General features: G+C 59.3%; 96 protein-coding genes, 2 tRNA genes, 5 pseudogenes and 1 riboswitch. Of the genes and pseudogenes, 38 read left to right on the forward strand and 65 right to left on the reverse strand.

The genetic code is table 11. The annotated features are described in order from the left end of the window. The first annotated feature begins 76 nt into the window (after positions 1 to 76). Genes ACM6IV_RS02220 through ACM6IV_RS02230 form a run of 3 tightly spaced genes read left to right on the forward strand, consistent with a single transcriptional unit; the run spans position 77 to position 3,642 of the window. Complete coding sequence (locus tag ACM6IV_RS02220; RefSeq protein ID WP_414868545.1) at positions 77 to 736, forward strand: paraquat-inducible protein A; 660 nt, start codon at positions 77 to 79, stop codon at positions 734 to 736. Continuing rightward, a complete protein-coding gene (locus tag ACM6IV_RS02225) occupies positions 723 to 1,346 on the forward strand; it encodes a paraquat-inducible protein A (protein ID WP_414868546.1) in 624 nt (207 codons plus the stop codon). The genes ACM6IV_RS02220 and ACM6IV_RS02225 overlap by 14 nt, the downstream gene beginning before the upstream one ends. Beyond that, a complete protein-coding gene (locus ACM6IV_RS02230) occupies positions 1,339 to 3,642 on the forward strand; it encodes an MlaD family protein (RefSeq protein ID WP_414868547.1) in 2,304 nt (767 codons plus the stop codon). The genes ACM6IV_RS02225 and ACM6IV_RS02230 overlap by 8 nt, the downstream gene beginning before the upstream one ends. A 181-nt stretch (positions 3,643 to 3,823) precedes the next feature. Here ACM6IV_RS02230 and mksF read toward each other — a convergent pair whose 3' ends face one another. The 3 genes from mksF to mksB are packed head-to-tail and all read right to left on the reverse strand — an operon-like array spanning position 3,824 to position 8,632. Then, positions 3,824 to 6,664 (reverse strand): Mks condensin complex protein MksF, encoded by a 2,841-nt coding sequence (gene mksF / locus ACM6IV_RS02235; protein ID WP_414868548.1) that lies wholly within the window; start codon positions 6,662 to 6,664, stop codon positions 3,824 to 3,826. Next, positions 6,661 to 7,362: an Mks condensin complex protein MksE gene (mksE, locus tag ACM6IV_RS02240; RefSeq protein ID WP_007912968.1), complete on the reverse strand. Its 702-nt coding sequence runs from the start codon at positions 7,360 to 7,362 to the stop codon at positions 6,661 to 6,663. Before mksE ends, mksF begins: the two co-directional genes overlap by 4 nt. Then, positions 7,352 to 8,632 carry an Mks condensin complex protein MksB gene (gene mksB / locus ACM6IV_RS02245; protein WP_414868549.1) on the reverse strand — a complete coding sequence of 427 codons (1,281 nt, stop codon included), beginning with the start codon at positions 8,630 to 8,632 and terminating at the stop codon, positions 7,352 to 7,354. Before mksB ends, mksE begins: the two co-directional genes overlap by 11 nt. A 231-nt stretch (positions 8,633 to 8,863) precedes the next feature. Between mksB and ACM6IV_RS02250 the strand changes: the two genes are divergently transcribed. Then, a complete protein-coding gene (locus tag ACM6IV_RS02250; protein WP_414868626.1) occupies positions 8,864 to 9,613 on the forward strand; it encodes an energy transducer TonB in 750 nt (249 codons plus the stop codon). Continuing rightward, positions 9,606 to 10,058, forward strand: coding sequence for a ribosomal protein S18-alanine N-acetyltransferase (gene rimI, locus ACM6IV_RS02255; RefSeq protein ID WP_414868550.1), 453 nt, complete (start codon positions 9,606 to 9,608; stop codon positions 10,056 to 10,058). Before ACM6IV_RS02250 ends, rimI begins: the two co-directional genes overlap by 8 nt. 112 nt (positions 10,059 to 10,170) lie before the next feature. On the opposite strand, the gene ACM6IV_RS02260 is transcribed toward rimI, so the two are convergent. Next, a complete protein-coding gene (locus tag ACM6IV_RS02260; protein WP_414868551.1) occupies positions 10,171 to 10,575 on the reverse strand; it encodes a serine kinase/phosphatase in 405 nt (134 codons plus the stop codon). 140 nt (positions 10,576 to 10,715) lie between these two features. On the opposite strand from ACM6IV_RS02260, the gene can reads away from it, so the two are divergent. Further along, positions 10,716 to 11,360 (forward strand): carbonate dehydratase, encoded by a 645-nt coding sequence (can, locus tag ACM6IV_RS02265; RefSeq protein WP_003228196.1) that lies wholly within the window; start codon positions 10,716 to 10,718, stop codon positions 11,358 to 11,360. Between the two features lie 8 nt (positions 11,361 to 11,368). Here the strand turns inward: can and ACM6IV_RS02270 are convergent, their stop codons facing one another. The 6 genes from ACM6IV_RS02270 to ACM6IV_RS02295 all read right to left on the reverse strand — a co-directional run bounded on the left by ACM6IV_RS02270 (position 11,369) and on the right by ACM6IV_RS02295 (position 20,211). After that, on the reverse strand, positions 11,369 to 11,893 hold the full coding sequence (locus ACM6IV_RS02270; protein WP_414868552.1) for an SET domain-containing protein-lysine N-methyltransferase: 525 nt from the start codon (positions 11,891 to 11,893) through the stop codon (positions 11,369 to 11,371). Between the two features lie 176 nt (positions 11,894 to 12,069). Continuing rightward, the gene (locus tag ACM6IV_RS02275; protein ID WP_414868553.1) at positions 12,070 to 13,242 is read right to left on the reverse strand and encodes a hypothetical protein; all 1,173 of its coding nucleotides are present in this window, start codon (positions 13,240 to 13,242) and stop codon (positions 12,070 to 12,072) included. 119 nt (positions 13,243 to 13,361) lie between these two features. Continuing rightward, positions 13,362 to 15,056 carry an acid phosphatase gene (gene acpA / locus ACM6IV_RS02280; protein WP_414868554.1) on the reverse strand — a complete coding sequence of 565 codons (1,695 nt, stop codon included), beginning with the start codon at positions 15,054 to 15,056 and terminating at the stop codon, positions 13,362 to 13,364. A gap of 97 nt (positions 15,057 to 15,153) precedes the next feature. Next, on the reverse strand, positions 15,154 to 16,887 hold the full coding sequence (locus ACM6IV_RS02285; RefSeq protein ID WP_414868555.1) for a J domain-containing protein: 1,734 nt from the start codon (positions 16,885 to 16,887) through the stop codon (positions 15,154 to 15,156). Between the two features lie 11 nt (positions 16,888 to 16,898). Beyond that, on the reverse strand, positions 16,899 to 18,596 hold the full coding sequence (locus ACM6IV_RS02290; RefSeq protein ID WP_414868556.1) for a molecular chaperone HscC: 1,698 nt from the start codon (positions 18,594 to 18,596) through the stop codon (positions 16,899 to 16,901). A gap of 196 nt (positions 18,597 to 18,792) precedes the next feature. After that, entirely contained in the window at positions 18,793 to 20,211 is a 1,419-nt protein-coding gene (locus tag ACM6IV_RS02295; RefSeq protein WP_414868557.1) for a short-chain fatty acid transporter, read from the reverse strand. 352 nt (positions 20,212 to 20,563) lie between these two features. Here ACM6IV_RS02295 and ACM6IV_RS02300 point away from each other — a divergent pair, with 352 nt between their 5' ends. From ACM6IV_RS02300 to ACM6IV_RS02320, 5 genes and pseudogenes are all read left to right on the forward strand, one after another. Next, the gene (locus ACM6IV_RS02300; RefSeq protein WP_414868558.1) at positions 20,564 to 21,877 is read left to right on the forward strand and encodes an MFS transporter; all 1,314 of its coding nucleotides are present in this window, start codon (positions 20,564 to 20,566) and stop codon (positions 21,875 to 21,877) included. Between the two features lie 206 nt (positions 21,878 to 22,083). Then, positions 22,084 to 22,770 (forward strand): annotated as a pseudogene (locus ACM6IV_RS02305) (PAS domain-containing protein); the annotation flags it as partial. A 102-nt stretch (positions 22,771 to 22,872) separates the two neighbouring features. Next, positions 22,873 to 23,310: pseudogene (locus tag ACM6IV_RS02310) on the forward strand (methyl-accepting chemotaxis protein); the annotation flags it as partial. 153 nt (positions 23,311 to 23,463) lie between these two features. After that, a complete protein-coding gene (locus ACM6IV_RS02315) occupies positions 23,464 to 24,063 on the forward strand; it encodes a flavin reductase family protein (protein WP_414868559.1) in 600 nt (199 codons plus the stop codon). Positions 24,064 to 24,137: 74 nt separating this feature from the next. Next, positions 24,138 to 24,770: a LysE family translocator gene (locus ACM6IV_RS02320; protein ID WP_414868560.1), complete on the forward strand. Its 633-nt coding sequence runs from the start codon at positions 24,138 to 24,140 to the stop codon at positions 24,768 to 24,770. 23 nt (positions 24,771 to 24,793) lie between these two features. On the opposite strand, the pseudogene ACM6IV_RS02325 reads toward ACM6IV_RS02320, so the two are convergent. The 3 genes and pseudogenes from ACM6IV_RS02325 to ggt all read right to left on the reverse strand — a co-directional run. Continuing rightward, a pseudogene (locus ACM6IV_RS02325) lies at positions 24,794 to 24,946 on the reverse strand (transcriptional regulator); the annotation flags it as partial. Between the two features lie 126 nt (positions 24,947 to 25,072). Then, complete coding sequence (locus ACM6IV_RS02330) at positions 25,073 to 25,441, reverse strand: DUF6124 family protein (protein ID WP_414868561.1); 369 nt, start codon at positions 25,439 to 25,441, stop codon at positions 25,073 to 25,075. Positions 25,442 to 25,864: 423 nt separating this feature from the next. Beyond that, positions 25,865 to 27,697: a gamma-glutamyltransferase gene (gene ggt / locus ACM6IV_RS02335; RefSeq protein WP_414868562.1), complete on the reverse strand. Its 1,833-nt coding sequence runs from the start codon at positions 27,695 to 27,697 to the stop codon at positions 25,865 to 25,867. A 267-nt stretch (positions 27,698 to 27,964) separates the two neighbouring features. Between ggt and ACM6IV_RS02340 the strand changes: the two genes are divergently transcribed. From ACM6IV_RS02340 to ACM6IV_RS02350, 3 genes are all read left to right on the forward strand, one after another. Then, complete coding sequence (locus ACM6IV_RS02340; RefSeq protein ID WP_414868563.1) at positions 27,965 to 29,074, forward strand: DUF2817 domain-containing protein; 1,110 nt, start codon at positions 27,965 to 27,967, stop codon at positions 29,072 to 29,074. Positions 29,075 to 29,436: 362 nt separating this feature from the next. Further along, the gene (locus ACM6IV_RS02345) at positions 29,437 to 29,829 is read left to right on the forward strand and encodes a helix-turn-helix domain-containing protein (RefSeq protein ID WP_414868564.1); all 393 of its coding nucleotides are present in this window, start codon (positions 29,437 to 29,439) and stop codon (positions 29,827 to 29,829) included. Positions 29,830 to 29,910: 81 nt separating this feature from the next. Then, on the forward strand, positions 29,911 to 30,135 hold the full coding sequence (locus ACM6IV_RS02350; protein ID WP_414868565.1) for a SymE family type I addiction module toxin: 225 nt from the start codon (positions 29,911 to 29,913) through the stop codon (positions 30,133 to 30,135). Between the two features lie 190 nt (positions 30,136 to 30,325). Here the strand turns inward: ACM6IV_RS02350 and ACM6IV_RS02355 are convergent, their stop codons facing one another. From ACM6IV_RS02355 to ACM6IV_RS02440, 18 genes are all read right to left on the reverse strand, one after another. Then, positions 30,326 to 31,480 carry a Fic family protein gene (locus ACM6IV_RS02355; protein WP_414868566.1) on the reverse strand — a complete coding sequence of 385 codons (1,155 nt, stop codon included), beginning with the start codon at positions 31,478 to 31,480 and terminating at the stop codon, positions 30,326 to 30,328. Positions 31,481 to 31,968: 488 nt separating this feature from the next. After that, positions 31,969 to 32,241, reverse strand: coding sequence for an excisionase (locus ACM6IV_RS02360; protein ID WP_414868567.1), 273 nt, complete (start codon positions 32,239 to 32,241; stop codon positions 31,969 to 31,971). Positions 32,242 to 32,637: 396 nt separating this feature from the next. After that, entirely contained in the window at positions 32,638 to 32,856 is a 219-nt protein-coding gene (locus ACM6IV_RS02365) for a hypothetical protein (RefSeq protein ID WP_414868568.1), read from the reverse strand. A 592-nt stretch (positions 32,857 to 33,448) separates the two neighbouring features. Further along, entirely contained in the window at positions 33,449 to 34,435 is a 987-nt protein-coding gene (locus ACM6IV_RS02370; protein ID WP_414868569.1) for a hypothetical protein, read from the reverse strand. Positions 34,436 to 35,749: 1,314 nt separating this feature from the next. Further along, positions 35,750 to 36,514: a hypothetical protein gene (locus ACM6IV_RS02375; protein WP_414868570.1), complete on the reverse strand. Its 765-nt coding sequence runs from the start codon at positions 36,512 to 36,514 to the stop codon at positions 35,750 to 35,752. A gap of 145 nt (positions 36,515 to 36,659) precedes the next feature. Next, entirely contained in the window at positions 36,660 to 37,004 is a 345-nt protein-coding gene (locus ACM6IV_RS02380; protein WP_414868571.1) for a hypothetical protein, read from the reverse strand. 336 nt (positions 37,005 to 37,340) lie between these two features. Further along, a complete protein-coding gene (locus tag ACM6IV_RS02385; RefSeq protein ID WP_414868572.1) occupies positions 37,341 to 39,143 on the reverse strand; it encodes a DUF927 domain-containing protein in 1,803 nt (600 codons plus the stop codon). Continuing rightward, positions 39,130 to 40,011: a toprim domain-containing protein gene (locus ACM6IV_RS02390; protein WP_414868573.1), complete on the reverse strand. Its 882-nt coding sequence runs from the start codon at positions 40,009 to 40,011 to the stop codon at positions 39,130 to 39,132. The genes ACM6IV_RS02385 and ACM6IV_RS02390 overlap by 14 nt, the downstream gene beginning before the upstream one ends. Then, positions 40,004 to 40,279, reverse strand: coding sequence for a hypothetical protein (locus tag ACM6IV_RS02395; RefSeq protein ID WP_414868574.1), 276 nt, complete (start codon positions 40,277 to 40,279; stop codon positions 40,004 to 40,006). The genes ACM6IV_RS02390 and ACM6IV_RS02395 overlap by 8 nt, the downstream gene beginning before the upstream one ends. A 20-nt stretch (positions 40,280 to 40,299) precedes the next feature. Further along, positions 40,300 to 40,824 carry a hypothetical protein gene (locus ACM6IV_RS02400; protein ID WP_414868575.1) on the reverse strand — a complete coding sequence of 175 codons (525 nt, stop codon included), beginning with the start codon at positions 40,822 to 40,824 and terminating at the stop codon, positions 40,300 to 40,302. Beyond that, a complete protein-coding gene (locus ACM6IV_RS02405; protein ID WP_414868576.1) occupies positions 40,821 to 41,036 on the reverse strand; it encodes a hypothetical protein in 216 nt (71 codons plus the stop codon). Before ACM6IV_RS02405 ends, ACM6IV_RS02400 begins: the two co-directional genes overlap by 4 nt. Then, complete coding sequence (locus ACM6IV_RS02410; RefSeq protein ID WP_414868577.1) at positions 41,033 to 41,329, reverse strand: DUF3077 domain-containing protein; 297 nt, start codon at positions 41,327 to 41,329, stop codon at positions 41,033 to 41,035. The genes ACM6IV_RS02405 and ACM6IV_RS02410 overlap by 4 nt, the downstream gene beginning before the upstream one ends. A 475-nt stretch (positions 41,330 to 41,804) precedes the next feature. Continuing rightward, the gene (locus tag ACM6IV_RS02415; protein ID WP_414868578.1) at positions 41,805 to 42,107 is read right to left on the reverse strand and encodes a helix-turn-helix domain-containing protein; all 303 of its coding nucleotides are present in this window, start codon (positions 42,105 to 42,107) and stop codon (positions 41,805 to 41,807) included. Further along, positions 42,108 to 42,368 carry a helix-turn-helix transcriptional regulator gene (locus tag ACM6IV_RS02420; protein ID WP_414868579.1) on the reverse strand — a complete coding sequence of 87 codons (261 nt, stop codon included), beginning with the start codon at positions 42,366 to 42,368 and terminating at the stop codon, positions 42,108 to 42,110. Positions 42,369 to 42,460: 92 nt separating this feature from the next. Then, complete coding sequence (locus ACM6IV_RS02425; protein ID WP_414868580.1) at positions 42,461 to 43,345, reverse strand: hypothetical protein; 885 nt, start codon at positions 43,343 to 43,345, stop codon at positions 42,461 to 42,463. A gap of 85 nt (positions 43,346 to 43,430) precedes the next feature. Next, entirely contained in the window at positions 43,431 to 44,672 is a 1,242-nt protein-coding gene (locus tag ACM6IV_RS02430; protein ID WP_414868581.1) for a tyrosine-type recombinase/integrase, read from the reverse strand. Positions 44,673 to 44,841: 169 nt separating this feature from the next. Next, positions 44,842 to 44,918, reverse strand: a tRNA-Met gene (locus tag ACM6IV_RS02435). A gap of 115 nt (positions 44,919 to 45,033) precedes the next feature. Further along, positions 45,034 to 47,091, reverse strand: coding sequence for a methyl-accepting chemotaxis protein (locus ACM6IV_RS02440; protein WP_414868582.1), 2,058 nt, complete (start codon positions 47,089 to 47,091; stop codon positions 45,034 to 45,036). A 328-nt stretch (positions 47,092 to 47,419) separates the two neighbouring features. Between ACM6IV_RS02440 and ACM6IV_RS02445 the strand changes: the two genes are divergently transcribed. Next, entirely contained in the window at positions 47,420 to 48,637 is a 1,218-nt protein-coding gene (locus ACM6IV_RS02445; protein ID WP_414868583.1) for an MFS transporter, read from the forward strand. Positions 48,638 to 48,822: 185 nt separating this feature from the next. Here ACM6IV_RS02445 and ychF read toward each other — a convergent pair whose 3' ends face one another. The 8 genes from ychF to ACM6IV_RS02485 all read right to left on the reverse strand — a co-directional run bounded on the left by ychF (position 48,823) and on the right by ACM6IV_RS02485 (position 55,745). Then, entirely contained in the window at positions 48,823 to 49,923 is a 1,101-nt protein-coding gene (ychF, locus tag ACM6IV_RS02450; RefSeq protein ID WP_414868584.1) for a redox-regulated ATPase YchF, read from the reverse strand. Positions 49,924 to 49,945: 22 nt separating this feature from the next. Further along, on the reverse strand, positions 49,946 to 50,530 hold the full coding sequence (pth, locus tag ACM6IV_RS02455; RefSeq protein ID WP_007912902.1) for an aminoacyl-tRNA hydrolase: 585 nt from the start codon (positions 50,528 to 50,530) through the stop codon (positions 49,946 to 49,948). A gap of 171 nt (positions 50,531 to 50,701) precedes the next feature. Further along, the gene (locus tag ACM6IV_RS02460; protein ID WP_123449289.1) at positions 50,702 to 51,304 is read right to left on the reverse strand and encodes a 50S ribosomal protein L25/general stress protein Ctc; all 603 of its coding nucleotides are present in this window, start codon (positions 51,302 to 51,304) and stop codon (positions 50,702 to 50,704) included. Positions 51,305 to 51,445: 141 nt separating this feature from the next. Then, complete coding sequence (locus ACM6IV_RS02465; protein WP_003171603.1) at positions 51,446 to 52,387, reverse strand: ribose-phosphate pyrophosphokinase; 942 nt, start codon at positions 52,385 to 52,387, stop codon at positions 51,446 to 51,448. Between the two features lie 45 nt (positions 52,388 to 52,432). Next, a tRNA-Gln gene (locus ACM6IV_RS02470) sits at positions 52,433 to 52,507 on the reverse strand. 37 nt (positions 52,508 to 52,544) lie between these two features. Beyond that, a complete protein-coding gene (gene ispE, locus ACM6IV_RS02475) occupies positions 52,545 to 53,396 on the reverse strand; it encodes a 4-(cytidine 5'-diphospho)-2-C-methyl-D-erythritol kinase (RefSeq protein ID WP_414868585.1) in 852 nt (283 codons plus the stop codon). Between the two features lie 3 nt (positions 53,397 to 53,399). After that, a complete protein-coding gene (lolB, locus tag ACM6IV_RS02480; RefSeq protein ID WP_414868586.1) occupies positions 53,400 to 54,017 on the reverse strand; it encodes a lipoprotein insertase outer membrane protein LolB in 618 nt (205 codons plus the stop codon). 3 nt (positions 54,018 to 54,020) lie between these two features. After that, positions 54,021 to 55,745, reverse strand: a complete 1,725-nt coding sequence (locus tag ACM6IV_RS02485; protein ID WP_414868587.1) for a tetratricopeptide repeat protein — start codon at positions 55,743 to 55,745, stop codon at positions 54,021 to 54,023. Positions 55,746 to 55,927: 182 nt separating this feature from the next. Here ACM6IV_RS02485 and hemA point away from each other — a divergent pair, with 182 nt between their 5' ends. From hemA to ACM6IV_RS02515, 6 genes are all read left to right on the forward strand, one after another. Next, positions 55,928 to 57,211, forward strand: a complete 1,284-nt coding sequence (gene hemA, locus ACM6IV_RS02490; protein ID WP_414868588.1) for a glutamyl-tRNA reductase — start codon at positions 55,928 to 55,930, stop codon at positions 57,209 to 57,211. Then, positions 57,211 to 58,293 (forward strand): peptide chain release factor 1, encoded by a 1,083-nt coding sequence (prfA, locus tag ACM6IV_RS02495; RefSeq protein WP_414868589.1) that lies wholly within the window; start codon positions 57,211 to 57,213, stop codon positions 58,291 to 58,293. The genes hemA and prfA overlap by 1 nt, the downstream gene beginning before the upstream one ends. Then, positions 58,294 to 59,124 (forward strand): peptide chain release factor N(5)-glutamine methyltransferase, encoded by an 831-nt coding sequence (gene prmC / locus ACM6IV_RS02500; protein WP_414868590.1) that lies wholly within the window; start codon positions 58,294 to 58,296, stop codon positions 59,122 to 59,124. Continuing rightward, complete coding sequence (locus ACM6IV_RS02505; protein ID WP_414868591.1) at positions 59,118 to 59,873, forward strand: molybdopterin-synthase adenylyltransferase MoeB; 756 nt, start codon at positions 59,118 to 59,120, stop codon at positions 59,871 to 59,873. Before prmC ends, ACM6IV_RS02505 begins: the two co-directional genes overlap by 7 nt. Continuing rightward, a complete protein-coding gene (murI, locus tag ACM6IV_RS02510) occupies positions 59,866 to 60,657 on the forward strand; it encodes a glutamate racemase (protein ID WP_414868592.1) in 792 nt (263 codons plus the stop codon). The genes ACM6IV_RS02505 and murI overlap by 8 nt, the downstream gene beginning before the upstream one ends. Positions 60,658 to 60,769: 112 nt before the next feature. After that, positions 60,770 to 61,288, forward strand: coding sequence for an acyloxyacyl hydrolase (locus ACM6IV_RS02515; RefSeq protein WP_150652016.1), 519 nt, complete (start codon positions 60,770 to 60,772; stop codon positions 61,286 to 61,288). Positions 61,289 to 61,417: 129 nt separating this feature from the next. On the opposite strand, the gene ACM6IV_RS02520 is transcribed toward ACM6IV_RS02515, so the two are convergent. From ACM6IV_RS02520 to ACM6IV_RS02575, 12 genes are all read right to left on the reverse strand, one after another. Continuing rightward, entirely contained in the window at positions 61,418 to 61,723 is a 306-nt protein-coding gene (locus ACM6IV_RS02520; RefSeq protein ID WP_077574517.1) for a YkgJ family cysteine cluster protein, read from the reverse strand. Positions 61,724 to 61,776: 53 nt separating this feature from the next. Beyond that, positions 61,777 to 62,268, reverse strand: coding sequence for a DUF2878 domain-containing protein (locus ACM6IV_RS02525; protein ID WP_414868593.1), 492 nt, complete (start codon positions 62,266 to 62,268; stop codon positions 61,777 to 61,779). Further along, entirely contained in the window at positions 62,261 to 63,526 is a 1,266-nt protein-coding gene (locus ACM6IV_RS02530) for a class I SAM-dependent methyltransferase (protein ID WP_414868594.1), read from the reverse strand. Before ACM6IV_RS02530 ends, ACM6IV_RS02525 begins: the two co-directional genes overlap by 8 nt. Next, positions 63,513 to 64,328 (reverse strand): DUF1365 domain-containing protein, encoded by an 816-nt coding sequence (locus ACM6IV_RS02535; RefSeq protein WP_414868595.1) that lies wholly within the window; start codon positions 64,326 to 64,328, stop codon positions 63,513 to 63,515. Before ACM6IV_RS02535 ends, ACM6IV_RS02530 begins: the two co-directional genes overlap by 14 nt. Further along, the gene (locus ACM6IV_RS02540; RefSeq protein ID WP_414868596.1) at positions 64,325 to 65,572 is read right to left on the reverse strand and encodes an NAD(P)/FAD-dependent oxidoreductase; all 1,248 of its coding nucleotides are present in this window, start codon (positions 65,570 to 65,572) and stop codon (positions 64,325 to 64,327) included. The genes ACM6IV_RS02535 and ACM6IV_RS02540 overlap by 4 nt, the downstream gene beginning before the upstream one ends. Beyond that, positions 65,569 to 66,351 (reverse strand): SDR family NAD(P)-dependent oxidoreductase, encoded by a 783-nt coding sequence (locus tag ACM6IV_RS02545; protein ID WP_414868597.1) that lies wholly within the window; start codon positions 66,349 to 66,351, stop codon positions 65,569 to 65,571. Before ACM6IV_RS02545 ends, ACM6IV_RS02540 begins: the two co-directional genes overlap by 4 nt. Continuing rightward, positions 66,348 to 66,770, reverse strand: a complete 423-nt coding sequence (locus ACM6IV_RS02550) for a nuclear transport factor 2 family protein (protein ID WP_414868598.1) — start codon at positions 66,768 to 66,770, stop codon at positions 66,348 to 66,350. Before ACM6IV_RS02550 ends, ACM6IV_RS02545 begins: the two co-directional genes overlap by 4 nt. Beyond that, positions 66,763 to 68,208, reverse strand: a complete 1,446-nt coding sequence (gene phrB / locus ACM6IV_RS02555) for a deoxyribodipyrimidine photo-lyase (protein WP_414868599.1) — start codon at positions 68,206 to 68,208, stop codon at positions 66,763 to 66,765. Before phrB ends, ACM6IV_RS02550 begins: the two co-directional genes overlap by 8 nt. Before the next feature lie 20 nt (positions 68,209 to 68,228). After that, positions 68,229 to 69,170: a MerR family transcriptional regulator gene (locus tag ACM6IV_RS02560; protein ID WP_414868600.1), complete on the reverse strand. Its 942-nt coding sequence runs from the start codon at positions 69,168 to 69,170 to the stop codon at positions 68,229 to 68,231. Next, positions 69,170 to 70,132, reverse strand: a complete 963-nt coding sequence (locus tag ACM6IV_RS02565; RefSeq protein WP_414868601.1) for a YbgA family protein — start codon at positions 70,130 to 70,132, stop codon at positions 69,170 to 69,172. The genes ACM6IV_RS02560 and ACM6IV_RS02565 overlap by 1 nt, the downstream gene beginning before the upstream one ends. Positions 70,133 to 70,352: 220 nt before the next feature. Beyond that, the gene (locus tag ACM6IV_RS02570) at positions 70,353 to 70,568 is read right to left on the reverse strand and encodes a TIGR02450 family Trp-rich protein (RefSeq protein ID WP_414868602.1); all 216 of its coding nucleotides are present in this window, start codon (positions 70,566 to 70,568) and stop codon (positions 70,353 to 70,355) included. Next, a complete protein-coding gene (locus tag ACM6IV_RS02575) occupies positions 70,565 to 71,551 on the reverse strand; it encodes an NAD(P)/FAD-dependent oxidoreductase (RefSeq protein WP_414868603.1) in 987 nt (328 codons plus the stop codon). The genes ACM6IV_RS02570 and ACM6IV_RS02575 overlap by 4 nt, the downstream gene beginning before the upstream one ends. A gap of 197 nt (positions 71,552 to 71,748) precedes the next feature. Between ACM6IV_RS02575 and ACM6IV_RS02580 the strand changes: the two genes are divergently transcribed. After that, on the forward strand, positions 71,749 to 72,651 hold the full coding sequence (locus tag ACM6IV_RS02580) for a TIGR01777 family oxidoreductase (protein ID WP_414868604.1): 903 nt from the start codon (positions 71,749 to 71,751) through the stop codon (positions 72,649 to 72,651). A 13-nt stretch (positions 72,652 to 72,664) separates the two neighbouring features. Then, complete coding sequence (gene hemH / locus ACM6IV_RS02585) at positions 72,665 to 73,690, forward strand: ferrochelatase (RefSeq protein WP_414868605.1); 1,026 nt, start codon at positions 72,665 to 72,667, stop codon at positions 73,688 to 73,690. 106 nt (positions 73,691 to 73,796) lie between these two features. Here hemH and ACM6IV_RS02590 read toward each other — a convergent pair whose 3' ends face one another. Both ACM6IV_RS02590 and upp read right to left on the reverse strand, forming a co-directional pair. After that, a complete protein-coding gene (locus ACM6IV_RS02590; protein ID WP_414868606.1) occupies positions 73,797 to 75,071 on the reverse strand; it encodes a uracil-xanthine permease family protein in 1,275 nt (424 codons plus the stop codon). Between the two features lie 2 nt (positions 75,072 to 75,073). Further along, positions 75,074 to 75,712, reverse strand: a complete 639-nt coding sequence (gene upp, locus ACM6IV_RS02595; RefSeq protein ID WP_007912842.1) for a uracil phosphoribosyltransferase — start codon at positions 75,710 to 75,712, stop codon at positions 75,074 to 75,076. 162 nt (positions 75,713 to 75,874) lie between these two features. On the opposite strand from upp, the gene ACM6IV_RS02600 reads away from it, so the two are divergent. The 3 genes from ACM6IV_RS02600 to ACM6IV_RS02610 all read left to right on the forward strand — a co-directional run bounded on the left by ACM6IV_RS02600 (position 75,875) and on the right by ACM6IV_RS02610 (position 77,445). Continuing rightward, positions 75,875 to 76,432, forward strand: a complete 558-nt coding sequence (locus ACM6IV_RS02600; RefSeq protein WP_016987197.1) for a hypoxanthine-guanine phosphoribosyltransferase — start codon at positions 75,875 to 75,877, stop codon at positions 76,430 to 76,432. A 182-nt stretch (positions 76,433 to 76,614) separates the two neighbouring features. Then, positions 76,615 to 77,094, forward strand: coding sequence for a hypothetical protein (locus ACM6IV_RS02605; RefSeq protein ID WP_414868607.1), 480 nt, complete (start codon positions 76,615 to 76,617; stop codon positions 77,092 to 77,094). Between the two features lie 63 nt (positions 77,095 to 77,157). Continuing rightward, entirely contained in the window at positions 77,158 to 77,445 is a 288-nt protein-coding gene (locus tag ACM6IV_RS02610) for a PA4642 family protein (RefSeq protein ID WP_414868608.1), read from the forward strand. Between the two features lie 243 nt (positions 77,446 to 77,688). Here the strand turns inward: ACM6IV_RS02610 and mqo are convergent, their stop codons facing one another. Then, positions 77,689 to 79,197 carry a malate dehydrogenase (quinone) gene (gene mqo / locus ACM6IV_RS02615; protein WP_414868609.1) on the reverse strand — a complete coding sequence of 503 codons (1,509 nt, stop codon included), beginning with the start codon at positions 79,195 to 79,197 and terminating at the stop codon, positions 77,689 to 77,691. Between the two features lie 710 nt (positions 79,198 to 79,907). Next, positions 79,908 to 80,141: a hypothetical protein gene (locus ACM6IV_RS02620; protein WP_007912834.1), complete on the reverse strand. Its 234-nt coding sequence runs from the start codon at positions 80,139 to 80,141 to the stop codon at positions 79,908 to 79,910. Positions 80,142 to 80,345: 204 nt separating this feature from the next. Here ACM6IV_RS02620 and ACM6IV_RS02625 point away from each other — a divergent pair, with 204 nt between their 5' ends. Further along, entirely contained in the window at positions 80,346 to 80,930 is a 585-nt protein-coding gene (locus tag ACM6IV_RS02625) for a YajG family lipoprotein (protein WP_008086137.1), read from the forward strand. Between the two features lie 242 nt (positions 80,931 to 81,172). On the opposite strand, the gene ACM6IV_RS02630 is transcribed toward ACM6IV_RS02625, so the two are convergent. Next, positions 81,173 to 81,379 carry a hypothetical protein gene (locus ACM6IV_RS02630; protein ID WP_008083982.1) on the reverse strand — a complete coding sequence of 69 codons (207 nt, stop codon included), beginning with the start codon at positions 81,377 to 81,379 and terminating at the stop codon, positions 81,173 to 81,175. 193 nt (positions 81,380 to 81,572) lie between these two features. Between ACM6IV_RS02630 and ACM6IV_RS02635 the strand changes: the two genes are divergently transcribed. Further along, entirely contained in the window at positions 81,573 to 81,851 is a 279-nt protein-coding gene (locus tag ACM6IV_RS02635) for a hypothetical protein (RefSeq protein WP_007967709.1), read from the forward strand. Between the two features lie 62 nt (positions 81,852 to 81,913). Here the strand turns inward: ACM6IV_RS02635 and ACM6IV_RS02640 are convergent, their stop codons facing one another. Then, on the reverse strand, positions 81,914 to 83,077 hold the full coding sequence (locus ACM6IV_RS02640) for a 1-acyl-sn-glycerol-3-phosphate acyltransferase (protein WP_414868610.1): 1,164 nt from the start codon (positions 83,075 to 83,077) through the stop codon (positions 81,914 to 81,916). Positions 83,078 to 83,218: 141 nt separating this feature from the next. On the opposite strand from ACM6IV_RS02640, the gene ACM6IV_RS02645 reads away from it, so the two are divergent. From ACM6IV_RS02645 to ACM6IV_RS02655, 3 genes are read left to right on the forward strand one after another with little or no spacing between them, the layout of a single operon-like run. Beyond that, entirely contained in the window at positions 83,219 to 83,401 is a 183-nt protein-coding gene (locus ACM6IV_RS02645) for a CPXCG motif-containing cysteine-rich protein (protein ID WP_414868611.1), read from the forward strand. 9 nt (positions 83,402 to 83,410) lie between these two features. Continuing rightward, positions 83,411 to 83,671, forward strand: a complete 261-nt coding sequence (locus ACM6IV_RS02650; RefSeq protein ID WP_414868612.1) for a putative signal transducing protein — start codon at positions 83,411 to 83,413, stop codon at positions 83,669 to 83,671. A gap of 35 nt (positions 83,672 to 83,706) precedes the next feature. Further along, complete coding sequence (locus ACM6IV_RS02655; protein ID WP_414868613.1) at positions 83,707 to 84,330, forward strand: SOS response-associated peptidase; 624 nt, start codon at positions 83,707 to 83,709, stop codon at positions 84,328 to 84,330. A gap of 207 nt (positions 84,331 to 84,537) precedes the next feature. Here ACM6IV_RS02655 and ACM6IV_RS02660 read toward each other — a convergent pair whose 3' ends face one another. Then, the gene (locus ACM6IV_RS02660; protein WP_414868627.1) at positions 84,538 to 85,380 is read right to left on the reverse strand and encodes a methyl-accepting chemotaxis protein; all 843 of its coding nucleotides are present in this window, start codon (positions 85,378 to 85,380) and stop codon (positions 84,538 to 84,540) included. A gap of 12 nt (positions 85,381 to 85,392) precedes the next feature. Then, positions 85,393 to 86,739, reverse strand: a pseudogene (locus ACM6IV_RS02665) (HAMP domain-containing protein); the annotation flags it as partial. A 200-nt stretch (positions 86,740 to 86,939) separates the two neighbouring features. On the opposite strand from ACM6IV_RS02665, the gene ACM6IV_RS02670 reads away from it, so the two are divergent. Then, on the forward strand, positions 86,940 to 87,758 hold the full coding sequence (locus tag ACM6IV_RS02670) for a M48 family metallopeptidase (RefSeq protein WP_414868614.1): 819 nt from the start codon (positions 86,940 to 86,942) through the stop codon (positions 87,756 to 87,758). Positions 87,759 to 87,799: 41 nt separating this feature from the next. Here ACM6IV_RS02670 and ACM6IV_RS02675 read toward each other — a convergent pair whose 3' ends face one another. The 4 genes from ACM6IV_RS02675 to ACM6IV_RS02690 form a co-directional block, all read right to left on the reverse strand. Next, a complete protein-coding gene (locus tag ACM6IV_RS02675; RefSeq protein WP_414868615.1) occupies positions 87,800 to 88,309 on the reverse strand; it encodes a hypothetical protein in 510 nt (169 codons plus the stop codon). 133 nt (positions 88,310 to 88,442) lie between these two features. After that, positions 88,443 to 89,030, reverse strand: coding sequence for a TMEM165/GDT1 family protein (locus ACM6IV_RS02680; RefSeq protein ID WP_414868616.1), 588 nt, complete (start codon positions 89,028 to 89,030; stop codon positions 88,443 to 88,445). Positions 89,031 to 89,118: 88 nt separating this feature from the next. After that, positions 89,119 to 89,241: riboswitch (yybP-ykoY riboswitch) on the reverse strand. A gap of 40 nt (positions 89,242 to 89,281) precedes the next feature. Further along, complete coding sequence (locus ACM6IV_RS02685) at positions 89,282 to 90,280, reverse strand: methyltransferase (RefSeq protein WP_414868617.1); 999 nt, start codon at positions 90,278 to 90,280, stop codon at positions 89,282 to 89,284. Positions 90,281 to 90,312: 32 nt separating this feature from the next. Further along, a complete protein-coding gene (locus ACM6IV_RS02690; RefSeq protein ID WP_414868618.1) occupies positions 90,313 to 91,278 on the reverse strand; it encodes a 2-hydroxyacid dehydrogenase in 966 nt (321 codons plus the stop codon). A gap of 91 nt (positions 91,279 to 91,369) precedes the next feature. Between ACM6IV_RS02690 and ACM6IV_RS02695 the strand changes: the two genes are divergently transcribed. Then, positions 91,370 to 91,999, forward strand: a complete 630-nt coding sequence (locus ACM6IV_RS02695; RefSeq protein WP_414868619.1) for a LysE family translocator — start codon at positions 91,370 to 91,372, stop codon at positions 91,997 to 91,999. A 127-nt stretch (positions 92,000 to 92,126) separates the two neighbouring features. Here the strand turns inward: ACM6IV_RS02695 and ACM6IV_RS02700 are convergent, their stop codons facing one another. Further along, positions 92,127 to 92,891, reverse strand: coding sequence for an AraC family transcriptional regulator (locus ACM6IV_RS02700; RefSeq protein ID WP_414868620.1), 765 nt, complete (start codon positions 92,889 to 92,891; stop codon positions 92,127 to 92,129). An 86-nt stretch (positions 92,892 to 92,977) separates the two neighbouring features. Between ACM6IV_RS02700 and ACM6IV_RS02705 the strand changes: the two genes are divergently transcribed. The 5 genes from ACM6IV_RS02705 (at position 92,978) to ACM6IV_RS02725 (ending at position 102,520) form a co-directional block, all read left to right on the forward strand. Next, a complete protein-coding gene (locus ACM6IV_RS02705) occupies positions 92,978 to 94,162 on the forward strand; it encodes an MFS transporter (protein WP_414868621.1) in 1,185 nt (394 codons plus the stop codon). A 146-nt stretch (positions 94,163 to 94,308) separates the two neighbouring features. Then, positions 94,309 to 95,991: a fatty acid--CoA ligase gene (locus ACM6IV_RS02710; RefSeq protein WP_414868622.1), complete on the forward strand. Its 1,683-nt coding sequence runs from the start codon at positions 94,309 to 94,311 to the stop codon at positions 95,989 to 95,991. Positions 95,992 to 96,327: 336 nt separating this feature from the next. Further along, positions 96,328 to 98,217, forward strand: a complete 1,890-nt coding sequence (locus tag ACM6IV_RS02715; RefSeq protein ID WP_414868623.1) for a DUF1302 domain-containing protein — start codon at positions 96,328 to 96,330, stop codon at positions 98,215 to 98,217. A gap of 27 nt (positions 98,218 to 98,244) precedes the next feature. Then, positions 98,245 to 99,609, forward strand: a complete 1,365-nt coding sequence (locus ACM6IV_RS02720; RefSeq protein ID WP_414868624.1) for a DUF1329 domain-containing protein — start codon at positions 98,245 to 98,247, stop codon at positions 99,607 to 99,609. Positions 99,610 to 99,784: 175 nt separating this feature from the next. Continuing rightward, positions 99,785 to 102,520, forward strand: a complete 2,736-nt coding sequence (locus tag ACM6IV_RS02725) for a LuxR C-terminal-related transcriptional regulator (RefSeq protein WP_414868625.1) — start codon at positions 99,785 to 99,787, stop codon at positions 102,518 to 102,520. Between the two features lie 86 nt (positions 102,521 to 102,606). On the opposite strand, the pseudogene ACM6IV_RS02730 reads toward ACM6IV_RS02725, so the two are convergent. Next, positions 102,607 to 104,362: pseudogene (locus ACM6IV_RS02730) on the reverse strand (calcium-binding protein); the annotation flags it as partial.

Raw genomic sequence — 104,362 nt, forward strand, 5'->3', positions numbered from 1 at the left:
CAGCGAACAAATTTGCACAGTTATTTTCGAATCAGAACACTAGAATAGCCCCACCTTATTCGGAGCCAGAGCCTTTATGTCAGAGTCGGTTGACGCCCCCGGGCTGTCAGATTTACCGCTGGAAGACTTGGTGGCCTGTCATGAGTGCGACCTGCTGATGCGCAAGCCAAAACTTGCCCATGGCGAGAAAGCGCTTTGTCCACGCTGCGGTTACGAGTTGTACGCCCATCGCCATAACGTGGTGCAGCGCAGCCTCGCCTTGGTGATCGCCGCATTATTGCTGTACATCCCGGCAAACTTTTTACCGATCATGCAACTCAATATCCTCGGGCAATCTTCGCAGGACACGGTGTGGAGCGGCGTACTCGGCCTGTTCAACACCGACATGCAGGGTGTTTCGATCGTCGTATTCCTGTGCAGCATGGCTATTCCGCTGCTCAAGTTGCTGTGCCAGTTGTTCGTGTTGCTGACGATCCGTTTCAATATCGGCCGCAGTTACGGCTTGCTGCTCTATCGCATCTACCACCACCTCAGAGACTGGGGAATGCTCGAGGTTTACCTCATGGGCGTATTGGTGGCGATCGTCAAACTGGCGGACATGGCAGCCATCACCGTTGGCCTTGGCCTGGCGTGTTTCATCGGCTTGTTGTTGGTCCAGGTCTGGCTGGAGGTGGTGATGTCACCGCATCAGATCTGGCAGGCGTTATCAGGGGAAGATGCTCATGCGGGCGATTGATGCGGGCATTCTGGTCTGTACCGAATGTCATGAGTTGAACAGGCAGGAAGCGGACACCGACGAGCAGACCTGCACCCGCTGCGGTGCATGGGTCCACGCTCGCCGGCCGAACAGCCTCACCCGCACCTGGGCGCTGCTGATCACGGCGGCAATCATCTATATTCCGGCCAATGTCCTGCCGATCATGACTGTCAGTTCTCTGGGGCAGGGTGATCCGAGCACCATCATGTCCGGCGTGATCCAGCTAGTGCAGCACGGCATGATTCCGATTGCCGCCGTGGTGTTCATCGCCAGTATTCTGGTGCCCACCTTCAAACTGGTGGGCATCGCGCTGCTGCTGTTTTCGGTGCAACGACGTCAGCCGCTGTCCGCCCGTCAGCGCATCTGGATGTACCGTTTTATCGAGTTCATTGGCCGCTGGTCGATGCTCGATATTTTTGTGATCGCCATTCTCGTGGCGGTCGTCAACTTCGGCCGGCTTGCCAGTGTCGAAGCCAATCTTGGCGCCATCGCCTTCGCCAGTGTGGTGATTCTGACGATGCTTGCCGCAGTAACTTTCGATCCCCGACTGATTTGGGATAACACGGAGTCGGACGACGACCATGACTGATTTGCCCGTAGCGAAAACCCGACCGGCCTCGAACTGGTCTGCCATTTGGGTACTGCCTCTGATTGCGCTGATCATCGGCGGCTGGCTCGGCTGGCGTGCCTATTCCGAAACCGGTATCGAAATCCAGATCCGCTTCGAGAGTGGTGAAGGCATCCAGGCCAACAAGACCGAGGTCATGTACAAAGGCATGTCGGTCGGTAAGGTCAAATCCCTCAAGCTTGACGACGAAGGCAACTCCAAAGGTGTGATCGCCACCGTCGAGATGAATAAAGACGTCGAGCAATACCTCAAGACCAGCACGCGCTTCTGGCTGGTCAAGCCGAGCGTGACCCTGGCCGGTATCACCGGTCTGGAAACCCTGGTGTCGGGTAACTACGTGGCTATCAGCCCCGGCGAAGGCGAGCCGACGCGCAAGTTCAAGGCGTTGGCCGAGGAGCCGCCGCTGTCGGACGCCAAGCCCGGTCTGCACCTGACCATCAAGGCGGATCGTCTCGGTTCGCTGAACCGTGGCAGCCCGGTGTTCTACAAGCAGATCAAGGTGGGCCAGATCAAAAGCTATGTGCTTTCGGAAGATCAAAGCACCGTTGAGCTCAAAGTCTTCATCGAGCCGACCTACGCCAAACTGGTGCGCAAACACACGCGTTTCTGGAACGCCAGCGGCATCAGCATCGACGCCAACCTGTCCGGGGTGAAAGTACGCAGCGAATCGCTGGCCAGCATCGTCGCCGGCGGTATTGCCTTCGCCACGCCGGAGAACCGCAAGGACAGCCCGCCGACCGATCCAAGCCTGCCGTTCCGTCTCTACGAAGACTTCGATGCGGCCGCGGCCGGGATTCGCGTGAAGGTCAAGCTCAGCGACTTCGAAGGCCTGCAGGCTGGTCGCACGCCAGTTATGTACAAGGGCATTCAGGTCGGCAATCTGAAAGCGCTGAAGGTCGATCCGGATCTGAACAGTGCCACTGCCGAGCTGACCCTTGATCCGTTGGCTGAAGACTATCTGGTTGATGGCACGCAGTTCTGGGTGGTCAAACCGTCGATTTCCCTGGCCGGCATCACCGGACTGGAAGCCTTGGTGAAAGGTAACTACATCGCTGTGCGCCCCGGTGACAAGGGCGCTGCGCCGAAACGCGAGTTCGAGGCACGGCCAAAAGCGCCGCCGCTGGATCTGCGCTCACCGGGTCTGCACCTGGTGTTGTTCACCGACACTCTCGGCTCGATCGATGTCGGCAGTCCGATTCTGTACAAGCAGGTCAAGGTGGGTTCGGTGCAGAGCTATCAGTTTTCCAAGACCCGCAAGCAATTGGTGATCGGTGTTCACATCGAGAAGGAATACGAGAACCTGGTCAACGCCTCGACGCGCTTCTGGAACGTCAGCGGTGTGACGCTGACCGGCGGTTTGACCGGCGGGATTCAGGTGAAGAGCGAGTCCCTGCAAACCCTGATGGCCGGCGGTATCGCCTTTGAAACACCGCAAGCCAAGGCGCCGTTGCAGAAACGCATTCCGCGGTTCCGTCTGTTCGCCAGTCATGATGAGGCCAATCAGAAGGGCGCTGTGGTTACGATCAAAGTTGATCGCGCCGATGGTCTGCGCAGCGGCACACCGGTTCGCTTCAAGGGGCTGGATGTCGGCAAGATCGAAAGTGTCGATCTGACCGATGACTTGCAATCGGTGATCCTCACGGCGCGGATTACCGAAGTGCCGGAGAAGATCGCCCGGGTTGGCAGTCAGTTCTGGGTGGTCAAACCGGAGTTGGGCCTGATCAAGACCGAGAATCTGGAAACCCTGGTGACCGGGAAGTACATCGAAGTGCAGCCGGCGGCGAAGAACCTCGGCCCGCAGAAGAACTTTGTGGCCTTGGCCAATGCGCCGGAAGTGACCAAGCAAGAGGCCGGTCTGAGTCTGGTCTTGAGCGCGGCCCGTCGCGGTTCACTGAAACCGGGGGTACCGGTGACTTACCGTGAAATTACTGTGGGCAAAGTCACCGGTTATGAACTGGGCCAGACCGCTGATCGCGTGTTGGTGCACATTCTGATCGAGCCGAAATACGCGCCGTTGGTGCGCAGCGGTAGCCGGTTCTGGAACACCAGCGGTGTCGGGTTTGATATCGGCTTGTTCAACGGGCTGACGGTGCGAACCGAGTCGCTGGAGACGGCGATCCAGGGCGGGATTGCTTTCGCTACGCCGGATGGTGAGCGTATGGGCAACCCGGCACGGGCGGAGCAGACGTTCCCGTTGTTCGACAAGTTTGAGGATGAGTGGCTGACGTGGGCGCCGAAGATTTCCCTCGGTAAGTGATTCTATGGTGTCTGAAGTGGCGCCATCGCGAGCAGGCTCACTCCTACAGGGGAACGCATTCCAATTGTAGGAGTGAGCCTGCTCGCGATAGGACCCGCAAAATCAGCACAAACCCCAAGCCATAAAAAAGGGCCGCGATCCAAACAGATCGCGGCCCTTTTTTGTCTTCAGTTAACGCCGATCAAACCGCATCCAGCTCCGGTTCATCGGCTTCAACATTCAGCGTTGCCTTCACCACATCATGCCGACGGATGTATTTCCAGTCCGCCTCATCAATGTAGATCCCTGCGGGACCGCTGCCGCCTTCCAGGTCGATCGCAACACTGGCGCAGACCTGCGGTTTCACACTCGCCAGAATCGGCACGAAGCCCAGTTGCAGGCTGGTTTCCAGCAGCGCGGCCTGGTTCTTCTCGTCGATGTCCGCTGCCTCGTCGAGGTAGTACGGCAGGCGTACGCGACCGGCCAGATCGCGATCCATCAAGTGCAGCAACAAGTACATGTTGGTCAGCGCCTTGATGGTCATGGTCGTGCCGTTGGACGCCGCGCCATCGATGTCGGTGTGGATCACCGGCTGGCCGTTGACCTTGGTGATCTCGAAGGCCAGTTCGAACAAGTCCTTGAGGCCGAGCTGGTTGTGGTTGGCCGCCACCAGTCGCGCCAGGTATTCCTTGGCCTCTTCGTTCTTGTTGTCCTGCTCGGCGCTCTGGCTCAGATCGAATACCGACAGGGTTTCGCCTTCTTCGTACTGACCGGCGCTGTGGATGATCTGGTCGATGTGCTTGAGCGCTTCCTTGTTCGGCGCAAGGACGATGCGGAAGCTCTGCAGGTTGGAGACCTGACGCTTGTTGATCTCGCGGTTGAACAGCGCCAGTTGATGCTCAAGGCTGTCGTAGTCGCTGCGAATGTTGCGCAGGGTCCGGGCGATGTCGGTAACCGCCGCACGACGGGCCTTGCCCAGGGTCAACGCTTCATCGGTACGGTGCGCGTAAGCGTTGATCAGCAACGACAGACGACGCTCCATATCGTCTTCACTGTCGAACTTGGCCACGCCTTTCAGACGCACTTGCGCGTACAGCGCTTCGATCTGGCCATCGGCGCGCAGCAGACCCTGCCAGCTGTCCTGATAGTCGTTGAGCAGCGGCAGCAGGTTGTCCATCGAGTCGTCGACCGGATCCATGAACGGCGTGCCGAACGGCAGATCGGCCGGCAGCAACTGACGACGGCGCAGCGCATCGTCGAGGGTGCGTTGCTTGGCTTCCATATCTGCGATCTGGCGGCCGACCAGTTGCAGCTTGGCCGACAGTTGCTGGACGCGCTCGGTGAACGCATCGCTGGAACGCTTGAGTTCGTCCTGCGCGGCTTCCATCTGCGCCAGTTGCTCGAGCTTGTCGCCTTCTTCCGCGCTCAGCGTCTGGGTGCGGCGGAAGTCTTCCAGCGCTTTCTGCGCGTCCAGAACCTGCTGATACAGCGCTTCGGTCTGGGTCTTGCTTGCGGCACGGTCGGCGGCCACGGCTTGCTGGGTTTTCAGTTGCTTGAGTTCTTTTTCCAGGCGCTCTTTCTGATCACGCAACGCGGCACGGTCGGCCAGTGCCTGCAATGCCGGCGGCTCGATGTGCGAGATGTCGATCGACAGGCCCGGCACTTCGAAGCGCTCACCCTTGAAGCCATCGAGAATCAGCTCAACCGATTTGACCCACTCGCCGTCCTCGTCGAGGGTGATGCCGTGTTCGCCCAGCGGCAGGCTGAACAGTGCGCTGTTGAACAGGCGCATCAGGCGCTCGACGTCCTGTTGCGAGAACTCCTCGCGCAGGCGGGCGTAGCTGTTGTTGTCGGCGTGATCGAGTTGTTGCTTCACCGACTTCAGGCGTTTTTCCAGATCGCGCAGACGCTCTTCGAGATCTTCAGCACTGAACTGGCGGGATTGCGCCAAGGCACCGGCCAGTTCGTCGTGAGCGTCTTTGGCGGCGAGCAATTGTTGCTCCAGCACTTTGACGTCATCGACCAGCGCGAAGCGGTTTTTCAGTACCGACAATTCGCCGAGCCAGCGCTGAATGCCGGAAATTTCCCGCTCCAGACGCATCAGCTCCTGAGTGCCGCCGCGCTGATCGTTTTGCAGGTCGTCCTGCTCGCGACGGTAGTGCTCGGCCTGAATGGTCAGCTCTTCCTTGCGCGCTGTGGCGTAGTCCGACCAAGTGCCGAGCAACGAATCAAGCAGCGGCGACAGGCGATGAAGTTTGCCGCGCAATACATCCCGTTGTTTCACACCGTTGGCCAAGGCTTCAACCAACGGGCCGGCAGCGACCAGCGAGTTGTAGTCCTGTTCCATCCGGCGCACGTCGCGGAAGGCTTCTTCGCAGGCGGCGATGTAATCGACGCTGCCGGAACGCAGGCTGTGTTCGAAGGCATCGAGGAACAACTGCTTGAGCTTGGCCGCGGTGATTTCGCGCATGTGCAGCAGGTTGATAAACAGTGCGCGGAAGGTCTTCAGGCTCTGCTCGCTGGTAGAGCGCAGCGGGATCAAAGTCAGGTCGAGCGGAATCGACGTATGACCGCCCACCAGCAAGCGACGCAGTTCATCCGGCTTGAGTTCGTAGGCTTTCAGGCCTTCTTTTTCAAGGTTGCTGAACAGCTCTTTCTGACGCAGGCAGGTGTCGTTCTTCTGGTAATGAGCCAGATCGAGTTTGCCGGCGTAGGCGAAAAACTGGTGGCCGAAACCACCGCCCGGGCCGCGACCGACCACGCCAATCACGTGCGGGCCGTGGGGCAGGTTCACTTCGACGAGGATGTAGCTGGTGTCGGAGGCGAAGTAGAAGCGCCGCGATTGTTCCAGGCTGTACTTGCCGAAACTCATGTCCGACATGCGCGCCAGAATCGGGAACTGCAAGGCGTTGATCGACGCCGATTTACCAAGGTTGTTCGCGCCGTAAACCGACAACGGTTCTTCCAGCGGGAACAGGCCGAGGCTGTAACCGGCGGTGTTCAAAAGGGCAAAGCGGCGGATGCCGTAGCGTTCCTGGCTCATGCGTCGGACTCCTGTTCTTCGGCAATGGCGCGGGCCAGTGCGTCTTCTTCGCTCTCTTCTTCAAATTCCGAGAGATCGAGCGGGTCGTCGGTTTCGAGGAATTTGGCCTCGGCGGCTTCGTCGATCAGCACTGGCGCCGGCAGCGGCAGAACGCTGTGCACGCTGGCCGCCAGATCGCGGTCCTGCTGCACCGACAGGCACACGTCGAGGAAACGGTGCATCGGCGGCAGGAAGCGGTACACGCCGTTTTCTTCGCTGGCAAAACCGAGTTGAGTCATGCGGCGCATGATCTTTTCTTCGAGTTCTTCGACGGTCTGCACTTCGGCCTGAATGAACAGGTCGCGGTACTTCTCCAGCAGCGATGGCAGTTCTTCGCGACCGAGGCTGCCGCCATCAAGCACGGCGATCGGGTCGCGGCCCTGATCGGCCAGATGCTCGACGAGAATGAAAGTGAACAGCGCCAGACGCTGGGCAGTCTTGTTCACCGCCGCAGCGGCCATGTCCGGCACGAAGTAATAGAAACCACGGGTGTCGCAGACCAGTTCAAAACCCAGCGCCTTGAACAGCGTGCGGTATTGGTCCTGGAAATTCGACAGTTGCGCGTACAGCTCCGGGTCGCGACGGCTGACGTGGTAACCCTTGAACAGCTCGCGGAAGATCGGCGCGAGTTGCGACAGTTCGGAAAGATCAAGATGCATTGGGGATGCTCGCAGAATCCTCGGCGGCATTGTCGCTGGCCGAGAGCAGGGCGAAGGAGCGCAGGCTGACCTGGTGCTCGTGAGTGTGGTATTCGCGGCGTTCCAGACGCTCGCGCTTGAAGCGTTTTTCCCGCGACAGGCGCGAGAACCAGTAGAGCAATTCGTCGGTTGCGCCGTCGGGCTCCTGCTCCAGCAGCCAGGTCATCAGATCCGGCATCGGCAGGGCTTCTTCGCAGCGGTCGACCATCTCGCGCACGGTGCGTGGTGCACGTGGAGCATCGCCAGCCTTCTGGGTTTTGTGCGCCTTGGGGAAGCGCGCCGGTTTCGGCTCGAAACGCGCCAGCGCGTAGACGTAGGCTTCGACCTGACTGGCGCTGCCGAGGAAGGTGCTTTGCGGTCGGGTGAACAGCGGCATCGCCGCTTGCGGCACGGCATCGATGCCTTTACGCCGAATCGCCGCCAGAGCCAGCGCGGCGCCACGGGTCACGGCGTTGTGCCGGCGCGCTTCTTCACGCAGCGGCAGCAGCAGTTCGCGGGCGTGACGCAAGGTCAGCTGGGCGCTGGTCTGCATTTCGAGGATGCGCGCGTGGGTGCGCAGCAGCATGTCGTCATCAACCAGATGGCCGAGGCGCTGCTGTTCGCTGAGCATCTTCAGCAACACGGTTTCGACCTTGCGCACGCCTTGTTCGAACGCGCCGTCGGCGTTCACCAGATCGATCATCGGCTCGACGTATTCGTCCCACGTCGCCAGCACTTCGGCGTAACGCTGACGCAATGGAATCTGCCGGTCGCTGGTCTTCGCACGTTCGGCGACGGCGACCAGAGCCTGTTCGTCGTTGTCGAGCTTCTTCAGCACGTCGCGCACGCGCATGTCGAGCAGGCGCAATTGGCGGGCGAGGTCATGGCCGTCGCGGACTTCGAAGGCGTCCTGGATGTAACCGGCCAGGCGTTCGAGGTGACGCAGATAGGCTTCGATTTCCAGGCACAGGCCCAGACGGTGCTCACGCCGCAGGTAAGCGAGGAAGTCGTGGATCTGTGCGTTCAGCTCGAATCGGTTCGGGCTTTTCGCCACTGGAATCAGGATATCGAGGCGAATCCACACGTCGAGCAGGCTGGTGATGTCCTGCGGCGTGCTGTCCAGTTGTTGGGCGGCCAGTTGCGCGCGCAGTTCGTTGAGGCTCAATGTGCCTTGGTCGAAGTGCTCACACAGTGGCTCAAGCAGTGCCCAGTGTTCAGCGAGGGCGCGCAAGACGCGCTTGGGTTCGATCATCGGAATGCCCGGCTGGTTGGCAATGAAAAGCGGCGATTGTACTGCATCACGAAGGGTGCGATTCACTCTCGGGACGGACTGTCGCTATCTATTAGGAAAGAGCGTCGTTAAAGAGTATCGATCTACCACGGGCGATCTTGAACGAAGGGCGGTAGAATCAGCGCAATTCAGTTATCCACAAGTGGCCGACCCTTGCTTATCGAGTCCCGCCGCCGCGCCTATTTGAACGCCATGCAGGTGGTCAACTGGCTGCCGCGCACCGAATTGCCCTTTGCCGCACCGTCGCGGCCCGAGCTGCTGGACATGCTCGAGCCCGAGGTAGAAGCGCCGGTCGTGCTTGCGCCGCAGGCCGAAGCACCTGTGCAAACGGCTGCCGCTCGTCCGGTCGAACGGCCGAAAATCGAAGTGCCGCGGCCGTCGCTGGCGAGTACCCGTACCGGTGCCAAACCGGTGGAGGTGGTCGATGACACGCCGGTTGTCGCCAAACCGGCACCGATACCGCCGCCGCGTTTTGCCCTGCAACTGCTGCGCGCCGGGCGTTGCCTGCTGCTGGTCGAGTTACCCACAGGCGAAGCCTTCCAGAGCCGCGATCCGGCCTATCTGTTGCTCAAAGACATGTTGCGTGCCGCCGGTCTGCCGGATGCACCGCAGATCGTTGGTGAGCCGGTGCGCTGGCCGTGGCTCAATCGCGGCACAATGGATCAGGGCCCGGAGGCAGCGCGTGATTTCGTCCAGGGTTTCCTTTCCGTGCAGATGGAAGCCGCGCCGTGCGCCTGCCTGTGGCTGATCGGTCTGCCGGCGGTGCGTTTTGCCGGTGAAGCGGATGCCGAAGCATTCAATCGTGAATTGCAGATCGAAGGTCTGGGCTCGGCCTGGGCCATTCCCGGTCTGGAATTATTAATGGAAGAGCCACAGCGCAAGGCCGCTGTGTGGCAAGCCATGCGTCGGCTGATGGCGCGCTGGAAAGAATCGAATGAGTGACGCTGTATCGTTCCGCCCGATGACCGAGGCGGACCTGGAAACCGTGCTGAAAATCGAGTACGCCGCGTACAGCCATCCGTGGACCCGAGGAATTTTTCTCGACGGCCTGGGCAAATACCAGATCTGGCTGATGTTCGAAGGGGAGCAGCAAGTCGGCCATGGCGTGGTGCAGATCATTCTCGATGAGGCGCACCTGCTCAATATCACCGTCAAACCGGAAAATCAGGGGCGTGGACTGGGACTGACGTTGCTCGAACACTTGATGTCGCGGGCGTATGCGGCTTCGGCGCGGGAATGTTTTCTGGAAGTGCGTGACAGCAATACGGCGGCGTTCAAGTTGTACGAGCGCTATGGCTTCAACGAGATTGGCCGGCGTCGGGATTATTATCCGGCGGTGGGTGGGCGTGAAGATGCCGTGGTCATGGCCTGCACTCTGGTTGATTAGAGCTTAAAAGCATCGTCGGAACGCCGCCCGGAGCAGGCTCACTCCTACAATTTGGAATGTGTTCCTTTAGGAGTGAGCCTGCTCGCGACAGCTGTTCTAAAAGCGCGACAAGTCAGCGGTTGCCATCCAGCGGATCGCGCCGCGCCAGTTCCGCCTCATCCAGCCCGTTGCCACCGCCAATGTCGTCCTCATCGACCAGGCTCAAATCCCAGTCGGCCTGATTACCTTCACCCGGCTCATCGGCATCCCGTGCGCCATCCTCGTGAATCAGCGTTTCCGGGCTCAGGTCATCGTCGGTAGGTTCATGATCACTGACCGAAGCTCCGGTCATGCCCGCCTCATGCACCCGCTCACGCGGCATCAACTGCTCGCGTTCACGCTCCGGGATCTCATCACCGATCTTCGCGCTTGGCTCGTCTTCATCGAAATCCAGCTCATGCACCGAACCCATGCGGTCTTCGTTATCATCGATGGGCTCCGGTTGCACCGCATCAAAAGGGCGTCGTGAATCAGTCATGGCAAATCCTCATACTGTGGGCCTTACTAGGTGGACTCACCGGGCACACGAGAATTCCAATGAAATCACTTGCAGTGGCGGCGTGACCCCGACGGGCGGTCGTCTGTCATACCAGCGCATCTTTCTTGAGGCCTTACAGCATGCATGACTTACAAGACCTGATTGATAACAACGAGCGTTGGGCTGACGCGATCACCAAGGAAGACCCGGATTTCTTCGCCAAACTGGCGCGCCAGCAAACGCCGGAATATCTGTGGATCGGCTGCTCCGATGCCCGTGTGCCGGCCAACGAAATCGTCGGCATGCTGCCGGGCGATCTGTTCGTACACCGCAACGTCGCCAATGTAGTGCTGCACACCGACCTCAACTGCCTGTCGGTGATCCAGTACGCGGTCGATGTGCTCAAGGTTAAACACATCCTCGTCACCGGCCACTACGGCTGCGGCGGTGTACGCGCCTCGATGCAGGATCGCCAGTTCGGTCTGATCGATGGCTGGCTGCGTTCGATCCGCGACCTGTACTACGAAAAGCGTGAAGAGCTGGCCAAGCTACCGACCGAAGAAGAGCAGGTCGATCGGCTCTGCGAACTCAACGTGGTCCAGCAAGTTGCCAATGTCGCCCACACCAGCATCATCCAGAACGCCTGGCATCGCGGGCAGAGCCTGTCGATCCACGGTTGCATCTATGGCATCAAGGATGGCCGCTGGAAAAGTCTGAACACCACCATCAGCGGATTCGAGCAACTGCCGCCGCAGTATCGTCTGCGTCCGGTTGGCGCTTTGTAACCGGTCTGTCAGCACAAACCCGAGAGCCGCCAGCGCTGTAGAAAGTGTTGGCCCTCGATACTGGGTGGTTCGTCGTAACCGGTGATCCACCCTCGGCAGCCTTTGGCGCCGCAGCCGCAGGCGAACTGATGCAGCAGTTTGTCTTCGGTGGCGGCGTAGTCCATGGTCAGCCGTTCCCCCCTGTGGATATCTTTCAACGCCCACAACCACAGTTCGCTCATGTCGAGAAACACGTTGGGGTCGCAAGCGTGTTCGATCAAACCGCAAAAGCGCGGATCGTAAATGTGGATGCCCGTCAGCATTTGTCGGGTCTGTCGGCAGCGATAGGGCAGTAGTTGCCCGGACACCCGGCACATCCGATGGCTCTGCAGAAACTCACGCCGCGCCGCGACCGCCATTGGCGTGCCGCACTGATCCTGGATGATTTCGAAATCGGCGCTGGCAGGGAAGCCAAGACGCACGGGCAGACCGGCAAAGGGGTAAATGCCTTCAGTATCGCGAGGCGTTGATTGCGCCCTGGCTTGGATATTCATAACCGTCCTTGTCGCAAGTCTTTGCGACTTCCTTGGGGTGACGTCCTGTCAGTCCTGCACTGCTGCTTGGATCCAATCCTGTCCTATTAGGTATAGCGGGTCTACTGTCAGATCTGACAGGCGATATAGACGCTTTCCCGCGTCAGCCTTGGCTGACACGGGAACGCATAAGCGGATTACAGGTGCGGGGCGGGCAGGGCGGTGGCGGGCAGCGGCGCTTGCAGGTGTTTCAATTGGGCCTTGATCGGGGTGGTCGCGCACTTGGCGACGGCCTGTTCCGGGGTCAGGTCGCGGATCGAGGTGTAGAACAACTCGCAGGTTTTGGCCTTCTGGGTCACCTGCCATGTCTGCGTGCAACTGTTGAGGGTGGCCTGCGCGTCGCTGCCCGGTTTGCTGCCCATGCCCGCCTGCCAGCAGGCCGCGCTCAAATCCTGGCCCATGACTTTCAGGCCCGCAGCGTCGGCTTTGGCCTGGGCATCGTCGCCGCTGTAGCTTTTCGGGTCAGCGGCGTACCAGATATAACTCGGGTGGTTGGAGCCCAGCACCGGCACGTTCACGCCTGCGCTCGGGCTGATGGTCGCCAGGCCCAAGACATTCACGGTCGGCCCGTATTGCTGTTTGATCCAGTTACGCACCGGCGCGCCGAACGCGACCATCGGCAGCGTCGTGCCGCCGGCGGTCTGACTGAACTGTTTGACCAGGGTGGTCTGGTAGTCCTTGAAGTAGTCGTACACGCCTTCCAGATCACTGCCGGCGTTGGATGGCGCAGCGATTGGCGCGATGTCGATGATGGTCTGGAACGCTGGCGTCTGGTTGGCAGGGATGCCGTTGTCGGTCAGCAGGGTCGCCCAGCGATCGGTGGTGTTAGAGCGCAGATAATCCTGCGCCTGAGTCAGCGAGTAATCCGGCGGGAAGTGCAGCAACTCGACACTTTTACGGTTTTCCAAAGCCATGCCCAGCGGCAGGAACAGGTACCAGCTGTAGGCCCATTTACCATCGGCATTGAGCTTGCTCGCGCCGGTGTAAGCCAGATCTCCCGCGTCCAGCAGCGCCGACAGCGGTTTGTCGTAATCCTTCGGCACGCCAGTGATTTCGGCGTAGAGCTGGCCGTTGTCGGTCTTGACCAGGACTTTGGCATCGGCATAGCCATCGCGTTGCACGCTCTGGCTCAAGTAATGGGCGACGGTCTGTTCCAGCGTCCAGTTGCGGAAGCAGATCACGCTGCAATTGTTGGGGTAAGCGAAGAGGCGGGTGACGCGTTCGGTGCTGCCCAGTTTCAGATCCACATCGGCGTGGGCGGCTGCGCTCAGTGTGAGCGCAGCGAGGGTGAGTCCTGCGAGTTTGAACATGCTCAGATCCTTTTCAGCGTGGGTTCCCCGGGGTGTCGGGGGCGCCTCATAGTGGATCAGCCGCGTTTGACAGAGAAGCGGTCATTGGCAGATTTTTGCGCAAACTCGCAGGGCGGGTTTCAGGCCGGAAAATGCAGGGCGTTGGTCAAATCGCCCATGGGTTTCTGGCCCCGGGCAATCATTGCCTCGTCACGTTGTTTGAGGCCGTCGAGGGCCTCCAGCTGGAAGACACGGGTGATCAACCGCAGGATCGATGCCGTGTCGTAGACCGTGTGATCCACCGTGCCCTTGCGTGCAAACGGCGACACCACCAGTGCTGGCACCCGTGAGCCAGGTCCCCACCGGTCGCCCTTGGGCGGTGCGACGTGATCCCACCAGCCGCCGTTCTCGTCGACCGTGACGATCACCACCATGTTTTGCCACTGCGGGCTTTCACGCAGCACCTTCAGTGCGCGCACGATGTGCCGGTCACCGGAAGCCACATCGGCATAACCGGCGTGCATGTTCAGGTTGCCTTGCGGTTTGTAGAAGCTCACCGCCGGCAATTTGCCCGCTTCGGCATCGGCAAAGAACTTGTTGCTGCTCGACTCATCCCCCAGGCCGGCATCGCGCAGGCGTTTATTGCGCTCGTCGGGGTTCTCCGGGCCTTGCTGCTTGAAGTAGTTGAACGGCTGATGGTGATACTGGAAGTTGGGGATTTTCGGAATGCCGCCGGAATCCTTGTACTGCTCCAGCGTCGCCTGCCACGCACCGGCATACCACGCCCAATCGATGTGCTTTTTCGACAGCTTGTCGCCGATGTGTTCATGGGTCTGAGGCACCAGAACGTTGGGCAGATCCGCTTTGGAGTAGGCCGGGCGCTCGGGGTCGCGAATCCATGTCGGCCAATAGGGCGGGGCGAGGGTGTTGACGCCGAAGCCGTCCGGGGTCAGCGCACTCGGGCCGAACTGCGGTGGGCCGCTCATGGCGCTGGCCGGCGATTGCTCCAGCGGCTTGAGGCGGGGGTCGCTCGGATCATCGCTTTGCAGCGCGGCGATCTGCGATTTGGCCACCGAATTGGCCGCGTCTGGATAGAACGGCGCGGTGGCGCTGATCAGGTACTGATGGTTGAGAAACGAGCCACCGAAGGCGCCCTGAAAGAAGTTGTCGCACAGCACGAATTCCTGAGCGACGTCCCACAGGCGCAGGGAATAGCGGCTCTGCGCGTAGTGGCCCATGGTCAAGCCGCCGGAGTCTGCCCAAGCGACGAAGCCGTCATTTTTGCCGCCATTGATCTGCATCTGGTTCTGATAGAACACGTGCCACAAGTCGCGGGTGACCAGCCCGAACGGCAAGTCCTCGCCATTCGGGCCTTTGAGGGCGAACGGTGCGTTGGGCAGGTTTTCCTGAAACTGCGTGGCGCTGGGGTAGGTCACGCCATCGAGCGTTTGCGGGCCGATCTGCAGGACACCGCCCCAGACCGGCGGCAGGGTTTGCAGCAGCGAGCCGTCGCGGTCACGTTGTTGATAGTCGGCGGGCTTGAGCGCCGACAGCGGCTTTTCGACACCGGGGAAATCACCGAACAGATTGTTGAAACTGCGGTTCTCGGCGTAGATCACCACCACGGTTTTCACCTGATCACGCAGGGCCTTGTCCAGCTCGGCGGGCGCCAGCGGGCGCTCGACCGGTTTGCCCGGTTGATCACCGGTGCTGCCGCACCCGGCCAGTGTGGCTCCGACCCCGAGTACCGCGACGCCACCGAGGAAGCGGCGGCGACTGGTGTCAGTGGGTTGGTTGGATTCAACTGCGTCAGTGCCGTCTGTGTCGTCTTTCATCGTTCAGCCCGTTTGCTTAATTGTTTCAGTATGTTTCGGGCGGACGCTAGCAAGGGAATATGACGGTTGGGTGACAGAACGCTCTGTCGCGCCGGTCCTAGCCCGGCATGAGTGAGTGGAGCGAGTAGCCGAGCCGGCTGGCCGCTGTTATGGCAGTCATGACCACCAGAAACAGCAATTGCAGTGGACTGAAGTGCGCCCAGTGCAATGCGGTCAGCCAAGGACGGCGGTGGCTCAGTTCCGGGTCGAGCGAACCGAGACGGCGTTTATGCACAAGCCCGATCAGAAGCGTGCCGACATAAGTGAGTGCCCCCAGCGGGCCGAGCAACAGCGAAAACATCAACACCATCACCCCTTGCGGTACTCCGTGGCGTATCACCAGCCAGCGCGTGTCAGGGTTCCATTTGCGTGGAATCAAACCTTCGGTGAGCCACAGGTCGGGGACTATCACATGGGCCGTGAGCACCACCCACCAACTCAGGGCAAAGCGGAAAAACCAGACCGGCACACAGGCAAATAACATCGGCATGAAGACGAGGTGCATGACCGTTTTTTCTTGGGAGGACAGATGTTGCAGGAACAGCGCCAAGGCAATCGCCGCCCAGACCCACACCCAGGTTTGGGCGGCAATCGGTCGTGGAAAGAAGCGCCGCCAGTAAAAAACATCGGCGTAGGGCAAACGTGCGAGCAACTCGGGAAAGCGCCACGTGAGTTTTTCCGACAAGTCATGGCAGGCCTGCCATTCATTCTGGCCAAAGCCGTCAATGATCTTCTTCTGCTGCCAGGGTTTGAGCGGATTGATCAACAGATGCGCCGCTTGAACATCGGCCGCCCACGTCCGGTCGCTTTGCGCCTTGGCGCGCAGATTGTCGTAGAAACTTTCCTGATCGCAGCGTTCGATCAAGGCGTCCCAGAGCCAGTCCGGCTGCGGGTGCAGGCCTTTGTTGTGATCCCAGCCGAACAATTGGCCGATGCGGTCGAACAGCGGCACGCTCCACTCGCTGTCATTGAGCAACTGCAGCAGGGTTTGTTGCCATTGTTCCCGGCGATCGAACACCTGCAGCCATGGCTGTGCGCTGTAGCGCTTGAGCAAATTGAGGAATTCGCGCTCGCTCTGGCTTTCGAGCAGTGCCTGCAAGGCGTTTCGATAGTCGGACATCAGGCTCTCGGCGAGCCCGTCACGCTGACGATCATTGATCAGCACGTCTTGCCACGGCCCCAGCCATCCGAGGTGCTCTACGGCCCAGTGCAGCACCGGGCTGCGCAGATGCGGCTGGTCAAAACAGCGTTGCAGCAACAGCTTTTCGAACGCCTTGGCACAGCCTTGCTGTTGTGCCTGTTCCCAACGCTCGCCGAGGTTGTCTGGCGCCAAGCCTTCGAGCAGTGCTTGTGCGGCCTGCGTTTCAACAGCGTGTGCATCTACATAGGTGTCCGCCGCCATTGGCTCGACACGTCGAACCTCGTCATCCACAGGCGGCGCGAACGGCTCCGGGGCGGCCGGACTGACGGGAGGGAACTGCGGGGCGGAAAAATCCCAAGGCTGGTTTTGCGCTGAGGGGTGCGTATTTGCCAGCGCGGCATCGAGTGCCAATGCGGCGAAGACACCGGACTCTGTCGCCACTGCGACATCGGTGTCTTGTTCGTGTTCCGCTTCGGCGATTTCAAGGCGCCATCGGGCAATCGCCAGCGCTTGCTCATAGGCTTCACGCAAGCGCTGGAAACCTTCGGCGTCCTCATCGGGGCGGAAGGTTTTCAGCAAGCGCGCGTAGCTGCGTTTGATGGCGCGGGCGTCGGCGTCATCGTGCAGGTGCAACACGGACCAGCAATCCATGGCCAGGCTCCTTATTGCCACGGGGTGCGATCAAGTTCGCTCAGGCGGCGGCTCAAGTCGGTGCGCACTTCACGGATCTGGCGCTCGTCCTGACTGTCGAGCGCAATCTGGAATTGCCTGGCCCAATCGCCCATCAGGTCACGCATATCGCCCAGGCTTTCCTGATAAAGGCGCTCCAGACGGGCACTCAAGAGCGTGTTGACCTGTTGCTCGCGTGGATGAATCTTCAATTGCGCGAGGTGCGCCAGACGCTGCTGGATCTCCTCTGGTGAGAGCACGCCCGGGTTGTTTTCGATGACCAGCGAATGCTGTTGACCGGTCAGGGGGATTTTCACCTGGGCTTCGAGCAGACCATTGTTGTCATAGGTGAAACGCACATCGAGGGCAACTTCGCCGGCCTTGTGCTTCGGCACCTTGATGTCCAGTTCGCCGAGCGCCACGTTGTCTTTGACCAGACGGCTCTCGCCCTGGAAGATGCGCACGACCACGTGTTCCTGATTGTCGTGCAGGGTGTACACGGTCTTGACCCGACTGACCGGCACGATGCTGTTGCGCTCGATGATCGGCAGGTAATGGCCGCTCTCATAGTTGCGGCCGACCTGAGTGGAGGTCTCGATGCCCAGCGTGTAGGAGCAGACATCGGTCAGCACCACTTCTTCCAGCGCTGCGGCACGGGCCTTGAGTGCTGCCTGAATAGCCGCGCCCTGTGCCACGACCTGATCGGGGTCCAGAGTGATCGACGGAAAGCGGCCGAACAGCCCGGCAGCGAGTTTGCGCACCAGCGGCATACGGGTGGTGCCGCCGACCAGCAGAATCTCGTCCAGATCGCTGACGCGGATGCGCGCATCGCGCAGCGCCCGTTCAATCGGCGCGCGCAGGCGTTCGAGCAGCGGCATGTACAGCGTCGCCAACTGTTGCTGAGTGATAGTTTGCGTCCACTGCCGCTCGCCGAGTTGCAAGCGGAATTCGGCACTGTCGTCCTGCCCCAATGCCTTGCGCACACGTTCGGCCTCGCGACGCAGCGGCTGGATGACGCTGCTGCGCTCAGGGAAGTCTGCCGCCGAACTGTGCTGGCTGATGAAGTGCTCCAGCAACACCGTGTCGAAGTCTTCGCCACCGAGGAAGTTGTCACCGGCGCTGGCGCGCACTTCCATGACCCCTTCGAACAACTCCAGAATCGACACGTCGAACGTGCCGCCACCGAGGTCAAAGACCAGAAACGAGGTTTCCTTGTCCCGCTGGTGCAATCCATAGGCGAGGGCGGCGGCGGTCGGTTCGTTGATCAGTTTTTCGACCTTCAGCCCGGCCAGTTCGCCGGCGATCCGCGTGGCTTTGCGTTGCGCGTCGCTGAAGTAGGCCGGGACGCTGATCACGGCTTCGGTGACGGTTTCGCCATAGGCGCGTTCGACGTCTTCTTTCAGACTCTTGAGCACCAGCGCGGACAGTTCTTCCGGGCGAAACGCCTTGTCGGCCAGGTACGTTTGCGTGGCGCTGCCCATGTGGCGCTTGAACAACGACGCGGTCAGGCGTGGATGGGTGTGCAGACGCTCGCGCGCCGCCTGCCCCACCAGAATCCGGCCTTGATCATCCAGGCCGACAACGCTCGGCGTCAGAAACTGACCCAGGGCGTTGGGCACCAACTCCGTGGCATCGCCACGCCAGACGGCGACCAGGCTATTGGTGGTTCCCAGGTCAATCCCTACGATCATTGCAACGAACTCCCTTTGCGCTTGGTAAAAAATGGAAACATTTATGGGCGCGCAGAATATTACCGAGGGTGCGATGCGGTAAAGCAGGATGATGGCTCTGAGCCATTATTTGCGACAGGTAGCCATACTGCAGACGACAGGGCTGTTTCAAAAGGAAAGTTCGGGGCGCTGCCATGATGGCGCGCCCCGCTTGGGATTACGGCATCACCGGCGGCGTGTACGCCAGCGTCGTCCCCAATGCCCACAGCAACAGCAGCACCAGCGGCGTGTGCACCAGCAGTTGCACAAAGGAGAAACCGATCAGATCCCGCGCCTTCAACCCGAGCACGCCCAGCAGCGGCAGCATGTAGAACGGGTTGATCAGGTTCGGCAACGCTTCCGCCGCGTTGTAGATCTGCACCGCCCAGCCGAGGTGGTATTGCAGATCATTGGCGACCTGCATCACGTAAGGCGCCTCGATGATCCACTTGCCTCCACCGGATGGAATGAAGAAGCCGAGAATCGCCGAGTACACGCCCATCAACAGCGCATAGGTGTCATGGGAGGCGATGCTGACGAAGAACGTCGAGATGTGGTGCGCCAGGGTTTGCGCGTCCGTGCCTTTGACCGTGGTCATCAGCGCGGCAATCGAGCCGTACAACGGGAACTGGATCAACACGCCGGTGGTGGTCGGCACCGCACGGGCCACGGCATCGAGGAAGCTGCGTGGGCGCCAGTGCAGCAATGCGCCGAGCATGATGAACAGAAAGTTGTAGGTGTTCAGTCCGGAAATCGCCGTGATCGCCGGTTTGGTCGAGAACTCATGGAACAGCCAGCCCGCCGCCAACAGCACCAGCACGATGATCAGCAGCGGACTGTGCTCCAGCCATTCCCCTGGCCGCGTGCGCGGTTGCAACGGTGGCAGGTTGAAGGCCGGGTCGATGCCGCAGGCCTTGGCGTCGCGCGCGGAGTTCGGTCCGGGAGCGGTGGCGTAGGCGATGATGATCGAGATCACGATCAGCGCTAGCAGCATGACCCCGGACTGCCAGAGGAAAATCGTTTCGGTGAACGGAATCACCCCGGTGATCGACAGGATCGACGGCGGCAGGCTGGCCGGGTTGGCCTGCAACTGCGCAGCCGACGACGACAAGCCCAACGCCCACACCGCGCCAAGGCCCAGATAAGCCGCAGCACCGGCGGCACGGTAATCCATTTTCAGATCGGTGCGGCGGGCGAGGGCGCGCACCAGCAAACCGCCGAACACCAGCGACAGGCCCCAGTTGAGCAAGGACGCGACCATCGAGATCAGCGCCACCCACGCCACCGCAGAGCGGCCGTTTTTCGGAAGGCGTGCCAACCGGTCAATCAGTTTTACCGCGGGCGGCGAACTGGCGACCACGTAACCACCGATCACCACGAAGGCCATCTGCATGGTGAACGGAATCAGGCTCCAGAACCCGTCACCGAAGGCCATCGCCGCATCGGTGGGTTTGGCGCCCATGGCCAGCGTGGCCAGGGCAACGATGATCACGGCCAACGCGGCGAATACCCATGAGTCGGGAAACCAGCGTTCGGCGAAACTTGAACAGCGCAGGGCAAAGCGTGCGGAGCGGCTATCTTCGATATCAACGGCCACAGGGAGTACCTCGGATTTTTATGGTTATTGTGGTCTTGCGGGAACGCTCGCCGATCTCGACAACACAGAGATCCCTGTGGGAGCGAGCTTGCTCGCGAAGAGGTCGGCACATTCAACATTGAAGTTGGCTGGGCTGGCGCTTTCGCGAGCAGGCTCGCTCCCACATGGGGTTTACGGCGGTTGGCCGGGGTTGGCGTGGTCCCGCTGGACAGGCATTAACAGTAATTCAACTGCCAATGCTTTGTGAGCAGGTTTTTGCAAAACCCTGACTATGGTCTAACGGGTTGTCCATCCGCCGATTTGCGTAGACCATGGGCGCCTTGGTTTTCTGCCTGATCCAGAGTTCTTTGCCATGACTGCCCAATCCACGGCCAAACCCGTGCCGTTCAGCCGCTCCGACTACAAAACCCTCGGCCTTGCGGCCCTTGGCGGGGCGCTGGAGATCTACGATTTCATCATCTTCGTGTTCTTCGCCCTGACCCTCAGCCAGTTGTTCTTCCCGCCGGAAATGCCCGAGTGGCTGCGTCTGCTGCAAAGCTTCGGGATCTTTGTCACCGGATATCTGGCGCGGCCGCTGGGCGGGATCCTGATGGCGCATTTCGCCGACAGACTCGGGCGCAAGAAAGTCTTCAGCCTGAGCATCCTGATGATGGCGCTGCCGTGCCTGCTGATCGGCATCATGCCGACTTATGCACAGATCGGTTATTTCGCCCCGTTGTTGCTGCTGGCGCTGCGCATCCTCCAGGGCGCGGCGGTCGGTGGTGAAGTGCCGAGCGCCTGGGTGTTCGTCGCCGAGCACGCGCCAGCCGGCCATCGTGGTTACGCGTTGGGCTTTTTGCAGGCCGGGTTGACCTTCGGTTACCTGATCGGCGCGCTGACTGCGACTTTCCTCGCGCAAGTATTCACCCCGGCAGAAATCCTCGATTACGCCTGGCGTTATCCGTTCCTGCTCGGTGGCGTTTTCGGCGTGATCGGCGTTTACCTGCGCCGCTGGCTGAGCGAAACCCCGGTATTCATGGCCATGGAGGCGCAGCGTGAGGCGCGGGTCGAGCTGCCGTTGCGCACGGTGCTGCGTGAGCATCGATTGGCCATGTTGCCGGCGATGTTGCTGACCTGCGTGCTGACTTCGGCGGTGGTGGTATTCGTCGTCATCACCCCGACCATGATGCAGAAGACTTTCGGCATGACCGCCAGCCATACCTTCGCGCTCAGTGCATTGGGTATCGTGTTTCTCAATATCGGCTGCGTGATTGCCGGGCTGCTGGTCGATCGTCTCGGCGCGTGGCGCACCGTCATGCTGTATAGCCTGCTGCTGCCGCTGGGCATCGGCGTGCTCTACGGCTGCCTGATCAGCGGCGGCGAGTGGATTGGTATCGCGTATGCCATTGCCGGCCTTGCCTGCGGTGTGGTCGGCGCAGTGCCGTCGGTGATGGTCGGCTTGTTCCCGGCGCGGATCCGCGTCTCAGGCATTTCCTTCACCTACAACATTGCCTACGCCGCATGGGCAAGTATCACACCGTTGTTGCTGATCGGTCTGATGCCGTGGAGTCCGTGGATCTGTGTGATGTTCTGCGCCGTGATGGGCGTGGTGGGATTGTTGAGTGCCGCCTATTTTGGCTCGCGGATGCCACGCACCGGACACTGTCAGGTGGCCGGAACCGCCTGACAGCGTGTGTTCGAACTATTTTCGACCGACGGGTCGCAAGCGCTCTTCAGAAAAGTTTTTCAAGGCCGATGGCTAGGCTGTATCCCGCTTTCTATCCTGCCCATCGGTACTTTCCCATGTTCAACAAACGCCTGAAGCAAGAGCTGGCCGCTCTTCGTGAAGAACTCTCCAGCCTCGTGCAGGTGAAGGAAAGCCTGGAAAGCGAGATGCTAGTGCTGAATCTTGAGCCCGACGGGCGCATTCAATCGGTCAACCAGAACTTCCTCAACGAGATGCACTACAAGAGCCAGGACCTGATCGGTCGGGCGATTGAAGACATCGTTCCGGCGCATGTGAAGACCGACGAATTTCACCAGCGCTTCAAAAACGCCATGACCCGTGGCGAGCATTTCGCTGGCGCCGTGCGCTTGTTGCGCGGCAATGGTGCGGAAGCGTGGCTGCGTTCGATCGTACAACCGGTGCGTTCTTCGGATGGGCGGATCAAGCACATTTCGCTGTTTGCCAGCGACCTGACCCGCACCATCGAAGCCTCCAGAGAGCACGAAAACCTGATCGGTGCGCTGGTGCGGTCCACTGCCGTGATCGAATTCGACCTCAACGGCAACGTGCTCAACGCCAACGATCGCTTCCTCAGCGGCATGGGTTACAGCCTGGCGCAGATCAAAGGCAAACATCACCGCACGTTCTGCACCCCGGAGGAGTACAACAGCGCCGAGTACCAGAATTTCTGGCGGCGTCTGAACAACGGCGAGTTCGTGGCGGACCGCTTCAAGCGTGTCGACAGCCATGGTCGTACAGTCTGGCTGGAGGCGTCCTACAATCCGGTGGTCGATGCCAACGACAGATTGTACAAAGTGGTGAAGTTCGCCACCGTGATCACCGATCAGGTCAACCGCGAGCAGGCCGTCGCCGACGCGGCCAGCATCGCCTACAGCACTTCGCAGCAAACCGACAGCACGGCCCAGCGCGGTACCACGGTGGTGACTGAAGCGGTGAATGTGATGCGTGATTTGTCGCGACACATGCAGGCCGCTGGTGAGGGTATCGAAGCACTGAACGAGCAATCGCAGGTGATCGGCACCATCGTCAAGACCATCAGCGGCATTGCCGAACAGACCAACCTGCTGGCGCTCAACGCTGCCATCGAAGCGGCCCGCGCAGGCGAACAGGGCCGAGGCTTTGCGGTGGTGGCGGACGAAGTGCGGCAACTGGCCTCGCGCACCAGTCAGGCGACTGAAGAGATCGTCACCGTGGTGCGGCAGAACCAGGAAATGGCGCGCAACGCCGTGGCTCTGATGACCGATGGCAAGCTCCAGGCTGAACAAGGGCTGGCACTGGCAGCAGAGGCGGGGACGGTGATCGTCGAGATTCAGGACGGCGCGCAAAAAGTGGTGGATGCGGTCGGCCAGTTTGCCAACCAACTCTCCCACTGACCCGCACTAGACCCTGTAGGAGTGTGCCTGCTCGCGATAGCGGTGTATCAGTCAGCACAAATGTTGAATGTCAGACCCTGATCGCGAGCAGGCTCACTCCTACAAATGTGCGTTGGCGCTACAATCTGCTCCTTTTTCCCCGGAGCAGACCCCATGAGCGATTCCCACCGCCGCCTGGTGCCCCTGAACAAAGCCTACCGTTTGCTCAACCACGGGCCGACCGTGCTGGTCAGCGCCGCCCATGACGGCCAGCGCAACATCATGGCCGCCGCCTGGGCAATGCCATTGGATTTCGAACCGCCGAAAGTCGCGGTCGTCCTTGATAAGTCCACCTGGACGCGCCAGTTACTCGAAGCGTCCGGCACCTTCGTGCTCAACGTCCCTTGTGTCGATCAAGCCGACATCGTGCAAACCGTCGGCAATACGTCGGGTCTGGAGATTACCCAAACCCAGGGACAGGACAAATTTCAGGCGTACGGCCTGCAGACCTTCACCGGCGAACAAGTCGAAGCCCCGCTGCTCGACGGCTGCGTCGCCTGGCTCGAATGCCGCTTGCTGCCAGAGCCGCGCAACCACGAGCAATATGACCTGTTCCTCGCCGAAGTCATCGCCGCCCACGCCGATGATCGCGTGTTCAGCGACGGGCGCTGGCATTTCGAAGGGCATGACGGTTTGCGCACCTTGCACCACGTGGCGGGCGGGCATTTCCTGAAGATTGGTGATGCGGTAGTGGGTAAGACGTTAGCGGTCTGAATGGCTGCTGATGGCAAAACATTTCCGGATGTTGCAAGGTAGAGGGCATCGACGAACCTATCAGGCGCATGCCCATGGATCTTTCCCTATCGAGTTATCTGGCGCCGTTGCTGTCGTTGGCCCTGTTGTGGACCGTCGCGGTGATCACGCCCGGCCCGAACTTCTTCAACATCGCGCAACTTGCGGTCAGCCGTTCCCGCCGTCATGGCGTCGTTGCGGCGCTCGGCGTCGCCAGCGGAACGGTGGTGTGGGGGCTGGCGGGGGGCTTGGGCATTCAGTCGCTGTTCAGCGCCGCACCCACGCTGTACTTGAGCTTCAAGATTGCCGGTGGCTGCTACCTGATCTATCTCGGGCTCAAGCAGTTCAAGCGCAAGGCGCCGATTGTCGCGGGCACGCTCGATACCTCGGAGCAAACGTTGCTCGGCGCCTACGGGCGGGGCTTTCTGGGCAACATGACCAATCCCAAGTCGGCATTATTCGTCGCCACCATTTTCGCCACCGCCATGCCGGCTCACATTCCACCACTGTTGCTGGCGCTGGCGGTAATGACCATGGCGATGCTGTCGTTCAGCTGGTATTGCTGCGTGGCGCTGTTCTTCGCCAGTCGGCGGATTGCTAGTGTGTATGAGCGTTCGCGGCAATGGCTGGATCGCTTCGCGGGCGGTTGCTATCTGTTGTTTGGTGCGCATCTGGTGGCTAATCGCTGAGCCATAGATCTTGGATGTGAAAGCTGTTTGGCCTCGTAGGCTTCGATAAGGCTGATCATGATGTCGAAGTGATCCCCTTCAGCAGTGCCCGGTACTGGCTCGTTGTCGAAAAGTGCAGACACGTTCTCAAGCGCCGCACGATAGTCGTCTTCGTTATGAATTGGGCGTACGTTCATGGATTACTCCACTTCAAAGGAGTCTGCCTGATAGGGCAATAAGGGACGCCAGGTTTATGCCGGGCAACGCCAGGAGATAAGAATCCGATGCCTTCACGGCATCGGATTTTTTATGCATTGCGAAAACTACGTAACCGGCTGAACGTTATCCAGCGCCTGATTTACCGCCAGTTCACTCAGCATGACGATTTGCGCGATACCCAGCGCGGTCTTGCGGTGCGCGGTATCCAGCACGGCGGCGAAATTGTTGAGCATCTCGGTGACCGAACCCAGGGTTTCGCTGGCATTTGCCAGCAGGGATTCGGTGTCGTACACCGGGTTGGCGAGGTACATGGGTTCAGCCACGCGGGCGGACGCCATGATGTGAGCGGCCGGCTTGAGGTAATGATCAAGGGCGCGGTCGGCGGCTTCGTGGAGCTTTTTGCTGTCGATGGAGGCGTAAGGAGAGGTTGGGTCGGTGTCTGTTTCGGGAGGATTGGGTGTTGGCTTTTTCATGATGATTACCCTGTGTGACGGTTGTAGCTGGTCCATTCGATTTCCAGGCGAATGGGTGGCAGCTGTACGCAGGCTGGAAATCCGGGACAGAGTAACCCGGCAGACCCGAAGGTCTCCCGCGCACAGCCGCCATAACAGAGTGCACACCACAAGGGCGCGCAAGGATACGTTATGAATGGCGCTGGTGCGCACAACTGTCGTCGGATTTCCAGGCCCGGTCACTGAATTGGCAGCGACGTGCACAGCCTAGAGAGTGGACGTCCGACGGACAACCTGAAAACCTTGTGGGACAGTTCTGTATTTTCACGGCATTTTTAAACATTGAAACCTTGGTCGCCGAACAAACTACGCCCCTTACTTACTCGTTGTTCGCCCAATAAAAAGGCCTACCTCCCGGTAGGCCTTTTTATTCACTTCGTAGCCTCAATCCCCTAACGCTTCCCCTTCACGCCGTGGATCCGCTCCACCCTCCAACGACACTTTCCCCTGCGCATCCTTGACCCGCACGATGGCCTGGGTGCCGCTGGTCATATCGATTTCATTCACCGCATGCCCTTTGTCTTTCAGCGCCTGAATCAGTGCCGGGCTGAACTGGCCTTGTTCCAGCTCGGTCGGGCCATTGCGGCTGCCGAAGTTGGGCAGGCTGATGGCGCTTTGCGGGTCGAGGTGCCAGTCGAGCAGGCCGACGGTGGTTTTCGCCACGTATTCGATGATTTGCGAACCACCGGGTGAGCCGACCGTGGCGACGAATTCGCCGCTGTGGCGATCGAAGACCAGCGTTGGCGCCATCGACGAACGTGGACGTTTGCCGGGTTCGACGCGGTTGGCGACTTTCTGGCCGTTCTCTTCGGGGATGAACGAGAAGTCGGTCATCTGGTTGTTGAGCAGGAAACCCTGAACCATCAGGTGCGAGCCGAACGCGGCTTCGATGGTGGTGGTCATCGACACGGCGCCACCGAGGTCATCCACCGCGACCACTTGCGAGGTGGAGATACGCAGCGGCGAACGGTCCGGAGCATAGGCCACCTGCACGCCCGGCGGCGTGCCCGGTTTGGCGCTGCCCATGCTGCGCTCGCCGATCAGGCTGGCGCGGCTGGCGAGATAGCCCGGGTCGACCAGGCCTTTGACCGGCACTGGCACGAAGTCGGTGTCGGCGACGTATTGCGCGCGGTCGGCGTAAGCCAGACGCTCGGCTTCGGCGATCAGATGCACGGCCTGCGGATCCGGCTCTATGCCCGCCGGTTTATCGGTCTTCAGCGGTTTCAGCGGCGTCAGCGAAAGACGCGGATCGCGGGTTTCCAGCGCCTGCAAGGTGCCGAGAATCTGCGCCACGGCGATCCCGCCCGACGACGGCGGCGGCATGCCGCAGACCTGCCAGCGCTTGTAATCGGTGCACAGCGGCGCGCGTTCCTTGGCCTGATAGCGCTGCAGATCGTTCAGCGTCAGGCTGCCGGGGTTAGTGTGCCCCTGCACCTTGGCGACGATTTCCTCGGCGATCGGGCCTTTGTACAACGCGTCCGCACCTTCATTGGCAATGCGTTTGAGCACGGCGGCCAATGCCGGGTTTTGCAGACGCGTGCCGACGGCTTTGACACTACCATCGGCGTTGAGGAAATATTTGGCCATGTCCGGCGACTGGCGGATGACTGGATCTGATTCCAGCAGCGAGTGCAAACGCGCAGAGATCGCGAAGCCTTGCTCAGACAGTTTGATTGCCGGTTCAAACAGCTTGGCCCAGGGCAGGCGACCGTGTTGTTGATGCGCCAGCTCCAGCGCACGCAGCACGCCCGGCGTACCGACCGAACGACCGCCGATCTGCGCCTGCGGGAACGACATCGGCTGGCCATCGGCACGCAAGAACAGCTTCTCGGTGGCGCCGGCCGGTGCGGTTTCGCGGCCGTCATACGTGCGCACTTGTTTGCCGTCCCACAACAATATCATTGCACCGCCGCCGATCCCGGAAGACTGCGGCTCAACCAGCGTCAGCACCGCTTGCATCGCAATCGCCGCATCAATCGCCGAACCGCCCTGACGCAGCATCTCGCGCCCGGCCTCGGCGGCCAGTGGGTTGGCAGCCGCTGCCATGTGTTTGCTGGCGTGGCGGGTTTGCAGATCGGTGCGGAAACCGGAAGCGGCTTCCGGCGCCAGCGGCAAGGTCGAGGAGGGCGGGGCGTTGCACGCGGTGAGGGTCAGGGCGCTGATGATCAGCGTCAGCGCTGGCAGGCGAAAGCGGCTCAAGGGCAAGGCTGAAAACACGCGGGCTCTCCGTCCGTGGGATAAAAGTCTCAGGGACTTTATCGACCGCCCGGTCGCGACGCAAACCGATGGGCATTTTTGTCTTTCTTTTCGGGGCGGATGTTCGCTAGGGTCAAGCTCAAATTTATGGAGCACCAACATCCCCTGTAGGAGTGAGCCTGCTCGCGATAGCGTCATCACATTCAACATCATTGCTGACTGATCCACCGCGATCGCGAGCAGGCTCACTCCTACAGGTAAAGGCATAAAAATCACAAGAGGCCAGGCATGCACAGCGAGTTCCCCACCGAGTCCAGCTACCGCAATCAACGCGAACAGTTTCTCGCCGCCGCCAATGCCGCCGGCGCCACGCTCACCTCCTACGCACATCCACGTTGCGGGCCATTCGGCGGACCGCTGAGCACCGACGTCGCCGTGCTCGGCAATCCACAGGCCAAACGTCGACTGGTAGCACTCAGCGGTACCCACGGTGTCGAGGGCTATTACGGCTCGGACTGTCAGATCGATTGGCTGAAAACCTTCGAACCCGGCTCGCTGCCCAAGGATGTCGCGGTGGTCATGGTTCACCTGATCAACCCATGGGGCACGGCGTGGTTACGCCGGGTCAACGAAGACAACATCGACCTCAACCGCAATCACCTCGATTTCACCGGGCCGTTGCCGGACAACCGCGCTTACGCCGATCTGCATCAGATCTACGCGTGCACCGATTTGCACGGCCCCGAACGCCAACGCGCCGATGCCTTGCTCGATGCGCTAATCATCGAACACGGCTGGCCAGCGGTGATGTCGATTGTCGAAGGCGGTCAGCACAGCCATCCCGACGGCCTGTTTTACGGTGGCCGCACGCCGAGCTGGTCGAATCGCACGTTGCACCAAATCATCGAAACGCATCTGGCTGGCGCTGAAACCGTGATGTGTTTCGACCTGCACACCGGCGCCGGTGAGTACGGTCATCCGATGTTGCTGACCATCACCCAGGCGCCGTACCCGGCACTCGCGCAGGCCCAGGCAATTTATGGCCCATGGCTTTACACCCTGCACACCGGCGCCGACACCTTGAGCGAAACCGGAGTGGCAGCGACGGCTACCGGGTACACCTCGCAGGCGTTGCTTAATGCGTTGCCGGATGTGCAGTTGATGCCGTTCGTGATCGAGTGCGGGACGTATCCGGGGCCGGAGGTACATCGGCATTTGCGTGATGATCACTGGCTGCATTTGCATGGCGATCCTCTGGATGCGACGGGGAGGGGGATCAAAGTGAATTTGCTGGAGCAGTTTTATCCGGCGGATCCGGACTGGCGGGCGATGGTCGGTTTGCGCACGCGGCAGATCTGGGCGAAAGGGTTGTCGGCGCTGGGTAACTGGTCGCAGTAAATCATCAGTACCTTGGCTGTCGGCACTTTCCTCCAGGCACAAAAAACGGCTCACTTTGCGGTAAGCCGTTTTTTTGTATTTGTGGTGCGCGATCTAATTCATACCAGGATCGAATCCGTTTCCTACAGCGTTTTTTCAACCTGATCTGTCGGTACCGATTCAGTCGAATGAAAAGGCATTTCGCGCCTGTAGTACCTCGCCCCCGAACTAGCGGTTGCTCCACATTTCTCCTACAAACTTTTCAGGTCGACAACTTACGCACCGCTGCCTGAGGATATTTTCTGTCGTTTTTTCCAGGATGGATTTCAGATGAAAAGGATGAGTCCGTTGCCATTCAACTCTATTTTCAATCGGCCATTGTCATGAGTATTTCCAATGAGGATCGCGATTTTCTGGTGGCGCTGGGCAGTCGCATTGCGCACTTACGCACAGTGCACGAGATCACACAGACTCGGTTTGCACGGGCGTTAGGTCTTTCCCGGCAGACCTTTCAGGGTTACGAGGAGGGCACGCGCAGCATGCCGGTCACGACACTGGTGAAGATGGCATTTGCGCTTCGCGTGCCTGTTGAAGACCTGCTCGGGGTTCCCTCGTACACGGAGAGGCCCAGACGCAGCTTGACCTCGACGTGGTATCGACGGCTGCAGTCCATCAATGAACTTTCGAAGGTCCAACAGAAGGTTATTGCGCAGATGCTTGACGCCCTGATCGCACAGGCAGCGACCAAAGCGAGCGACGAAGAAAAAGAAATTTGAAGTAACCCAAAGAACGCGGAACCAAGGTGCGACAACACCCTGGCCCCGCTAACCACAAAGCAGCTTAAAAGGAGCTGAACCATGGCTAAAACCAATCATACGACATCAACCCCCATCACTGAACGCCGGCTGAAAATCGCCGCTGATTTTTACCTCGTCCACACAAAGGAAAAATCCTACAGCCCCGCCAAACCGGTGCCCTGGATCAGGCTTCGCGGACTGTGGTTACGACAGGCAGGATTCGAGGTAAACGAAAACGTCAAAGTACGCGTGATGAAAGGATGTCTGGTGATTACAGCGGAATAGATGAATCGTCCGAGTAAAGCCGCACGCTATTTGCGTAGGAAAAAAACGCCGCTAACACTCAGGGATAGCGGCGTTTTTTGAGAGCCTTTCTGCCGGCTGCTCATTCGGGTGAGTATCCGATAATCCGCAGTTCAAATCGGTACGTGGGTCATTCAGCAGGACTCGAATATTACCGGTTGTAGATCTGCGCTCAGGGGTTTTCCAAAGGGGCAGGGATGAAGCCTTGCTCTCTGAGTGACTTAATGACCCCGCGAATCAGGTAGTTATTGGAAAATCCAATCGTGTACTGCCTCGCTCCGGGGGTAAGCGGTAAAAGCATTCCCTGATCCACCAGTTTTTTTATCAAGTAGGTCCGTTGATTACTCGAATGTTTGGGGAGTACAGCTGCTACATCCGCAGATTTGACTACCTTCAGTTTAATCGCGGCAGAGAGCACCAGTTCCTCTGTCTCGGTGATCCATTCGCGTTCCCGTGCAAAGGCGATAGCAGGGACGAGAATGCACTTGGTGAGATAGGAATAATTGGTAAGGCGGTCGACCTTTTCAAGCTCGTCGCGGATGCCTTGCAAGACATACGTACACCATTGCTCCAACCCTTCCGTTGTTCCCTTGTCAGCTGTTGCGAGCATTGAGTAATAGCGTTCACGGTCGTTGCAGAACACGGCTGTAGGATTCAAGACGCGACCGCCCGTATTGACGTTGAAGCCATATTTCATCAGTAACGCATAGGTGAGCAGTCTGACCACGCGGCCATTGCCATTACCGAACGGGTGTATCCATCCAAATCTATGGTGCGCCAGCGCGACCTTCATCAGGTCATATTTGGGGGAGTCCTTACGGTTAACGAACTCGACGAGTTCCTCCATGTATGCCTGAATCTGGATGAAGTCGGGCGGCAGGTGATCGGATTGTGAAATCCGCACACCACCGCTGCGGTATGCGCCTGGCGTTCTATCGCCTTCGCGTTGGAGATTGTCGACGGTCATCGCGTGTAGCTCGCGGATCGTACGCTCGGTCAGTTCTGCGCCCGGCGCCATGATCTGCTCGATGTAATCCATTGCATTCTCGATGTTGGCTACCTCACGAAGCTGGTCAGTTTCGTGGGCCTTCCCCTCCACTTTGCTCTCAATGTAGTCCGCCAAGGTTGTGTGGTTGCCCTCAATGCGCGCAGAGCCGAGGCTTTCCAGCGCATGGAACAAAGACTTGAGTTGGTGGAATACCTGTGGCGGCGTATCGCCTTCGAGTCTCAGACGACGTAGGTGCTCCAGTTCGCTCAAGACATCCACCAGGTCAGAGTCAAAGGAGGGGTTGAGCAGCGCCAGGTCGTGATGGAAAAACTCGGCCATGATAATAATTATCTCAAGTGTTCTTTTTGATTATCTTGAATTTTCTATTGTGGAGTCCAGGATTTATTGGCTAAAAGCTGAAGTGTGACGTTAGCATTATCTTGAATTTGATATTTGCTTATGTGAAAAAAGGCGAAGTGCAAAATGTAAGAAAGTCTGACTGATGAGGGGCTGCGAGCCCACTGATCCAATCGAAAGGGCTGAAGATAGGCCTTCTGTAGGTGGGGAACCGGAGGGGGGGATTATTGCAGGCATAAAAAAACGGCCTACCTTTCGGTAAGCCGTTTTTAGTACTTGGTGGTACACAGACATTTGAACTGGCTACTTAACCGTCTGTAATTATTGGGTATTTGTCTTGGCGTCTGCGCGAGGGATACATATGGGGATACATGGCGCTCGTTGCTAGGTGGCATTCGGCCTTTTCTCTTTTCGCCGGAAGGTGCTCGAAAGCGACCATTTGGTAAGTCGGATTGATCCGACGAGCGGCATCATTCCAGCGGCTTTGGGCTCCGGAGGTTTGCTTTGCTCATCAGCGGCGCGGGGCTCTGACCTGACCGGAACTTATCTTCTCGATTCGCCGTTGATGGTTTGCCCATCTCCACCCAAGCTTCGTAACCATCGACGTCGATCAGCACTCGCCCGTCAGGTGCTTTTCGCCAAACGTGATCTTTACCCCAAGTGCCGTCAGCGATCTTTGCTCTAATCGCGGCCTCAGTGTACCCAGAGTCGCCGGAAAACTTTCTGACAGTCACATAACGCATTTTTCGCATTCCTCAGCCTGATCGTCTACGTTCGGCTTACAGCGAGCGCGAGAATGGCGCGCCACTTGCTCCTGAGAGCTCGTGGCCGAGGCGCATGAAGCGATCGATGCCCACTGTCATTTCCTGATATCTCTCAGTGTTGGCGGTGTCTGCCGCGGTCTACCAACCTTCGGCGCCTTGTTCTCGCCGTCCCGGCAGGCGCGCAGAAACTCCCGAACATCAGCCTTCAGCCAGCAGTGTCTGGTGCCCATCTTGAAACTCTTAGGCAGCCAGTCCACTCCGCGGCGCATTCCCTCTCTGACCGACGCCTCAGTTCGGCCAAGCATCTTGCCCAGGCCGGCGACAAATACCACTTCGCAATCATCGTCCATAGATGCCCCCCGAATCGGATGCTGGCTACGTCGCGCCTTGTGCCTTCAGTCTGGCGAGCCCCTGATTGATATGCCCGGCGTTTTCGCCGATCGTCTCCAGTGCGGTTCGGACATTGTCGCCGACGTCGGCATGCCCTTGGCTTTCGACTAACAGGGTCAGCTCCATTAGTGCGGCTTCCAAGGCGAGCTGGTTGCGATACATGCGCTCTAGGACATCTGGGAGAGAGTATTCGGGGGAGGGCATCGCTTCGACTCCATTCGAGAAAATGAAAGCGTAGCAGCGCCGGTTCGATCGAGGCATGAAACAAATTGCTCACTGCTCACTGCTCACTGCTCACTGCTCACTGCTCATTCACCGACGAGCGCTCCGAGTCACTGGAAATGCTCGATGCTGGGGGGTTGTGTATAGCCATTGTTTAAGCGATGCCCAGGGGGTTGTGTATAGCCGGTGTAGGAGGTGTGAAGAGGAGCCGGCAGACCGACTTCACGGCAACGAGAAAGTGTGGTCACAGTGCCACACAGTGGCATTGTCACCACTCTGTTTTGAGGACGCGGTCGTCGCGTGTCGGGATCTACACAGAGTGTAGATTTCAACACTGATGAAGGCAGCGATCAGCTTGGCGCAGCGGCTGCGGAAGAACTGACCGGCGCTTTCCCGCGAAAATCCGTCAAGACCCTGTCAAGAATTGCTTGGCGCGCTAAGGGTTTAGCGAGCTGGCGTCTCACCTATTCATCCTGCGGATATTCCCGCGACAGATCGATCAGAAAATTTAGGTTATCCGTGTGCCTAGCGTATTTAGCGCATTGATCGTATAGCCACCATGTTTTTATATGGATCAATCGTGGAAGACGTTTTGGGCTTTGCCAGTGGCAACATAATCGGCAAGGTTCTTCAGTCTCCGATAATAGGCCAACACAATCTTCACTGAGGCAAGCATATCTTCACACGCAAGGCCGATAATATGGCCCTCATAATTACTTAGGCCAAATGCGGCACAAGCCTCACCAAGCAGTTCTCGGAGCTCTTCCTTGTCATCAGCATGCAAAAATAGATCATCTTCCGACTGGCCAAGCCAGCCCTTATCTTGTAGGCGCCTATAAACGTTTTTATAAGTTGCAGTGGCAAGGCTTTCGTCGTCATTAAGGTCAATGATCAGGTCTCTAATCGAGTCTGCAACTGTTTCGTTTACGACGAACTCGACGAAGCCGGGAGAAGCGTACTCAATGCTCTTAATTTGCGCCCTATCCTGGCCCGGAATACCTTTGTATAGCGACCTAAAAAAATTGACAGAGCTGAAGCCCCCACGCCATGGGTATTTATGAAAAACTCTTTCTATCTCGCGCTTTGATACAGCCCCCGTCGCACCAAGGAGCGCATACCCAAAGGCATAGCAATCCTGCACCAGATCGGAAAATTTCTTGAGATCGCTAACTTCCCAACGTCCATCTATGTCAACAACTTTAACCTTGCTGGTTGAGCTTGATGGCGCATGTCCCGGCAAAAACATACCTTGTTGAGGCAGAAGCTCTTCAGATATTTCTTCAACTTTTGTCGTTTTGCAAATATCTCCAACTCTTCCCCACAGTTCAGCGAGTTCATACTTGCCCTTATGGGCGCGAGTGACTGCGTAGCGTACATCTATTTTTTCATATAAAAGCAGTTTCAATACATCGGGGGCTATGCGAGAAAAGTAGAACTTGCATGCTTGCTCGCCATCATCATAGTTAATTCCTAAATAATTTTGAGCCTGTTTGTTCTTGGCAAGAACTACCAAGGGAATCTCATAATGCAGAAGCACCTTGTAAACAGTTAATTCGCTCATAGTATGTTTACCGCCCCTACGAGCGTCATCAAGTCATGTTCATGATATGGCCAGAAATGCACATGCCCTGGTGAGTCTTGATGCCAAACGCCAGCAGAAGATTCAAAGCGCACTTCCACCGCGTGGGTAAACTTAGATCGAGGCAATTTAGCTATCGCGCGGCAGGCAGCCAAGGATGTGCTCAAGGAAACGGACATTGCCTCACACTCATCGGGGTATGGATGGTTCGGCAGCCTTTTACGCTGTGAATCGAAATCAGATTCCGATACAGAGTGAGAGCGCAGAAGTCTCCAAAGCGGAGTAGCTTTCGGTGTCACGACCTCATTAGGAGGGCAGCTCCGTGGCAGCGCCTCTCTGTAAGCGCTTAGTGTCAGGACATCGTTCAACGCTTTTCCTCCCTGATAATGGCGTTTTGGCTTCGCGATTCTGTGTCCCCTGATAGCAATTCGTCAAAGCAATTGTCATCTTTAACCTTACCGTACGTCTTGTTAGACGACCGAGCTTGCTTTTTTGACGCTGCTCGCACAGATAGGGCCTCGGACGCCAGGCAGGCACGGATTCGGTGTTTCACGGTAACCGTGCTGGCAACCTACAGCAGGGTTCGCATTAGCGGGTGCGAACCAGAAGTGCGAACCTCGAATGCGAACTTGAGCGGTACGCGCACCAGAGTGCGTACTTATGGCGCGTACCAGCGTGCGTACTTTTTGGTTTTTCACGCGGCTCGGGTGCGCGAAATCTGTGCGTGAAGCACTACGTGAAACAGCGTGTTTTGCTGTAACAGGGTCTGTAACAGCCTGCCTAGTTACACGTCGTCGGTATGGGCGCCTGTTCATTTTTTAAGGCATCCGAAAACTCGGAATACCCTGGCAACCTGAGTGGCAACCAAGTCACGGGAATTCATGCTGACGATGACAGGGAGAGCGGAAGTGGTCACTGATGCTGGTCACCGCGCTTGGTCACTATCTCCCGTATCCGCCTGAATGACCTTAACCGTGGATACCAGAGCGGATACCGGGTGACGGAGAGTAACCAAGCGAAGTGGTTACCTTTACTGGTTACCGCACGCGACTAGTCCGACTAACGGTCAATCTGGTTGACCTTCTTGAGCCTGCGGAGCTACTAGACTCATGGCGATTTGGGTACCGCTCGGGTGGCCCGTGACGTTCTAGTCTCCTCAATAAAAAGCCCGCGTCTGCGGGCTTGGAGGTCTTTGTGGATTTCGCGTTTACTGACTTTATTATCTGGAAGGGAGTCGCAATCGTCGTTGCTTTTTGTATTTACGGTTTCTGGCTCGGTATCACTGGCCGTTGATCATTAGGAGTACTCCCAGATAATCATGACCCCGCTCGCACCAGTGCCGCCGCTATATGGCCCCGAAGACGGGCCGGCTAAAGCGCCTGTCCCGCCCGTACCACGGTTAGCGCCCGGAGTACCATTGCCGAAGCCCCCTGTCGGCCCTGGTCCAAATAGGGATTGAGCGCCCGCCACGTTAAATATCGCTCCGGTGGATAATGCAATTGGAGCAGGCGCTGGAAAACCGCTTGACGTGATGATATTCCCGCCGGCCGTGACAATGCCGCCGCCGCCCGCAGCGGCGCCAGATCCTGGCGGTGTAAAACCAATTCCTGCCCCGCCACCAATCCCGCCACCTGCAGCAATAATGCCGCCAAGGCTCGTCGCTCCTCCATTTCCGCCAACGCCTCCACCGGCACCAGCGGCGCCTACGGTGATCGCAAGACCAGAAAATCCACTTGTGAATCTGCCTTTTGCATAAGCGCCGCTACCGCCGCCACCCCCTGACGAAAGTTGACCAGCGCCGGCAGCATTTGCCCCGCCGCCGCCGCCACCGCCGCCGATGCATTCAACAACGATCGAAGTCGTGCCGGTGCTCGGCGTGTAGGTGCCGTTCGATGTAAAGACCCTGGTGCCAATAAGGCGACCCGGAAAATCGCGCAACTGAGCGATGTATGAAGCATACGTACGTAGATAGTTATCAATAAGCCCCGGAGATTCGGAGCCGGCCGGACTGTTGATGTCAGCAGTTTGTGATAGGTCATAGATCGAGGAAGGGATCGGCATGTTGGTTCATCCTGTTTACTTAAAGTTTGGTGAATCGAGTGCGGGCGTTACGCCCCGGATGCATTGCTGTTGTGTTATTTCATACGCACCTCTAATGCGCCGCTGGCGCTGGCTGTGGGTTGATGCCCGGCGGTGTTCTCTGTGCCTAGGCACTTGTTGTGAATGGCGAAAATGCTTCGCACAGCGCTAATCCGTGGGCTTCCATTGGCGTGTTGTCATAGCTGAAGCGAAGGTGAGCAGCGGCCTTGCAATGGCGGCCGGTGGGCGCGTAGCAGGACCGACAGACCATGATGTGGTTGAGGTATTGGTCGCGTGCGTTACGCCACTCAGGTGTGGCAGTGGCAGCATTGGTGTAGGTGCTTGCCGGTAGCTGGATCGAGCGCTCGACCAACTCCAAACGTGGACGATCTGCGGAGTTCAGAATGGCCGACTTTTCAGCGCCACCAACGCAAGGAGGCAAATGATCGAGCAGCGTGGAAAGGAGGCTCATGAGGTCACCTCGCCCGATCTGCACCATTGCCCGAATGTGTCTGTAGAAAAAAATTGGGGGAACGGGGGAACAGTGGGAACAGCCAATGTTTCCGGGGCTTCCAGAGGGGGATTCTGTACCCCACGTTTTTTTGTGGGGAACAGTGATAACCAAATGCGCAGAAAGACTAGGGGTTCTATATTCAAAAACATGTTTGTGTTCCCCCTGTTCCCCATACATCTAATAAGGGGGAACGGCTACAAGCCACGGTTTTACTGGCTGTTCCCCCGTTCCCCCTGTTCCCCACGTTTGCAGGTTCCTGAGAACTCGGGCATTCGTACTTAATGGATATGGTGGTCATGCGCCGGCCCCCTCGCTGTCCAAGGCTTCAGGGTCAACCACGTAAAGGCGCGCCGAGCCGCCGGCAGGGATGCGGTACTTTTTGGTCTTGCGGCTGTCCCGATCGCTGTCTCGCTTGGCCAGAGCGCCGCCGACTTCCAGCGCTTTGATCACGCGGGTTAAGCCGAACCCCTGAGCGGCTTCGGTAAGTGCGGACTTGTTGAACAGATAGAGCCGCTTGCCTGCCACTAACTCCCAGTAGCCGGCGCGGTTGAACACCTTGGCGTCCACCTCCGTGGCGTCGACATCGGAGAAGCGGCTACTGCCGTGCTTGTCGATGAAGTCGATGATGCCGGCCAGGATCTGGCGATCTTCTGCGTTACCGCCGCCGACACGGGCAAGCCATTCGCCATAGAGCAGACGGCAGTCGGCGAGGGCGGTACCCGGCTCCCACGGGAGCAGTCCGTAGGCGATGGCCATCTCGCCCGCCAGCGCAATCACGGCGAACCGGTCAGCCACACGGCCGGCCTGGGCGTTGTCCTCGACGAACTGAGCGCGGATGCCATCGAAGTCACTTAGCAAGCCGGGCTTGTCGTCAGCTGCGACCAGACGCTCGACGAAGGCCGGGCCAAGATGTCCGTGGTGGGCGCCTACCGCGACGGTCAACTGCCGGTGGAAGTCCGCGCCCCCGAGGCCGTGCAATTCATCAAAGGCGCGGTGGGTGCGGGTGCCGGCGTTCACGTCGACCATGCGGAGTTCGGCGCCGGCATGTGCGGCATTGCCAGAGATCGCGGCGTGCTCGGAGAGGGAGCGCTCACCGCTGGAGAGCGTCAGCAGGCGCCAACTCAGCTTGGCCCGACCTTCACGCTCTCGGGTCATGGTGCCTTTACCTTGGCCATTGGCAAGGGAATAGGCCATCTCCTGAACCCGCTTAGGGTCGGCGCGCTTGATCTCATCCAGTGGCAGGATGGTGTCGTTACGACTCGACGCCTCGATCTCAAGACCTCCCTTGGTCATGTCCCAACTAGCGGCAAATACGCCCGGGTCACCCCACACAGACGATCCGATCAGTTGGGCCAGAGATTTGCCGCTAGAGCTGTCGCCCACAAGGTGAACCCCGCCACCTAGCACGCCGACCAAACTCAGCAGCGGGCCGGCCAGAGAGCATCCAATCGCCAGAGTTAGTACCGGATTACCCGCGCACTTGGCTGCCACCTGCGACTGCCACAGCGCTAACTCGCCGCGCTGACTGAACAGCACCTGAGCCTTGTTGCTCGCTTGGTACCGCACGTTTGCGGCGCCGATCGTTCGTCCGGGCAGTACGAATGCGCCCGACTCGTGCCAGCCCGGCCGGCTGGTGGTGGCGAACACTTCTGCAGGATGCTGGTCGAGCAGATACTCCATGAACGTGCCGCGTTTCTTGAGGGCGATAATGACGCCCATCCCGAACAAGGCGCGCCGGGCGTCCTCGCCGCTACCGCCGAAGACCTCCATGGCGATGATCCATTCCTTGATTCCGCCTTCAGTGACTAGGCGCAGCAACCGACCCTCGCTGCCGTCGTCGCTATTGGTGGTGCGGGCGACGACGGTGACGGGGCTGGAGATCCACTCATCGGTGATAGGCCGGTCGCCGGCATCGCTTTCGGCGTCGTCCTGGTCAGCGGCGGCGCGCTTGAAGCTATGCCAGTAAACGCCCGGGCGCAGCTTGCGGCCGTTCTCGTTGATCACCCAGTGCTCGTACACCGCCCAGCATGGCCGAACAGGCGAGATGATCGCGGCCTCTGGCCGAAGGTTGATCACATTGGTATCAGGCTTGGCCATTGGCGAGCTTCCAGTTTGCGAGGTCGTTGAAATCAGTGAGGTCATCCGGCGCGCCTTCTGGCCATTCGGGGAAAGCCACTTGAGCGCCCACTGCCGCCGCTGCTGCGTTCGCTGCAGTGCGTCCCGGGTTTCCGTCGGTGAGTCGGTCGTCGTCGCCAGCAATAACAAATGGCTGGTCTGAGTAGCGCGAACGAAGCCCCATCGCCGCCGGGAACAGGTTTCCCGCGTTCATGGCAGCGGCAACGGCATAGCCACCGTGTTGGTGGAGACTGGCGCCCGTAGCCCATCCTTCGCAGATGCAGAGCAAGGCGCCGGGCTCGATGATGCCTAGAGGCGAGTACGTGCCTTTCACGCGCCCACCGGGCAAGAAACGCTTGGCGCCGTCTGGGGCGATTCGCTGCAGATTGACTAGGAGGCCGTCGAGGTACAGCGGTACGAGCAGATCCGCACCGCGCTGGCGCAGCCCGTGGGAGCGAACTCCTTTGGCTGTGAGGTATGGGTGATCAGGCGATGCGCGCCGAGCATTGCGCCACCAATGATTAGCCTTCTCGGCAGCCTGCTGCTGGCGCCGTTGTTGTTCGGCCTCGCGCTGGCGCCGAGCCTGATCAATTCGCTCGCGGATCTGCGCGGCCTCGCGAGCGTCTACTGGTTCGCGGCTACACCAAGTGCTGGCAGCTCCGGACTTCCAACTGCCAAAAGCACCAGAGGCGATACCATCCAGGTACAGGACATACCAACCATTGAGGGTGCCGGGCTTATCGTCTGGAACGCGGAAACGGTGAATGCTGCCATCGGACACAGGGAGCCAATCAAGCTGTCCATAGGTCGCCTGGAGCGCATCACGGAACAAGATCGCTGCGTCATCCATGACTGACGCTCCCAGCGAATACCCGGCAAACCCGTCCATTGTTTACGGCGTGCCAGTGCGTGATGTCGTCGATTGACTCCACGAGGCAGGCAGTCACTTGAGCATCGGCGCTGCGCATAACTACGCGCCCGCACTCGGCGTCAGACTCCGTCAGGAACGGGCCAAGCAACGCCTTCAGCGCTTTCGGATGGGTCACGTAGAACAGCTCTGTGGCTTTTCTCGGGCAAGCCGATCCCGTTGGCGCTGACGCGCCATTTTGAATTTTCATGTTCTTAAGCCTTTATCGAATCAGCAATTCACGGGAGTCAGCGATGCTGTGCGCTGCCGAGAACCGGGTCGTGGCTCCTGAGGCAAACGAAGCTGAGTCGCCAAGTGGCGCACGCGCGATTGACCAAACAGCAACTGATTAACCTGGGCCGATTTGTCAGACCACCGCTCATGATCCGGCCCGTTACCTACGCGATTAGTCACAACCCAATCCGGTAGCTGTCTACGTGCCCGCATTTCGCTGAGCATGGTCCACCACGTCAGATAGCGGGTGCGCTCCAACTCCATCAGATCAATGAGCCGCTGACATTCGTAGGTGCGGGGCTCTAGGTCGTCTGACGGTTCGATATCGTCGACTCCAAACAGAGCCTGATTGACGTCGCTTCTCGCGATCAGCGCTTTCTGATAGTCGGTATCGCTACCAATGTCTTTGGCGCGAACCCAGTCCGGCAACTCGTTGGAAAGGCGCAACTGATTGAGAACACCCCACCACTGATATGCGTGTTCTCGTTCGGCGTTGATCGCAGTTGAAAGTAGGCTGCTCATTGGGCACCCCCTTGCGCAGCTATCAAGTCGTCGAGAAGTTCCGCCCAGGCCATAGCAGTGTGCTGAGCGACAACCGCGGTAACTCGTGCTACGAGAATGTTGATTGAAGGTGAGGCGATCAGGGCGAGGGAAAGCGCGAGCAAACTCAGAATTTCCTGAATGTCCCGCATGTCCTCAACGCTGATTTCGGCTGACCGGGCTGGAGCGTTCATTTGGCACCGCCTTGGCGATTGCCGAACTGGATAGGAGCGGTGGAAGAGTCAACCAAGGCCTTGGCTGCGGCCATCAGAAGCCTGATTCCAAATACCTCATCGACACCAAGGCCGCTATCCATGGATTTCGTCAGCATTGCATCGCCCACCGCGAGGAAGCAGCTCGCTTCGTGCAGCGCATCGGCGACAGGAATGCCGGCTGAGACGGAGAAGAATGGTCGGTTGCCTACGGTATGAAACTCCGAGGAGTTCGTAAGCAGTGGAGTAACCCCCAGCTCGGTATGAGTGTTCATTGCGCACCCCCTTTTGTTTCTAAGGTGCGGGCGATGGACATATTGGCGTTGTAGCGGGCGAGTCGATTGGACAGGGAGCAGTTTGCGCGGAGAGCGCTCAGTGCTATGCAGCGATGAGCAAATGCGCGGATTGCGGACGGAGTGATGGCGTGTTTCATGGGTGTAGCTCCTAACGTTGAGGAGCTGCCACTTTTCGCGGCCAAGCGAAGATGGGTGGCAGCTGTACGCGGGTTGGCCGACCGGGACGTTAGGAACCCGGCACACCCGAAGGTGTCCCACGCACAGCCGCCATAACACGATTGTGCGGACGCAAAAAAAGCGCCAGCAATCGGATGGTGGGCGCTTGTGCGCCTAACGATACTCGACCGGCCAAGGTCGGTCACGGGATTTACCGCGACCCTTGAACCATAGCGCTGACGCCCCATCCGAGCAAGCGAAGTTTGCGACCGAATATCGCTTGGCATGAGCATAGCCATCATACGGGCACCCCGGCAGGCGGATTGGTGCTCAGGTAGTAAAGAGCTATGCGGGGATGCTTGCGGCCTTGGTCGTCGGTCAAGTCGAGACGATGGGTGAGGATCTTGTGCCCGAGCGCGCGCAGCTCGTTGATGCGAGCACCAGGGCGAACGATGTTCAGCTCGCGAATAGCGGTAAACGTATCAATCGGGCCGGCTCTCAGGCGCTCCAAAAGTCGAGCACGTTGAGCGATTCCGCTGGTATTCTCTACGTGAGTATTTTCGTGGCTGGCCTGTTGGTCGGCCATTTTTTTGTCTGTCATTTATGCCGCCTCCCCACGCAGCGCGATGCGTTGGCGAACCCAGCCCAAAACCTCCGCCAAAACGAATCCAACTGGAGAACCGCGTGATTTGCTGTTGCTTAGCGGTACTGGGCGGGGAAACGTCGGGTCGTCTTTGAGGCGCTTGTAGACGGTGGCACGGGCAAGGCCGGTGATAGCCTCCACTTCGGGGAATCGGATGATGGTGTTTGCAGGATCGAACTGTGCGGTGGTGACGGATTCGATTTGGCGGATATTGCTCATGTTTGTTTCCCGTTGTTGATGGCGACGGGAAGCAGATTGGCATGCGGGCTGTGGCTTGCGTCCTATTGGGGGAGAGCAAAACCTCAATGGGGTCAGCGTTTTTTCCTTGCAGGACCGCTTAGGAATTTAACAATGGTCTCATCGCTCGCAGGCAACATCAGTCCTTGTAACTCCGCCGCCTTCCGCAATATGCCGACAGCCTTGTAAGGCGCTGATAGATCGAGCTTCGCCATTGCCGCCATCGCCGCCATGATCTGATGCGAGCTTTCACGCTCTGTAGGTGTCAGCTCAGCCTTGATCCCCACCCCCAGGTGCCTGCCTTCAAAGGATAGAAGCTCGTCTCTCCGTAGAACGATTAAGCACTGTTCGGGGAAACTCCGCTCACGATAGTAGCTGACCAGTTTTTCGTCGATTACGGGGCCATGGTCCCCCAATCCCCGCATCAATAGGTCGTTTATTTCTTTCGCCAGTGCCGGGTCAGTTTTAGTCCTTTTCCCCGTGTGTTCAGGAGCTGGAGAGTCGCTTTCGCTCTCACCAGTTTTTGCTTTGTTCAAAAATTTGAGTTCAAGTTTTAGCACCTCTAGCATCATGGTTTTCTCTTCATCATGAAGATAAAGCCCCATGCTGGAGTGGCCGATTCGTGCGCCAGGTTTAAGACCTTTTAACTCGCGGAATAGACGCTCCATTTCACTCATGCCAACGCCGTAAGCTGCAAGGTCCCAAAGCCCATCTATTCTGGAGGGTTCTTTTGCGCCATCTCCCAAAATGAAGCACTTTTGCCCGTCGACCTCTTCGACCTCGAACTCAACATCCCGGACTATTACATTGCTGTCGATGAACACTGAGAGTTGCAGGTGGTTTTCGATCGCCAGGCGCAGTAGGTCCGACTCGGTGACCGGCTCGCCCGCTGTGGCTGACAATCTAACGGCTGCCTCATCAAGGGTTAACCATTCCTTGAGCATCAGTAATTTGGCCATAAACCCTCCTTCTAGTGATTTGGCTGCAGATCCAAATAGCTTCTATCAGTCTATATCTGCATATGCGAACAATGGAGGGAACGCTTCAAGCTCTCTGTCCAAAATCGCCTTGCACAATTACGCCGCCGGCCAATCCGTCGAGGTAGTTCGCATACCATTGCATCATCGTCGTGCGCTGCGGCAGGTACTGGGCCTTGTTGTAGATACCTGCAACGCCGGGCTTCTTGTGCGAAAGCTGGGCTTCGATATGGTTCTCGTCGAAACCGTTTTCGTTGAGCACCGTCGATGCAATATGCCGGAACCCATGGCCAGTTTGCCGACCTTCGTATCCCATCCTACGCAGTGCCATCAGGAACACCGTGTCGCTGCGCGGCTTGGTGTGATCGCTGCGACCTGGGAAGAGAAGGGGATAGCTGCCGGTGTATTTGCGCAACTCCTCCAGCGCCTCGATCGCCTGAGACGAAAGCGGGACCAGATGCTCAAGGCCTTTCTTGCGACCTTTGCGCTCGACGGGAATAGTCCAAATCTTCTTGGAAAAGTCGAACTCAGACCACCGCGCCTCGCGTAGCTCGCTGGGGCGCACGGCGAAGAGACTCAGAAGGCGCAGGCCTAGGCGCACGTCGTGGGCATGAGGGTAAGCGGCTATGGCGCGGATCAGGCCAGGCAGTTCATCAGGGGAAACGTGAGCGTAGTTCTCGGCCTTGCCGGACTTGAGATATTTCTGAAGGCCTTCAAGCGGGTTATGAGTTGCGCGGCCGGTCACCCTAGCCAAGTCGTAGACATCTCTACAGTACGAGCGAACTCGGCTCATCTGCTCAAGGATGCCCTGCTGCTCCATGCCTCGCAGAAACTCCATCCATTCGAGGGGGGTGATCTCTGCATAGGGGCGCTTACCGAATACGGGAAAAACATGACGCTCGAAGGCTCCCATGATCCGCTTCGACGTGCCTGCGTCCCAGTTGGTGAGTCTTGAGGTGTACCACTCTCTTGCAAGCGGCTCGAATGTTTCGGCAGCAGTGCTCCTTTCCGCTTTCTTGCGAGCCTGCTTTGTAACGATCGGATTCTTTCCATCAGCCGCGTCGGCGCGCAGCTCGGCGGCTTTCTGCCTGGCTACCGACCCGCTCACATCGGGATAACCGCCCAGTCCGAGCCAAGACCATTTGCCGTCTGGCTTCTTGTAGCGAAGTTGCCACGACTTCTGGCCGTCAGTTTTAACGCGGAAATAGAGGCCATTGCCATCGAGTTCCCGATACTCCTTGGCATCCGGCTCTAGGCCGGCCAATGCGGTATCTGAGAGGGGGCGGCGCTTTATCTCTGAACGCTTCATCTGACCTGTATCCCTTCGGTTCAATTATTTGTCGAGGATACACAGTGGGATACACGGAGGGAAGGTATAGGGGGATACAAGGAGGGATAGCCAGAAACAAGAAAGCCCGCACGAGGCGGGCTTCTTGTTTTGATTTATAGACATCCTGAGACATCTGTAAATCGGTACTTGGTGGCTACACAGGGACTTGAACCCCGGACCCCAGCATTATGAATGCTATGCTCTAACCAACTGAGCTATGTAGCCAAGTGGCGCGCATTATTCCCCTGAAATGGAAAGGCGTCAAGCGTAAATTTAAAATATTTCTTCTTATTTTCAACCGCTTATCCTCCAGCCCGGAAAATCCGGGCCGGGCAGGGCATCAACGCAGCTGAAATCTTGCCGTATTGGCGCTCAAGGCATGGCTGCCCTGACTCAAGGTGTCCGCCGCGAGGTTCACTGCGCGTGCGCCTTCAAGCAAACGTACGGCCGCCTGATCGACCTGCTGGATATTGCCGCTGACTTCGTCGGCGGTACTCGCCTGTTCTTCAACCGCCGTGGCGATCTGCGCCAGGGTATCGGTGACGCTCTGCACCGCACTGGCGATTTCGCCCAAACGTTCACCAAGACCGGTGACCGACTCGGCATCGGTTTGCGCCTGGCCGCAGGCGGCTTCCATCAGAGTCACGGCTTCGTTGACCGTTGCGCGCAAGCTGTCGACCGTACCGGCGATCTGCGCGGTGGACGACTGCGTGCGTTGCGACAGGCTGCGCACTTCATCGGCGACCACGGCAAAGCCGCGACCCTGCTCACCGGCGCGTGCGGCTTCAATGGCTGCGTTGAGCGCGAGCAGGTTGGTCTGTTCGGCAACACCGCGAATGGTGTCGACCACCAATTGAATCTGCTGACCTTGTTCACTGACCCGACCCAACGCCGCTGCCGTTTCATTCAAACGCTGATTGAGCTGCTGAATACTCGCCGTGGTGCGCTGGCTGTCGCGGCTGCTGTCAGCGGCAATGCGCCGGGTGTGCTGGGCGCTGCCGGACGCCCGTTCGCAACTCTGCGCCACACCTTGCGAGGTGGCGGCCAATTGCGTGGCGGCTGCGGCGATCTGGCTGATCTGCAATTGTTGCGCTTCGACTTCACTGAGGGCGCCGCTGGAATGCTGATTGAGGCTGCGCACCGCGTTGCTCAACTGCGAGGTCTCGTGATCGACGCCAAGCATGCTCGTGCGCAGTTGCACCACGGCAACGTTGAGCGCAGTGCTGATCGCCGCCAGCTCATCGCGGCCCACCACCGGCACTTGCAGGCTGAGGTTGCCATCGCGCAGGGCTTCGGCGAGCAGGGTGATGCCGCTGGCGCTGCGGCGGATCGAGGCTTGCAGGCAGACAAACAAATACAGCGCCGCGAGTAGCAGACAGCCGAAGATTGTGGCGACGATGATGAATTGGTGAATCGCCGAGCTGTGGTAGGCATCGAGTCGCTGATCCAGCGACACCAGCGATTGCTGGCGCAGGGCGGCGAGGTCGCTCAGCAAGGCGTCGAGGCTGCGTTCGAAGTCTTCTGGCTTGAGATTGATGCTGCCGCCGAATACGCCGTCATCAAGGACCTTCAAGCCGCTGTCGAGGTGCTTGAGGCTGTCGTGGTATTGGCTGGCCCAGTTCTGCTGGTCTTTCGGCAAACGCGCCTCGAGCAGCGTGGCGGTTTTGACCAGTTGCTCGCGGGCATCGCCGATACGGCTGCGCAGGTCACGCAACTGCAAACGGCTTTGCAGAGTGAATTGGCCTGAGACCACTGAGGCCTGACCGACCGCAGCGAGGCGGCCGACGCGTTCGATCAGGTCCGGCGCGTGCTGCGTGGAGATCTGCGTCAGCAGATAGGTTTCCAGCCACGGTGCGAGGGTCAGGCGATTGTCCATGACGATCTGCTCGCGCAAGGCTTGCAGGGCACTGAGGGCGTTGGTGAAACGGTCGTAGCCGTCCGGCCACCAACCGACTCCGCTGAGGCTTTTCGAGTCCAGGCCGTTCAGTGCCGTTTGCAGCGCCTGATAGCGGGCAAGTGTTTCGCCCTCGGCGCCTTCGTTCTTTAGCGCATTGCCCAAATCCGTGGTGGCTTGCTGCACGGCCGGTTGTACCGCGTCAAATGCACCCATGGCCGCGAGCGTGGCCGGTGTCGGTTGGCGATTGGTTTCCGTGGCGCGCCAACGGGCGGCGCGGTCGCGTTGCGCGGCGAGCAGGTTGTCCAGCGCATCCAGCGCGAGCAACTGGCGCACGCCGGCACGTTCGCCGGAGATCAGATTGAGCTTGTCGCGATAGTCCTGGCCGATCATCAACAGGCTGCCGGCCAACGGCAGAATGAACAGCAAAAACAGCAACTGGAATTTACCTGCGAAGCCAAACCGCCCCAGCAATTTGATCCCCGGTGAAAGGAAAACCTGCATGCCCCATGACTCCTCTGGACACCACGCACCATCGGCGTGCATCGCGCTCGGTTCGAACGCGACCTGTGCCCTCTAAAAGGCCTCGAAAGTTCACCCTCGCCCGCTCTGTAGGCCGGCTCTGTAGCGAAACTTCCCATTGTCGGCACCCTTTGTAAGGGCACCGCGTTCAAGGGGAGAAGCAAGGCAAGATTCAGACCATGGCGTTGCGCTATCACTTTGCGGTCGACGACCAGTTAGTTAGCTGGCTAAGGGGATGGCGCTGACGCACCGAAAAATGGCACATTGACGCACCTGCCTGCGTGCACCCATCTGCTGTCCGGAAACTTCCATGGCTATCAGCAACGTTCAGACCGCCGCTGCCTCGGCGCCCGCTGCTCCCCAAAGCAGTCCATTGGTGATGCGTATCATCGGCGCGGTGGCGCTGGCGCATTTGATCAATGACCTGATCCAGTCGGTGCTGCCGTCGATCTACCCGATGCTCAAGGCCAACTATGGGCTGAGCTTTACCCAGGTCGGGTTGATCACTTTGACCTTCCAGTTGACCGCCTCGCTGTTGCAGCCGTGGGTCGGTTATCACACCGATCGCCATCCGAAACCGTGGCTGTTGCCGGCGGGTTCGATTTGCACACTGATTGGCATCGTGATGATGTCGATGGTCGGCAACTTCCCCTTGATTCTGCTGGCGGCGGCGTTGATCGGTATCGGTTCCTCGACCTTCCACCCTGAAGCCTCACGGATTGCGCGACTGGCCTCGGGCGGACGCTTTGGTCTGGCGCAATCGACCTTCCAGGTCGGCGGTAACGCCGGTTCCGCATTTGGCCCGTTGTTGGCGGCGGCGATCATCATTCCGTTCGGTCAGGGCAACGTGGCGTGGTTCGGACTGTTCGCGGTGTTTGCGCTGTTCGTGCTGTACCGCATCAGTCGCTGGTACGCCCATCACTTGAACCTGTTCAAGCTCAAGGCCGGCCAGGCGGCGACTCACGGGTTGTCGAAGGGCAGGGTGATCAGTGCGCTGGTGGTGCTGGGGTTGTTGGTGTTCTCCAAGTATTTCTACATGGCCAGCCTGACCAGTTACTTCACGTTCTATCTGATCGAGAAGTTCGACCTGTCGGTGGCCAGTTCGCAACTGCACCTGTTCTTGTTTCTTGGTGCGGTGGCGGCAGGGACGTTCTTCGGTGGGCCGATTGGCGACAAGATCGGGCGTAAGGCGGTGATCTGGTTCTCGATCCTAGGCGTGGCGCCGTTCACGCTGCTGATGCCTCACGTTGACCTGTTCTGGACCAGTGTCCTCAGCGTGGTGATCGGCTTCATTCTGGCTTCGGCGTTCTCGGCGATTGTGGTGTACGCGCAGGAACTGGTGCCGGGCAATGTCGGGATGATTGCCGGAATTTTCTTCGGTCTGATGTTTGGTTTTGGCGGGATCGGCGCGGCGTTGCTGGGGCATCTGGCGGATATCCACGGAATTGAGTACGTGTATTTCCTGTGCTCGTTCCTGCCACTGTTTGGCGTGTTGGCGATCTTCTTGCCGCGCACCAAAAAGCCCTGATTCCACATGACTCAAACTGTGGGAGCGAGCTTGCTCGCGAAGAGGGCGTGTCAGTTACGAATGTTTAGCTGACACACCGCTTTCGCGAGCAAGCTCGCTCCCACAGGGTGAATGTGTTGTGGCGGAAAATATTTCAGGCACAAAAAAGCCGCGTATCAAACGCGGCTTTTTCTTGGGCGTAACGTTTACACGTTGAAGCGGAAGTGCATCACGTCGCCGTCCTTGACGATGTAATCCTTGCCTTCCAGACGCCATTTACCGGCTTCTTTGGTGCCGGCTTCGCCCTTGTACTGGATGAAGTCGTTGTAGGCGATCACTTCGGCGCGGATGAAGCCTTTCTCGAAGTCGGTGTGGATGACGCCGGCAGCCTGAGGTGCGGTGGCACCGACTTTGACGGTCCAGGCGCGGACTTCTTCGACACCAGCGGTGAAGTAGGTCTGCAGGTGCAGCATTTCGTAGCCGGCGCGGATCACGCGGTTCAGGCCAGGCTCTTCCAGGCCCAGGGCCTCGAGGAACATGTCCTTCTCTTCGCCGTCATCGAGCTCGGCGATTTCCGCTTCGATCTTGTTGCAGACCGGAACGACCATCGCGCCTTCTTCTTCGGCAATGGCGCGAACCACGTCCAGGTGCGGGTTGTTCTCGAAACCGTCTTCAGCGACGTTGGCGATGTACATGACCGGTTTGGTGGTCAGCAGGTGGAAGCCCTTGATCACGGCCTTTTCGTCAGCGCTCATGTTCTTCATCAGGCTGCGCGCCGGCTTGGCTTCGGTGAAGTGCGCGATCAGTTGCTCAAGCAGAGCCTTCTGAACCACAGCGTCCTTGTCACCGCCCTTGGCGTTGCGCGCGACCTTCTGCAGTTGCTTCTCGCAGCTGTCGAGGTCGGCGAAGATCAGTTCCAGGTCGATGATTTCGATGTCGCGCTTCGGGTCAACGCTGTTGGAAACGTGGATCACGTTGTCGTCTTCGAAGCAGCGCACAACGTGAGCGATCGCGTCGGTTTCGCGGATGTTGGCCAGGAACTTGTTGCCCAGACCTTCACCTTTCGAGGCGCCGGCCACCAGGCCTGCGATGTCGACGAATTCCATGGTGGTCGGCAGGATGCGCTTCGGATTGACGATGGCCGCCAGGGCTTCCAGACGCGGATCCGGCATCGGCACGATGCCGCTGTTCGGCTCGATGGTGCAGAAGGGGAAGTTCTCGGCCGCGATACCGGATTTGGTCAGGGCGTTGAACAGGGTGGACTTGCCGACGTTAGGCAGGCCGACGATGCCGCAATTGAATCCCATGGTGTTTCCCCTCGGATAAGAGTCAGGCCTTCTGGCTGTGCAGGTTTTTCATCGCGCGGTTCCATTCACCGGCGAGGATATCCGGCAGCACGCCGAGGGCAAAGTCGATGCTGGCATCGAGTTTTTCCTGTTCGGCGCGTGGCGCACGACCCAGGACGAAATTTGAAACCATACTGGCGACGCCTGGGTGGCCGATGCCAAGCCGCAGGCGGTAGAACGTATTCTGATTGCCCAGTTGCGCAATGATGTCGCGCAACCCGTTGTGACCGCCATGGCCGCCGCCCTGCTTGAGCTTGGCAACGCCCGGAGGCAGGTCGAGTTCGTCATGTGCCACGAGGATTTCTTCAGGCTTGATGCGGAAGAAACCGGCGAGTGCCGCCACGGCCTGGCCGCTGCGGTTCATGTAGGTGGTGGGAATCAGCAGACGAACATCCTGACCCTGATGCGAATAGCGCCCGGTCAGGCCGAAATATTTGCGATCGGCGACAAGGTTGACACCTTGTGCATCAGCGATTCGCTCAACAAAAAGGGCCCCTGCGTTATGCCGGGTCTGGTCGTATTCGGCGCCTGGATTTCCCAGGCCAACGATCAGTTTGATGGCAGTCACGATAGGGGCCCTTCCTTTGAGTGGTGAGTAACATCGCCGCGATCAGGGAAAGCGGCGAAAGTGGACGAAAAATGCTCATTTACCATGGATGTAAACTCCGCGTTCTCGCCCGCTTTCTCGCTACGTTCCAGTCCGCGATGTTACTTGCTCACTCAGGCATGACAGAGTGAATTACTCTGCTGCGCCTTCTTCGGTAGCTTCTGGAGCAACACGTGGAGCGTGGACGTTGGCAACAGCCTTGTCATCGCCGTGTGCCAGAGCAACGAACTCAACGCCTTTAGGCGCTTTGAGGTCCGACAGGTGAATGATCGAACCGATTTCAGCGTCAGCCAGGTCGACTTCGATGAACTCAGGCAGATCTTTCGGCAGGCAGGTCACTTCGATTTCAGCAACAACGTGCGAAATCTCGCCGCCTTTCTTCACTGGAGCAGCTTCGTTGATGAAGTGCACAGGAACGATAGCGGTCAGTTTCTGGCCAGCGACAACGCGTACGAAGTCAGCGTGCATCACGTGGCCTTTGGCCGGGTGACGCTGCAGAGCCTTGATGATTACGTTTTGCTTGGTGCCACCAACGTTCAGCTCGATGATGTGGCTGTAAGCCGCTTCGTTTTCGAGCAGTTTGGCAACTTCTTTGGCCAGCATGCTGATGGATTCAGGGGCTTTTTCGCCACCGTAAACTACAGCTGGAACCAGGCTAGCGATACGACGCAGGCGGCGGCTCGCACCTTTCCCCAGGTCGGAACGCACTTCAGCATTCAGAGTAAAATCGTTCATTTTGTATCTCCAAAATAGCCATGACCGAGTGGCGTTTGCGACCAGCGCCGAACACGGTATGGGCAAAAAAGCCCCGCCCCGGCAGGAATGCCGGGGCGGGGCGCTTTTCGTCAACGAGACATTTCGAGAAGGGCAGGGCCCTTAACGGAACATCGCGCTGATCGATTCTTCATTGCTGATGCGGCGAACCGCTTCGGCAACAACCGGTGCGATATCCAGTTGACGGATACGTGCACAGGCTTGTGCTGCAGCGGACAGCGGGATGGTGTTGGTCACCACCAGCTCGTCCAGCACGGAATTTTCGATATTCTCGATGGCTCGACCCGACAGCACAGGGTGTGTGCAGTAGGCAAAGACCTTGGCTGCGCCATGCTCTTTCAGGGCCTTGGCCGCGTGGCACAGAGTGCCGGCGGTATCGACCATGTCATCGACCAGAATGCAGGTACGCCCTTCGACATCACCGATGATATGCATCACTTCAGAGTGATTGGCTTTCTCACGGCGTTTGTCGATGATCCCGAGATCAACGCCCAGGGATTTGGCAACAGCACGTGCACGCACGACGCCACCAATGTCCGGGGAAACGATCATCAGGTTTTCGAAGCGCTGATCTTCAATGTCATCCACCAGAACCGGGGAGCCGTAGATGTTATCTACCGGAATATCGAAGAAGCCCTGAATCTGGTCAGCATGCAGATCAACCGTGAGAACACGGTCGATGCCGACTACGGTAAGCATGTCAGCAACGACTTTCGCGCTGATAGCCACACGTGCGGAACGCGGACGGCGATCCTGACGGGCATAACCAAAATAAGGAATAACAGCAGTGATACGAGTAGCCGAGGAGCGGCGGAAGGCATCAGCCATCACTACCAGTTCCATCAGGTTATCGTTGGTCGGGGCGCAAGTCGGCTGAATAATGAAAACGTCTTTACCGCGAACGTTTTCATTGATCTCGGCAGTAATTTCGCCGTCGGAAAACTTGCCGACAGAGATGTCACCGAGAGGGATATGCAGCTGACGTACAACACGCCGAGCCAGATCGGGGTTAGCATTCCCCGTAAAGACCATCATCTTGGACACGCGCAGTACCTAGAGGCTGAGGGTAACCTGGATGAGTATAGAAAATGGCAGGGGCGGCTGGATTCGAACCAACGCATGGCAGGATCAAAACCTGCTGCCTTACCGCTTGGCGACGCCCCTGTATCTGTTGCATCAAGTGCCGAGCACTTGGTTCCTTTTAGAGCAGACTTTGCAGCTTGCGGTGCAACATCGAAACGTTGCTGCCTTTCGCTACAAACCCTGTAAGGGTCTCTGTCAGAAGGGCCGAGACTTTATCAGCTTCAGCTTTGCTTGGGAAGCCCCCAAACACACAACTTCCAGTCCCGGTGAGTTTTGCTTCGGTAAATTTACCTAACAAATCCAATGCGTTACGTACTTCCGGATAACGCCTTGCAACCACCGGCAAGCAGTCATTTCGACTGTTTCCCTCGGGAACGGGGCGCACTTTAATGGGCGGCGTGTTACGTGTCAACAAAGGATCGGAAAAAATTTCTGCCGTACTAACAGAGACTTGCGGCACGAGCACCAGATACCACGGTTCTTCGGGATCGACCGGGGTGAGTTTCTCGCCAACGCCCTCGGCAAAAGCCGCATGGCCACGAACGAAAACCGGCACGTCGGCACCCAGCGCCAGACCCAGTGCCGCCAGGCGATCTTCATCCCAACCCAGCTGCCACAAATGATTCAGACCGAGCAAAGTCGTTGCCGCATTCGAGCTGCCACCACCGATGCCGCCGCCCATGGGCAGCACTTTATCAATCCAGATGTCGATGCCGAGTGAACAGCCGGATTGCTGCTGAAGCAATTTCGCCGCGCGCACGATCAGGTTGCTGTCATGCGGCACGCCGGCGAATTCGGTGTGCAACTGAATCACGCCGTCATCACGTACGGCAAAAGTGATTTCATCGCCGTAATCGACAAACTGAAACAACGTCTGCAATTCGTGATAACCGTCGTCACGGCGGCCGAGAATGTGCAGCATCAGGTTGAGTTTGGCCGGCGAGGGCAGGGTCAGGCGTGCAGCGGTCATGGGTTATTGCCCCAACTTGCGCGGTTGCCAGGTCTTGATCACCAACGTGACGTCAAGGTCAGTGCCGTGCAGCTTGATCCGCTCGGGCAGCCAGTAACCGTTTTGTTCGGTGTAGGTGGTGTATTCGACTTTCCAGCCATCCTGTTCGAGGTTGGCCAGACGGCTGTTGGCGTCCAGGTTCAGGCGACTTTTGCTGGTGGGCGCCGGCAGGCCGCGCACCCACCAGGCCAGATTCGACACGGGCAGTTTCCAGCCGAGCTGCTCTTCGAGCAGCGCTTCCGGCGACTCGGAGTCATAGCGGCCCTGATTGGCGACTTCCAGCGAGACCTTGCCCGGACGCCCGGTCAGGCGTGCCGCGCCACGACCCAGCGGGCCGGACAGACGAATGTCGTAATAGTCCTGACGCTGCAGCCAGAACAGCGTGCCGCTACCGGAGTCTTTCGGTGCGCGGATGCCGATCTTGCCGTCGATCTGCCAGCCATCGAGGCCGGTCAATTGCTGTTTGTTCGCGGCCCATTGAGCCGGGCTGCCGTGGCCCTCGACCGATTCGCGAGTGCCAAAACCCGAGCAGCCGGCGAGCAGGGCGATGAAGCTGAAAACAATAACGTGGCGCAAAAACATGAGTTAAAGAGTCTCGGATCCGGTCAGGCGCTTGATGGTGCTGCGCAGAATGGTGCTGTCGGGCTGATCCTTGAGGAATTTGCCCCAGATTTGTTTGGCTTCACGCTGGTTGCCCTTGGTCCACAAGACTTCGCCCAAGTGCGCAGCGACTTCGTGATCCGGGAAGCGTTCCAGCGCCTGACGCAGATATTTCTCGGCGTCGTCCAGATTGCCCATGCGGTAGTTCACCCAGCCGAGGCTGTCGAGTACCGCCGGGTCTTCCGGATTGATCTGGTGCGCCTGCTCGATCAGCGCTTTGGCTTCAGCGTAACGGGTGGTGCGATCGGACAGGGTGTAGCCCAGCGCGTTGAGCGCCATGGCGTTGTCCGGATCACGCTTGATGATCAGGCGCAGGTCTTTTTCCATTTGCGCCAGGTCATTGCGTTTTTCCGCGAGCATCGCCCGGGTGTAAAGCAGGTTCAGATCGTCCGGGTATTGCTGCAACGCTTGCTGCAAGACTTTCCAGGCCTTGTCGTCCTGTTTGTTGGCCGACAGGGTTTCCGATTCGATCAGGTACAACTGGATCGCGTAATCCGGTTGCTCGTCGCGCTGGGCGGCGAGTTTGCTTTGCGCTTCAGCCGTCTTGCCGTTGTTCATCAGGATATCGGCCTGGCGCAATTGCGCCGGCAGATAGTCGTTGCCCGGGCCGACCTGGGCGTACTCGATGAGGGCGCCTTGCGGGTCGTTGCGTTCTTCGGCGATGCGACCGAGGTTAAGGTGCGCCGAATCGACGTGGCTTTCGCGCGCGATCAAGTCTTCCAGATAACCCTTGGCCTCATCCCAGGCTTTGGCTTCCAGGCAGACCAGGGCCAGCGAGTAACGCAGTTCGTCGTCTTCCGGGTATTGCTGAACCAGGCTGGAGAACTCGGCTTTGGCATCGTCCATGCGGTCCTGTTCGACCAGCATGCGCGCGTAAGTCAGGCGCAGGCGCTTGTCGTCCGGGTACTTCTTGATGCTTTTTTGCAGCAGAGGCAGCGCTTCGTCGCCTCGGTTGAGAATTTGCAGCAGGCGCGCACGCAGCAGAATCGGCGCGATCTCGCCGTCATCCGGCGGATTGTCTTCGAGCAGGGCCAGTGCGCCTTTGTTGTCGCCGTCCTGTTGTAACAACAGGGCCTTGCCGAAAATCAGCTGGCTGTTGTTCGGATGACGCTGCAGCAAACGGTCGAAGCTTTTCATCAGGCCGTTGCGGGTTTCCTGATCGGTATCCGCTGCCGACAGCGCAAGGAAATCGAAATGAGTGTCGCCCTTGCCCTGCAGGACTTTCTCCATATAGACCATCGAGTCGTCATAACGCCCGGCACGCGCCAGCTGCACGGCGGCGGCGCGTTGCGCTTCGAGGTCGTCCGGGGCGTTTTTCGCCCAGATCAGCGCGGTATCGAGGGCCGGTTGATCGGCGCCCAGGTATTCGGCGATACGGAATGCACGCTCGGACACGCCCGGATCCTGAGTATTGATGGCCTGGGTCACGTAGTTATCCAGGGCAATGTCGAAACGATTGCGCTGGCCGGCGAGTTCGGCGCTCAACAGGCTGAAAACGGTTTCCTCGCTGAACGAGCTGTAAACCTTGGGCTTTTCAGGCGCGGGCGTGGTGTCTTCAACCGACGGCGTACCGTCCGGCGAAACGGGAGCCAAGGCCTGGCAGCCGCTGAGGAAGACAAAAGCGAGGAGCAACGCGGAAGATCTATTCATATAGGAAGAGGACGACTAACCTGCGGTCGGATCATCATGACACAAGCCTTCGACCAAACATAACCGAGACTCAATTGTGCCCATTATAGGGGCTGACGATTGGGACAATAGTCAGCGGTAGTTGTTCTGAATCTTTCGAAGTAGGACAATTGCCGGCTTCACGTCACCATCAGCGACCTTGAATGGCCTTCCTTGCACTCGGTATCAACCACAAGACTGCTTCAGTAGACGTCCGCGAGCGCGTGGCTTTTACTCCTGAACAGCTGGTGGAAGCCTTGCAGCAGCTCTGCCGACTCACCGACAGCCGCGAAGCTGCGATCCTCTCCACCTGCAATCGCAGTGAGCTTTATATAGAACAGGATCAGCTTTCTGCCGATATCGTGCTGCGCTGGCTGGCCGATTATCATCATTTAAGCCTCGATGAGCTGCGCGCGAGTGCTTATGTGCATGAAGATGATGCGGCAGTTCGTCACATGATGCGTGTCGCCTCCGGGCTCGACTCGCTGGTGCTGGGCGAACCGCAGATTCTCGGCCAGATGAAATCGGCCTATGCCGTGGCCCGCGAGGCCGGCACCATCGGGCCGTTGCTGGGGCGACTGTTCCAGGCCACGTTCAATGCCGCCAAACAGGTGCGCACCGATACCGCTATTGGGGAAAACCCGGTGTCCGTGGCGTTTGCCGCGGTCAGCCTGGCCAAACAGATTTTCAGTGATTTGCAACGCAGCCAGGCCTTGTTGATCGGCGCCGGTGAGACCATTACCCTGGTCGCCCGCCACTTGCACGAGCTGGGGGTCAAGCGCATCGTCGTTGCCAACCGCACGCTGGAGCGCGCCAGTCTGCTGGCCGAGCAGTTCGGCGCTCACGCGGTGTTGCTCTCGGACATCCCGGCAGAACTGGTGCGCAGCGACATCGTGATCAGTTCGACCGCCAGTCAGCTGCCGATCCTCGGCAAGGGCGCGGTGGAAAGCGCACTGAAGCTGCGCAAGCACAAACCGATCTTCATGGTCGACATCGCCGTTCCTCGGGATATCGAGCCGGAAGTCGGCGAACTGGACGACGTTTACCTCTACAGCGTCGACGATCTCCACGAAGTGGTCGCCGAGAACCTCAAGAGCCGTCAGGGTGCAGCCCAGGCAGCGGAAGAGATGGTCTCGGTCGGCGCCGATGATTTCATGGTGCGTCTGCGTGAGCTGGCGGCGGTCGATGTGCTCAAGGCCTATCGTCAACAGAGCGAACGCTTGCGCGACGAGGAGCTGCAAAAAGCCCTGCGCATGCTGGCCAATGGCGGCAACGCCGAAGACGTACTCGGGCAACTGGCCCGTGGTCTGACCAATAAACTGTTGCATGCCCCGAGCGTGCAATTGAAAAAGCTTTCTGCCGAAGGCCGCCTCGATGCGCTGGCCATGGCCCAGGAACTCTTTGCCCTTGAGGGCTCACCGGATAGTTTTTCGGATAAAAAACCGTAATGAAAGCGTCACTGCTCAATAAGCTGGATGTCCTCCAGGACCGTTTCGAGGAACTGACTGCGCTGCTCGGCGACGGTGAAGTCATTGCCGATCAGGCCAGATTCCGCGCTTATTCCAAGGAATACGCTGAGCTTGAGCCGGTGGTACAAGGCTATAAAAAGCTGCTCGGCGTACAAGGCGATCTTGAAGGCGCGCAGGCGCTGCTCAAGGACAACGACCCGGACATGCGTGAAATGGCCGTGGAAGAAGTCCGCGAAGCCAAAGAATTGCTGATCACCCTGGAAGGCGACCTGCAACGCATGTTGCTGCCCAAGGATCCCAACGACGGCCGTAACGTCTTTCTCGAAATCCGCGCCGGTACCGGTGGCGACGAAGCGGCGATCTTCTCTGGCGACCTGTTCCGCATGTATTCGCGTTACGCCGAACGTCGTGGCTGGCGTGTGGAGATTCTTTCGGAAAACGAAGGCGAACACGGTGGCTATAAAGAAGTCATCGCTCGCATCGAAGGCGACAACGTTTACGGCAAACTGAAATTCGAATCCGGCGCGCACCGCGTCCAGCGTGTACCCGCCACCGAATCCCAGGGCCGTATTCACACCTCGGCCTGCACCGTGGCGGTGCTGCCCGAGCCGGACGAGCGCGAAGCCATCGAGATCAACCCGGCGGATTTGCGCGTTGACACTTATCGCTCCTCCGGGGCCGGTGGTCAGCACGTCAACACCACCGACTCGGCGATTCGCATCACCCACATACCGACCGGTACCGTCGTCGAGTGCCAGGAAGAACGTTCCCAGCACAAGAACCGTGCACGGGCGATGGCCTGGTTGGCGGCGAAACTCAACGATCAGCAAACCGCCGCGGCGGCCAATGCGATTGCCAGCGAGCGTAAATTGCTGGTGGGTTCCGGTGACCGTTCCGAGCGCATCCGCACCTACAACTTTGCGCAAGGCCGGGTGACTGACCATCGCGTCAATCTGACCCTGTATTCCCTTGATGAAATTCTTGCCGGTGGCGTTGAAGCGGTGATCGAGCCGTTGCTGGCCGAGTATCAGGCTGACCAGCTCGCAGCGATAGGTGAATAAATGACCATCATTGCCAGCCTGTTGCGTGCCGCCGAACTGCCGGACTCGCCCACCGCGCGTCTGGATGCCGAGTTGCTTCTGGCCGCCGCGCTGGGCAAGTCGCGCAGCTTTCTGCACACCTGGCCGGAGCGCATTGTGCCGAGCGAAGCGGCGCTGACTTTTGCCGAATACCTGCAACGGCGCCGTAGCGGCGAACCGGTGGCCTACATTCTCGGGCAGCAGGGTTTCTGGAAACTCGATCTGGAAGTCGCGCCGCACACGCTGATCCCGCGTCCCGACACTGAACTGTTGGTGGAAGCCGCGCTGGAATTGCTGCCCGCGACCCCGGCCAAAGTGCTCGACCTTGGCACCGGCAGCGGCGCAATCGCCCTGGCCTTGGCCAGCGAGCGCCCGGCGTGGAAAGTCACCGCAGTGGATCGTGTGCTGGAAGCTGTGGCACTGGCCGAACGCAATCGTCAGCGTCTGCATTTGAACAACGCCACGGTGCTGAGCAGCCATTGGTTCAGCGCACTGGAAGGTCAGCGTTTTCACTTGATCATCAGTAACCCGCCGTACATTGCTGCCGCCGATCCGCACCTGGTCGAAGGCGATGTGCGTTTCGAACCGGCCAGTGCGCTGGTCGCCGGTGAGGACGGGCTCGACGATCTGCGTCTGATCGTCGCCCAGGCTCCGGATCATCTGGAGGCCGCGGGCTGGCTGATGCTCGAACACGGCTATGATCAAGCCGAAGCCGTGCGCGACTTATTGCTCACTCGCGGTTTCGAAGAAGTCCACAGCCGCACCGATCTGGGCGGTCATCAACGCATCAGTCTGGGGCGCCTGCCGTGCTGAATGATCAGGAATTGCTGCGCTACAGCCGGCAGATTCTGCTGCAACACATCGACATCGACGGGCAACTGAAGCTCAAGGACAGTCGCGTGCTGATCGTCGGCCTCGGCGGTCTCGGTGCTCCGGTTGCGTTGTATCTGGCAGCGGCCGGTGTCGGTGAAATGCATCTGGCGGATTTCGACACGGTCGACTTGACCAACCTGCAACGCCAGATCATTCACGACACCGACAGCGTCGGCATGAGCAAAGTCGACTCGGCGCTCAAGCGCCTGAGTGCGATCAATCCCGAGGTTCAACTGGTTGCCCATCGTCAGGCGCTGGACGAGGATTCTCTCGCGGCTGCCGTGGCGGCGGTGGATCTGGTGCTCGACTGTTCCGACAATTTCTCCACCCGCGAAGCGGTCAACGCTGCGTGTGTGGCCGCGGGCAAGCCATTGGTGAGCGGTGCGGCGATTCGCCTGGAAGGCCAGTTGTCGGTGTTCGATCCGCGTCGTGCCGAGAGCCCGTGCTACCACTGTTTATACGGGCACGGCAGCGAAGCCGAACTGACTTGCAGCGAAGCCGGTGTGGTCGGGCCGCTGGTCGGTCTGGTTGGCAGCCTGCAAGCACTGGAAGCCTTGAAGGTGCTGGTCGGTTTTGGTGAACCGCTGGTGGGCCGTTTATTGTTGATCGATGCCTTGGGCTCGCGCTTCCGCGAGCTGCGGGTCAAGCGTGATCCGGGGTGCAGTGTCTGTGGTTCGCGCCATGCGTGAAGCGCCGATCGGCGTGTTCGACTCCGGCGTCGGCGGCCTGTCGGTGCTGGCGGAAATCCAGCGTTTGCTGCCCAATGAATCACTGCTCTATGTCGCCGATTGCGGGCACATTCCCTACGGTGAGAAAACCCCTGAATTCATCCGTCAGCGCTGCAGTGTGATGGCGGGGTTTTTTCGGGAGCACGGTGCCAAGGCCCTCGTCATAGCGTGCAATACCGCGACCGTCGCGGGTGTTGCCGATTTGCGGCGTGATTTTCCCGACTGGCCGCTGGTCGGCATGGAGCCTGCGGTCAAACCAGCGGCCGCCGCGACTCGCAGCGGTGTGGTCGGCGTGCTCGCCACCACCGGCACGTTGCAGAGCGCCAAGTTCGCCGCGCTGCTCGATCGCTTCGCCACTGACGTGCGCGTGATCACCCAGCCATGCCCCGGCCTGGTCGAACTGATTGAAAGCGGCGATCTGCACAGCGCCGGGTTGCGCCAGTTGCTGCAAGGGTATGTCGACCCCCTGTTGGCCAGCGGTTGCGACACAATCATATTGGGCTGCACCCACTATCCCTTTCTCAAGCCAATGCTCAAGTCGATGATCCCTGAGGACATCAGCCTGATCGATACCGGTGCGGCTGTGGCGCGGCAGCTTCAGCGCCTTTTGGCGGAGCGCGATTTGCTTGCTGCCGGCCCGAACCGGCCGGTCAGATTCTGGACCAGTGCAGATCCTGCGTACTTCAAAAATATCCTGCCCTTGTTGGGACAAAGTGCTGACGAAGTGCAAAACTTCGACTTGTAAAAAAATTGTGAAATAACTAAAAAATCAGCTGAACTTCTGAGCAGGCGCTAGCTTCTATAGCGAAGAGTTAGCTAGAAAACCAAACGATCGTTCCGGAAAAGGAAGTTTCAAAGTGAAGCGACTATTCTGCTTGGCCGCGATTGCGGCCGCACTGATGGGGCAAAGTATTACTGCGCAAGCGGCAGGTGTGGAGTTCGCGGTGGGTGCCACCAGCGATTCGACCATGACCTACCGCCTGGGCATGAATTTCGACTGGGACAAGAGCTGGCTGCAAAGTGACGTCGGTCGTCTGACCGGTTACTGGAGCGGGGCTTACACTTACTGGGAAGGTGACAAGACGTCCAGTAACAACAGCCTGTCGTTCTCGCCGGTATTTGTTTACGAGTTTGCCGGACAATCGGTCAAACCGTACGTCGAGGCGGGGATCGGCGTCGCCGCGTTCTCCAATACCAAGTACGAATCCAACAATCTCGGCGGTTCCTTCCAGTTCGAAGACCGCCTCGGTTTTGGCCTGCGTTTCAATGGCGGACATGAAGTCGGGATTCGTGCGACGCACTATTCCAACGCCGGTCTGGCCAGTGACAACGACGGTGTAGAAAGTTACGCGCTGCATTACACAATGCCGTTGTAAGCCGTACGCATAACCCCTGTAGGCCTTCGCCTGCTCGCGATAGCGGTGTGTCAGTCACACATATATTGACTGACACACCGCTATCGCGAGCAGGCGAAGGCCTACATTTGTTTTGGGGTGTTCTTGGGATCAGCGGTAAGCGGTCGTGATGCCTTTGCGCTCTTCAATGCACTCTGGTGCACCCATCTCGAACTCGCGGCAGATCAGCGGGCGTTTCTCGTAAATCGTGCACATCATCGTGTCGCGATCCAGCGCCGCGCACCAGCCGTCGTCCAGACGCAGCATCACTTCACCGCCCCATTCATCGGTATCGATAAAGCGATCAGGCACGCCAGTGTCGGTGATCAGCATCACTTCGAGCTGGCAACAGCACGCCGCGCAGGTGGAGCAAGTGACCGCCGGTTCAGTGATTTGTTGGTGGGGAATGGTCTTCATGGTCGGCAGTGTAAGGCAGTGGCCGGCGCACGTGTGAAAGGTCTGACCGACGCTCAGTGCGCCAGTCGCCGAGTCATTGCATGCAGCAGCGGGAACAGCAGCGCCCAGAGCAGGCCGATGCCGATCAGTGTCGGCAGTTCGCCATAGGGAAATTGCACCCCGGCCAGGCGCCCGCCAGCGTAATACGACAGCGCGCCGCCGACAGCGCCGAGTAAACTCGCCAGCCACCAGGGCCGGGCGCTCCAGGCCAGGCAATGGCGCAAGGTGGTTGCCAGCAGCGCCCAGAGCAGCATCAGCCACAGCGGAATCAGCGGCGACTGATCCTGAAACGCGAACACCCCGGCACCGCGCAGCACGCTGTCGACCGCGGTGCCGACAATTACCACGCTGAGGATCAAACGGCCCTCAGCCGCCCAGCTGCTGATCCAGCGCAGATGAATCACCAGCACCGCCAACGCGACCAGCAGCCACAAACTGTTGCCGCCGAGCACGCAGGCCAGCCAGCCGATCTGGAACAGCACGGCATTGGCGACACGTTCAAGCATCGAAGCGTCCGAGCAGCGGCGCGGTCATCGCCGCCGGTTTGGCCAGCAGCAATTGCGCGGTGCCGATGCTGCGTTCGAGGAAACCGCCCTCGCAGTAACACAGGTAAAACTCCCACAGCCGCAGGAAATAATCGTCGTAACCCAGCTCGCTCAAGCGGCCATGGGCGCGGCGGAAGTTCTCGTGCCACAGGCGCAGGGTGCGGGCGTAGTGCAGGCCGAAATCTTCCATGTGCAGCAGGTTCATGTCGGTGTCGCGGCCGACCACTTCGAGCATTTTCTGCACGCAGGGCAGGGCGCCGCCGGGGAAGATGTAGCGCTGGATGAAATCGACGCCGCGCTTGGCTTGCTCGTAACGCTGCTCGCGGATGGTGATCGCCTGAATCAGCATCAGGCCATTGCTCTTGAGCAAGTGCGCGCACTGTTTGAAGTAGGTCGGCAGGAAGCGGTGGCCGACGGCTTCGATCATCTCGATCGACACCAGTTTGTCGTATTCGCCGGTCAGGTCGCGGTAGTCCTTGAGCAGCAGCGTGACGCGATCCTGCAGGCCCAGTTGTTCGATGCGTTGCGCGGTAAACGCGTACTGCTCTTTCGACAGCGTCGTGGTCGTCACACGGCAGCCATAATGTTGCGCGGCATACAGCGCCATGCTGCCCCAGCCGGTGCCGATCTCCAGCAGATGGTCGCTGTCCTTGAGCGCGAGCTTCTGACAGATGCGTTCCAGTTTGTTCAGTTGTGCCTGTTCGAGACTGTCCTCAGGGGTGAGGAACTGCGCCGCCGAATACATCATGGTCGGGTCGAGAAACTGCTCGAACAGATCGTTGCCCAGATCGTAGTGCGCGGCGATGTTCTTCTGCGAACCCTTGCGCGTGTTGCGGTTGAGCCAGTGCAGGCCGTGCACCAACGGCCGGCTGAGGCGGGCCAGACCGCCCTCCATGGCATCGAGCACATCCAGGTTGCTGACGAACACGCGCACCACCGCCGTCAGATCGGGCGAAGTCCAATAGCCGTGAATAAAAGCCTCACCCGCACCAATCGAACCATTACCGGCGACCATGCCCCAAACGGCCGGGTCCAGCACATGAATCTCTCCGAGCAAGGCACTGCCCGGCGTACCGTACATCAAGCGTTCGCCATCCTCGACCAGCAGCAATTGTCCGTGTTTGAGCTGCGCCAATTGGCGCAGCACGCCGCGGCGCAGCAGCGATCCGGTCAAACCGTTGGTGCTGAACCGGCTGACCGACAGACTAGAGGACTTCATGACGGCGCTCCTTGGGAGGCACAGTGGCGGTTTGAAAACTGCCATCGGCAGTCTGGTGAGCAAAAATCGGTACGCGTTTGAGCAGCAGTCGCAACGCTTGCCAGTAAATGGCCAGAGCGGTTTTCGCAGTCATCCACGGAAAGCGCCGCAGGTAACGATGCAGGCTGCGCCGGTCGAGGCTTTCGCGCTGCAGATTGAGCGTCGCATCGAACAGTTTGTGCTCGCCTTGCCAGTCAGCCATGTGCACGCCGAGGCTTTGCGCGGCGGGGCTGAAGCTCATGCGGTATTCGAGATCGCGCGGCAGGAACGGCGAAACATGAAAGGCCTTGGCCACGGCGAAGTGCTGATGGAAATCCTGCAGATTGATCGGCGCGCGCGCCGGCAATACATAGTGATAGCGCTCGCGCCACGGCGTGTTGGTGACTTCGCAGACGATCGCCGCCAGTTGCCCGTCTGCCTCATGACAATAAAAGAAACTCACCGGATTGAACGCCAGCCCCCAGCTGCGCGCCTGGGTCAGCAGGCAGATCGAGCCTTGCGGTTCGTGGCCGATGGCGATGCCGACCTGCTGGCGCACGGCATCGATCAGCCGCATGCCATGGCCGGTGAAGGCTTTGAGGTAGTCAGTCTCGCGAAAGGAAAACGGCGCAAAGCGGCTGCGTCCGGCCAGCGGCGACAGTGCAAGCACTGCGTCCTGTTCGCTGAGATCGAGATAGAGCAAACCGATCCGGTAACGGAATGCATGGCGGCGCGGCGAAAAACGCCGATGGCCGATCCAGCCGCTGTACAGAGCGCTGTTCATAAGCTTTCCCCGAACGCGGCGGCCACGCGCAAGGCGCTGACCACACCGTCCTCGTGAAAACCGTTAGCCCAATAGGCGCCGCAATAATGCGAGTGCTGCGCGCCATCCAGTTCGCCCCAACGCTGCTGTGCGGCCACTGCCGCGAGGCTGAATTGCGGGTGGGCGTAGGTGTAGCGGGCGAGCACTTTGTCTGGGCTGATCCCGGCGCTCTGATTGAGGCTGACGCAGAACGTGGTGTCGCTCTGAATACCCTGCAGAATGTTCATGTCGTAGGTGACGGCGGCGTGGGTATGGCCGGCGCCGCTGAGCCGATAGTTCCAGCTCGCCCACGCCAGTTTGCGTGTCGGCAGCAAACGGGTATCGGTGTGCAGCACCACTTCGTTGTCGGCATACGGCAACGCGCCGAGGATCGCGCGTTCGGCGTCGCTGGGGACTGCCAGCAGTTTCAACGCTTGATCGCTGTGGCAGGCGAATACCACCTTGTCGAAGTGCTCGATGCCCGCCGGGCTGTGAATCATCACGCCGTGCACGCTGCGATCGACCCGGGTAACCGGGCAATTGAGGCGAATCCGCTCCTTGAACGCAGCCGTCAGCGGCGCAATATAAGCGCTGGAACCGCCTTCGATGACTTGCCATTGCGGCCGGTCACTGACTGACAACAGTCCATGGTTCTTGAAGAACCGCACAAAAAACTGCAGCGGGAAGTTGAGCATTTCCGCCATCGGCATCGACCAGATCGCCGAGCCCATCGGCACGATGTAATGCAGGATGAAACGTTCGCCGTAACCGCCGGCCTTGAGGTAATCATCGAGGGTGGTGTCGGCGCCGATGCGCAGTTCGACGAGGTCGCGCTGGGCTTCTTTGTTAAAGCGCAGAATGTCGCGCAACATGCCCCAGAACCCCGGCGACAACAGGTTGCTGCGCTGGGCGAACAGGCTGTTGAGGTTATTGCCGTTGTATTCCACACCGGTGTCCGGGTCGGTCACCGAGAAACTCATTTCGGTCGGTTTGAATGCTACGCCGAGCTGGCCGAGCAGGCGGATAAAGTTCGGGTACGTCCAGTCATTGAAGACGATGAAGCCGGTATCCACGGCATAGGACCGACCCGCGACGGTGACATCCACCGTGTGCGTGTGGCCACCGACCCAGTCGCCCGCCTCGAACACCGTGACTTGGTGGCGGCGATTGAGCAGGTAAGCGCAGGTAAGCCCGGCGATGCCGCTGCCGACGATGGCAATCTTCATGTCGGATCCGTCAGGGGCGGCGACTTGCGCACCATGCGCTTGCCGATGGCCAATTGGACGCGTGCAGGCATTTTCGACAGAGGCCACAGCGCGGCCATGAACAGCGCCGGGAAGGCAATTTCCAATGGCCGATCCTTGAGCTTGGCGAAGATGTGCCGCGCAGCTTTACCCACAGGCCAGCTCAAGGGCATGGGGAAGTCGTTTTTGGCGGTCAGCGGTGTGTCGACGAAACCGGGGCTGACCACGGTGACTTCAATGCCCTCGTCGGCCAGATCGATGCGTAGTGACTCGAACAGGTAACGCAAACCGGCCTTCGAGGCACCGTAGGCTTCGGCCCGTGGCAGCGGCAGGTAGGTCACCGAGCTGGCCACGCCGATCAGATGCGGCGCCGTGCCTTTGCGCAGCAGCGGTAGCGCGGCTTCGATGCAGTAGCTGCTGGCGAGCAGGTTGGTGCGCACCACGTGCTCGATGATCGAGGAGTCGAACTGCTTGGCATCCACGTATTCGCAGGTGCCGGCATTGAGAATCACCGAGTCCAGCGAACCCCAGTCCGCAGTGATCTGCTCGCCGATTTCGCGAACCGTCTGGCTGTTGGTCAGATCCCCCGGCACCACCAGAACCTGCCCCGGATAGCGTTGCGACAAGACCTTGAGCGGGGCGATCTGACGGGAACTGACCGCCAGATGCGCACCGGTCTTCAGGATCTCTTCAGCCAGCGCCGCGCCGATGCCACTGCTGGCTCCGGTCAACCAATAACGCCGTGGAGGTGTACGACTCATCCCATTCTCCTTTTCAGCCAGGCAATGACCCGGCCCAATACTGGCAAGTGTTCATACAGCAGCGCCCCGGCATCGAAATAATCCCGATGGCGATAAACCTTGTCGTGCCACAGCAGATGCGAACAGCCGCTGACACGAATCAGACGGCCACCCGCCAGGCGCGGGTGGCGATAACTCATGACCCAGCGCAGGTAGCCTTCGCAGGCGCCGATCTGATCGAACCCATGAAAGTCGAAACGCAATTCGCTGACGTTGGCGTACAGTTCGCCGAAGTATTCGCGCAACTGCGTCAGCCCCTGCACCTCGTGCAACGGGTCGGTAAAGTGAATGTCATCGCTGTACAGCTCGCCCAGGGTATGCAGGTTGTCTTTGTTCAACGCTGAAAATTGCCGGGCGAAGCGGCGCAGGAATTCACTCATCATCGCCTCCGGTAGACATACGCGATGGCAGGTTCTTGAAGGCGGCCAGTGCGCGCTGGCGCGAGCTGCTGAGGTTGACGATCGGCGACGGGTAGTCCGCCGCGCCGAACAAGCCACCGAGGTCGGCCGGGTTGTGCACCTGTTTTTTGTCGAGGCTCGCCAGTTCCGGCAGCCAGTGCTTGATGAACAGGCCTTCGCTGTCGAATTTTTCCGACTGACTCAACGGGTTGAAAATGCGGAAGTACGGTGCCGAATCGGTGCCCGTCGACGAGCTCCATTGCCAGCCACCGTTGTTCGCCGCCAAATCGCCATCAATCAGGTGACGCATGAAAAAGCGTTCGCCTTCGCGCCAGTCGATCAGCAGGTTTTTGGTCAGGAACATCGCCACGATCATGCGCAGGCGATTGTGCATCCAGCCGGTTTCGAGCAATTGACGCATCGCCGCGTCGATAATCGGCAGACCGGTGCGCGCCTCTTGCCAGGCGGCCAGATCGTCCGGCGCATCACGCCAGGCCAGCGCTTCGGTTTCCTGACGAAAAGCGCGGTGCCGCGAGACCCGTGGATAGCCGACCAGAATGTGTTTGTAGAACTCGCGCCACAGCAGCTCGTTGATCCAGGTGACCGCACCGACCTTGCCGCTCTCGAACTCGCCCTGATTGCTTTGCAGGGCGGCGTGCAGGCATTGGCGCGGGGAAATCACCCCGGCGGCGAGGTACGCAGAGAGTTGACTGGTGCCCGGTTTGGCCGGGAAGTCGCGTTCGCTTTGGTAGTAATCGATCTGCGCATCGGTGAAGGTGTCGAGACGGCGCCGGGCTTCTTTTTCACCGGCCGGCCACAGATCACGCAGGGTTTGGCTCGGGGTGGCGAAGCCTTTGACGGAAGCGGGGACAGGATCACTGTCGATCGGGAGTTTTGCCTGTTTGCCGGGGGCTTTGACCCGCGCTGGCATCGAGCGGTGCAGACGTTCGTAACAGACTTTGCGGAACTGGCTGAACACCTTGAAGTAACTGCCGGTCTTGGTCAGCACGCTGCCAGGTTTAAACAACAACTGGTCGAGATAGCTGTGAAACGTGATGCCTTCAGCCTTCAACGTGTCCGCCACCGCCGCATCGCGACGGCTTTCATGGACGCCGTATTCTTCGTTGACGTGAACCGCCTCGATCTTCAATTGCCGGCAAAGCTTGAGCAGTTCCGCCGGAGCCTGGTCCCAATGGGCGGCGGTACGGATCAGCAACGGAATATTCAGCGCGGCGAGGCTTTGGCTCAGCGTATCGAGATTGCGCAACCAGAAGTCGACCTTGCACGGCGCATCGTCATGTTCCAGCCACTGCTGCGGGCTCAACAGATACACGGCAACCGTCGGGCCGAGCGCTGCAGCGGCTGCGAGGGCAGTGTTGTCATGTTGGCGCAAATCGCTGCGCAGCCAGATCAATTGCATGTCGGCACTCACGGCGTCCATCAAATCAGCCCACGCTGAACGAGCACCTGGTGCGCTTGAAGCGCGTCTTCAGCCAGGAACACATCAGCCATCTCGGAGGTTTTTACGGACAACTCGGCTTGGTGAATGCATACCGTTGGTCCGATCAGCATTTTGGGGCAACTGACGCCGTTCAGCAGTTTGGGCAACTGCGCAAGGTTCATGGCTTTGCTGGAATACAGCAGTACGCCACGGGCTTGCAGGTGTTCGACCGCCAGCGCCAGTTCGGCGGCTGGCAGCGGCCAGTCAAACACTTGCACCGGACAATCGGCGCTGCTGACCAGCCACGCGCACAGCCACAGATGAGGTTCCAGTGGCAGGTCGGAGTGATTGATCAACAACAGCGGGGCGCCATGCAACTGACGATTGTTATGGTAGATGCGTGTGCCGAATTTGCTGCGTAACCACGAATAAAAGAACACCCGTTCCATCTGCGCGCCGAACTGGCCTTGCCAGCGCTGCTCCAGTTCCGCCAGCAACGGCATCAGCAACTGCTCGCACAGCGTGCGTGGAGGGTAGAGCGCCATGGCCTGATTGACGCTGTCGTCCAGGTTGCGCTCATTGAGTTGGGTGACGGCTGTCAGCAGGGTCTGGCGCAAGCGCTGCCAGTCGTTTTCCACCGACTCGCTGAACGCCTGCGGTGTGTCGAGCAGCGGTTTGACCTGACTGACGGCGACGCCACGGTTGAGCCAGGTAAGGATGGTCAGAATGCGTTGCACATGGTCGGCCGAATACAGCCGGTGACCCTTGGGTGTGCGTTGCGGCACGACCAGCCCGTAGCGACGTTCCCACGCCCGCAGAGTGATCGCATTGACGCCGGTTTGCCGCGCGACTTCACGAATCGGCAGCCAGCCCTCGTCGAGGGCTTTTTTAAAATCCGCGCCAAGGTCTTCCTGGGCGCTGGTATCGAGTTTGTCGTTCATTAGATTGCGTTTCGCAGACTGAGGTTTTCCGGGTGCGGTTGCAGGTAAACCTGTTGCGCGATGTACGAATCCGGATGGAGGCGAAAGTGATGCTTGAGCAGCGTCAACGGCACCACCAGCGGCACGATGCCCTGGCGGTACTGGCCGATGACGTGTTGCATTTCCTGTTTGTCCTCGGCGCTGATCGCCTGTTTCAGATAGCCGCTGATGTGCTGCAGGACATTGCTGTGGGTGCCGCGTGTGGCGCATCTCTTCAGCGCCGCCATCAGTTCGCTGAAGTAGCGCGGACCGAGTTCCGCCGGGTCAGTGTCGGCCATGTTGCCCAACAGCTTGCCCAGCGCCTTGTATTGCAGTGGGTTGTGCGCCATTAGCAAGTATTTGTAGCGCGAATGAAATTCTGTGAGGGCGCGACGGCTCAGACCATTGGCGAGGACTTGTTGCCATTCGCTGTAGGCAAACACACGGGTGATAAAGTTTTCGCGCAGTACCGGATCGTTGAGACGCCCGGCTTCTTCCACCGGCAGATCGGGGTGCTGTGCGCAGAACGCCTGGGCGTAAATCCCGCGCCCGCCGCCGTTCACCGGGGCGCCGTTGGCGTGGTAGACCTTGACCCGTTCCAGGCCGCAGGACGGCGATTGCTGCATGAAGATGTAGCCGCAGATGTCATCAAGCTCGGCGGCCATTTTCGTGCCGTACTCGGCCAGTGGCCGGGTGACGTTGATCGAGGGGTTTACCGTGCCAACCGCTTGTGGATGCTCGGTCTCGCCGACAAGGCGGATCGGCTCGCGCGGAATGCCCAGGCCGATCGCGACCTCCGGACACACCGGGACGAAATCGAAATGCTCAGTGAGAGTACGGCTGCACAGGCGTGATTCCTTGTGCCCACCGTTGTAGCGCACCTCGGCGCCCAGCAGGCAGGCGCTGATGGCGATTTTGGGTTTGGCTGCGCAAGAATCAGACATGGCCACCTCGAATCCATACCTGTACAGAGGTCGATCTCTGTACAACTTTGCTCAGCATAGATTCATGGGTGTACAAGTCAAATTATTTGTATAACTTTTTGGATTAAACGCCGTTCACTGTGGGAGCGAGCTTGCTCGCGAATACGGATTAACATCCAGAAAATGCATTGATTGACACACCGCCTTCGCGAGCAAGCTCGCTCCCACAGGATGACGGTATTTACTTCCAGCCCTGCAGCCATTCAGCGTTGTTTTGTAGCGTCTGCCAATCGAATCTTTCGGCACGCTTGGTCAACACTGCCTGCAACTCGACTTCCAGCACTGTGCCTTCCTCGTCGCAGAACAGCTCGGTCACCAGAAAGTGTTTCTCACGATTCTGCGGTTGCGCTGCTGTCCATTTCGACAGCAGCAATTTACGCGGATTGATGCGGTTCATTGCAGGTGTTCGTGCAAGCGTCGCGCAGCTTCCTGGCCACTGAGCCAAGCGCCTTCGACGCGCCCGGACAGGCACCAGTCGCCGCAGGCGTACAGGCCCAGATCGGCGTCGGCCAGGGTGCCCCATTCGTGGCCCGTCGCCGGACGTGCGTAGAGCCAGCGGTGGGCGAGGCTGAAGGTCGGCGCGGGCATGGCGCTGTGCAGCAGCTCGGCAAAAGCACCGTGCAGTTGCTCGATCACGGCTTCCTTGGACAGGTCGATGTGCTGTCGGCTCCATGCACTGCTGGCGTGCAGCACCCAGGTGTCGAGGCTGTTGTCGCGCCCCGGTTTGCTGCGGTTGCGCGCCAGCCAGTCGAGCGGGCTGTCCTGCACGAAGCAACCTTCGATAGGCGTATCCAGCGGTGTCTCGAAGGCGAGGGCAACAGCCCAGGTTGGCTCCATTTTCACCCCGGCAGCGGCCCCGGCAAGCTTCGGCGCGGCGGCCAACAAAGCAGTCGCTTGCGGTGCCGGCGTGGCGATCACGACGTGGCTGAACGGGCCATGAGTGAAACCTTCGGCGTCCTGCAGATGCCAGTGTTCTTCACCGCGATAGACCTCGGTGATGCGGCAGGCAAAGTGCACTTCCAGGCCATCGAGCAAGCCGCGGGTGATGGCGCTCATGCGCGGCGTGCCGACCCAGCGGGTCTGCTCGTCCGGTGACAGATTCAGCTGGCCGCCCTGAAAGGTGTAGAGCTGCGGTTGCCACTCGGCGACCCAGCCTTGGCTTTGCCAACGCTGCACTTCGGTGACGAAGCGTCGGTCGCGGGCGGTGAAGTATTGTGCGCCCATGTCCAGCGAACCGGCGTCGCTGCGTTTGCTTGCCATGCGCCCGCCGCTGCCGCGGCTTTTATCGAACAGCTGCACGGTGTGCCCGCTCTCTGTAAGAGCCTGGGCGGCGGAGAGTCCGGCGATGCCGGTGCCGATGATTGCGATAGGTACAGTCATAGGGGCCTCGTTTACCTTTCTGTACAGACTACGCCGTCGATGAAACCTGTACAATTTTGTTTTTTGGTATAACTTCAAGCGTTCTCGTTCTGACAGCTTGGCCTATGGTTAAACAATAGAGCCTGCCCGATAGAAAAGATCCCTGCTTATAAAAATAGACTAGTGATCCGGGTTAAATGCCACGCGAGGAAGATGTCATGCACATATTGCTGACCGGCGGTACTGGTTTGATCGGACGTCAGCTCTGCCGATACTGGTTGGAGCAGGGGCATCGCTTGACGGTGTGGAGTCGCAAGCCGGAGACAGTCGCGAAAATCTGTGGTGCGCAGGTGCGCGGTATTGCGCGTCTGGAAGACCTCGGCGAAGAGCCGGTCGACACCATCATCAATCTGGCCGGTGCGCCGATTGCCGATCGGCCGTGGACCCATCGCCGCAAGGCGCTGTTATGGAGCAGCCGTATCAAGCTCACGGAAACGCTGCTGGCCTGGCTCGACACGCGGGCGCAGAAACCATCGCTGCTGATCTCCGGATCGGCCATCGGCTGGTATGGCGACGGCGGTGAGCGCGAACTGACGGAAGAATCGCCACCGGTGATCGACGACTTCGCCAGCCAGTTGTGCATCGCCTGGGAGGAAACTGCACTGCGCGCCGAAGCGCTGGGAATCCGTGTGGTACTGGTGCGAACCGGTCTGGTGTTGTCAGCAGAGGGCGGCTTTTTGTCGCGTCTGTTGTTGCCGTTCAAACTCGGGCTCGGCGGGCCTTTGGGCAATGGCCGGCAGTGGATGCCGTGGATTCATATCAACGATCAAATCGCCCTGATTGATTTTCTTCTGCACCGCGAGCAGAGCAGTGGTCCTTATAATGCGTGCGCGCCGCAACCTGTGCGCAATCGCGAATTTGCCAAGACGCTGGGCAGCGTGTTGCACCGCCCGGCGTTCATGCTGATGCCAACGCTGGCGTTGAAAGTCGGCCTTGGTGAGATGTCTTTGTTGTTGCTCGGCGGCCAGAAGGCCGTGCCGGCACGCTTGCTGGAAGCGGGTTTCACTTTCCAGTTCACGGATTTACGCGCGGCTCTGGATGATCTCTCCAGCCGCCTCTGAAATAGGACGTTGCATGACCGATCACGCCTTGCTTCTGGTCAACCTGGGTTCCCCGGCCTCCACCTCGGTGGCCGATGTACGCAGCTACCTCAATCAATTCCTGATGGACCCGTACGTGATCGACCTGCCATGGCCGGTGCGGCGTCTGCTGGTGTCGCTGATCCTGATCAAGCGCCCGGAGCAGTCGGCCCACGCCTATGCCTCGATCTGGTGGGAGGAGGGGTCACCGCTGGTGGTGCTCAGCCGCCGTCTGCAACAGCAGATGAAAGCGCAATGGAAGCAGGGGCCGGTGGAACTGGCGATGCGTTATGGCGAGCCATCGATTGAAACCTGCCTGCTGAAACTGGTAGCGGCGGGGCACAAACGCATCACGCTGGCGCCGCTGTATCCGCAATTCGCCGACAGCACCACGACCACGGTGATTGAAGAAGCGAAGCGGGTGATTCGCCAGAAGAAGCTCGACGTGAAATTGTCGGTGCTGCAACCGTTCTATGATCAGCCGGAATACCTCGATGCGCTGGTCGAAAGCGCTCGGCCGCATGTGCAGCAGGATTACGATCACTTGCTGCTGAGCTTCCACGGTTTGCCTGAGCGGCATCTGACCAAACTCGATCCGACCGGCGATCATTGCTTCAAGAATGAAGACTGCTGCAAGAACGCCTCACCTGCGGTGTTGGCGACCTGTTATCGCGCGCAATGCCTGCGTACCGCCGCGCTGTTTGCCGAGCGCATGGGCTTGCCGGATGGCAAATGGTCGGTGTCGTTTCAGTCGCGTCTGGGCCGGGCCAAGTGGATCGAACCCTACACTGAGGCGCGCCTGGATGAGCTCGCGAGAAACGGTTTGAAGAAAATCCTGGTGATGTGCCCGGCGTTTGTCGCCGACTGCATCGAGACGCTGGAAGAGATTGGTGATCGCGGCAAGGAGCAGTTCCGCGAAGCGGGGGGCGAGGAATTGGTCCTGGTACCGTGTCTGAATGACGACCGGCAATGGGCGAAGGCGTTGGCGACCCTCTGCGAACGAGCGCCGCTGGCCCTCTAAAAGCCAAAAGCTTCGCGAGCAAGCCCGCTCCCACATTGGAACGCGATCAAATGTGGGAGCGGGGTTGCTCGCGAAAGCTCTCTACCAGGCAACGCGGATCTAAAGTTTAGATCAGCGGCTCATCCGCTTTCTTGTGCTTCCAGCTGTCATTGCCCGGCAGGATCAGGTTCAGCGCAATCGCCACCACCGCGCACAGTGCGATGCCTTTGAGGCCGAAGTCGTCCGGACCAGTCCCGGTGCCGACCAGCACACCGCCAATCCCGAACACCAGCGTCACCGAGACAATCACCAGATTGCGCGCCTCGCCCAGATCGATCTTGTGACGGATCAGGGTATTCATCCCCACCGCCGCAATCGAGCCGAACAACAGGCACAGAATCCCGCCCATCACCGGCACCGGAATGCTTTGCAGCAGCGCGCCGAACTTGCCGATGAACGCCAGGGTGATAGCGAAAATCGCCGCCCAGGTCATGATTTTCGGGTTGTAGTTCTTGGTCAGCATCACCGCGCCCGTCACTTCGGCGTAGGTGGTGTTTGGCGGGCCACCGAACAGGCCGGCAGCGGTGGTGGCAATGCCGTCACCGAGCAGGGTGCGATGCAGGCCCGGCTTCTTCAGGTAATCGCGACCGGTCACGCTACCGACGGCAATCACGCCGCCGATGTGTTCGATTGCCGGGGCCAGTGCCACCGGAACGATGAACAGAATCGCCTGCCAGTTGAACTCCGGCGCGGTGAAGTGCGGCAGGGCGAACCATGGCGCTGCGGCAATCTTCGCGGTATCGACCACGCCGAAATAGAACGACATGGCAAAACCGACCAGCACACCGGAAATGATCGGCACCAGACGGAAGATGCCTTTACCGAACACCGCGACGATCAACGTGGTCAGCAGCGCCGGCATCGAGATCAGCATCGCGGTCTGGTAGTGGATCAGTTCCGAACCGTCGCCAGCCTTGCCCATCGCCATGTTCGCGGCAATCGGCGCCATGGCCAGGCCGATGGAGATGATCACCGGACCGATCACCACGGGTGGCAACAGACGATCGATGAAACCGGTGCCTTTGATCTTCACGGCCAGGCCGAGGAAGGTGTAGACGAAACCGGCCGCCATCACCCCGCCCATGGTCGCGGCAAGGCCGAACTGGCCCTTGGCGAGAATGATCGGGGTAATGAAAGCGAAGCTCGACGCGAGGAACACCGGCACCTGACGCCCGGTGACGATCTGGAACAGGATCGTCCCCAGACCTGCGGTAAACAGTGCCACGTTCGGGTCCAGGCCCGTGATCAGCGGCATCAGCACCAACGCGCCGAAAGCCACGAACAGCATCTGGGCGCCGGACAACACCGTGCGCCAGAGCGGATCGTTGAACTCTTGCTGCATGGTCACGCGTCCTTCTGCTTGGTGCCGAAGATCTTGTCACCGGCGTCGCCAAGCCCAGGGATGATGTAACCGTGCTCGTTCAAGCGCTCATCGATGGACGCGGTGTAGATGGTCACGTCCGGGTGAGCTTTTTCGACTGCTGCGATACCTTCCGGCGCAGCAACCAGCACCATGGCGCGGATGTCCTTGCAGCCGGCTTTCTTCAGCAGGTCGATGGTCGCGACCATCGAGCTGCCGGTGGCGAGCATCGGGTCGATGATCATCGCCAGGCGTTCGTCGATTTCCGGAACCAGTTTTTCCAGATAGGTGTGCGCTTGCAGGGTTTCTTCGTTGCGGGCAACGCCCACAGCAGAAACCTTGGCGCCCGGGATCAGGCTCAGCACGCCTTCGAGCATGCCGATACCGGCGCGCAGGATCGGCACGACGGTGATCTTCTTGCCGGCGATTTTCTCGACCGACACGGTGCCGCACCAGCCTGCAATGTCGTAGGACTCCAGCGGCAAATCTTTTGTAGCTTCATAGGTCAACAGGGCGCCGACTTCCTGAGCAAGCTCACGGAAATTCTTGGTGCTGATGTCAGCGCGGCGCATCAGGCCGAGTTTATGGCGGATCAGCGGATGGCGGATCTCGAGGATGGGCATGGAAAAACTCCGGCGGCGGGCAAAAAAACCGGCCTAGATTAATCTATCCGAGGGTGATGTCCTATAGGACATTCTGTACGTTAGTCCATAAAGGCTTGATTCGGCCTCAATGGATGCGTACCTTTGCCCGCTTTTCCAATTCCGCCACCCCTGGAGAGCGCCATGTCCGCTGATCTCGAGCATATCCGTCAAATCATGCGAGAGGCTGACTGCCTGTACACCGAATCTGAAGTCGAGGCGGCCATCGCTCGCGTCGGTGCACAAATCAACGAACAACTGGCTGACAGCAACCCGGTGGTGTTTTGCGTGATGAACGGCGGGCTGATTTTCTCCGGCAAACTGCTGACGCATCTGCAGTTCCCGCTGGAAGCGTCCTACCTGCACGCAACCCGTTATCGCAACGAAACCAGCGGCGGCGACCTGTTCTGGAAAGCCAAGCCGGAAGTCTCGTTCATCGACCGCGACGTGCTGATCATCGACGACATCCTCGATGAAGGTCACACCCTCGGCGCGATCATCGACTTCTGCAAACACGCCGGCGCGCGCAAAGTGCACACCGCCGTGCTGATCGACAAAGACCACGACCGCAAGGCGCGTCCAGACCTGAAAGCCGATTTCGTTGGCCTGCCGTGCATCGACCGTTACATCTTCGGTTACGGCATGGATTACAAAGGCTACTGGCGCAACGCCAACGGGATCTTTGCCGTTAAAGGCATGTAAGAACCCTGCACTGCCTCCTGTGGGAGCGGGCTTGCTCGCGAAGGCGTCGTGTCAGTCGGCATTATTGAAAATTGACACACCGCTTTCGCGAGCAAGCCCGCTCCCACAGTTGTTTTGTGTGTGCGGAACCGTTTTCGTACACCCATGCTAGAGTGCTCGGCCCCGCCCCCCCGGAGCCTGTCATGAGCCTCTTGATCCGCAGCTTTGCCGCCCTGTTGCTGACCCTCAGCCTGCCGCTGTCCGCCGCGCCGATGCACAGTCAGTTCCTGCCGCCGGACGATCTGACCGTGCGCGATGCCGAGCCCGAGCAGCAGCAACTCATGCAGGTCACCGACTATTCCGTGGTCGTCGGAGCGCAGCGCCAGTCCAATCAACAGCCGATTCCGGTCACTTCATCCTTGCTGATCCGCCTCAAGGGCAAGTCGCTGAACAAAGGCGCGACCATCAACCAGGTGTTGGTGAGTTTCGACGGCGAAAGCAAAAGCCTGAAAAAGCCGGCCTACGACGAAAAAAGCAAAACGCTCACGCTGTTTTATCCGCTCGCGCAATACCGCGTGGTGATCGATCTGCTGCGCAACGACACCGTGTATGTGCAGTTCCTCAGTTACGCCAACGGCCATATCTGGGCCGATTTGCACACCGGGGCGGTGCGATCGCGTTGAGCCGGGCGGCCGGGCAGGGGTAAACTGCCCGCCCCGTGTCATGTCTGCGAGCTGGAGTCGGCAATGCGTAAAGATAAGAAACAAGTGATTGGTGACGAGATCGGCGATGAGCAGATCAAGCTGTTCCTCGATTTTGAGCCGGTCGACGCCACTTCGCCGTCGCTGCACAAACTGATCAAGGCTTATCGTGGTCTGCGTATCGATGACTTCGAGCGCTTCCTGGGCTTCTTCGTTGAGGCGGGTTATGACGTTGATGGCAAGGACGAGCAGGGCAAGACTTTCGTTGACCTGATCGCCGATCAGCGCAACGCCCAGGACTACATCGAACTGATCGAAAAGTCCCGCACCTGACATTTGGCAAAAACACATTCTTGCCAGATTGGTGGTGTTGGCTCTGGCCCTTTCGCGAGCAAGCCCCGCTCCCACATTGATCTCTGTTGCCACACATCTTGTGTGCACAGGAGATTCACTGTGGGAGCGGGCTTGCTCGCGAAAGCGATGTAGCTCACACCATGGATTTTGTGGCTGACTGTCTGTCCGCATAAAAAAACGCCCCGCACTCATTGAGTACGGGGCGTTTTTCATGCGGCAAGATCAAGCGTAGCTTGGGGTCTCGCTGCTTTCTTCAACCAGTTCCAGCGCGATGTTGTTCTGCGTGTTGATCTTGCGATACAGCGCAGCATCGGTTTCCAGGACCTTTTCACGGGCCGGGAAGATTTCCGCCAGTTTGCCGGCCCACTCACCCTTGGCCTTGGCCGGGAAGCATTTCTCGATCAGTTCCAGCATGATCGAAACAGTCACCGACGCACCCGGCGAAGCGCCAAGCAGCGCAGCGAGGGAACCGTCCTTGGCCGCCACCAGTTCGGTACCGAACTGCAGGATGCCGCCCTTTTTCGGGTCTTTCTTGATGATCTGTACCCGTTGGCCGGCCACTTCCAGGCGCCAGTCTTCGGCTTTCGCCTCCGGGTAGAAACGGCGCAGGGAATCCAGACGCTGCTCCATCGATTGCATCACTTCGCTGACCAGATACTTGGTCAGGTCCATGTTGTTTTTCGCCACGGCCAGCATCGGCCCGATGTTGCCGGCGCGAACCGACAGCGGCAGGTCCATGAAGGAGCCGTGCTTGAGGAACTTGGTGGTGAAACCGGCGTATGGCCCGAACAGCAGGGATTTCTTGCCGTCGACTACACGGGTGTCCAGGTGCGGCACCGACATCGGTGGCGAACCCACGGCAGCCTGGCTGTACACCTTGGCCTGGTGATGCTTGACTACTTCCGGATTGTCGCAGCGCAGCCACTGGCCGCTGATCGGGAAGCCGCCGAAGCCTTTGCTTTCTTCGATGCCCGAGGCCTGCAGCAACGGCAACGCCGCACCACCGGCGCCGAGGAAGACGAACTTGGCGTCGACTTCACGTGTGTTGCCGCTGTTGACGTCCTTGATGCTGACGGTCCAGCCCGCGCCGTTACGCTTGAGGCCGGTGACGCGCTTGCAGTATTTGACTTGCGCGTCGGGGGCGCTGGTCAGGTGCTTGAGCAACTGATTGGTCAGGGCGCCGAAGTTGACGTCGGTGCCGTTCATCACGCGGGTCGCGGCAAGTACTTCGTCCGGCGAGCGGCCCGGCATCATCAGCGGCATCCACTCGGCCATCTTGGCCTTGTCTTCGGTGTACTCCATGTCGGAGAACGCGTGATGCTTGTGCAGGACCTCGAAACGTTTCTTGAGGAAGGAAACGCCGTTGTCGCCCTGGACAAAACTCAGGTGCGGCACCGGGCTGATGAAGGATTTGCACGAGCCGAACGTGCCTTTCCTGGTCAGGTACGACCAGAACTGTTTCGACACTTCGAACTGGGTGTTGATGTGCACGGCTTTCTTGATGTCGACGGTGCCATCGGCGGCCTGCGGCGTGTAGTTCAGCTCGCACAGACCGGCGTGGCCGGTACCGGCGTTGTTCCAGGGGTTGGAACTCTCCGCAGCACCGGAATCCATCAGCTCGACGACTTCCAGCTTGATCGCGGGATCGAGCTCTTTGAGCAGCACGGCCAGGGTGGCACTCATGATGCCGGCCCCTACCAGAACTACGTCGACTGCTTCGTTATGCGCCATTTAACGCGTCTCCAAAATCTGCAGCACCAAATTGTCGGCATGGCTGCCAGGCGTTCCGGGACAGGTCAGTGATGTCCAGGCTATCCATGGTCAGGTTCGCCATGTCCGAATCTTCGCAATTTTTCGCAACTTCGACGGATGTATGCGGCTTGGCGTTCAAGAGCTCCATGAACTCATTTCAGCACGCAGCTGGCAATTCGACTTATGGTCGAGACATCCGTTTTTGTGCAACCAAATCCGTAGCGGACAGGCTTCAGGCTCCGATATTCGAGGTATCCCCGGTCCTGTGTCGTTGGGCTGTTTCAGACGCTAATGGTGCATGTTCAGACGCAAAACTTTTCATTTGCTCGCCACACTCTTGTGAAGTTGTGAAAACCCGTTTTTTTCACGCTCTTTTGAAGACGTGAACCTCAAAAAAGGGCTGTCCAGGCCTGGCACCCTGCCCGAAAGGGCAAAACAACGCGGTGGCCGAGCGTCATGACAGCTCTGCAGATTCGCGAAAAGCAGGGTTTTTGCCGGAAGAACAGGCAAGCGCGCCAACTTCACTCGATCTGTGTGGGCGGCTCTCTGTGGGCGATTTTGGGTGTCGATGCATGCGCATTGACGCTGTTGCGGGGCCCGATCAGGAGACGTCCTTATAATCGGGGGGAGATTGTATCGAAGAAATGCGCGCTGTTGCTCGTGTTTAATGACTTTTATTAGGCATCCGGTCAGATGCTCAACATCGCTTGCACCCGTGCACGGGGCTGCGACGCTATGACGCGGGCGCTGGCGGGCAGTGGCTGGTGCAACCAGTTGAGGCGGATTTCTTCGATTTCCACCCAACCGTCGCCCATCGGCTGCAGGCTGCACTGCTTGAATGCCTGGCAATGGCCGTTGCGGTCGAGCAGGGCGAAGCTGCGGTGCAACGGGCGCGGGGCGAACAACGAGATCAGATAACGCATGGTTGAGTACCTTGTGGGGGACTGATTGCAAGGTTGCCAATGCGCCGTGACGTGAACGTGTATGCCGGGTGAATAATCTGTGACAGGAACCGCTTTCCTCCGGGTTTGTCAGACATTTCAGTATTCGCTGCCGGGCGCTGGTTACCCGCAGTGGCCCACCGCTATACTGCCGGCCTGTTTGTGCCTGATTCTGGAGAGAAGAGCATGTTGCAACGCCTGTTGTTCGGTTTGATCACTGTGGCCGGTTTGACCCTGGCCGGCTGCGCCCACAGCCCGCAACAACTGAATCCGGAGCCGAAGCTGACCACCCAGCTGCCAGCGGTCGGCCGTGGCCAGCCAGTCGTCGTGCGTGTGGTTGACGGTCGTCCGTCGCCAACTCTGGGCACTCGTGGCGGTCTGTACCCGGAAACCAGCGCCATCACCGTGCAGCGCGAGCAGATCCTGCCGAAGTTGCAGGCTCAGGCTGAAGCCGCCGTGCGTCTGCTCGGGTTCACCCCGACCAACAACGCGCCCAACGCGCCGCAGCTGACCGTGACCCTGGCCGAGCTGAAATACCAGTCGCCGAAAGAAGGCATGTACGTGACCGAAGCGACCATCGGCGCGACCTTCCGTTCTGACGTGCAGAACGCCAATCGCCGTTACAGCGGCCGTTACGGTGCGTCGCTGGACCAGCGTTTCGGCATGGCGCCGAACCAGGAAACCAACACCAAACTGGTCAGCGATGTGTTGAGCGATGCGCTGACGCGTCTGTTCAAGGACCCGACGGTGGGTCAGGTGCTCGCCGAGTAATTTTCGGCGGATGTGAAAAAGCCCGGGATCAGCGATGAGCCCGGGCTTTTTTGTAGGGCATGAAATCGTACCCCCTCACCCCAGCCCTCTCCCCCAAGGGGGCGAGGGGGGAAAGGGAGCCGAATCGTGTTGTTCTTGAGACCTATATTCACCTTGAAACTTCAGGTCGATGGATCACTAACAAACAACTCGGTCGGTCCCCTCTCCCTCGGGGAGAGGGCTAGGGTGAGGGGCTTTTGCTTTCAGGCAGCCTGCGAGTAAAAGTCGAGCACGCTCACGCCCGTCAACAAATCCGTTTCGGGCAAATCCGCATGCTGATGCCCGCCCAGCGCGCAATACACCAGCCAATGGCGATCCTGAACATTGAAGGCGAGGCTGCCGACGAGGCTTTGTTGTTCGTCGTAAGGCGTGATGAGGTACAGACGATCCTGGTTTTCAGCGTGAAGCATGTCGCGTTCCATGTGCGTTTCGAGGCGCGCAGGGTGGCCTATCCACATGACGATGCCGTGACACAGGACAGCCATCGGTCGATTGTCAGGTTATTTGTCGCAAAGACTGGGGGTGAACGGGCAGGTTTGGTTAGAATCCGCGCCGCAGTCGTCGATCTGGCGGCTGCCAAACCGGTTCAGATAGAGGTCTGTGATGTCGCTGCACTTGATGACGCTGTTTACCGCCCATCCCGCCAAGTTGATCAACCTGCTCGCGCTGGCATTGGCCTTCCCGGGCAGTTGGCTGCTGCATGCGACCCGCCGCCGTGAGCAGCGCGCGATGGCCAGCATTGCCGCCCAGCGTCAGGCGCAACCGAACGCCGAGCCGATCCTCGATTGGGCGACCTTGCGCATGAACCGGTTTTTCTATCGCTTCGGTTTTGCCTGCCTCGGCCTGGCCCTGATCGTCTCCTGGATCAGTACGCGCTTCTGAACAGCGTCAGGCATAAAAAAACGGCGTCCGAGGGCGCCGTTTTTTTGTCTGGTAAAAACCGCTTACAACGGCAACCCAGCCTTGACCCGGTACTGATTACGCACCGGCGTCGCATATTGCAGCACCAGATACGGACGGTGCTCTACAGGGCAAGCGTCCAGCCGGCTCTGCCATTCCTCCTGCGCCTTGGCCAGTTCATCGGCCGGGAACACCTCGGCAGCCTTTGGCACATTCAACTGCGGATCGGCATCAGCCCACTGCGCATACGCCAGGTAATGCACCGGAAATAACCGGTAGCCGCCGAGAATCTGCTTGTCCATTTCGACCGCCAATTGCTTGGTGTCTTCGAACAGCTCGGTGATCGGCGCGGCGAAGTTCACGTGCACCCGGCCCTTGTAGCCGGTGATGCCCTTGGCGATGCTCACATCATCCTCGCCCGGCGCTTTCGCGTAGGTGCCGGTGGTGGCGCGGATGTACAGCTCGCGGGCCTTGGCCTGATCGCACGGGTCATATTCGTAACTGATCGACACCGGGGTCAGGTTCAGCGACTGAATGACTTCGCCGAACGGTTCGTCCTTGCGGCTCATGTGGAACATCTTGAGGATCGCCGACTCGGTGCGGTCGTCGCCGTCCTTCGCGCGGCCTTCGGCCTGAGCGATCCAGATCGACGCACAATCGTTGCGGATCGAGTGGTTGATGTACGCCGACAGCAGCTGATACGCGGCCATTTTCTCGCGACGGCCGGTGATCGAACGATGGACGATGAAGCTCTTGTTCAGGCGCATCAGGTCGCTGACAAACGGCTTCTGCAGCAGGTTGTCGCCAATCGCGATGCGCGGGGTCGGCAGGCCGGCGTGGTACACGGCGTAGTTGACGAAGGCCGGGTCCATGACGATATCGCGGTGGTTGGCGATGAACAGATAGGCACTGCCGGACTTGAACTGCTCGACACCGGTGTAGGTCACGCCATCGGTGGCACGCTCGATGGTGTGGTCGACGTAGGACTCGACCTTGTCCTGCAATGTCGCCACCGACGTCACATCGGCGAACTCACGACGCAGCCGATGGGCTATAAGGGGTTTGAGCATCCAGCCGAAGGCACCGGCAAAACGCGGGAAGCGGAAGTGGGTGAGGATATCTAGAAACGCCTTGTCGCCGAGCAGTCTTGCCAGTACCACAGGTACTTCGCTGTCGTCGTAAGGTCGGATGGCATCGAATTCGCCCATCATGCTCTCTTGTTGGAAACGGCTAGGGTAAGTAAAGGTTTTGATCGAAAAACCGCGGGGCACGGTCTGAAAAGTAGCCAGACAAAAATAGCCCTGCAAATAGACCGGCGATTATACGCACAAGTCACTTGGGAGACCGCGATGCTGGAACCTGCTGAATACGAATGTCCTTATTGTGGGGAAACGGTCGAGACGTCAGTGGACCTGTCCGGCGGCGATCAGACGTATATCGAGGACTGTCAGGTGTGTTGCCGGCCAGTAACGTTCGTCTTGCAGGTCCATGGAGAGGATTGGTTTCTGGAAGTTTTCAGCGAAAACGAATGAGGGCCGCGTATGCAGCGCATCTACGAACCGGCAAATCTGATGGAAGGTGAAATGCTCAAGGGCATGCTCGCCAGCGAAGGCATCGAAGCGCACTTGATAGGCCGCGATTTGCTCGGTGGCACCGGTGAGTTGCCGATCTTCGGCCTGTTGGGGTTGTCGGTCGATAACGATCAGGCCGAATACGCCCGTGAGCTGATCACCGCGTACAATGCCGCGCTGCCGCTGCCCGGCGACGAACCGGAGAGCTTCCCCGGGACGCTGGTCTGTTAGGCTGGCCTTCGTTTTATTCAGAGTCGTGTTGCCCCATGTGTGGACGTTATGCCCTGTTTCGCTGGAACCGCGACTTCGCGGCCTTGCCCGGTTTTCCCGCCGATCAGCAGGCACAGTGGAACATTTCCCCCAATGATTCGGTGTTGATGCTGCGCGCCGGTGAAGATGGCCAGCGCTCTCTGGCCCGCGCCCGTTGGGGGCTGACGCCGCCGTGGCTGACCGATTTGTCGAAAACCCCGGCGCATGCCCGTGCCGAGACGGTGGCCGAGCAGCCGATGTTCCGTGAGGCGCTGCGTTTGCGCCGCTGCCTGCTGCCGGCCAACGGTTTCTACGAATGGCGCGGAACGCAACGCAAGCGGCCGTTCTGGCTGACGCCGGGGGAGGGTTCTTCGCTGTTTTTTGCGGCGATCTGGGAGGCGTATCCGGTGCAGGAGCAGATCTGGTTGAGCACGGCAGTAATCACGCAGCCGGCGTCGAGTCAGCGCCGGCCGTTGATTCTCGATGAGGCGGGGCAGGCGGCGTGGCTGGATCCCGAGACGCCGTTGCATGTGTTGCAAGGGTTGCTGGCCAGTGAACCGGCGGCGCTGCGTGAGCGGGTGTTGGCGAATCTGATCAATGATCCGAAGCTCAATGGGCCGGAGTGTTTGACCCCGGGTTAAAGCATTTAGATCAAAAGCCCCTCACCCTAACCCTCTCCCCGAGGGAGAGGGGACCGACCGGGGGATATTGTCGTAATACACCGACTTGAAAGCTTTTCACCGAATCCGTAATCGCCACGATTTTTCAGGTCGATGTATGACGGGAGACAACTCGGTCAGTCCCCTCTCCCTCTGGGAGAGGGCTAGGGTGAGGGTGCTCTTGGCTTTTCAGACCTTGAACTGATTGATCAACCGCCGCTGCTGCTCCGCCAGCTTGGTCAAATCCGCACTAGCCGAACTCGACTCATCCGCACCCCCCGCCACTTCATTCGCCACCTGCCCAATGTTGATCACATTGCGGTTGATGTCATCCGCCACAGCACTCTGCTCTTCCGCCGCACTGGCAATCTGCGTGTTCATGTCGTTGATCACCGACACCGCCTGAGTAATCGTCTCCAAGGCCTCAGCCGCTTTCGCAGCGTGCTGCACGCTTTCATCGGTGCGGTTCTGACTGTCTTCCATGACCCGCACGACATCGCGGGTGCCTTGCTGCAGTTGCTGGATCATGGTCTGGATTTCTTCGGTGGCTGTCTGGGTTTTCTGCGCCAGATTGCGCACTTCGTCCGCCACCACCGCAAAACCGCGCCCCTGCTCGCCGGCACGCGCCGCCTCAATCGCCGCGTTCAGGGCCAACAGGTTGGTCTGCTCGGCGATGCCGCGAATGGCGGTGAGAATGGCGTTGATGTTCTCGCTGTCCTTGGCCAGGGTTTGCACCACATCGACAGCCTTGCCGATTTCCAGCGCCAGCACGCCAATCGAGTTGGACGTGTCGCGGACAATCTGCATGCCTTGGCTGGCGGCCTGATCGGCATGACTGGCTGCTTGAGCCGCCTGCGTCGCATTCCGCGCGACGTCCTGCGCGGTGGCGGTCATTTCCTGCACCGCCGTGGCGACCTGATCGATCTCGGCCATTTGTTTCTGGATGCCGATGTTGGTGCGAATCGCAATGTCAGCGGTGTGTTCCGACGAATCGCTGACGCTCTGCACCGACGCCACCACCTGAGTGATCATCGCCTGCAACTTGGCCAGAAACGTGTTGAAACCCTTGGCGATGGAACCCAATTCATCGCTGCGATCACTGCTCAAGCGACGGGTCAGATCACCTTCGCCCTGGGCGATGTCATTGAGCATCGCGACCATTTGCTTCAGCGGTCGGGCGATGCCGTGGCCGACCAGCCAGATCACCAGCAGGCCGAGGCCGGCGATGAGCAGACCGACCATGGCCATGCCGAACGTGTCGGAGGTGCGCCGGGCCTCAAGATCGCCCTGCAGTTTTTGCAGGTCGGCCATCACCGCGTTGAGCGGCAATTGCAGCATCAGCGTCCAGCGCGCATCGGTCTGACCGATGCCGAACGGCAGGTACAGTTCGATGCGGCCCTTGTTCTTGTTGACCGAGTAAGTCACTTCGCCGCGTTTGAGATTGGCCAGGTTGGCGGTCTGCTCGGCGTCGAGAATGTCGCTGACTTTCTCGCCAAATTTGCTCGGGTCCTGGGTGTACGCGACGATCCGGCCGTTGCCGCCGATCAGGGCCATTTGCCCGGCACCGCTGTACAGCTTCTTGTTGGCGCCGAGGAGCATTTCCTGAATGAAGTTCACCGACAGGTCGGCGCCGACAATGCCCTGGAAGGCGCCGTTGAGCATGATCGGTTCAATAAAGGAGGCGAGCATGACGATCTTGTCGCCGACCTTGTATGGCGCCGGATCGATCACGCAGGCTTTTTTGGTCTCCTTCGAGCACAGGTAGTACTCGCTGGCGCGCACGCCGGTGGACAGGGTCTTCTGGTCGTCGACGTCGACCAGTTTGTCCAGACCGAGAGTGCCGTCATCGTTGCGGAACCACCACGGCAGGAAGCGCCCGTTGGTCGCATCGATCCCGACCACACTAGTGCCGACGTAGGCCGCGTCATTGTGGTCGAGGGCGTTTTTTTCCCAGCCGATGTAGGTGCCAAGAATCTTCGGGTTCTTTTCGACGTTCTCTTTGATCAGGCTGATCAGTTGTTCGCGACTGACCGTCAAGCGCGGCTGGCCATCGGCACCCGGCGTGCCGAGCAGGGCGTTGACCCGCACCAGCCCGCCAGCAATCAGCAGCGGCGCTTCGAGTTCGCGCTGGATCTGGCTGACCTGGGTTTGCGCCAGCGAGGTCAGACGCTGTTCGATGACTTGCTCGAATTGCGCCTGAGTGCGCTGTTGCACCATCTCTTGCGTGCGCGCACCGGAAAACAGCGCATACAGCACCAGCGCGGCAACCACGCTGAGTACGATGGCGCCGGCCAGGGCGGCAACGGAAAACTGGATCGACTTGAACTTCATGGGAGCTCCGCACGCAAGAGGACGTCTGCGCTGATGTATCGGCAGCCGGCATTGGGCCATGAGTGCGGGCAGGTGCAATTGAAAGCTGATGTCGCAAACGGATCAGTGTGCGACGCAGTTGCAGCGTGCCTGGGCCGGTATGAATTTTTTACGACAGGCCGGGTGGGAAACATCTGAAAGTCGCTGCAACACGTCCGTTGTATCTGGCGTCGATACAATTACCCGCCTAGGATACGCGCAGGTTTTCAGGGAGCTTTTGAATGAACAAGACATTGGTTGTAAGTGCACTGAGCGCAGCGTTGTTGCTGGCCGGTTGTCAGTCGGTCAACACCACCAGCGGCGGCGCCGTGGGGGTGGAGCGCAAGCAGTACATGTTCAGCATGCTGTCTTCGCAAGAAGTCGACCAGATGTACGCCCAGTCGTATCAGAAGACCGTCGGCGAGGCCTCCAGCAAGGGCGTACTGGACAAGACCAGTCCCGAGGCCAGGCGGGTGCAGGCAATTGCCAACCGCCTCATCGCTCAGGCGCCGAACTTCCGTCCGGATGCGGCGCAATGGCAGTGGGAAGTCAATCTGATCAAGAGCGATGAGCTCAACGCCAACTGCGGTCCTGGCGGCAAGATCATTTTCTACACCGGCCTGATCGACAGCCTGAAACTGACCGACGATGAAATCGCTGCCGTCATGGGCCATGAAATTGCCCACGCCCTGCGCGAGCACGGACGTGAAGCGATGTCCAAGGCGTACGGGATTGAAATGGCCAAGCAGGGCGCGGGTGCGTTGCTCGGTCTGGGGCAGGACAGTCTGGCGCTGGCCGATACCGTGGCCAACTACGGCATGACCCTGCCAAACAGCCGTGCCAATGAAAACGAAGCCGACCTGATTGGTCTGGAGCTGGCTGCACGTGCCGGCTACAACCCGAATGCAGCGATTACCTTGTGGAACAAGATGAGCAAGGCGTCGGAGGGTTCACCGCCGGAGTTCATGAGCACTCACCCGGCCTCGACCAGTCGTATTGCCTCGCTGCAGGCGGCGATTCCGAAGGTCATGCCGCTGTACGAAAAGGCCCCGAAGTCCTGAGCAAAAAAGGCGCTCTCATAGCGAGAGCGCCTTCACTCGTTCTATTTGCCAGGCTGCCCATCGGCAAATTTATCCCTTAACAAGGCACCTGTTGAGGGCAAATGGTCGACAAAGATGTCATTACCGCGCGGGTCATAGTCATAATCTTCCTCGAACACCAGGAAGAACTCGCACTCGATCTCGAATTCTCGGGCATCCCTTTTACTGAAGTTGATCCTGAACGGATTTCCCGCGCCGTCTGAAACTGTAAAGCGGTTCGGCTCATTGGCGGCAAAAAACGTCCAATAGTAGCTTTCGGGTGAGTCACTGCCGAATTCAAAGGCGCTGATTCTGTGGCCATAACCAGCATTTTGAACGGTCAAGTCAACTCCTCCATCAGGATATCCCATTTCTGCCGGGCCCTTCTCGGTACGCCCTGTCAATTGGAACCGCACCCGCTTGGGAAAGGCTTGATCCACGCTTGCTGTGTATTGGCAAGAGTGGCTGAAAGGCATGATGGGAATGATGATGCCGGACTCGCTTAATCTGGAGTAATGCTTGGGCTTGGTCATGATTACGATCCTTGTGAAGTTCAGTGAGATCAGCAGTCATGAATGTAGGCTCATCAAAGCGGTGACGATAGCTGTCAACTCTGACAGCTATCGGTCGTCTTATATTCATAGGTTATTTGTATCAAGAGGTGCGTTACCCAACCCAGCCACTGCTCTGCATCGCCTTGTAAACCGCAACGATCGCCAGAATCAGGAACGCCGAAGCCGCCAGGCGCCGGATCAAGGTCAGCGGCAGTTTCTCTGCAGCAAAATTACCCGCCAGCACCACCGGCACGTTGGCAATCAACATGCCCGCCGTGGTGCCGATAATCACCAGCCACAGTTCCGGGTATTGCGCCGCCAGCATCACGGTGGCGATCTGGGTTTTGTCACCGATTTCCGCGAGGAAGAACGCAATCAGCGTGGTCAGGAACGGTCCGAATTTGCGGGCGGTGCTGGCTTCATCGTCATCCATTTTGTCCGGGACCAGTGTCCACAGCGCCGTGGCGGCAAAGCTCGCGGCAAGAATCCAGTGAAGTACAGAATCCGAGAAGAAACTGCCGAACCAGGCGCCGACCGCACCGGCTGCTGCGTGGTTGGCCAGGGTCGCGGCGACAATCCCGGCAATGATCGGCCAGGGTTTGCGGAAGCGAGCGGCGAGAATCAGCGCGAGCAGTTGCGTCTTGTCGCCGATTTCGGCCAAGGCAACGATTGCGGTGGGAACGAGTAACGAGTCCAGCATCAGGATTTCCTAAGGGGCGGGTCGACACGGCTATGACACGTACAGCCTTCCCGCCCCGGGTAAGGTGTGCGTGTCATAGGTCTTGTCAAACCCTGCGATCCGTCTGCTGCGGACGCTTGGGTCGCATACGCCATGATCTGAGGATCAAGTATGTTGACGTATGCCGGACGAGCTTGGCGCTCGTGGGAGACTACTCCCCTAGGACGGAGCGGATTCTGCCTAGGCAAATCCGTTTGGGCAAGAACAAATTTTCAGCCGCGCTTGGCCCGGTAAATCCGGAAACCATTGCCTTCGGCCTTGATCGCACACACGCCCAGATGCTCTTCGATCAGCGGTTGATACTTGAGGAAACTGTTCGCCACCAAGCGCAGTTCGCCGCCGTTTTTCAGATGTTTTGCCGCTTTTCGCAGCAAGTTTTCCGTGGCGAAATAGTCGGTGTGCACGCCGACATGGAACGGCGGGTTGCTCAGAATCGCATTCAAACCCATTGGCGCGGCATCAATGCCGTCACCGGTCAGCACTTCAGCATCCAGACCGTTGGCCGCCAGCGTCAGACGGCTGCTGGCGGCGGCGAACGCATCGACATCCAGCAACGTGACCTGATTGTGCGGATAGCGACGTTTGACCGCAGCACCCAACACGCCAGCGCCGCAACCGAAGTCGAGCAAATGGCCGCTCGGCAGTTTGTCCAGATGCTCCAGCAACAGGGCGCTGCCGCGATCGAGGCGGCCGTGACTGAACACGCCCGGCAGACTGATGACTTTCAGCGGACCTTCCGCCAGGGGCAGTTCATAGGTCTGCGCCAGACTTTCCAGCGATTTGGCTTCAGGCGCGTTGGCCACGGTCACTTGCCAGAGCTGGCAGTGTCGCGCGCTGTCGAGTTTGCGCGGCTTGCCGAACGGGTTGAGCTGCTTGGACGCGCCTTCGATGCCGCTGCGTTTCTCGCCGACCAGAAACACTTCGCGGCCGGCCAGACGTGCAGCCACGGCGTTGAGGATGTAGTCGGTCAGGTCCTTGGACTTGGGCAGAAACACCACGGCGCTGTCAAATTCCCGCTCTGGCACGTTCACGCCGAAATGGCTGCGGCCTTCGAAGCGTGCGTCCAGCGCAGCTTGATCGCCGGCATGCCAGCACCAGCCGAATGCGTTGGGCAGGCGCCCAAGCAAATCATCGGCGGGCAAACCGGCCAACAACAACGAACCTTGAAACAAATCGGGCTGACGAAGCAGTACTTCACTGCGCGGATCCATAACTGCTCCTCAAAAAAAAGTGCCGCAGTTTATCAACTGACGACCCGCAGCGCCTTACCGCTGAAGAATGCCTGAGCGTTTTCGGTCAACTGGCCGACGATGCGCTGGCGCGCTTCGCGACTGCCCCAGGCGTTGTGCGGGGTGACGATCAGGCGCGGGATGTCCGCTGCGAGCAACGGATTGCCCTGGGTCGGCGGCTCGACACTCAATACATCAGTGGCCGCGCCGCCGAGGTGGCCATTACGCAGGGCATCGGCCAGCGCCTGTTCATCGATCAGGCCGCCACGGGCAGTGTTGACGACGAACGCGCCGGGTTTCATTGAGGCCAGTTCGCGGGCGCCGATGAAGTGGCGGGTGTGCTCATTGAGCGGGCAGTGCAGGGTGAGCGCGTCGATCTGCGGCAACAGTTCACTCAGGGGCAGACGATCCGGACGGGCAGGGCGCCCGGGAATCTGTCCGAGCAACACGCGCATGCCGAACGCTTCGGCCAGTCGTGCCACGGCGCCACCGAGTTCGCCATGCCCGAGCAAACCGAGGGTTTTGCCCTCCAGTTCAACGATCGGATAGTCGAGCAGGCAGAACTGCTTTGCCTGCTGCCAGCGACCTTCGCCAACGGCTTTCTGATAATCGGCCAGGCGCGTGGCGAGGTTGAGCAACAGCATGATCGTGTGCTGCGCCACCGACGGCGTGCCGTAAGCCTGACAGTTGCACACGGTGATGCCGCGCGCGCGGGCGGCCGTAAGGTCGACGTTGTTGGTGCCAGTGGCGGTGATCAGGATCAGCTTCAGGTCGGGGCTGGCGGCCATGGCAGCAGCGTCGATCAGAATCTTGTTGGTGATCGCCACGCTGGCGCCTTGCAGGCGCTCGGCCACTTGTTCAGGCGAGGTCTGGGCGAACAGCTGCAGATCGCTGAAACACTCGCGCAACGGACTGAGGTCGAGGTCGCCGAGATCCAGCGAAGGGTGATCAAGGAATACCGCGCGGCGCGTGTTCGTCATCAACTGTACCTTTTGTGCTGTGAGCATAGGGCGTAATCTGCCGAGCCTACCAGATGAAACAAATTGATACGCCTGGCCGAAAGGAGCCCCCATGTACTTGACCGAGTTCTTGACCGTTGCACTGATCCACTTGCTGGCGGTCGCCAGTCCCGGACCGGACTTTGCCGTGGTGGTGCGCGAGAGCGTGACCCATGGTCGCCGCGCCGGCACGTGGACCGCACTGGGCGTGGGCACGGCGATTTTCCTGCATGTCGGTTATTCGCTGCTCGGCATCGGCCTGATCGTGTCGCAGTCGATTGTGCTGTTCAACGCCTTGAAATGGGCGGCGGCGGCTTACTTGCTGTACATCGGCTTCAAGGCGCTGCGCGCGCAACCGGCGAAAACCGTGACCGATGATCTGCACAAAGAGGCCGGCGTACGCACCGCTCGCGGCGCATTCACCTCGGGCTTCGTGACCAACGGCCTGAACCCGAAAGCCACGCTGTTCTTCCTGTCGCTGTTCACCGTCGTCATCAACCCGCACACACCCTTGGCCGTGCAGGCCGGTTACGGGATTTACCTGGCGGTCGCGACTGCGTTTTGGTTCTGTCTGGTGGCCATGCTGTTCAGTCAGCAGCGTGTGCGTGCCGGTTTCGCCCGAATGGGCCATTGGTTCGACCGTACCATGGGGGCGGTGCTGATCGCTCTCGGCGTGAAGATCGCGTTTACCGAAATGCACTGATCGCAGAAACGCGATTCAAAACTGTGGGAGCGAGCTTGCTCGCGAAGGCGTCGGATCAGTCGATATCACAGGTGACTGGAAGACTGCTTTCGCGAGCAAGCTCGCTCTCACAGGGGGTGGGATATTCCTACAGAAGTTCACTGAGTTTGCTCAGGTTGTTGAGGTAGTCCCGCGGGTTCTCCCCGAGCAAACGGCGAAACATCGCACTGAACGCCCGCGCGCTGCCGTAACCCAAATCCCGCGCCACACGCTGCACGCTGTCACCGGCGAGCAGGCGCGGCAGTGCTTCCATCAGGCGCAGTTGCTGGCGCCAGGCATTGAAACTCATCTTCAACTGTTGCTGAAACAGCCGCGCCAACGTGCGTGAGCTGGCGCCGACCTGCTGCGCCCAGTCTTCCAGCGTATTGCCATGATCAGGGGTGTGCAGCAATGCCAGACAGATGTTTTGCAGGCGCCGGTCGGTGGGCATCGGAATGTGCAGCGGCAGGTTTTCCAGGCTGGCCAGTTCTTCGAGCATCAATTGCTGGATCAGCGGATTGTCCGCATGCGGCGGACCTTGCACGGCACGCAGGATCAACTCGCGCAGCAATGGCGTCACCGCCAATACGCAGCACTGTTGCAGGCTGGCGGGTGACCGCTCAGGTGCGATGAACAGCGAACGCATCTGCACGTCGCCGCTCATGAAAATCTCGTGCGCCACCTCCGGTGGAATCCACACCGCGCGACTCGGCGGAATCACCCACGCACCCGATGCCGTGACCACGCGCATGATGCCGCTGACCGCATACAGCAACTGCGCCTCGCGGTGCAGGTGTAACGGCTGGTGGGCGCCGTCCAGGTAATCCCGGGGATAGGCGCTCACCGGGCCGTGTTCGAAATGGCTGATCAACATGTCTGATTTGATGACTTGCTTGGCAGGAATGCGCTTTGCGGCCAACTTAGCATAAACGCTACACAACAACGTAAAGCGTGCCGCCAATGAATCAGTCCAGAAACGTCATTCGCTATATCAACGCCGCCCATGTGATTGATCACATGTTCATGCTGATCTTTCCCGCCGCCGTGCTTGGCATGACGCAGGCCTTCGGCCTCGATTACGCCACGCTGATCGGCCTGTCGCTGGGCGGTTTCATTGCCTTCGGCGCCTGTTCGCTACCCGCCGGCTGGCTGGGCGATCACTGGAGTCGGCGGCAAATGATGCTGGTATTTTTCTTCGGTATCGGGGCATCTGCGATCTTCACCGGCCTGAGTAACAGCCCGCTCATGCTCGTCATCGGACTGACCCTGATCGGTATTTTCGCGGCGATTTATCACCCGGTTGGCACGGCAATGCTGGTCGCGTACGCGCAGAACCGTGGCCGGGAAATCGGTATCAACGGCATGTGGGGCAATTTGGGCGTGGCGTTTTCGGCGCTGATTACCGGGTTGCTGGTGGCGCAGTTTGGCTGGCGTTCGGCGTTTCTGATACCCGGCGCGGTGGCGATTGTGCTGGGTTTTGGCTTCGCCTTGCAGGTGCGCGAGGAGCCGATCCCGAAGCGCCCGCATACGCCATTGAAGGGGGCGGCGGGGCAACGCATTTCGATGCTCATGGTATTCGGCGTGCTGGCACTCGCCACAGCCACTGGCGGCGTGGTGTTCAACGCCACCACCATGACTTATCCAAAACTGTTTCAGGAGCGCTTGCATGAGCTGTTTGCCTCGCCGCAAACCCTTGGCGTGGTGGTCAGCCTGGCGTATGCCTTCGGTGCGGTCGCACAGTTGAGCATCGGTCGAGTGCTGCACCGGTTCAGTCTGAAATGGCCGTTTGTTGTCCTGACGTTGTGCCAGGCACCGCTGCTGTTTGCGCTGGCCTATGCCGACGGCTGGGCGGTGATTGCCCTCGGCGCCGCGTTCATGTTCGTGGTGTTCGGTCAGGTCACAGTCAACGATGCGATGGTCGCCAACTTCGTCGCACCGCAGTGGCAATCGCGAGTGTTTGCCCTGCGGTATTGTTTATCGTTCGGCGCCAGTGCGACGGCGATTCCATTGATTTCCTATGTCGAACCGCGCCAAGGCTTCGTAGGCCTGTACTTGATTCTTGCCGGTTTCGGCGCGTTGACCTTCTTGGCTGCAGCCGTATTCCCACGGACGCCTTCCGAGGAGGCTGTAGGGCAAACGGCCTGACCGAAGAGGAAAACCTGCAAATGCTGGCGCAAAGCTAGCATTTGTACGGCTCTGCAAATCATTCCTTTGGCTGATTTGGCTGGCGTATAAGGGTTCTAGAGTACCAATCTCTTCGCCAACACCGTGCAGTCAGAAAAGGGATTCTTATGTTGCAGACTCGCGTCATTCCCCCGGCCGATGGGGCCTACCAGTATCCATTGCTGATCAAGCGGTTGCTGATGTCCGGCGCCCGTTACGAGAAAACCCGCGAGATCATCTACCGCGACCAGATTCGCTACAGCTACCCGACGCTGATCGAGCGTGTGGCGCGGCTGGCCAATGTGCTGACGGCGGCCGGGGTGAGGGCCGGTGACACCGTGGCGGTGATGGACTGGGACAGCCATCGTTACCTGGAGTGCATGTTCGCGATACCGATGATCGGCGCCGTGATCCACACCATCAACGTGCGCTTGTCGCCGGAGCAGATCCTCTACACCATGAACCACGCCGAGGACCGCTTTGTGCTGGTCAACAGCGAGTTTGTCGGGTTGTACCAGGCGATTGCACCGCACCTGACCACGGTCAAGAACACCCTGCTGCTGACTGATCTGCCGGAGAAAACTGCCGATTTGCCAGATCTGGTCGGCGAGTACGAGCAACTGCTGGCCGCCGCGAGCCCGCAATACGACTTCCAGGACTTCGACGAAAATTCGGTTGCCACCACGTTCTACACCACCGGTACCACGGGCAATCCGAAAGGCGTGTATTTCACCCATCGGCAACTGGTGCTGCACACCATGGGCGTGTCGACGATCATGGGTTCCATCGACAGCGTGCGCCTGCTCGGCACCAACGATGTGTACATGCCGATCACGCCGATGTTCCATGTTCATGCCTGGGGTTTGCCGTATGTGGCGACCATGCTGGGCCTCAAACAGGTTTATCCGGGGCGCTACGATCCGGAATTACTCGTCGAGTTGTGGCGCAAAGAGAAGGTCACCTTCTCGCACTGCGTGCCGACCATCCTGCAAATGCTGCTCAACGCCAAAGGCGCACAAGGCACCGATTTTGGTGGCTGGAAGATCGTTATCGGCGGCAGCGCACTAAACCGCTCGCTGTACGAAACCGCCAAGGCACGCGGTATTCAACTTACCGCCGCCTACGGCATGTCGGAAACCGGGCCGTTGGTGTCCTGCGCGCATCTCAATGACGAACTGATGGCGGGCACCGAGGACGAACGCACCACTTATCGGATCAAGGCGGGTGTGCCGGGGCCGTTGGTAGAAGCGGCGATCGTCGATGGCGACGGCAACTTTCTGCCGGCCGATGGTGAAACCCAGGGCGAACTGGTGCTGCGTGCGCCCTGGCTCACCGAAGGCTATTTCAATGAGCCGCAGAAGGGCGCCGAGCTCTGGACCGGTGGCTGGCTGCATACCGGCGACGTCGCCACGCTCGACAGCATGGGCGTGATCGACATTCGCGACCGGATCAAGGACGTGATCAAGACCGGCGGCGAATGGATTTCCTCGCTGGACCTCGAAGACCTGATCAGCCGTCACGTCGCGGTACGCGAAGTAGCAGTGGTGGGCATCGCCGATCCGCAGTGGGGCGAGCGCCCGTTTGCCTTGCTGGTGATCCGTGAAGGGCATGTGATCGGGGCACGCGAGCTCAAGGAACACCTCAAGCCGTTCGTGGAATTGGGCCACCTGAGCAAGTGGGCGATTCCGAGTCAGATCGCCCTTGTTACCGAAATTCCCAAGACCAGTGTCGGCAAACTCGACAAAAAGCGCATCCGCCTCGACATCACCGAATGGCAGGCCAATAACAGCACCTTCCTCTCGACACTTTGAGTGTCTGCTGGCGCGCCGAAAACGGCGCGCCAGACCCACCAAGCAAGCGCTTGGCTTGTGAAATCGGAAAAATCAGCCATCCTTGCCGTGCCGACATCTGTCGGACTGGCGAAAGGACTGTTCCAGAGTGGTTGGCGACTGCAAATCACACTTTAGAGGGATCAAGCAGTACCCCCTGCTGGCTATAGTCCGCTCAAGGATTTTTAAGAACGGGGCACACGCACAAAACGGGGCGATGCATCTTTGGAGCGATTCGGGCAGCACTGGCGCCCGGCCCTCCACAACGTTTTTAAAAGTACTCACTGCCAAAACAATAATGCACATGGAGTAGCGTCGATGACCTCAGTAAACCAGTTCTGGCGCCGGGCGAAACTGCCTCTGGCGGTCAGTCTTGCTTCTTCGCTCGCCGGGCCCGCATTCGGCGTCAGTTTCAACGTCGGTGAAATCGAGGGTCAGTTCGACTCGTCCCTGTCGATCGGTGCCAGTTGGTCTACTCAGAGCCCGAACAAAAACCTGATCGGCGTCAACAACGGCGGGCACGGCCTGTCGCAAACGTCTGACGACGGTCACGCCAACTTCAAGAGCGGTGAAACCTTTTCGAAAATCTTCAAGGGCATCCATGACCTTGAACTGAAGTACGGCGACACTGGCGTGTTCGTCCGGGGCAAATACTGGTACGACTTTGAACTCAAGGACGAAAGTCGCGAGTTCAAGGACATCAGCGATTCGGGCCGCAAAGAGGGCGCCAAGTCGTCCGGCGGGCAGATCCTCGACGCCTTCATCTACCACAACTACGCAATCGCCGATCAGCCGGGTTCCGTGCGTTTGGGCAAGCAGGTCGTGAGCTGGGGTGAAAGTACCTTCATCGGCGGCGGCATCAACTCGATCAACCCGATCGACGTGTCTGCATTCCGTCGTCCGGGCGCCGAGATCAAGGAAGGCCTGATCCCGGTCAACATGTTCTACGTGTCCCAGAGCCTGACCGAAAACCTCTCGGCCGAAGCGTTCTACCAACTGGAATGGGACCAGACCGTCGTCGATAACTGCGGCACGTTCTTCTCCCAGCCGGACATTGTTGCCGACGGTTGCAACGACAATCTGCGCGTGCTGAACAAGCGCTCGCAGATTCCCGCGATTGCTCTGGGGCCGCTTGCCGGCGCCGGTGTCAACGTCAACGAAGAGGGCGTGCTGGTGCGCCGCGGCCCGGATCGCGACGCCCGCGACAGTGGCCAGTGGGGCGCGTCCTTCAAATACATGTATGAGCCACTCGACACCGAGTTCGGCGCCTACTTCATGAATTACCACAGCCGTGCGCCGATCTTCAGCGCCACCGGCGCGCCGCAGTCGGTCTACAACACTGCCGCCTCGCTGCCAGGGCCGTTTGCGGCGCTCGCCCCGCTGCTGGTCGCGGGCAACTCGAACTACTTCATTGAATACCCTGAGGACATCCGCCTCTACGGTCTGAGCTTCTCCACCACCCTGCCTACCGGTACGGCGTGGAGCGGTGAGATCAGCTACCGTCCGAACGCACCGGTACAACTGAACTCCACCGACATCCTGTTCGCCGGCGTACGTCCGCTGGGTGGCGCACTGACCAACGCTTCGCTGCTCACGGGCGTTCCAGGCCAGGATCTGCATGGCTACGAGCGCAAGGAAATCACCCAGATCCAGACGACGTTCACGCACTTCTTCGATCAGGTCATGGGCGCTAGTCGTCTGACCCTCGTCGGCGAAGTCGGCGCGACCTATGTCGGCGGGCTGGAAAGCCGCTCCGACATGCGTTATGGCCGCGACCCGGTCTACGGCCCGGGCGAGTTGCCTGCCACTGGCACCACCAATACCTGCGCCAACATCCTCAACGCCAGCACCATCAATGGTGCGGGCCCAGGCTCGCCACAGAACAACCGCAGCCGCAATTGCGACAACGATGGCTTCACCACCTCGGTATCGTGGGGTTACCGCGGTCGCGCCATCTGGGAATACAACGACGTCTTCGCCGGTGTGAACCTCAAGCCGAACGTGGCCTGGTCCCACGACGTCAGCGGTTATTCGCCAGGCCCTGGCGGCAACTTCGAGGAAGGTCGCAAGGCGGTCAGCCTGGGCGTCGATGCCGAGTACCAGAACACCTACACCGCGAGCCTGGCCTACACCAACTTCTTCGACGGCAAGTACACCACTGTGGATGACCGCGATTTTGTTGCGCTCAGCTTCGGCGTGAACTTCTAAGCACTGCATTTCAGGACGAACGAATTTATGAAAATAACAAAGAGTCTGTTCCACGCCGGTGTTCTGGGCCTGTCGCTGCTGGCGACCGGCGTCATGGCCGCGGTGCCTGCTGCCGAAGCCGACAAACTGGGCAAGAGCCTGACCCCGATGGGCGCTGAAATGGCCGGTAACGCCGACGGTTCGATCCCGTCGTGGAAGCCGCTGCCGAAGAATGCCGGCGCGGTCGACAGCAAGGGTTTCCTGTCCAACCCATATGCCAGTGAGCAACCGCTGTTCACTATCACGGCGAAAGACGTCGACAAGTACAAGGACAAGCTGGCGCCGGGTCAGTACGCGATGTTCAAGCGCTACCCGGAGACCTTCAAGATGCCGGTCTATCCGTCCCATCGCGGTGCGACCGTGCCGGATGACGTGTTCGCTGCGATCAAGAAAAACGCCACTACCACCAACCTGGTGTCCGGCGGCAACGGTCTGGAAAACTTCGATACCGCGGTACCGTTCCCGATTCCGAAGAGCGGTGTGGAAGTCATCTGGAACCACATCACCCGCTACCGCGGTGGCAGCGTGACTCGTCTGGTAACCCAGGCGACGCCACAGCCGAACGGCTCGTTCAGTCTTGTGTACTTCCAGGATCAGTTCGTGTTCCGCGACAAGATGAAGGACTACGATCCGGCGAACCCCGGCAACATCCTGTTCTACTTCAAGCAGAAAGTGACCGCGCCGGCACGTCTGGCCGGTGGTGTGCTGCTGGTGCACGAGACGCTCGATCAGGTCAAAGAACCCCGTTCGGCGTGGGTCTATAACGCCGGTCAGCGTCGTGTGCGCCGTGCGCCACAAGTGTCCTATGACGGTCCGGGTACTGCCGCCGACGGTCTGCGGACCTCCGACAACCTCGACATGTTCAACGGTGCTCCGGATCGCTACGACTGGAAGCTCGAAGGCAAGAAAGAGATGTACATCGCCTCCGACAGCTACAAGCTCGACGATCCGAAGCTGAAGTACGCCGACATCATCAAGGCCGGTCACATCAATCAGGATCTGGCGCGTTACGAGCTGCGCCGCGTCTGGCATGTGGTTGCCACCCTGAAAGAAGGTCAGCGTCACATCTACGCCAAACGTGACTTCTACATCGACGAAGACACCTGGCAAGCCGCCGTGATCGACCACTATGACGGTCGTGGTCAACTGTGGCGCGTCGCCGAAGCGCACGCCGAGAACTACTACGACAAGCAAGTGCCGTGGTATGCCCTGGAAACCCTCTACGACCTGCAGTCCGGCCGTTATCTGGCACTGGGCATGAAGAACGAAGAGAAGAGTGCGTATGACTTCGGCTTCACGGCCACCACCAGCGATTTCACCCCGGCTGCACTGCGTCAGGATGGCGTTCGCTAACCCGCTGTAACCCGAGGCCGCATCCTCGTGAAAACGCCCCGACTGGTTCGGGGCGTTTTTTTGCCTGTCGTCTTTTTGTAGCCATTTGTAGCAGCAACCTTCATAACCGGTTCGTTTAAGGCTAGTCTGCGGACATCTGCAACGCCGCCAACAGCAATTCGAACAAGAGCCGGCCATGACTGATCTGTCCCCACTTCCGGGTCCCGCAAGTATTGCCGTCGCGGCATTGGACGGGCGTTTTTTTCGCCCGCCATTGCCCGACGGCTACGTCTTGCGACCACGCCTTTGCGAGCGCCTGCAGGCCGGGCTCGGTGGACGCCTGTTGCTGGTCAGCGCCCCCGCCGGGTTTGGCAAGAGCTCGCTGGCGGTGGAGTTCTGTCAGAGTCTGCCGGCACACTGGCAAAGCCTCTGGCTGGGCCTGAGTCCGCGCGACAGCGACCCCGGGCGCTTTCTCGAACGTCTGCTCGAAGGCTTGCAGGACTACTTTGCGCAACTGGGCAGTCGTGCACTCGGTCTGCTGAAAATGCGTCAGCGCCACCAGCCGTTTGCCTTCGAAGAATGGCTCGACGGTTTGCTCGATGAGCTGACCCTGCAACTTGATCCTGCCGCGCCACTGCTGCTGGTGCTCGACGATTACCATCTCGCTCAAGGCCCGGTGCTCGACCGCTGCCTGCAGTTTTTCCTCAATCATCTGCCTGATGGTCTGCTGGTGATGGTCACCAGTCGCCAGCGCCCGGACTGGCATCTGGCGCGTTTGCGTCTGTCGCGGCAGTTGCTCGAATTGCATGAACAGGATCTGCGCCTGACCCACGACGAAGCCCTGACTTTGCTAGATCGCCACAGCAGTTCGCTGCGCGGTGAAGCGCTGGAAAACCTGATCCAGCGCAGCGAAGGCTGGGTCGCCGGTTTGCGTTTCTGGCTGCTCGCGGTGTCTGAGGCCGGCAGCGATGCGGCGTTACCGCAAGCGCTGAACGGTGGGGAAGGGTTGATTCGCGATTACCTGCTTGAAGAAGTCATCGATTGCCTGCCCGCCGAAGTGCAGGCCTTTCTCTACGACACCGCACCGCAAGAGCGGTTTTGCAGCGAGCTGTGCGACGCCGTGCGCGAGGCCCATGACAGCGCCGAGATTCTGCGTTTCCTGCTGGCCCATCAGGTCTTTCTGGTGCCGCTGGACGAGCACGGCCACTGGTATCGTTATCACCATTTATTTTCGGATTTGCTGCGCAGTCGGCCGATTGCGCAAGCGATGGTGCCGACGGCTACGCTGCACCTGCGCGCCTGTCGCTGGTTCAATGCACAAGGGTTGCTGGATGAAGCCGTGGAGCAGGCGTTGCGCGCCGGCCATCTCGATGTCGCCGCGAACCTGGTGCAGAACCTCTCCGAGGAGCAATTGCTGGCCGAGCAGAACGTCGGCATGCTGCTGCGCTGGAAAATGGACTTGCCCGACAGCCTGCTGATCAGTACCCCGCGGCTGATCGTTCTCTATAGCTGGGCGCTGGGGCTGGCCTGTCAGCTCGATGCGGCCGAAGAGTTGTCCAGCCATCTGAGCCGCTTCCTGCCAGCACCTTCAGCCACCGCGCAAAAGTCGATGCTGGCGCAATGGCTGGCGCTGAGCGGAATCATCGCTCGCGGGCGTGGGCATCGAGAATTGACGATCAGATATTGCACCGAGGCCCTTGAAAGCCTGCCGGCCAAGCGCTATGGCCAACGGCTGATGTGTTTATCGACCTTGTCCAATCTGGCCATTGCTGACGGTGATCTGTGGCGCGCCCGTGGGCTGAACCGTGAATCCCTCGAGCTCGCACAGCGTGTCGGTAATCCGCTGTTCGAAGCGTTGGCGCATTACGACCGTGCCCGTGTTTTACAGTCGCGAGGCGAAATTCTGCGCGCGCTGGATGAGGTGCATCAGGGGCTGGAACGCTTGCGCGGACTGTCGCCGCAACGACTTTACGCCGTGCGCGCGCGCCTGACGCTTTATGAAGGTTTTCTGCTGGCGATGCGTTTGCAGCCGCAGGCCGCACGCCTGCGGCTGTTGGCCGGTATCGGCGAAGCGCGAGCCTGCCGGGATATCAGCGTGCTGATCGGTCACTGCGTGATCGCTCGCCTGGACGGTGCCGGTGGTGAGTTCGCCAAGGCCTTCGCCGAACTCGCCGAAGCCGAACGCTTGATGCACATCTGGGACGTGCCGCCGATCTACTACCTGGCGATGATCACTCTGGTCAAATGCGAACTGTGGCTGGCGCAGGGGCGTACCGATCTGGCCGAGGCCTGGCTCGCTCGGCTGGGCCAGACGTACACGGGTGAGCGTGCTGCTGCACCGCCGGAATTTCATCCGCAACTGCCGTTGCACGTGGAACTGCAACAGGCGCTGCTCGATTTGATTCAGGGGCAACCGATGCTCGCCGAGGGACGATTGAATGTGTTGCATGAGAATGGTCAGCAGACCGGGCGGCAGTTGCTCAGTGTGATGGCGTTGACGCAGAAGGTGGCGCTGCAGCTGGTGGGTGGGCGTGAGCCTGAGGCCAGAAAAACACTGAGTCAGGCGCTGGAGGCCGCTGTCGGTGGCGTGGTGCAGCCGTTCGCTTTACTGGTGAAAGAGCATGGCGACTGGTTGCGCGGTCAATTGGTTTCAATCGCGTCGACAGCGGTCAGCCAGCAACTGCTCGCGCATTTTCCGCAACCGGCAACCCGGACCGCTATGGAGCCGGCGGCAGCGGAACAGCTCAGTACTCGAGAGCTGGCGGTTCTGCGCCTGATCGCTCAGGGCTGTTCGAATCAGGAAATCAGCGAGCAGTTGTTTATTTCGTTGCACACCGTAAAAACCCACGCCAGCCATATCAACAGCAAGCTGGGGGTGGAACGACGGACGCAGGCAGTGGCGCGGGCCAAAGAGCTGGGGTTGCTGGCTTAGGGAATAGATAACGCGAACAAAAAAACACCCCGCCTCGGCGGGGTGTTTTTATTGCTCGGCTTCGATTGTTTCGGGCTGCGAAGAGATCAGACGATGACGTCGTTCGCGCTGAGCGAGTTGACACCTACCATTTGCACTTCGAAGTAACCGCCAGCGTCTGCGCTCATGTTCCCCGATAGAACATTATCGACGAAACGCAGTTGCCCGAAGCCGGTGAATTCACTCGAGCCAACGAAGGTCATGTGCTGTAGACCGAGGGCCGTCGGGTCGCTGTCGAAATGGGAGAAATCGATCTTGTCGCCTTCCAGGGCGTTGAAATCGGTAATGACGTTTTGGGGAGAGGTTCCCCCCATTCCGGCGTTAATAAGGAACAGGTTGGTGAAGGCAAAGGTATCGGCGCCTGTGCCACCGTTCAGTGTGGTATTACCAATGCCGGCGTAGAGTGTGTCGTTGCCTGCTCCACCGAACAGTTGGTCGATACCGTCAAAGCCCTGTAGTTCGTTATTGCCGGAGTTTCCGATCAGGATGTTATCGCGATTGTTGCCTGTAAGATTCACATCCGCATTGCCTGTTATCGTGCCGTCCTCGAGGTCATACGCAAGGGTGTAGTCGACCGAGGTCAGGACAAGGTCGTGACCTTTATCCGTGCCCTCCATCACGACGTCATTGACGTTATCCACGATATAAGTATCGTCGCCGCCCGCGCCAAACATTCGATCGGCACCGAGGCCGCCTGACAGAATGTTGTTGCCTTCGTTACCATTCAGGGAGTTATCCAGCGCATTACCCGTCAGATTCAAGTCGGCGTTGCCAATCAAGTTGCCGTTTTCGACGTTGTCCGAGAGCGTGAAATCGACACTGGTCCAAACGGTATCATCTCCTTCGTTGGCAAGCTCAATGACAACGTCCTGGAGATTATCGACGATATAGAAATCGCTGCCGGCGCCACCCATCATGGTGTCTGCGCCAAGCCCGCCATCGATATAGTTGGTGCCCGCGTTTCCGGTGATGACGTTGTCCAGCGCGTTGCCCGTGAGCGAGCCATCGGAATTGCCAGTCATCGTCAGGTCTTCGATGTTGGCGCCAAGGGTGTAGCCAAAGCCGGTTCGGACCAGGTCGTGGCCTTCACCAGCCTGTTCGATGACGATATCGTTGATGTTATCCACAACGTAGGTGTCATCGCCGGCGCCACCCATCATGGTGTCGGCACCCATGCCACCGTCGATGATGTTATTGCCGATGTTGCCGGTGATGCGGTTGTTGACTGAGCTGCCTGTACCGTTGAGGTTGGCACTGCCAATCAGGACCAGATTCTCGACATTGGCACCAAGGGTGTAGTCGATGGAGGAGAACACACGGTCGAGCGCCGTCAGCGAGGCGTCGGTCTCGATGACGACGTCATTGACGTTATCGACGTAGTAACTGTCGAAACCGTCGCCACCGATCATGGTGTCGGCGCCGAGACCGCCGTCGATGGTGTCGTCACCGGCCCCGCCATTGAGCGTGTTGTTGGCGCTATTACCCGTGAGCATGTTGTTCAGGCCGTTGCCGGTGCCATTGATGGCGCTGCCGGTCAGCACGAGATTTTCCAGATTGGCACCCAGCGTCCAATCAACCGAAGCCCGTACGGTATCGATTTCGGTGGTCAGGGTACTGGTCTCGCTAATGATGTCGGCAGAGTTGTCGACCACATACGTGTCGTTACCTGCGCCACCCATCAACGTATCGATACCGGCGCCGCCGTCGAGCGTATTGTTACCGTCGTTACCGGTGATGCGGTTGTTGACCGAGTTGCCGGTGCCGTTGAGGTCGGCACTGCCGATCAGGACCAGATTCTCGACA

Origin of the sequence: Pseudomonas sp. IT-347P (assembly GCF_949768005.1) — a bacterium.
GTDB lineage: Bacteria > Pseudomonadota > Gammaproteobacteria > Pseudomonadales > Pseudomonadaceae > Aquipseudomonas.

Bases quoted from the DNA above. Each gene is read 5' to 3' on its own strand.
- ACM6IV_RS02525 (WP_414868593.1), bottom strand. From the start codon at position 62,268: ATGCTTGAACGTGTCGCCAATGCCGTGCTGTTCCAGATCGGCTGGCTG.
- ACM6IV_RS02580 (WP_414868604.1), top strand. From the start codon at position 71,749: ATGCACATATTGCTGACCGGCGGTACTGGTTTGATCGGACGTCAGCTC.
- ACM6IV_RS02620 (WP_007912834.1), bottom strand. From the start codon at position 80,141: ATGCGTTATCTGATCTCGTTGTTCGCCCCGCGCCCGTTGCACCGCAGC.
- upp (WP_007912842.1), bottom strand. From the start codon at position 75,712: ATGCCCATCCTCGAGATCCGCCATCCGCTGATCCGCCATAAACTCGGC.
- ACM6IV_RS02605 (WP_414868607.1), top strand. From the start codon at position 76,615: ATGAGCCTCTTGATCCGCAGCTTTGCCGCCCTGTTGCTGACCCTCAGC.
- ACM6IV_RS02375 (WP_414868570.1), bottom strand. From the start codon at position 36,514: ATGCCGATCCCTTCCTCGATCTATGACCTATCACAAACTGCTGACATC.
- phrB (WP_414868599.1), bottom strand. From the start codon at position 68,208: ATGCAATTGATCTGGCTGCGCAGCGATTTGCGCCAACATGACAACACT.
- ACM6IV_RS02645 (WP_414868611.1), top strand. From the start codon at position 83,219: ATGCTGGAACCTGCTGAATACGAATGTCCTTATTGTGGGGAAACGGTC.
- ACM6IV_RS02230 (WP_414868547.1), top strand. From the start codon at position 1,339: ATGACTGATTTGCCCGTAGCGAAAACCCGACCGGCCTCGAACTGGTCT.
- ACM6IV_RS02700 (WP_414868620.1), bottom strand. From the start codon at position 92,891: ATGTTGATCAGCCATTTCGAACACGGCCCGGTGAGCGCCTATCCCCGG.
- ACM6IV_RS02705 (WP_414868621.1), top strand. From the start codon at position 92,978: ATGAATCAGTCCAGAAACGTCATTCGCTATATCAACGCCGCCCATGTG.
- ACM6IV_RS02570 (WP_414868602.1), bottom strand. From the start codon at position 70,568: ATGAACCGCATCAATCCGCGTAAATTGCTGCTGTCGAAATGGACAGCA.
- ACM6IV_RS02530 (WP_414868594.1), bottom strand. From the start codon at position 63,526: ATGAAGTCCTCTAGTCTGTCGGTCAGCCGGTTCAGCACCAACGGTTTG.
- hemH (WP_414868605.1), top strand. From the start codon at position 72,665: ATGACCGATCACGCCTTGCTTCTGGTCAACCTGGGTTCCCCGGCCTCC.
- mqo (WP_414868609.1), bottom strand. From the start codon at position 79,197: ATGGCGCATAACGAAGCAGTCGACGTAGTTCTGGTAGGGGCCGGCATC.
- ACM6IV_RS02565 (WP_414868601.1), bottom strand. From the start codon at position 70,132: ATGTCTGATTCTTGCGCAGCCAAACCCAAAATCGCCATCAGCGCCTGC.
- ACM6IV_RS02330 (WP_414868561.1), bottom strand. From the start codon at position 25,441: ATGAAAAAGCCAACACCCAATCCTCCCGAAACAGACACCGACCCAACC.
- ACM6IV_RS02430 (WP_414868581.1), bottom strand. From the start codon at position 44,672: ATGAAGCGTTCAGAGATAAAGCGCCGCCCCCTCTCAGATACCGCATTG.
- ACM6IV_RS02545 (WP_414868597.1), bottom strand. From the start codon at position 66,351: ATGAGTCGTACACCTCCACGGCGTTATTGGTTGACCGGAGCCAGCAGT.
- ACM6IV_RS02690 (WP_414868618.1), bottom strand. From the start codon at position 91,278: ATGACGAACACGCGCCGCGCGGTATTCCTTGATCACCCTTCGCTGGAT.
- ACM6IV_RS02520 (WP_077574517.1), bottom strand. From the start codon at position 61,723: ATGAAGACCATTCCCCACCAACAAATCACTGAACCGGCGGTCACTTGC.
- mksE (WP_007912968.1), bottom strand. From the start codon at position 7,362: ATGCATCTTGATCTTTCCGAACTGTCGCAACTCGCGCCGATCTTCCGC.
- ACM6IV_RS02285 (WP_414868555.1), bottom strand. From the start codon at position 16,887: ATGGATTGCTGGTCCGTGTTGCACCTGCACGATGACGCCGACGCCCGC.
- ACM6IV_RS02535 (WP_414868595.1), bottom strand. From the start codon at position 64,328: ATGAACAGCGCTCTGTACAGCGGCTGGATCGGCCATCGGCGTTTTTCG.
- ACM6IV_RS02385 (WP_414868572.1), bottom strand. From the start codon at position 39,143: ATGGCCAAGCCTGATACCAATGTGATCAACCTTCGGCCAGAGGCCGCG.
- ACM6IV_RS02395 (WP_414868574.1), bottom strand. From the start codon at position 40,279: ATGAAAATTCAAAATGGCGCGTCAGCGCCAACGGGATCGGCTTGCCCG.
- ACM6IV_RS02560 (WP_414868600.1), bottom strand. From the start codon at position 69,170: ATGAACGACAAACTCGATACCAGCGCCCAGGAAGACCTTGGCGCGGAT.
- ACM6IV_RS02600 (WP_016987197.1), top strand. From the start codon at position 75,875: ATGTCCGCTGATCTCGAGCATATCCGTCAAATCATGCGAGAGGCTGAC.
- ACM6IV_RS02680 (WP_414868616.1), bottom strand. From the start codon at position 89,030: ATGCTGGACTCGTTACTCGTTCCCACCGCAATCGTTGCCTTGGCCGAA.
- ACM6IV_RS02250 (WP_414868626.1), top strand. From the start codon at position 8,864: ATGCAGGTGGTCAACTGGCTGCCGCGCACCGAATTGCCCTTTGCCGCA.
- acpA (WP_414868554.1), bottom strand. From the start codon at position 15,056: ATGAAAGACGACACAGACGGCACTGACGCAGTTGAATCCAACCAACCC.
- ACM6IV_RS02425 (WP_414868580.1), bottom strand. From the start codon at position 43,345: ATGGCCAAATTACTGATGCTCAAGGAATGGTTAACCCTTGATGAGGCA.
- ACM6IV_RS02390 (WP_414868573.1), bottom strand. From the start codon at position 40,011: ATGGATGACGCAGCGATCTTGTTCCGTGATGCGCTCCAGGCGACCTAT.
- ACM6IV_RS02315 (WP_414868559.1), top strand. From the start codon at position 23,464: ATGAGCGATTCCCACCGCCGCCTGGTGCCCCTGAACAAAGCCTACCGT.
- ACM6IV_RS02360 (WP_414868567.1), bottom strand. From the start codon at position 32,241: ATGCGTTATGTGACTGTCAGAAAGTTTTCCGGCGACTCTGGGTACACT.
- ACM6IV_RS02695 (WP_414868619.1), top strand. From the start codon at position 91,370: ATGTACTTGACCGAGTTCTTGACCGTTGCACTGATCCACTTGCTGGCG.
- ACM6IV_RS02370 (WP_414868569.1), bottom strand. From the start codon at position 34,435: ATGAGCGAATTAACTGTTTACAAGGTGCTTCTGCATTATGAGATTCCC.
- ACM6IV_RS02460 (WP_123449289.1), bottom strand. From the start codon at position 51,304: ATGAACGATTTTACTCTGAATGCTGAAGTGCGTTCCGACCTGGGGAAA.
- ACM6IV_RS02640 (WP_414868610.1), bottom strand. From the start codon at position 83,077: ATGGGCGAATTCGATGCCATCCGACCTTACGACGACAGCGAAGTACCT.
- ACM6IV_RS02225 (WP_414868546.1), top strand. From the start codon at position 723: ATGCGGGCGATTGATGCGGGCATTCTGGTCTGTACCGAATGTCATGAG.
- ychF (WP_414868584.1), bottom strand. From the start codon at position 49,923: ATGGGATTCAATTGCGGCATCGTCGGCCTGCCTAACGTCGGCAAGTCC.
- ACM6IV_RS02440 (WP_414868582.1), bottom strand. From the start codon at position 47,091: ATGCAGGTTTTCCTTTCACCGGGGATCAAATTGCTGGGGCGGTTTGGC.
- lolB (WP_414868586.1), bottom strand. From the start codon at position 54,017: ATGTTTTTGCGCCACGTTATTGTTTTCAGCTTCATCGCCCTGCTCGCC.
- ACM6IV_RS02340 (WP_414868563.1), top strand. From the start codon at position 27,965: ATGCACAGCGAGTTCCCCACCGAGTCCAGCTACCGCAATCAACGCGAA.
- prfA (WP_414868589.1), top strand. From the start codon at position 57,211: ATGAAAGCGTCACTGCTCAATAAGCTGGATGTCCTCCAGGACCGTTTC.
- prmC (WP_414868590.1), top strand. From the start codon at position 58,294: ATGACCATCATTGCCAGCCTGTTGCGTGCCGCCGAACTGCCGGACTCG.
- ACM6IV_RS02685 (WP_414868617.1), bottom strand. From the start codon at position 90,280: ATGGATCCGCGCAGTGAAGTACTGCTTCGTCAGCCCGATTTGTTTCAA.
- ACM6IV_RS02380 (WP_414868571.1), bottom strand. From the start codon at position 37,004: ATGAGCCTCCTTTCCACGCTGCTCGATCATTTGCCTCCTTGCGTTGGT.
- ACM6IV_RS02410 (WP_414868577.1), bottom strand. From the start codon at position 41,329: ATGAACACTCATACCGAGCTGGGGGTTACTCCACTGCTTACGAACTCC.
- ACM6IV_RS02635 (WP_007967709.1), top strand. From the start codon at position 81,573: ATGTCGCTGCACTTGATGACGCTGTTTACCGCCCATCCCGCCAAGTTG.
- mksB (WP_414868549.1), bottom strand. From the start codon at position 8,632: ATGATCGAACCCAAGCGCGTCTTGCGCGCCCTCGCTGAACACTGGGCA.
- ACM6IV_RS02710 (WP_414868622.1), top strand. From the start codon at position 94,309: ATGTTGCAGACTCGCGTCATTCCCCCGGCCGATGGGGCCTACCAGTAT.
- ACM6IV_RS02630 (WP_008083982.1), bottom strand. From the start codon at position 81,379: ATGCTTCACGCTGAAAACCAGGATCGTCTGTACCTCATCACGCCTTAC.
- ACM6IV_RS02720 (WP_414868624.1), top strand. From the start codon at position 98,245: ATGAAAATAACAAAGAGTCTGTTCCACGCCGGTGTTCTGGGCCTGTCG.
- ACM6IV_RS02405 (WP_414868576.1), bottom strand. From the start codon at position 41,036: ATGAACGCTCCAGCCCGGTCAGCCGAAATCAGCGTTGAGGACATGCGG.
- ACM6IV_RS02625 (WP_008086137.1), top strand. From the start codon at position 80,346: ATGTTGCAACGCCTGTTGTTCGGTTTGATCACTGTGGCCGGTTTGACC.
- rimI (WP_414868550.1), top strand. From the start codon at position 9,606: ATGAGTGACGCTGTATCGTTCCGCCCGATGACCGAGGCGGACCTGGAA.
- ACM6IV_RS02345 (WP_414868564.1), top strand. From the start codon at position 29,437: ATGAGTATTTCCAATGAGGATCGCGATTTTCTGGTGGCGCTGGGCAGT.
- ACM6IV_RS02675 (WP_414868615.1), bottom strand. From the start codon at position 88,309: ATGACCAAGCCCAAGCATTACTCCAGATTAAGCGAGTCCGGCATCATC.
- ACM6IV_RS02400 (WP_414868575.1), bottom strand. From the start codon at position 40,824: ATGAGCAGCCTACTTTCAACTGCGATCAACGCCGAACGAGAACACGCA.
- ACM6IV_RS02260 (WP_414868551.1), bottom strand. From the start codon at position 10,575: ATGACTGATTCACGACGCCCTTTTGATGCGGTGCAACCGGAGCCCATC.
- ACM6IV_RS02650 (WP_414868612.1), top strand. From the start codon at position 83,411: ATGCAGCGCATCTACGAACCGGCAAATCTGATGGAAGGTGAAATGCTC.
- ACM6IV_RS02365 (WP_414868568.1), bottom strand. From the start codon at position 32,856: ATGCCCTCCCCCGAATACTCTCTCCCAGATGTCCTAGAGCGCATGTAT.
- ACM6IV_RS02275 (WP_414868553.1), bottom strand. From the start codon at position 13,242: ATGTTCAAACTCGCAGGACTCACCCTCGCTGCGCTCACACTGAGCGCA.
- ACM6IV_RS02655 (WP_414868613.1), top strand. From the start codon at position 83,707: ATGTGTGGACGTTATGCCCTGTTTCGCTGGAACCGCGACTTCGCGGCC.
- ACM6IV_RS02415 (WP_414868578.1), bottom strand. From the start codon at position 42,107: ATGACAGACAAAAAAATGGCCGACCAACAGGCCAGCCACGAAAATACT.
- ACM6IV_RS02290 (WP_414868556.1), bottom strand. From the start codon at position 18,596: ATGATCGTAGGGATTGACCTGGGAACCACCAATAGCCTGGTCGCCGTC.
- ACM6IV_RS02725 (WP_414868625.1), top strand. From the start codon at position 99,785: ATGACTGATCTGTCCCCACTTCCGGGTCCCGCAAGTATTGCCGTCGCG.
- ACM6IV_RS02270 (WP_414868552.1), bottom strand. From the start codon at position 11,893: ATGAATATCCAAGCCAGGGCGCAATCAACGCCTCGCGATACTGAAGGC.
- ACM6IV_RS02420 (WP_414868579.1), bottom strand. From the start codon at position 42,368: ATGAGCAATATCCGCCAAATCGAATCCGTCACCACCGCACAGTTCGAT.
- ACM6IV_RS02540 (WP_414868596.1), bottom strand. From the start codon at position 65,572: ATGAAGATTGCCATCGTCGGCAGCGGCATCGCCGGGCTTACCTGCGCT.
- ACM6IV_RS02575 (WP_414868603.1), bottom strand. From the start codon at position 71,551: ATGACTGTACCTATCGCAATCATCGGCACCGGCATCGCCGGACTCTCC.
- ACM6IV_RS02220 (WP_414868545.1), top strand. From the start codon at position 77: ATGTCAGAGTCGGTTGACGCCCCCGGGCTGTCAGATTTACCGCTGGAA.
- ACM6IV_RS02355 (WP_414868566.1), bottom strand. From the start codon at position 31,480: ATGGCCGAGTTTTTCCATCACGACCTGGCGCTGCTCAACCCCTCCTTT.
- hemA (WP_414868588.1), top strand. From the start codon at position 55,928: ATGGCCTTCCTTGCACTCGGTATCAACCACAAGACTGCTTCAGTAGAC.
- ACM6IV_RS02320 (WP_414868560.1), top strand. From the start codon at position 24,138: ATGGATCTTTCCCTATCGAGTTATCTGGCGCCGTTGCTGTCGTTGGCC.
- ACM6IV_RS02670 (WP_414868614.1), top strand. From the start codon at position 86,940: ATGAACAAGACATTGGTTGTAAGTGCACTGAGCGCAGCGTTGTTGCTG.
- ACM6IV_RS02300 (WP_414868558.1), top strand. From the start codon at position 20,564: ATGACTGCCCAATCCACGGCCAAACCCGTGCCGTTCAGCCGCTCCGAC.
- ACM6IV_RS02590 (WP_414868606.1), bottom strand. From the start codon at position 75,071: ATGCAGCAAGAGTTCAACGATCCGCTCTGGCGCACGGTGTTGTCCGGC.
- ACM6IV_RS02445 (WP_414868583.1), top strand. From the start codon at position 47,420: ATGGCTATCAGCAACGTTCAGACCGCCGCTGCCTCGGCGCCCGCTGCT.
- ACM6IV_RS02550 (WP_414868598.1), bottom strand. From the start codon at position 66,770: ATGAGTGAATTCCTGCGCCGCTTCGCCCGGCAATTTTCAGCGTTGAAC.
- ispE (WP_414868585.1), bottom strand. From the start codon at position 53,396: ATGACCGCTGCACGCCTGACCCTGCCCTCGCCGGCCAAACTCAACCTG.
- ACM6IV_RS02610 (WP_414868608.1), top strand. From the start codon at position 77,158: ATGCGTAAAGATAAGAAACAAGTGATTGGTGACGAGATCGGCGATGAG.
- murI (WP_414868592.1), top strand. From the start codon at position 59,866: ATGCGTGAAGCGCCGATCGGCGTGTTCGACTCCGGCGTCGGCGGCCTG.
- ACM6IV_RS02350 (WP_414868565.1), top strand. From the start codon at position 29,911: ATGGCTAAAACCAATCATACGACATCAACCCCCATCACTGAACGCCGG.
- ACM6IV_RS02485 (WP_414868587.1), bottom strand. From the start codon at position 55,745: ATGAATAGATCTTCCGCGTTGCTCCTCGCTTTTGTCTTCCTCAGCGGC.
- mksF (WP_414868548.1), bottom strand. From the start codon at position 6,664: ATGAGCCAGGAACGCTACGGCATCCGCCGCTTTGCCCTTTTGAACACC.
- ACM6IV_RS02715 (WP_414868623.1), top strand. From the start codon at position 96,328: ATGACCTCAGTAAACCAGTTCTGGCGCCGGGCGAAACTGCCTCTGGCG.
- ACM6IV_RS02660 (WP_414868627.1), bottom strand. From the start codon at position 85,380: ATGATCACTCAGGTGGTGGCGTCGGTGCAGAGCGTCAGCGATTCGTCG.
- can (WP_003228196.1), top strand. From the start codon at position 10,716: ATGCATGACTTACAAGACCTGATTGATAACAACGAGCGTTGGGCTGAC.